Source organism: Flavobacterium sp. 5 (assembly GCF_002813295.1).
Classification (GTDB): Bacteria; Bacteroidota; Bacteroidia; order Flavobacteriales; family Flavobacteriaceae; genus Flavobacterium.
On the sequence record NZ_PHUE01000001.1, the window covers coordinates 3,344,944 to 3,460,286 of the forward strand.

At 34.0% G+C, this 115,343-nt stretch carries 95 protein-coding genes, 7 tRNA genes and 3 rRNA genes (2 of these 105 only partly in view); 53 read left to right on the forward strand and 52 right to left on the reverse strand.

Features of this window, described 5'->3' with window-relative positions:
• Positions 1-967 carry the 3' portion of a YncE family protein gene (locus tag CLU82_RS13950; protein WP_100843660.1) on the forward strand. It extends 131 nt beyond the left edge of the window, so the window shows 967 of its 1,098 coding nt (coding positions 132-1,098); its start codon lies beyond the left edge, outside the window; the stop codon is at positions 965-967.
• Positions 968-1,177: 210 nt separating this feature from the next.
• Here the strand turns inward: CLU82_RS13950 and CLU82_RS13955 are convergent, their stop codons facing one another.
• Positions 1,178-2,620, reverse strand: coding sequence for a S41 family peptidase (locus tag CLU82_RS13955; RefSeq protein WP_100843661.1), 1,443 nt, complete (start codon positions 2,618-2,620; stop codon positions 1,178-1,180).
• Positions 2,621-2,741: 121 nt separating this feature from the next.
• On the opposite strand from CLU82_RS13955, the gene CLU82_RS13960 reads away from it, so the two are divergent.
• From CLU82_RS13960 to CLU82_RS13975, 4 genes are all read left to right on the forward strand, one after another.
• On the forward strand, positions 2,742-3,251 hold the full coding sequence (locus tag CLU82_RS13960) for an RNA polymerase sigma factor (RefSeq protein ID WP_100843662.1): 510 nt from the start codon (positions 2,742-2,744) through the stop codon (positions 3,249-3,251).
• Positions 3,238-3,687 (forward strand): hypothetical protein, encoded by a 450-nt coding sequence (locus CLU82_RS13965; RefSeq protein ID WP_100843663.1) that lies wholly within the window; start codon positions 3,238-3,240, stop codon positions 3,685-3,687. The genes CLU82_RS13960 and CLU82_RS13965 overlap by 14 nt, the downstream gene beginning before the upstream one ends.
• A gap of 84 nt (positions 3,688-3,771) precedes the next feature.
• Positions 3,772-4,299: a DUF4252 domain-containing protein gene (locus tag CLU82_RS13970; RefSeq protein WP_100843664.1), complete on the forward strand. Its 528-nt coding sequence runs from the start codon at positions 3,772-3,774 to the stop codon at positions 4,297-4,299.
• A gap of 1 nt (position 4,300) precedes the next feature.
• Positions 4,301-4,840, forward strand: a complete 540-nt coding sequence (locus tag CLU82_RS13975) for a DUF4252 domain-containing protein (RefSeq protein ID WP_100843665.1) — start codon at positions 4,301-4,303, stop codon at positions 4,838-4,840.
• 59 nt (positions 4,841-4,899) lie between these two features.
• On the opposite strand, the gene CLU82_RS13980 is transcribed toward CLU82_RS13975, so the two are convergent.
• The 4 genes from CLU82_RS13980 to CLU82_RS13995 form a co-directional block, all read right to left on the reverse strand.
• A complete protein-coding gene (locus tag CLU82_RS13980; protein ID WP_100843666.1) occupies positions 4,900-5,535 on the reverse strand; it encodes an NTP transferase domain-containing protein in 636 nt (211 codons plus the stop codon).
• Positions 5,525-6,286: a xanthine dehydrogenase accessory protein XdhC gene (gene xdhC / locus CLU82_RS13985; protein WP_100843667.1), complete on the reverse strand. Its 762-nt coding sequence runs from the start codon at positions 6,284-6,286 to the stop codon at positions 5,525-5,527. Before xdhC ends, CLU82_RS13980 begins: the two co-directional genes overlap by 11 nt.
• A 167-nt stretch (positions 6,287-6,453) precedes the next feature.
• Complete coding sequence (locus CLU82_RS13990; protein WP_100843668.1) at positions 6,454-8,637, reverse strand: xanthine dehydrogenase family protein molybdopterin-binding subunit; 2,184 nt, start codon at positions 8,635-8,637, stop codon at positions 6,454-6,456.
• Positions 8,634-9,098, reverse strand: a complete 465-nt coding sequence (locus tag CLU82_RS13995; protein WP_100843669.1) for a (2Fe-2S)-binding protein — start codon at positions 9,096-9,098, stop codon at positions 8,634-8,636. Before CLU82_RS13995 ends, CLU82_RS13990 begins: the two co-directional genes overlap by 4 nt.
• Before the next feature lie 366 nt (positions 9,099-9,464).
• Between CLU82_RS13995 and CLU82_RS14000 the strand changes: the two genes are divergently transcribed.
• Entirely contained in the window at positions 9,465-10,100 is a 636-nt protein-coding gene (locus CLU82_RS14000) for a hypothetical protein (RefSeq protein WP_100843670.1), read from the forward strand.
• A 156-nt stretch (positions 10,101-10,256) separates the two neighbouring features.
• Positions 10,257-11,063, forward strand: coding sequence for a hypothetical protein (locus CLU82_RS14005; protein ID WP_100843671.1), 807 nt, complete (start codon positions 10,257-10,259; stop codon positions 11,061-11,063).
• A gap of 297 nt (positions 11,064-11,360) precedes the next feature.
• Here CLU82_RS14005 and CLU82_RS14010 read toward each other — a convergent pair.
• From CLU82_RS14010 to CLU82_RS14020, 3 genes are all read right to left on the reverse strand, one after another.
• Positions 11,361-11,443 (reverse strand) — tRNA-Leu (locus CLU82_RS14010).
• A 45-nt stretch (positions 11,444-11,488) separates the two neighbouring features.
• Positions 11,489-11,561 (reverse strand) — tRNA-Lys (locus CLU82_RS14015).
• Between the two features lie 38 nt (positions 11,562-11,599).
• A tRNA-Lys gene (locus CLU82_RS14020) sits at positions 11,600-11,672 on the reverse strand.
• 126 nt (positions 11,673-11,798) lie between these two features.
• On the opposite strand from CLU82_RS14020, the gene CLU82_RS14025 reads away from it, so the two are divergent.
• Positions 11,799-12,317, forward strand: a complete 519-nt coding sequence (locus CLU82_RS14025) for a shikimate kinase (RefSeq protein ID WP_100843672.1) — start codon at positions 11,799-11,801, stop codon at positions 12,315-12,317.
• Here CLU82_RS14025 and CLU82_RS14030 read toward each other — a convergent pair.
• A complete protein-coding gene (locus tag CLU82_RS14030) occupies positions 12,309-12,809 on the reverse strand; it encodes a phosphoribosyltransferase family protein (protein WP_100843673.1) in 501 nt (166 codons plus the stop codon). The two genes, CLU82_RS14025 and CLU82_RS14030, sit on opposite strands and share 9 nt — an antisense overlap.
• A 94-nt stretch (positions 12,810-12,903) precedes the next feature.
• On the reverse strand, positions 12,904-13,293 hold the full coding sequence (locus tag CLU82_RS14035) for an RNA-binding S4 domain-containing protein (RefSeq protein WP_100843674.1): 390 nt from the start codon (positions 13,291-13,293) through the stop codon (positions 12,904-12,906).
• 79 nt (positions 13,294-13,372) lie between these two features.
• Between CLU82_RS14035 and CLU82_RS14040 the strand changes: the two genes are divergently transcribed.
• The gene (locus CLU82_RS14040) at positions 13,373-14,515 is read left to right on the forward strand and encodes an FKBP-type peptidyl-prolyl cis-trans isomerase (RefSeq protein ID WP_100843675.1); all 1,143 of its coding nucleotides are present in this window, start codon (positions 13,373-13,375) and stop codon (positions 14,513-14,515) included.
• A gap of 231 nt (positions 14,516-14,746) precedes the next feature.
• On the opposite strand, the gene CLU82_RS14045 is transcribed toward CLU82_RS14040, so the two are convergent.
• From CLU82_RS14045 to CLU82_RS14055, 3 genes are all read right to left on the reverse strand, one after another.
• Entirely contained in the window at positions 14,747-15,700 is a 954-nt protein-coding gene (locus tag CLU82_RS14045; protein ID WP_100843676.1) for a transketolase family protein, read from the reverse strand.
• Between the two features lie 57 nt (positions 15,701-15,757).
• The gene (locus tag CLU82_RS14050) at positions 15,758-16,612 is read right to left on the reverse strand and encodes a transketolase (RefSeq protein ID WP_100843677.1); all 855 of its coding nucleotides are present in this window, start codon (positions 16,610-16,612) and stop codon (positions 15,758-15,760) included.
• A 309-nt stretch (positions 16,613-16,921) separates the two neighbouring features.
• Positions 16,922-17,284 (reverse strand): transcriptional regulator, encoded by a 363-nt coding sequence (locus CLU82_RS14055; RefSeq protein ID WP_100843678.1) that lies wholly within the window; start codon positions 17,282-17,284, stop codon positions 16,922-16,924.
• 599 nt (positions 17,285-17,883) lie between these two features.
• Here CLU82_RS14055 and tgt point away from each other — a divergent pair.
• From tgt to dnaB, 5 genes are all read left to right on the forward strand, one after another.
• Entirely contained in the window at positions 17,884-19,014 is a 1,131-nt protein-coding gene (gene tgt, locus CLU82_RS14060; RefSeq protein ID WP_100843679.1) for a tRNA guanosine(34) transglycosylase Tgt, read from the forward strand.
• Between the two features lie 86 nt (positions 19,015-19,100).
• Positions 19,101-20,189, forward strand: coding sequence for an LptF/LptG family permease (locus tag CLU82_RS14065; protein ID WP_100843680.1), 1,089 nt, complete (start codon positions 19,101-19,103; stop codon positions 20,187-20,189).
• The gene (locus CLU82_RS14070; RefSeq protein WP_100843681.1) at positions 20,176-21,057 is read left to right on the forward strand and encodes a DMT family transporter; all 882 of its coding nucleotides are present in this window, start codon (positions 20,176-20,178) and stop codon (positions 21,055-21,057) included. Before CLU82_RS14065 ends, CLU82_RS14070 begins: the two co-directional genes overlap by 14 nt.
• Before the next feature lie 133 nt (positions 21,058-21,190).
• Complete coding sequence (locus CLU82_RS14075; RefSeq protein ID WP_100843682.1) at positions 21,191-22,144, forward strand: acetyl-CoA carboxylase carboxyltransferase subunit alpha; 954 nt, start codon at positions 21,191-21,193, stop codon at positions 22,142-22,144.
• Positions 22,145-22,284: 140 nt separating this feature from the next.
• The gene (gene dnaB / locus CLU82_RS14080) at positions 22,285-23,832 is read left to right on the forward strand and encodes a replicative DNA helicase (protein ID WP_100843683.1); all 1,548 of its coding nucleotides are present in this window, start codon (positions 22,285-22,287) and stop codon (positions 23,830-23,832) included.
• A gap of 193 nt (positions 23,833-24,025) precedes the next feature.
• On the opposite strand, the gene CLU82_RS14085 is transcribed toward dnaB, so the two are convergent.
• The 5 genes from CLU82_RS14085 to CLU82_RS14105 all read right to left on the reverse strand — a co-directional run bounded on the left by CLU82_RS14085 (position 24,026) and on the right by CLU82_RS14105 (position 38,799).
• Positions 24,026-24,856, reverse strand: a complete 831-nt coding sequence (locus tag CLU82_RS14085) for an outer membrane beta-barrel protein (protein WP_157813363.1) — start codon at positions 24,854-24,856, stop codon at positions 24,026-24,028.
• A gap of 71 nt (positions 24,857-24,927) precedes the next feature.
• The gene (locus CLU82_RS14090) at positions 24,928-36,066 is read right to left on the reverse strand and encodes an MBG domain-containing protein (protein ID WP_100843685.1); all 11,139 of its coding nucleotides are present in this window, start codon (positions 36,064-36,066) and stop codon (positions 24,928-24,930) included.
• A gap of 25 nt (positions 36,067-36,091) precedes the next feature.
• Positions 36,092-37,018: a methionyl-tRNA formyltransferase gene (locus tag CLU82_RS14095; RefSeq protein WP_232735250.1), complete on the reverse strand. Its 927-nt coding sequence runs from the start codon at positions 37,016-37,018 to the stop codon at positions 36,092-36,094.
• Between the two features lie 3 nt (positions 37,019-37,021).
• The gene (locus CLU82_RS14100; protein ID WP_100843686.1) at positions 37,022-38,173 is read right to left on the reverse strand and encodes an ABC transporter substrate-binding protein; all 1,152 of its coding nucleotides are present in this window, start codon (positions 38,171-38,173) and stop codon (positions 37,022-37,024) included.
• 68 nt (positions 38,174-38,241) lie between these two features.
• Entirely contained in the window at positions 38,242-38,799 is a 558-nt protein-coding gene (locus tag CLU82_RS14105) for a phage tail protein (protein WP_100843687.1), read from the reverse strand.
• A gap of 716 nt (positions 38,800-39,515) precedes the next feature.
• Between CLU82_RS14105 and CLU82_RS14110 the strand changes: the two genes are divergently transcribed.
• The 3 genes from CLU82_RS14110 to CLU82_RS14120 all read left to right on the forward strand — a co-directional run bounded on the left by CLU82_RS14110 (position 39,516) and on the right by CLU82_RS14120 (position 42,385).
• Positions 39,516-40,187 (forward strand): sensor histidine kinase, encoded by a 672-nt coding sequence (locus tag CLU82_RS14110; RefSeq protein ID WP_232735251.1) that lies wholly within the window; start codon positions 39,516-39,518, stop codon positions 40,185-40,187.
• A 3-nt stretch (positions 40,188-40,190) separates the two neighbouring features.
• Positions 40,191-40,859 (forward strand): response regulator transcription factor, encoded by a 669-nt coding sequence (locus tag CLU82_RS14115; protein WP_100843688.1) that lies wholly within the window; start codon positions 40,191-40,193, stop codon positions 40,857-40,859.
• Positions 40,860-41,122: 263 nt separating this feature from the next.
• Positions 41,123-42,385, forward strand: a complete 1,263-nt coding sequence (locus CLU82_RS14120) for an asparagine synthetase B (protein ID WP_100843689.1) — start codon at positions 41,123-41,125, stop codon at positions 42,383-42,385.
• 124 nt (positions 42,386-42,509) lie between these two features.
• Here CLU82_RS14120 and CLU82_RS14125 read toward each other — a convergent pair whose 3' ends face one another.
• The gene (locus tag CLU82_RS14125) at positions 42,510-43,313 is read right to left on the reverse strand and encodes an endonuclease/exonuclease/phosphatase family protein (RefSeq protein ID WP_100843690.1); all 804 of its coding nucleotides are present in this window, start codon (positions 43,311-43,313) and stop codon (positions 42,510-42,512) included.
• Between the two features lie 279 nt (positions 43,314-43,592).
• On the opposite strand from CLU82_RS14125, the gene CLU82_RS14135 reads away from it, so the two are divergent.
• Both CLU82_RS14135 and aspA read left to right on the forward strand, forming a co-directional pair.
• The gene (locus tag CLU82_RS14135; protein ID WP_157813364.1) at positions 43,593-44,351 is read left to right on the forward strand and encodes a DUF2490 domain-containing protein; all 759 of its coding nucleotides are present in this window, start codon (positions 43,593-43,595) and stop codon (positions 44,349-44,351) included.
• Between the two features lie 125 nt (positions 44,352-44,476).
• Positions 44,477-45,886: an aspartate ammonia-lyase gene (gene aspA / locus CLU82_RS14140; RefSeq protein ID WP_100843693.1), complete on the forward strand. Its 1,410-nt coding sequence runs from the start codon at positions 44,477-44,479 to the stop codon at positions 45,884-45,886.
• A 110-nt stretch (positions 45,887-45,996) separates the two neighbouring features.
• Here the strand turns inward: aspA and rplT are convergent, their stop codons facing one another.
• The 4 genes from rplT to thrS all read right to left on the reverse strand — a co-directional run bounded on the left by rplT (position 45,997) and on the right by thrS (position 49,276).
• Positions 45,997-46,341 (reverse strand): 50S ribosomal protein L20, encoded by a 345-nt coding sequence (gene rplT / locus CLU82_RS14145; RefSeq protein ID WP_035633036.1) that lies wholly within the window; start codon positions 46,339-46,341, stop codon positions 45,997-45,999.
• 131 nt (positions 46,342-46,472) lie between these two features.
• Positions 46,473-46,670: a 50S ribosomal protein L35 gene (rpmI, locus tag CLU82_RS14150; protein ID WP_022827375.1), complete on the reverse strand. Its 198-nt coding sequence runs from the start codon at positions 46,668-46,670 to the stop codon at positions 46,473-46,475.
• A gap of 85 nt (positions 46,671-46,755) precedes the next feature.
• Positions 46,756-47,307, reverse strand: a complete 552-nt coding sequence (infC, locus tag CLU82_RS14155) for a translation initiation factor IF-3 (RefSeq protein WP_100843694.1) — start codon at positions 47,305-47,307, stop codon at positions 46,756-46,758.
• 22 nt (positions 47,308-47,329) lie between these two features.
• Complete coding sequence (gene thrS / locus CLU82_RS14160) at positions 47,330-49,276, reverse strand: threonine--tRNA ligase (RefSeq protein ID WP_100843695.1); 1,947 nt, start codon at positions 49,274-49,276, stop codon at positions 47,330-47,332.
• A gap of 247 nt (positions 49,277-49,523) precedes the next feature.
• Between thrS and CLU82_RS14165 the strand changes: the two genes are divergently transcribed.
• The 8 genes from CLU82_RS14165 (at position 49,524) to CLU82_RS14200 (ending at position 59,283) form a co-directional block, all read left to right on the forward strand.
• Positions 49,524-52,448, forward strand: coding sequence for an Ig-like domain-containing protein (locus CLU82_RS14165; RefSeq protein WP_100843696.1), 2,925 nt, complete (start codon positions 49,524-49,526; stop codon positions 52,446-52,448).
• 1,338 nt (positions 52,449-53,786) lie between these two features.
• Positions 53,787-55,300: ribosomal RNA gene (locus CLU82_RS14170) — 16S ribosomal RNA — on the forward strand.
• A gap of 166 nt (positions 55,301-55,466) precedes the next feature.
• Positions 55,467-55,540: transfer RNA gene (locus tag CLU82_RS14175), tRNA-Ile, on the forward strand.
• Between the two features lie 138 nt (positions 55,541-55,678).
• Positions 55,679-55,752 (forward strand) — tRNA-Ala (locus CLU82_RS14180).
• Between the two features lie 152 nt (positions 55,753-55,904).
• Positions 55,905-58,788 (forward strand): 23S ribosomal RNA (locus CLU82_RS14185).
• Positions 58,789-58,941: 153 nt separating this feature from the next.
• Positions 58,942-59,051, forward strand: a 5S ribosomal RNA gene (gene rrf, locus CLU82_RS14190).
• The 16S, 23S and 5S rRNA genes sit together here with 4 tRNA genes alongside, the layout of an rRNA operon.
• Before the next feature lie 64 nt (positions 59,052-59,115).
• Positions 59,116-59,188 (forward strand) — tRNA-Phe (locus CLU82_RS14195).
• 9 nt (positions 59,189-59,197) lie between these two features.
• Positions 59,198-59,283 (forward strand) — tRNA-Leu (locus tag CLU82_RS14200).
• Positions 59,284-59,480: 197 nt separating this feature from the next.
• On the opposite strand, the gene nth is transcribed toward CLU82_RS14200, so the two are convergent.
• Both nth and CLU82_RS14210 read right to left on the reverse strand, forming a co-directional pair.
• The gene (gene nth, locus CLU82_RS14205) at positions 59,481-60,122 is read right to left on the reverse strand and encodes an endonuclease III (RefSeq protein ID WP_100843697.1); all 642 of its coding nucleotides are present in this window, start codon (positions 60,120-60,122) and stop codon (positions 59,481-59,483) included.
• Between the two features lie 28 nt (positions 60,123-60,150).
• Positions 60,151-60,588, reverse strand: coding sequence for a DUF4268 domain-containing protein (locus CLU82_RS14210; RefSeq protein ID WP_100843698.1), 438 nt, complete (start codon positions 60,586-60,588; stop codon positions 60,151-60,153).
• Between the two features lie 91 nt (positions 60,589-60,679).
• Here CLU82_RS14210 and CLU82_RS14215 point away from each other — a divergent pair, with 91 nt between their 5' ends.
• Together CLU82_RS14215 and CLU82_RS14220 are read left to right on the forward strand one after the other, a co-directional pair.
• Complete coding sequence (locus CLU82_RS14215) at positions 60,680-61,339, forward strand: CoA pyrophosphatase (protein ID WP_100843699.1); 660 nt, start codon at positions 60,680-60,682, stop codon at positions 61,337-61,339.
• A gap of 95 nt (positions 61,340-61,434) precedes the next feature.
• Positions 61,435-62,244 carry a 1-acyl-sn-glycerol-3-phosphate acyltransferase gene (locus CLU82_RS14220; protein ID WP_100843700.1) on the forward strand — a complete coding sequence of 270 codons (810 nt, stop codon included), beginning with the start codon at positions 61,435-61,437 and terminating at the stop codon, positions 62,242-62,244.
• 29 nt (positions 62,245-62,273) lie between these two features.
• Here CLU82_RS14220 and CLU82_RS14225 read toward each other — a convergent pair whose 3' ends face one another.
• From CLU82_RS14225 to CLU82_RS14240, 4 genes are all read right to left on the reverse strand, one after another.
• Positions 62,274-62,843: a hypothetical protein gene (locus CLU82_RS14225; protein ID WP_198520226.1), complete on the reverse strand. Its 570-nt coding sequence runs from the start codon at positions 62,841-62,843 to the stop codon at positions 62,274-62,276.
• Between the two features lie 80 nt (positions 62,844-62,923).
• Positions 62,924-63,427, reverse strand: a complete 504-nt coding sequence (locus tag CLU82_RS14230) for an RNA polymerase sigma factor (RefSeq protein ID WP_100843702.1) — start codon at positions 63,425-63,427, stop codon at positions 62,924-62,926.
• Between the two features lie 197 nt (positions 63,428-63,624).
• On the reverse strand, positions 63,625-64,686 hold the full coding sequence (locus CLU82_RS14235) for a DUF3810 domain-containing protein (RefSeq protein WP_100843703.1): 1,062 nt from the start codon (positions 64,684-64,686) through the stop codon (positions 63,625-63,627).
• A 25-nt stretch (positions 64,687-64,711) separates the two neighbouring features.
• On the reverse strand, positions 64,712-65,527 hold the full coding sequence (locus tag CLU82_RS14240; protein ID WP_100843704.1) for a helix-turn-helix domain-containing protein: 816 nt from the start codon (positions 65,525-65,527) through the stop codon (positions 64,712-64,714).
• Positions 65,528-65,601: 74 nt separating this feature from the next.
• On the opposite strand from CLU82_RS14240, the gene CLU82_RS14245 reads away from it, so the two are divergent.
• The 3 genes from CLU82_RS14245 to CLU82_RS14255 all read left to right on the forward strand — a co-directional run bounded on the left by CLU82_RS14245 (position 65,602) and on the right by CLU82_RS14255 (position 68,661).
• The gene (locus CLU82_RS14245) at positions 65,602-66,360 is read left to right on the forward strand and encodes a class I SAM-dependent methyltransferase (RefSeq protein ID WP_100843705.1); all 759 of its coding nucleotides are present in this window, start codon (positions 65,602-65,604) and stop codon (positions 66,358-66,360) included.
• Positions 66,361-66,482: 122 nt separating this feature from the next.
• The gene (locus CLU82_RS14250; RefSeq protein WP_100843706.1) at positions 66,483-67,946 is read left to right on the forward strand and encodes an aminoacyl-histidine dipeptidase; all 1,464 of its coding nucleotides are present in this window, start codon (positions 66,483-66,485) and stop codon (positions 67,944-67,946) included.
• 229 nt (positions 67,947-68,175) lie between these two features.
• The gene (locus tag CLU82_RS14255; RefSeq protein WP_157813365.1) at positions 68,176-68,661 is read left to right on the forward strand and encodes a hypothetical protein; all 486 of its coding nucleotides are present in this window, start codon (positions 68,176-68,178) and stop codon (positions 68,659-68,661) included.
• Positions 68,662-69,138: 477 nt separating this feature from the next.
• Here CLU82_RS14255 and CLU82_RS14265 read toward each other — a convergent pair whose 3' ends face one another.
• From CLU82_RS14265 to CLU82_RS14295, 7 genes are all read right to left on the reverse strand, one after another.
• Positions 69,139-69,486: a DHCW motif cupin fold protein gene (locus CLU82_RS14265; protein WP_100843708.1), complete on the reverse strand. Its 348-nt coding sequence runs from the start codon at positions 69,484-69,486 to the stop codon at positions 69,139-69,141.
• Positions 69,487-69,607: 121 nt separating this feature from the next.
• Positions 69,608-72,949, reverse strand: coding sequence for a preprotein translocase subunit SecA (secA, locus tag CLU82_RS14270; protein ID WP_100843709.1), 3,342 nt, complete (start codon positions 72,947-72,949; stop codon positions 69,608-69,610).
• Positions 72,950-73,034: 85 nt separating this feature from the next.
• Positions 73,035-73,256 carry a DUF2795 domain-containing protein gene (locus CLU82_RS14275; RefSeq protein ID WP_007138072.1) on the reverse strand — a complete coding sequence of 74 codons (222 nt, stop codon included), beginning with the start codon at positions 73,254-73,256 and terminating at the stop codon, positions 73,035-73,037.
• A gap of 179 nt (positions 73,257-73,435) precedes the next feature.
• Positions 73,436-74,005, reverse strand: coding sequence for a cob(I)yrinic acid a,c-diamide adenosyltransferase (locus tag CLU82_RS14280; protein WP_100843710.1), 570 nt, complete (start codon positions 74,003-74,005; stop codon positions 73,436-73,438).
• A 62-nt stretch (positions 74,006-74,067) separates the two neighbouring features.
• A complete protein-coding gene (locus CLU82_RS14285) occupies positions 74,068-74,754 on the reverse strand; it encodes an ABC transporter ATP-binding protein (RefSeq protein ID WP_100843711.1) in 687 nt (228 codons plus the stop codon).
• 505 nt (positions 74,755-75,259) lie between these two features.
• A complete protein-coding gene (locus CLU82_RS14290; protein WP_100843712.1) occupies positions 75,260-75,886 on the reverse strand; it encodes a carbonic anhydrase in 627 nt (208 codons plus the stop codon).
• A gap of 31 nt (positions 75,887-75,917) precedes the next feature.
• Entirely contained in the window at positions 75,918-76,697 is a 780-nt protein-coding gene (locus tag CLU82_RS14295; protein ID WP_100843713.1) for an O-methyltransferase, read from the reverse strand.
• Positions 76,698-76,958: 261 nt separating this feature from the next.
• On the opposite strand from CLU82_RS14295, the gene CLU82_RS14300 reads away from it, so the two are divergent.
• The 4 genes from CLU82_RS14300 to CLU82_RS14315 all read left to right on the forward strand — a co-directional run bounded on the left by CLU82_RS14300 (position 76,959) and on the right by CLU82_RS14315 (position 80,767).
• Positions 76,959-78,509, forward strand: a complete 1,551-nt coding sequence (locus CLU82_RS14300) for an SDR family NAD(P)-dependent oxidoreductase (protein ID WP_100843714.1) — start codon at positions 76,959-76,961, stop codon at positions 78,507-78,509.
• Positions 78,510-78,676: 167 nt separating this feature from the next.
• The gene (locus tag CLU82_RS14305) at positions 78,677-78,904 is read left to right on the forward strand and encodes a CDGSH iron-sulfur domain-containing protein (protein ID WP_100843715.1); all 228 of its coding nucleotides are present in this window, start codon (positions 78,677-78,679) and stop codon (positions 78,902-78,904) included.
• A 388-nt stretch (positions 78,905-79,292) separates the two neighbouring features.
• Positions 79,293-80,372, forward strand: coding sequence for an ATP-binding protein (locus CLU82_RS14310; protein ID WP_100843716.1), 1,080 nt, complete (start codon positions 79,293-79,295; stop codon positions 80,370-80,372).
• The gene (locus tag CLU82_RS14315) at positions 80,369-80,767 is read left to right on the forward strand and encodes a response regulator (protein ID WP_100843717.1); all 399 of its coding nucleotides are present in this window, start codon (positions 80,369-80,371) and stop codon (positions 80,765-80,767) included. The genes CLU82_RS14310 and CLU82_RS14315 overlap by 4 nt, the downstream gene beginning before the upstream one ends.
• 204 nt (positions 80,768-80,971) lie before the next feature.
• On the opposite strand, the gene CLU82_RS14320 is transcribed toward CLU82_RS14315, so the two are convergent.
• From CLU82_RS14320 to CLU82_RS14340, 5 genes are all read right to left on the reverse strand, one after another.
• Positions 80,972-81,400, reverse strand: a complete 429-nt coding sequence (locus CLU82_RS14320; protein WP_100843718.1) for a nuclear transport factor 2 family protein — start codon at positions 81,398-81,400, stop codon at positions 80,972-80,974.
• A gap of 37 nt (positions 81,401-81,437) precedes the next feature.
• Positions 81,438-81,743, reverse strand: a complete 306-nt coding sequence (locus CLU82_RS14325) for a DUF1801 domain-containing protein (RefSeq protein ID WP_232735252.1) — start codon at positions 81,741-81,743, stop codon at positions 81,438-81,440.
• Positions 81,744-81,931: 188 nt separating this feature from the next.
• Complete coding sequence (locus tag CLU82_RS14330) at positions 81,932-83,044, reverse strand: protein kinase family protein (protein WP_100843719.1); 1,113 nt, start codon at positions 83,042-83,044, stop codon at positions 81,932-81,934.
• A 161-nt stretch (positions 83,045-83,205) separates the two neighbouring features.
• Positions 83,206-85,068, reverse strand: a complete 1,863-nt coding sequence (locus tag CLU82_RS14335; protein ID WP_100843720.1) for an ABC-F family ATP-binding cassette domain-containing protein — start codon at positions 85,066-85,068, stop codon at positions 83,206-83,208.
• A gap of 81 nt (positions 85,069-85,149) precedes the next feature.
• Positions 85,150-86,103, reverse strand: a complete 954-nt coding sequence (locus CLU82_RS14340; protein WP_100843721.1) for a hypothetical protein — start codon at positions 86,101-86,103, stop codon at positions 85,150-85,152.
• A gap of 178 nt (positions 86,104-86,281) precedes the next feature.
• On the opposite strand from CLU82_RS14340, the gene CLU82_RS14345 reads away from it, so the two are divergent.
• The 11 genes from CLU82_RS14345 (at position 86,282) to ftsY (ending at position 95,332) form a co-directional block, all read left to right on the forward strand.
• Complete coding sequence (locus CLU82_RS14345; protein ID WP_232735253.1) at positions 86,282-87,475, forward strand: BamA/TamA family outer membrane protein; 1,194 nt, start codon at positions 86,282-86,284, stop codon at positions 87,473-87,475.
• 84 nt (positions 87,476-87,559) lie between these two features.
• Positions 87,560-88,723 (forward strand): glycosyltransferase family 2 protein, encoded by a 1,164-nt coding sequence (locus CLU82_RS14350; RefSeq protein ID WP_100843722.1) that lies wholly within the window; start codon positions 87,560-87,562, stop codon positions 88,721-88,723.
• An 82-nt stretch (positions 88,724-88,805) separates the two neighbouring features.
• The gene (locus CLU82_RS14355) at positions 88,806-90,122 is read left to right on the forward strand and encodes a dihydrolipoamide acetyltransferase family protein (protein ID WP_100843723.1); all 1,317 of its coding nucleotides are present in this window, start codon (positions 88,806-88,808) and stop codon (positions 90,120-90,122) included.
• A 133-nt stretch (positions 90,123-90,255) separates the two neighbouring features.
• On the forward strand, positions 90,256-91,026 hold the full coding sequence (locus tag CLU82_RS14360) for a 3'-5' exonuclease (RefSeq protein WP_100843724.1): 771 nt from the start codon (positions 90,256-90,258) through the stop codon (positions 91,024-91,026).
• Between the two features lie 95 nt (positions 91,027-91,121).
• A complete protein-coding gene (locus CLU82_RS14365) occupies positions 91,122-91,733 on the forward strand; it encodes a fumarylacetoacetate hydrolase family protein (RefSeq protein WP_100843725.1) in 612 nt (203 codons plus the stop codon).
• Positions 91,733-92,077, forward strand: coding sequence for an Hpt domain-containing protein (locus CLU82_RS14370; protein WP_100843726.1), 345 nt, complete (start codon positions 91,733-91,735; stop codon positions 92,075-92,077). Before CLU82_RS14365 ends, CLU82_RS14370 begins: the two co-directional genes overlap by 1 nt.
• A gap of 119 nt (positions 92,078-92,196) precedes the next feature.
• Positions 92,197-93,450, forward strand: a complete 1,254-nt coding sequence (locus CLU82_RS14375) for a competence/damage-inducible protein A (protein WP_100843727.1) — start codon at positions 92,197-92,199, stop codon at positions 93,448-93,450.
• A gap of 72 nt (positions 93,451-93,522) precedes the next feature.
• Complete coding sequence (gene rpmB / locus CLU82_RS14380) at positions 93,523-93,759, forward strand: 50S ribosomal protein L28 (protein WP_024980263.1); 237 nt, start codon at positions 93,523-93,525, stop codon at positions 93,757-93,759.
• Between the two features lie 27 nt (positions 93,760-93,786).
• Positions 93,787-93,969, forward strand: coding sequence for a 50S ribosomal protein L33 (rpmG, locus tag CLU82_RS14385; RefSeq protein ID WP_007805817.1), 183 nt, complete (start codon positions 93,787-93,789; stop codon positions 93,967-93,969).
• Positions 93,970-94,014: 45 nt separating this feature from the next.
• Entirely contained in the window at positions 94,015-94,167 is a 153-nt protein-coding gene (locus tag CLU82_RS14390; protein WP_100843728.1) for a DUF4295 domain-containing protein, read from the forward strand.
• A gap of 184 nt (positions 94,168-94,351) precedes the next feature.
• On the forward strand, positions 94,352-95,332 hold the full coding sequence (gene ftsY, locus CLU82_RS14395) for a signal recognition particle-docking protein FtsY (protein WP_100843729.1): 981 nt from the start codon (positions 94,352-94,354) through the stop codon (positions 95,330-95,332).
• Between the two features lie 270 nt (positions 95,333-95,602).
• Here ftsY and CLU82_RS14405 read toward each other — a convergent pair whose 3' ends face one another.
• Positions 95,603-96,667 (reverse strand): serine hydrolase, encoded by a 1,065-nt coding sequence (locus CLU82_RS14405; RefSeq protein ID WP_100843731.1) that lies wholly within the window; start codon positions 96,665-96,667, stop codon positions 95,603-95,605.
• Positions 96,668-96,902: 235 nt separating this feature from the next.
• Between CLU82_RS14405 and CLU82_RS14410 the strand changes: the two genes are divergently transcribed.
• Both CLU82_RS14410 and CLU82_RS14415 read left to right on the forward strand, forming a co-directional pair.
• Positions 96,903-97,349, forward strand: a complete 447-nt coding sequence (locus tag CLU82_RS14410; RefSeq protein ID WP_100843732.1) for a hypothetical protein — start codon at positions 96,903-96,905, stop codon at positions 97,347-97,349.
• On the forward strand, positions 97,330-97,626 hold the full coding sequence (locus CLU82_RS14415) for a DUF721 domain-containing protein (protein WP_100843733.1): 297 nt from the start codon (positions 97,330-97,332) through the stop codon (positions 97,624-97,626). The genes CLU82_RS14410 and CLU82_RS14415 overlap by 20 nt, the downstream gene beginning before the upstream one ends.
• Positions 97,627-97,767: 141 nt before the next feature.
• Here the strand turns inward: CLU82_RS14415 and CLU82_RS14420 are convergent, their stop codons facing one another.
• From CLU82_RS14420 to bshC, 3 genes are all read right to left on the reverse strand, one after another.
• Positions 97,768-98,187, reverse strand: coding sequence for a nucleoside-diphosphate kinase (locus CLU82_RS14420; protein ID WP_100429911.1), 420 nt, complete (start codon positions 98,185-98,187; stop codon positions 97,768-97,770).
• A 112-nt stretch (positions 98,188-98,299) separates the two neighbouring features.
• Complete coding sequence (locus tag CLU82_RS14425) at positions 98,300-99,571, reverse strand: acyltransferase family protein (protein ID WP_100843734.1); 1,272 nt, start codon at positions 99,569-99,571, stop codon at positions 98,300-98,302.
• A gap of 33 nt (positions 99,572-99,604) precedes the next feature.
• A complete protein-coding gene (gene bshC / locus CLU82_RS14430) occupies positions 99,605-101,197 on the reverse strand; it encodes a bacillithiol biosynthesis cysteine-adding enzyme BshC (protein ID WP_100843735.1) in 1,593 nt (530 codons plus the stop codon).
• Positions 101,198-101,301: 104 nt separating this feature from the next.
• Here bshC and CLU82_RS14435 point away from each other — a divergent pair, with 104 nt between their 5' ends.
• From CLU82_RS14435 to CLU82_RS14445, 3 genes are read left to right on the forward strand one after another with little or no spacing between them, the layout of a single operon-like run.
• Positions 101,302-101,556, forward strand: a complete 255-nt coding sequence (locus CLU82_RS14435; protein ID WP_100843736.1) for an autorepressor SdpR family transcription factor — start codon at positions 101,302-101,304, stop codon at positions 101,554-101,556.
• A 7-nt stretch (positions 101,557-101,563) separates the two neighbouring features.
• On the forward strand, positions 101,564-102,217 hold the full coding sequence (locus CLU82_RS14440; RefSeq protein WP_100843737.1) for an SdpI family protein: 654 nt from the start codon (positions 101,564-101,566) through the stop codon (positions 102,215-102,217).
• Positions 102,218-102,269: 52 nt separating this feature from the next.
• Entirely contained in the window at positions 102,270-103,646 is a 1,377-nt protein-coding gene (locus CLU82_RS14445) for a S9 family peptidase (RefSeq protein ID WP_100843738.1), read from the forward strand.
• 51 nt (positions 103,647-103,697) lie between these two features.
• Here CLU82_RS14445 and CLU82_RS14450 read toward each other — a convergent pair whose 3' ends face one another.
• The 6 genes from CLU82_RS14450 to CLU82_RS14475 all read right to left on the reverse strand — a co-directional run bounded on the left by CLU82_RS14450 (position 103,698) and on the right by CLU82_RS14475 (position 113,158).
• Positions 103,698-105,062 (reverse strand): DUF4302 domain-containing protein, encoded by a 1,365-nt coding sequence (locus CLU82_RS14450; RefSeq protein WP_100843739.1) that lies wholly within the window; start codon positions 105,060-105,062, stop codon positions 103,698-103,700.
• Positions 105,063-105,078: 16 nt separating this feature from the next.
• Positions 105,079-105,936 (reverse strand): substrate import-associated zinc metallohydrolase lipoprotein, encoded by an 858-nt coding sequence (locus CLU82_RS14455; protein ID WP_100843740.1) that lies wholly within the window; start codon positions 105,934-105,936, stop codon positions 105,079-105,081.
• A gap of 18 nt (positions 105,937-105,954) precedes the next feature.
• A complete protein-coding gene (locus tag CLU82_RS14460) occupies positions 105,955-107,433 on the reverse strand; it encodes a RagB/SusD family nutrient uptake outer membrane protein (RefSeq protein ID WP_100843741.1) in 1,479 nt (492 codons plus the stop codon).
• 12 nt (positions 107,434-107,445) lie between these two features.
• On the reverse strand, positions 107,446-111,171 hold the full coding sequence (locus CLU82_RS14465) for a SusC/RagA family TonB-linked outer membrane protein (RefSeq protein WP_100843742.1): 3,726 nt from the start codon (positions 111,169-111,171) through the stop codon (positions 107,446-107,448).
• A 161-nt stretch (positions 111,172-111,332) separates the two neighbouring features.
• The gene (locus CLU82_RS14470; RefSeq protein WP_100843743.1) at positions 111,333-112,448 is read right to left on the reverse strand and encodes a FecR family protein; all 1,116 of its coding nucleotides are present in this window, start codon (positions 112,446-112,448) and stop codon (positions 111,333-111,335) included.
• 101 nt (positions 112,449-112,549) lie between these two features.
• Complete coding sequence (locus CLU82_RS14475; RefSeq protein WP_100843744.1) at positions 112,550-113,158, reverse strand: RNA polymerase sigma factor; 609 nt, start codon at positions 113,156-113,158, stop codon at positions 112,550-112,552.
• A gap of 247 nt (positions 113,159-113,405) precedes the next feature.
• Between CLU82_RS14475 and CLU82_RS14480 the strand changes: the two genes are divergently transcribed.
• A complete protein-coding gene (locus tag CLU82_RS14480; RefSeq protein ID WP_100843745.1) occupies positions 113,406-114,683 on the forward strand; it encodes an MFS transporter in 1,278 nt (425 codons plus the stop codon).
• Between the two features lie 60 nt (positions 114,684-114,743).
• Here the strand turns inward: CLU82_RS14480 and CLU82_RS14485 are convergent, their stop codons facing one another.
• Positions 114,744-115,343, reverse strand: partial view of a T9SS type B sorting domain-containing protein gene (locus CLU82_RS14485; protein ID WP_198520227.1) — the 3' end only. It continues 2,016 nt past the right edge of the window; only the last 600 of its 2,616 coding nucleotides appear in the window; the start codon falls outside the window, past its right edge — the gene reads right to left on this strand; it ends in the stop codon at positions 114,744-114,746.

The window sequence follows — 115,343 nt, forward strand, 5'->3', positions numbered from 1 at the left end:
AGGAGGATTTGGACATAATGATGCTTCAGTTTCTTATATTTCTTCTGATTTTGCTACAGCTCAAAATGATATTTTTTCGGTAGTAAATCCAATGATCACTTTGGGAGACACAGGTCAGGATATTGGTTTTAATGGTGAAAATGCTTATATCGTATTAAATGGCAGTAATAAAATTGAGGTTGTAAATCGATATACAATGAAAAGCGTAGCTAGTATTAACTCGGGATTAAAGAACCCTAGGTATATTGCTTTTGTAAATGGTAAAGGATATGTTACTAATTGGGGTGACGGAACTGTTAAAACAGATGATTATGTAGCCGTAATTGATTTAACTACCAATAAAGTATCTAGCTCTATTCCTGTTGAAGAAGGACCAGAAAGAATTTTGGAAAATTTAGGAAAACTGTATGTAGCTCATAAAGGAGGATTCAATTATGGAAATAAAATTTCGGTTATAAATGCAGCTACAAGTAGTGTATCAACAACCATTACAGTTGGAGATTTGCCAGAGAATATGGTAATAAAAGACGGAACTTTATGGGTTGCTTGTGCTGGTATGCCAAGTTATGCATCACCTTTGGTAGAAACAGCAGGTCAAATTGTGAAAGTAAATCTGTCAACAAATGCAGTTACAAGTACAATTGCTTATTCAGATGCGAAAAAACATTTATCGAATTTTGTATTGAACGGGAATGATGCATACTATACTGTTGATTCTGATGTTTTCAAAATGAGTACGACAGCTACGGCATTGCCTACAACTTCAGCATTTAGTACTACAGAACAAGGTGTTTATGGTGTGTATAGTTTTGCAGTTCACGGAAGTCATATTTATGTGGGAGACGCAGGTGATTATGAACATAATGGAAAAGTGTATGTATATGCATTAACTTCACCATCAATAGGTAAATTAGAGAAAACATTCGCAGTAGGGACTATTCCAGCAGGGTTTTATTTTAATGATTAATTTTTTATACTATTTCTCATCTTTTAGAGAAATATTTTTTTTAGTTTAATACAGTTATATATTATGTAGGGAAGTTCTTGAAGGACTAATTTTATTTTAACAGTATTTGGTAATTGTTTTTGAGAAGAAAAGGCTTTCAGTGATGAAAGCCTTTTTTGATTGATTCCTTTTAAATTTGAGATATTTTTGAAACTATACAGATATTTATTTTTACTCCAAAGATTTCAAAAGCCCTTCAGGAGCTTTTTCAATATACATTTGGTTTTGTCCAATTATTGATTTTGAATCTTGAAAATATGGAAATGTTTTTCCTTGAGTCGTTTTAAGCATTTTAGCTGTTCCTGTAATTTGACCAATCGCAGTACTTAATAAAGGTTCTGAATCAGTCCCCAAAGTCCCTAAATTATTTAGATTTTCTTTTAAAGAATAAGTTGGTGTTAAACCATTGAAATAATCACCAAAATCATCTGCATTTGTAGTTTTCAAAACAATTGGTTGCATCGCATAACGATGAGTTGGATTTCTGTTTTCTTTTCCAAAAGTAGGGGAGTCATAGATTGTGATAGATGCTACGTTTTTACCAGTAGTAATGTCACCAATTTGAATTACATCAATATATGGTTTCAACCCATTTATAACTAATTCGCTTGCAGAAGCGGTACTTTTAGTAGTCAAAATATATACTTTAGTAAAGTTTAAACTATTTAAGGGTGTAGATCCTATTTTATTAACAAATAAATTTTTTAACGCTTGAGGTTTTTCCGATTCAAAATAAGAATTGATTTTGTCATTCCATCTTTGTTTAGAAAATACTTTGTTCGTGAATTGGCCTGTTATCATACTGGCTAAGTATACAGCAGTTTGAACAGAACCTCCAGAATTGTATCTTAAATCCAAAACTAAATCAGTAATGCCTTGTGATTTTAGTGAGCCAAAAGCATCATTCAGATCAGTATCATAGTTTGGGTAAAAACCATTATACATTAAATACCCTATTTTATGTCCACTAGTTTCAATTACTTTATTAATTAAAATTGGGTTTTCAGAAAGAACTGTTTTTGTCAGATTTACAGATTTACCATTTGGAGTAATAGTTCCAGCATTATAATCAGCTAAATTGAGAGTATAATTTTCTGAGTTCAATAAAGTTTGATAATTATCTACAGTAAGTTGTGTTCCATTTACACCATAAAAAATGGTACCACGTTGTATCTCTTTAGTAGAAGCATCTGAATTGGGAAGTATATAGTGAACCCAACAAAATATTTCTTTAGAGTCTAAAGATTTACGATAAAGACCAAAATCCATACCATCATTCTTTGTAATTCCTTGAAGTACACCTTCTAACTCAAGATAATCAGTCACTATCCAGCTAAATCTATCTATGGATTTGTCTACTCTAAGGGCATTAAATAAATCTTCAGGTTTTGAATATCCTTTCAAAAATTTATTTAACTCAGCTTGATTAGCAAAACGCTTGTCAGATAAATTAGGAACATCAGCTTGCCATAAATAATATAAATTAAGACCTTTCCAAACGAAATTATTAATTTCGACAGTAGGGGATGGAAAGACATCGTCCATATCTTCGCAACTCTGAAAAGTAAAAACCGCAAAGAATAATAGTAAGGTAACTTTTAAAGATGTCTTCATATAGTTTTCGTTGTAGATCTACAACGTAAAAGTACTAACTTTAGTTTAATTTAAATTTTTTTTGTAACAAAAAAGATAGTGTCTCGTCTTGATTATATAACCAAATTAATATAACCATTTTATGAACCAAAAGGATTTTGTGCTTTTAGTTAATCCATTCAAAGATAAGCTCTTTCGATTGGCTAAGCGATTACTTGTAAGCACTGAGGAGGCAGAAGATGCTACCCAAGAAGTTTTGGTTAAATTATGGAGTAAAAATGAAAATTTAGAAATCTATAATAGTGTTGAAGCAATGGCTATGACCATGACCAAAAATTATTGTTTGGATCAATTAAAATCAAAAAGAGCTGGTAATCTTAAAATAGTACATAGCAATTTTACAGATGCAGCCCCAAGTTTAGATAAACAACTTGAAGATAGCGATAGTTTAAAATGGGTCGAAAAAATTATTAATGAATTGCCAGAACAACAACGATTAATTATTCAGTTAAGAGATATAGAACAGTGCGAGTTTTCTGAAATAGCGAAAATACTAGAGATGAATGAAACTGCTGTACGGGTGGCACTTTCAAGAGCAAGAAAAACAATTAGAGAATACATGTTAAAAACACACAGTTATGGAATTCAATAAAACGGAAGCACTTTTAGAAAAATACTTTGAAGGAGAAACAAGTATTGCTGAAGAAAACGAGTTGAAAAACTATTTTTCGTCACAAAATGTTGCACCACATTTAGAACAATACAAGCCTTTATTTGGATATTTTGTGGAAGCAAAAAAAGAAAATTTAGAAAAAAATGTACCGCTAATTCCTAAAAAACAAAATAAAACATGGTTGTCGATAGCAGCTTCAATTGTTGTTTTGATGGGAGTGGGAACGTATATTTATTTCAATACTGATAAGGAAAAAGAAAATGCAGCATTAGGTACTTATGAGGATCCTAAAGAAGCTTTGGAAGCCACTCAAAAAGCATTGGCAATGTTATCCAATCATGTAAATACTGGAGTCGAAGGGATTCAGTATATTCAAGTTTATGAATTAACTAAGAGCAAAGTATTTGTTCAATAAAAATAAAGCGAGAGTGATTCTAGAGTATTCAAGCCCAATTGCAGAATTTTAAATTTTTAAAAACAATCATTAAATCAAAATAAAATGAAAAAGTTAATAATCACATTAGTAGCAGTATTAGTATCAAGTCCGTTTTTTGCCCAATCGGCATTCGATAAGTTCGACGGTCAAGACGATGTAACATCAATAGTTGTAAATAAAAAGATGTTCGAATTGATGAGTAAAGTAAAAGTTGATACTTCAGACAAAGAGGCACAACAGTACATGAGCTTGATTAAAAAATTGGACAATTTAAAAGTCTTTACAACACAAAGTGTTAGAGTAGAAGGAGAAATGAAAAGTGCTGCTGATAAATACATAAAAACAGCTGGTTTAGAAGAATTGATGCGTATAAATGACAAAGGAAAAAATGTCAAAATTATGGTCAAATCTGGAGCAAAAGACAGTCAAATAAGAGAGTTATTAATGTTTGTTGAAGGAGGTAAAGGAGAAGACACAGTCTTGATGTCATTAACAGGTGATTTTGACCTGAGTGAGATTTCAGTCTTGACAGACAAAATGAGAATTCCTGGTGGAGACGATTTGAAAAAAGCAACCAAAGGTAAAAAGTAACATGAAAATAGTATTATTTTTAATCACGCTGATTGGTAGTTTGGTTTTAGGTAGTTGTAATTCTGAACCTACTTTGCAAAAATACTTTGTTGAAAATACAGAGAACAAAAATTTTATAGCCATAGATATCTCATCAAATATCTTGGATGTTGATAAAACCAAATTAACAGTGGCGCAAAGCGAAGCATTGCATTCTTTTGATAAAATTAATGTTTTGGCATTCAAATTGAATGATAAGAACAAATCACAGTTTGAGGCAGAACGTGCTAAAGTGAATTTGATTCTCAAAGACCCAAAGTACCAACAGTTGATGAAGTTTAATTCAGGAAAACAAGGCGCTTCTGTAACCTACGTGGGAGCTGATGATCATATCAATGAATTTGTATTGTTTGCCAATAAAAACGATGCTGGTTTTGCAGTGGTTAGAGTCTTAGGCAAAGACATGAATCCGACCAATATTATGAATATGATTTCAGTTTTGAAAGAATCCAAAATTGACTTGGAACAATTAAAACCGTTGCAGGAATTAATCAAGAAATAGGTTAATATTTCAGTAATTTAAAAAAGCGTTTCGATAGTTTTCGGGACGCTTTTTTAGTATTATGTAGTTTTGTCTTTTAGATACTCAACCCAATCATTTTGAGTATTTAAATTTTTAAGAATACAAGAATCATTTACTGAAATAGTTGTAATATTCGAAGGATTTATTTTCTTGATTTCTAAATCCAATCGGCTGTTTTCTTCTGTAGGATCAAGTAAAAGTAATCGTTCCCAAAAATTAGAATGTAACTTTATAGGATGACCATTTTTACCTTCAAAATTAGGAAGTACAATTTGATTCTTAGTTTCTATAATAGTTTGCAATTCGGCGGTGATTAATATCGGAACATCAATTGGATTAATCAATACCGATTTGTTTTTGGGTATTTGTTGTAAAACTGTTTGTAAGGTTGAGAGAGAACCTAGTTCTGGATTTTTGTTAGTGATAACTTTAATCTGGATTTTTTTATAGAAAACCAAAAATGACTGTGCTTCTTTTAATGAAGGTATCTTGTCGATGTATTCTTGGGAATGATAACCCAATCCAATATAAACTTCCGGTATTGTTGAGTTTGCAATTCGTTCAATTTGTTCCAAAATCCAATAGCTACTTTGGTATTGAAGTAATCCTTTTGCAACACCCATTCTTTCAGATTTGCCTCCTGCCAATAACACAAAAACAGTATCATTTTCCATAATATGCTTTCAATAATTCAGATGCGATGCTTATCGCAATTTCTTTGGGTGAATTGCCTCCTAAATCCAATCCAATCGGGCAATGAACAGGAGAAATTCCAGCCTTAAAATTCAATTCATTTAGTAACAGATTATTGAATTTATTCTTCTTGGTTTTACTGCCAATTAATCCAATGTATTTGGTTTGCTCATGCAATGCCAAAGCAGTAATTTCAAAATCAAGTTTATGATCGTGGGTCAATACAACTACATAGCAATTGGGTCCCCAGTTTACAGTCTGTTTATAATGATCAAACGGAATGTCACTATAATTAACTGTTGAATCAATTTCAATAGTTTCTTTCCAATTTTCTCTGGTATCAAGAAGTGTAGTTGCAAAAGGAGTATCTTTTAAAACCTGACAAATAGCAACACCAATATGTCCTGCACCAAAGATGTATAATTCTGGGGATTGATTCATGGGTTCAATAATTAATTCTACTTTTCCGCCACAGCATTGTTCAAATTCTGGGCCTAATGTATAATTGCATTCTAAAATTTTATTTTCTCGAATAGCTCGGATTGCCTCATCGATTACTTGAAATTCTAATTTACCTCCGCCAATGGTTCCAAATATTTCTTTTTGTGGAGTAACAATCATTTTTGAAGCTACTTTACACGGAGCCGAACCAAGAATTTTGGTAACAGTAACAAGTGCAATAGGTTTCTTTTTGCTTTTAAATTCGTGTAATAGCTCAATCCAATTGTTCATTAAAAGTAAATATTCGTTTAGAAATTTTATTAGTTGTGCGAATAAAGGACTTAAATTCTAACTAATTTATTTTAAGTTATAAATCCTAACAGGTTTTAAAAACCTGTTAGGTATGTTTTAGATTGTTATAATTTTACTTTAACTCTTTATTCGTATTTGTCAAGCTGCTAAACAAGATCATAATCGCTTAAAGGCAGATTGTAATAGCGTTTTCCTGTTAGTTTAAAAATAGCATTGATAATAGCTGGAGCAATTACAGGAACGCCAGGTTCACCTACTCCAGTTGGTTTCTCGGTACTTTCAACAATTTCTACATGAACCTTCGGGATTTCATTCATGCGAATCACTCGGTAATCACTATAACTGTTTTGCTCAATGGCGCCATCCTTAGCCGTTATTTTTCCGTAGTAAGCAATAGACATTCCAAAGATAGCTGCGCCCTCTAGTTGGGCTTTTATGGTGTTTTTATTAACAGCCGTTCCACAATCAATAACAGTATATACATTATGAACCTTTACTTTGTCATCCACCATCGATACTTCAACTATCGAAGCAACATACGAATGAAAACTATAATGAACAGCCAAACCATAAGCATGTCCTTTGGGTAATGGTTTCCCCCAATTAGCATTTTTAGCAGCCTGTTTCAAAACATGTTTTAAACGTGTCGTATCATATTTTATAGGATCCTTAGTATCTTCTATACGATCAGTACCTATTAATTTAAGTCTGAATTCTAGCGGATCCTCTTTAGCAGCATATGCCAATTCATCAGCAAATACATTGATAGAAAAACCATGTAGAATATTAATTACAGACCGCATCCAGCCAATTCGTACCATGGCAGGAGCCTGTCCTGATTCTATTTTGAAATTTTTTATATCAAAAGGAACACCAGCAGCACTAGAGGCTTCCCATCCTGCCGGATATTCAGTTCCAGGCTGAAAAGTTGACATAATCGAAGGAAAAGCCGATCGATGAAGCCAGCCCGAAACATTGCCTTGTGCGTCCAAAGATGCTTTCATGTATTGCGCACTTACGGTATGATAATAACCATGTTTTATATCATCTTCTCGGGTCCAGACAACTTGTACAGGAGCTTTGATAGCTTTCGAAATCATAACTGCTTCCACAATATAATCGGGTTTTGATTTTCGGCCAAAACCACCTCCCAAAAAAGTAACATTTACCGTTACTTTATTTGCAGTAGTTCCTAGGTAGGCTACAACTTCATCTCGTGCATCCTGCGGAGATTGTGTAGGCACCCAAACTTCGCAACTGTCTCCTTGAACCCATGCTACTGCATTAGGGACTTCCATCGGAGCATGAGCCAAATGAGGTAATTGAAAAGTACTTTCAATAACTTTCGTAGCTTCACTAAAAGCTTTATTTACATCACCAATTTCTTTTTCAACTTTTCCAGTGGTATGAACTCTTTCAGTTAATTCTACCATGTATTTCTCCGAATCATAGCCTTCATTTTTGCCGTAATTCCATTGAATTTCCAGCGCAGCTTTCCCTTTAAACGCCGCCCAGGTATTGGTAGCAATCACAGCAACACCTCCCAAAGGACCAAAAGGTTTTTCAATTCTTGGAATTTCAATCACATCCTCTACACCCTTAATTTTTATTGCAGCGGTTTTGTCAAATGATTTAACGGTACCAAAAGTAACAGGACATCTCGCTATCGCTACAACTTTCATATTAGGCAGGCGTTTATCGATTCCATAAACTGCGCTTCCATTGGCAAAATCTTTTACATCGATACTTTTTAGATTCTTGCCTATGTATTTAAAATCTTTTGGATTTTTATAAGTAATAGTAGTTGGAACAGGAAGCGTTGTCACTACATCAACCAATTCTCCAAAACCAATTTTTTTACCGCTAGAATGAGTAATAAAATGGTTTTGAGCGATACATTCACTTTCAGGAACCTGCCATTTTTTTGCAGCTGCAGTTATTAGCATCATGCGGGTCATGGCACCCATTTTTCGCATCGTATCATAAAAATCGATTATACTTCGCGAGCCATCTGTATTTTGATCACCATATTTTGCATCACCAACAGCTTGTTTAACCGAAACTCTATTCCAGTCAGCTTCCATTTCATCTGCAACAACAGAGGTCAAAGAAGTTCGCACCCCATTACCCATTTCAGAACGGGCAGCTACAATAACAAGACTTCCATCCGAATTTAATTGTACAAACAAATTAGGATTAAATTCTGTTAGACTTCCCTCTATTATATCATTAGCAAGTAAACTATGATTACAACCTAAGATTAAACCACCCGATGCCAATCCTACGTTTCTGATAAAAACTCTACGGCTTAAATTTTGAATTTCACTCATGATTTGCGTTGTTTTTTAACTTCGACAGTATGTTTAATAGCACTCTTAATGCGTTGATAAGTACCACAACGGCAAATATTGCCACTCATAGCATCATCAATATCAGTATCCGAAGGATTTTTATTCGAATTAAGTAAAGAAGTAGCAGTTATTAATTGTCCAGGCTGGCAATACCCACATTGCGGAACATTAAATTCCTCCCAAGATTTTTGTAATAACTGTAAATTTTCCGAAGTCCCTTCAATCGTGGTAATGTTCTTGCCAACCACCATCTCAACAGGAGTCAGGCAAGAGTAAGTCGCAACATTGTCCACAAGTACTTTGCAGGCGCCACAAGCACCTATCCCACATCCAAATTTGGTACCAGTAAGACCAATGATATCTCTAATCGCCCAAAGCAAAGGCATTTCGGGATCAACATCAATAGTATGTTTCTTTTTGTTTATGAGTAGTGTAGTCATTTCGAATTCAATTTTACAATTAAGAAGTTGAAAGTTATGACTTTTTTTATAATTTATAATTTAATTTTATCAAGGAGATAAATCAGTCTTTCGAATATTTTAGAGCAGAAAATTCACTTCATAAGGAGCTATTTCCAGCTATCCGCTATATCTTTTTATCCCGAAAAAAATCGGGACAAAAAGGATGCCGCTACTATCTGGGCTAGGGCATCTGTTTTCATAAGGAGTTTTTTATAATTTATAGCCTTATTTTTATAATTTAGCGAAATAATAAAAAGCTGGCTTATATCGCGAAGCCTCCATTATTTGGATGTATTTGTGTTATTTATTAAGCATATTTATAAATACCAACAATTATAAACACCCATGAATTTAAAATTAAAATTTTTCTTTGGAGTTGTTATTATGACTTCTATTTTACTTGGATTAGGTATTAAATCTTGTTCTAAAAAACAAAATATTCCAACTTCCACAAGTAATAATTATGACTTAATTTTGACTGAACGTGAAAACGCTTCTGCAGAAAAAGAAACAAATTATCTTGGACAGTTAATTAATACTATCTCGTTCAATGTTAAAACTGACAACACAGAATTTGAAAATGGGATTCAAAGTTGGGCTAGTATTGAAAAACCTCAAAATGATTTAAAAAATCTAATTGATAGGAATCAGATTGTAATCAATGAAGATAAGATAACGGTAATAATTGATTACCCTTTAAAAAATGAATATCGTTTTGATCTAAAATCAGCAAATGGATTTGATCGAGAAAAACTTCTTTTAGAAATAAGTAAGCACTATTACGAACTATATGAGGAAGAAGAAAAAACCGCAACGGTAAAAACTTTACCAATGGAAAAGAGAACAATGTATAACAGAAACGAAACGAATGGCAAATATGGTGTGTGGGGACATGATATTGCTGACTTGGTTTTAACCGATATATTTGTTTATAAAAATAAATCTGGAAAAATTATTTTGGCTTTAAATGTTGATTCATAACAACTACTGCCAACAGCTTTCTGAGATTGTGTTTTCAGGCTTAATTTAAAGATGGTTTTGTACTTAAAAAATTTGTGCATAATTGAAGAAATTAGAATCTTTAATCCCTAGTTTCTCCAATTGCCAGAAAGTTAACAGACATTTTAAGAAAATACTATGAGAAGAATACTCGTTTGCTTTATATTTTGGACAACAATTAGTTTTGGACAAAACCTTGACACAATTAAAAAAATAGAAATTTCTTATGGATATGGAGACCAATGTTTTCCTAGAAATGGAATTTATTCACGGTCAGAGAAATTTACTTTTGAAAAATCTGAATCTGAAATTTTCTATTTAACAAGTTGTAAAAAGTTTTGGGACAAGTCACAAAAAAAAGCGACAGTATTTAGTAAAGATTCTTTAGTAAAGGTTCTTCAAAAAAGAATTAAATCAAGCCTTATTACTGACTTAATAGTAAACGTAAATGCCAATAAAGAAAATTTCTCCTTTGAATTTTTAAAGTCAAGATTGAATGAACCAACCAAAAGGCAAATAAAAAAAATAGCTCGAAAAAGAGATTTATACTTTAAAATTGAATGTTATGGATTATTTGATTGCGAAAATAGAAATAAGGTAATCAATTCGCTAAAACATTTTGAGCACTTTGATAAATTTGTTTCATCCTTAAACTTGTCATCTAACCAAATGGTTGTGATTGGATATAGTAACACTGCTCGAATCACATTATTCTCTGAGAAGAATTTTGTCACTTATGAATTTTCTTTTATAAATAATAATATTGGACAGCCTATCTTAAAAAATTATAATAAAAATTATTTGGACAGATATGGTTTTGTAAATCTGGAAGCAAATGAAATTATACAAGAAATAATTCCTAGAAAATCAATGACATTCAAAACATTCGATTTGAATAGAGTGACTGATGATTATATTAATTGGTACTTGCAGAATTATAAATAAAAAAAACGTCTACAAGCAGCTATTTCGCTACATCGAGGTTTTAGGTTTAATTTATATCCACCCTTCTTATTCTTTAAAAAACAAACCATCTTAAAAACTGAAGCACTATAAATATCCTTCCAGTTGTAATATCTATTTCAAACCCTTTATACTTATAGTGTACATGTAATTTGTTTCATACGGAGCGTCTCAATAAACAACAGCAACATAACTTGTGTGTGGATGAAGACTTAAAATAAAAAAGCAGTAATAAAAGGCATGATTAATTCCCTTTTATTACTGCTTTTTTATATTCTGTGACCACGGTGGGATTTGAACCCACACGCCCTTACGAGCACCACCCCCTCAAGATGGCAAGTCTACCGTTTCTCCACGTGGCCTAAAATGAGTAGAGACGTTGCACTGCAACGTCTCTACGATTTTTGTGACCCGACTGGGGCTCGAACCCAGGACCCCATCATTAAAAGTGATGTGCTCTACCAACTGAGCTATCGAGTCATTGATTCAAGAAACTTATGCTTTGATCACATAATTTGTGACCCGACTGGGGCTCGAACCCAGGACCCCATCATTAAAAGTGATGTGCTCTACCAACTGAGCTATCGAGTCATTTCGTTTCTTGAATGCGGGTGCAAATATAAGGACTTTTTTTTGAAGTTTCCAAGCAATTTTATTATAAATTTGTCTTTTTTTAATTAAAATTCTTAACGCCTTAGTATGTAAGGTCTTATTCAAATGAAAAAAATTATATTATTAGGTTATATGGGTTGCGGTAAGTCAACAATTGCCCAAAAACTTTCAGGAATGATATCAATTCCATATGTTGATTTGGATGAATATATCGAAGAAAAAGTAAAAATGTCTATAAAAGATATTTTTGAAAGCCATGGCGAAATCCATTTTCGAAAATTAGAACACACTTATTTTCTCGAATTATTAAATTCCCCCGATGAAATTATTATCGGTTTAGGAGGAGGAACACCATGTTATGCAAATAATCATGAGTTATTAATAGGGGTGGGTAAAACTTCTATTTACTTAAAAGCATCTATTGATACATTATTTAATAGATTGGCGCCTAATAAGAGTAAAAGACCCCTTATTGCAGATAAAAGTGAAGAAGAGATGAAGGAGTTTATAGCCAAACATCTTTTTGATAGAAGTTTTTATTACAATCACGCACAACACAAAGTGACTGTCGATAATAAATCAATAGAGGAAACAGTAAATGATATTTTAAATCTATTAGCTTAGACTGGCATAACTATCGCCATCATTGTTAAAAACAACATCTACATGTTCTAATAGAGAAGTAGAAAGTGATATTCCTTTAAAATCGGCTTTAATCGGAAATTTTTTGTGGTTTCTATCAACAAGAACAACGGTTTTAAACTTTTTTAAAGGAACATCCAAGAAATGTCTAACAGCATATATTAACGTAGTTCCAGAACTCAATACATCATCTACCAATATTAAACCCTTATTACTGTATTCCTCCTTTGTCAAAGAAGTCGTTATAGGAAGTTCAGGATTTTGTTTATCAGTATGTACTTCACATAAAGAAATCTTAATCGATGAAATTGAAGTCAGTGCTTGAGCAATTTTTTCGGCAAAAATAAAACCATTAGTCGTAATTCCGGCAATCACAATTTCTTCTTCTTCTACAAAAGTTTCATAGATCTGATAAGCTATCCTTTTAGTAGTGTGTTCTATTTGTTGATTGGTAAGAATTATGTTTTTGCTCATGGCGTATTATGTTTTGTTTGTTCAAAGATAAAAAAGTTAGCCGAAATTGAAATCATTTATTCAAGTTCTAAGTCCAAAACTTAAAAAGAGAATTTTATTCAGTTTCCTCTTCATCAGTAATGTCGTTTCCGAATTCATCAATGTCTCTTCGGTCTTTTTTGGTTGGTCTTCCTGTTCCTGTTTTTCTATAATGCTCTTTAGATAATTTTAATAATTCTAAGTGAGCATAAACTTCGGCAGGAGTTTCGTTTTTTCGATAAATATCAACGAGTTTGGCGCCCACTCGGTTCTCGGGGATATCTAATACGGTTATGATCTGTGTGATTTGGTCTTTTCTAAAAGTAATCTTGTCTGTAGGAAAAACTTCTTTCGAAGGTTTGGCAACAATACCATTTACTGTGATATGGTTTTTTTTACAAGCTTCGGTTACCATGTTTCTGGTTTTGTAATACCGAACACACCATAAATATTTGTCTATTCTCATGAATTTTCTAAAATCGGAGTTAAATACTTTACAAAAGTAAATCATTAATGTATATTTGTGGCTTAAACTATACCTAATAATGAGCAAAATTAAGTTTTATTTTATTGTTTCGATGGCAATGATTGCAATAAGTTCTTGTAATAAAAATGATGATAATATTGAAATAACCCCACCGAGAGATCTTGCAGAACAATACAAGGTGGATATAGTAGCTATTGAAGATTATTTGAATACAAGTTATCTTAAAGAAGTAGTAGATGCACCAGGTACTCCTGAAGATCAGGATGTAATTCTTGCTAAAATTCCTGCTGGTGAAACCCATCCTTCATTAATGTCTTATTTAGATAGTCCTACACTTCCAAGATTGACCAGTAGGATTGTTCATATTGGGGATGTTGATTATAAAGTATATACGTTATTAATCAGAGAAGGTGTAGCGGGAGGAACAGATCCTTCTAAACTTACTGGAGGAGAGAGACCTTGTAATGTAGATGCTGTTTATGCTGGTTATAAAGGAACTTTGTTGGATGGAACTCAATTTGATGCTTCAAATAGTGGTCAAGTACAATATAATTTAGACGGTTCAAGTACTAGTGGTGGAGTTGGGGTTATTCGTGGTTGGTCTGAGGGTTTTCCTCAATTTAAAACGGGTTGGACTTCTTCTAAAGCAGATGGAACAGTAAGTTATAATGATTTTGGAGTAGGGGTAATGTTTTTGCCTTCTGCAATGGGGTATTATAATAATACTCAGAGTGATATTCCAGCCTATTCTCCTTTGGTATTCAGTATAAAATTATATTCATTAAAGCGATTTGATCAGGATGCAGATGGAATTCCTTCTTATCAAGAAGATTTAAATAATGATGGATATATGTATTATTTTGCTACTGCAGATATAGCTAAAAATCCAGATGATACCGATAAAGATGGACTTCCAGATTATGGTGATTTTGATGATGATGGAGATGATTATGCTACAAGAGGTGAAATTAAAGACGATAAAGGGACGTATTATCCTTATGATGGAGCAGTGGTTGATGATCCTCAAACTCCTGATATTAATGAAAGTTATGGGATTCCTAGGAAATATACTGGACCACTTAAAAATCCAAATTTACCTGAGTCTTCTACAAATAAGCGTACTCCCCAAGATTCAGATTTTACGGATCCAACAAGATTAAGAAGGCATTTAGATCCGACATGTTTTCCTCCATATAAATAAAAAAATTACGTTCAAAATTAAAATTAATCCAAAAGTTTAAACTAAAATGAGCTCGATCTGTATCGAGCTCATTTTGTTTAAATTTGATGTTATTCTTTTCGTTCTTATAATGATCAATATATTTTTTGATTCAGATAAAGTAGAAAAAATAGGTTCTGCGTTTTTTAAGCATTAAAAATCCCATCTCGTAAAATGAGATGGGATTTTATTTTTATAGTGTGCCAAAAAAAATTACTTTCTTTTGATAACTCTTTCTACAGCTTCGACAATCGCTTGATTGTTTAATTTGTATTTCTCCATTAATTGCTCAGGAGTTCCAGATTCACCAAAGCTATCATTAACGGCTACAAACTCTTGTGGAGCTGGAGTGTTTAATGCTAATACTCTAGAAACGCTTTCTCCAAGACCTCCAAGGATGTTGTGCTCTTCAGCAGTAACAACACATTTAGTTTTAGCTAATGATTTTAAAATAGCTTCTTCGTCTAATGGTTTAATGGTGTGAATGTTGATTACTTCAGCAGAGATTCCTTTAGCTTCCAAAGCTTCAGCAGCAACTAAAGCTTCCCAAACTAAATGTCCGGTAGCAATTATAGTTACATCAGTACCTTCGTTAAGCATAATAGCTTTTCCGATTATGAAAGGTTCGTCAGCAGGCATGAAATTAGGAACTACTGGACGTCCAAAACGCAAGTAAGCAGGGCCTTGGTGATCTGCAAGCGCTAATGTAGCAGCTTTTGTCTGATTGTGATCGCAAGTATTGATTACAGTCATTCCTGGTAACATTTTCATTAATCCAATGTCTTCTAATATTTGGTGAGTTGCACCATCTTCTCCAAGAGTTAATCCTGCGTGAGAAGCACATATTTTTACATTTTTCTCAGAGTAAGCTACCGATTGACGAATTTGATCGTAAACACGGCCAGTCGAAAAGTTAGCAAAAGTTCCTGTAAAAGGAATTTTTCCTCCAATAGTTAATCCAGCAGCAATTCCAATCATGTTCGCTTCAGCAATTCCGATTTGGAAAAAACGCTCTGGATGATTTTTCTTGAAATCATCAAATTTTAATGATCCAATTAAATCTGCACAAAGTGCTACAACTTTTTCGTTTTTTTGACCTAATTCAGTCATACCTACTCCAAAACCAGAACGGGTATCTTTACTTCCTGTATTTATATATTTTTTCATTTCTTAATTTAAAAAGGTGAATGCATTCATTTCTGAATACTGAAATCTGAAAACGGATTAATAATCTGAATTACCTCCAGTGTTATAATTTTGTCCTAAAGCATTTTCAAGTTGAGCATCATTTGGTGCTTTACCATGCCATGCATGACTGTACATCATATAATCTACACCATTACCCATTTCAGTATGTAATAATACACAAACTGGTTTTCCTTTTCCTGTTCTAGCTTTAGCTTCAGACATTCCGCCAATAATAGCTTCAATATCATTTCCTTTAGTGATTTCGATAACTTCCCAGTCAAAAGCTTCAAATTTAGCACGAATGCTTCCCATGTGTAAAACTTCGTCAGTAGTACCATCGATTTGTTTTCCGTTAAGGTCGACAGTAGCAATAAGATTGTCTACTTTTTTAGCAGAAGCATACATAATTGCTTCCCAGTTTTGACCTTCTTGTAATTCACCATCACCATGTAATGTATAAACAATATGATTGTCACCGTTTAGTTTTTTAGCTTGTGCAGCACCAATCGCTACAGATAATCCTTGTCCTAATGATCCAGATGCGATACGAACTCCAGGTAAATGATCGTGAGTTGTAGGGTGTCCTTGTAGTCTTGAGTTAATAAGACGGAAAGTTGCTAATTCCTTTATTGGAAAATAACCGCTTCTTGCCAAAACGCTGTAAAATACAGGTGAAATATGTCCGTTTGAAAGGAAAAATAAATCTTCTCCAATTCCATCCATGTCAAATCCTTCTTTACGATCCATAAGGTTTTGATACAAGGCTACTAAAAATTCTGTACATCCAAGAGACCCTCCTGGGTGACCTGAGTTAACAGCGTGAACCATTCGAAGAATATCTCTTCTTACTTGGATAGTTAAATCGTTTAATTGTTGTGTGTTAGGCTTCATTTTGTGTGTAAAAGTTAAACTATCGCAAAAGTAATTTTTATTTTGCGGGGAGACAAATGATTTTAAGAGCAATTTCAATCAAATTGTTATTTTATTACTGATTTAAAAATAAAACTCAGAATATATTTTCTTTTAAAAAAATATTCTATCGAAATTTAAATCATTTGGGCATACCACCATTATAAAAAGGGGCTAACTAATACCACCGCTTAGTTGCCCCTTTTTATAATGGTGTTGGGTAATTGCTGTTACTTCGGTAACTTGGCGCTATCCCTCATGAGGTAGTGATATGTAAGAAATTTGAATTAATTATTTTGCCATCATTTCTTTCATAGTTTCGATTTGGATTTCCATTTTTTGGATGATGGCATCTTTTTCGGCCAATTCATTTTTGAGTGCTTTTTCTTTGATAGATTCAAAACGATAGGGTAGATATTCACCCAATTGAGCAATAAAATTGTGTTCGAGTGCTATGCTGAGCTTCCATAAAATGGCAAATTGTAGGGAGTCTCTTTTGAAATAATCGTTTAATCCTCTGGGAAGTATCTTTAGGGATCGAGCCACATCGGCTTTTTTTATTTTATTGTGATAAATGTGGTAATGAATAAAATTACCAATTATCGGGTAGCGATCTCCTAAATCTTTTTTGTATTCTCTGTTGTTACTCTTCATTTATACAGTGTTTTATCTTATAAAGATATGTGTTTTTTGTAAGAAATGAGGTAAAAAAATAAATAAATAGATTTTAAACACCAGTAGCACTGGTAATTAATACTAGTATTACTGGTGTTTAAGAGTAGTTATACTGGTATTTAAGAGGAGTATTAGTGGTGTTTAAGAGTAGTAATACTGGTACTTAAACGGAGTATTACTAGTACTTAACACTAATAATGTTAGTGTTAAACACCCCTATTATTAGTGTTAAGTACCAGTTTTTAGGGAATAATTATAGTTTTAGGCTCTATAGTAATTGTTATTGCTGTTTTTTTAGGAGGTGAGTATTTGGTTTTTTAATGTTTTATGATTTTGAATAAAAACGAATGGTCTTGTTCTTCGTTTTTTGCGTGAGGGATAGGAGCAAGCTACCAAAGTAGCACTGATAGCCCGACCGCAATAGGGAAAGGGCCGCATAAGCGCAATGTATATTTGGCCCTTTTTCTATTGTGGTCACGCCCATATGATTTTTAGAGTTGTATTGGTAAACATTTTTGGGTTTAGTAATTATCTAATTTTTAAATTAACCTATCTTTGCCGACTGATAAAAAGAATATATGAAGTTTGATTTACTAAAAACAGATCCGCAGTCGAAAGCGCGTGCGGGAAGTATTACTACAGATCACGGTGTGATTGAAACACCAATTTTTATGCCTGTTGGAACAGTTGCCTCTGTAAAAGGGGTGCACCAAAGGGAATTGAAAGAAGAAATAAATCCAGATATTATCCTTGGGAATACGTATCACTTGTATTTGCGTCCGCAAACAGAGATTCTTGAAAAAGCAGGTGGATTACATAAATTTATGGGTTGGGATCGCAATATTTTGACTGATTCTGGTGGATATCAAGTATATTCTCTTTCGAATAATCGAAAAATTAAGGAAGAAGGTGTGAAGTTTAAATCACATATTGATGGTTCATACCACTTTTTTACGCCAGAGAATGTGATGGAAATTCAGCGTACTATTGGTGCTGATATTATCATGGCTTTTGATGAGTGTACGCCTTATCCTTGTGATTATCGTTATGCACAGCGTTCGATGCACATGACACACCGCTGGTTGGATCGTTGTATTAATCATTTGGATAAATTGCCTTTTAAATATGGGTATGAGCAAACATTTTTTCCAATTGTGCAAGGAAGTACATATAAGGATTTAAGAAGACAATCGGCAGAATATATTGCAAATTCTGGACAACAGGGAAATGCTATTGGAGGACTTTCGGTAGGGGAGCCTGCGGAAGAAATGTACGCGATGACCGAAGTTGTTTGTGAAGTTTTGCCAGAAGACAAACCTCGTTATTTGATGGGTGTAGGTACTCCGATTAATATTTTGGAGAATATTGCTCTTGGAATTGATATGTTTGATTGTGTAATGCCAACGAGAAACGCCAGAAATGGAATGTTGTTTACGGCTAATGGAACGATCAATATTAAAAACAAAAAGTGGGAAGCAGATTTTTCTCCAATTGATGAAATGGCACACACTTTTGTCGATACAGAATACAGTAAAGCGTATTTACGTCACTTGTTTGCTGCCAATGAATATTTAGGAAAACAAATTGCTACCATACATAATCTAGGTTTCTATATGTGGTTGGTTCGTGAAGCTAGAAAACATATCTTAGCTGGAGATTTTAGACCATGGAAAGAAATGATGGTAAAAAATATGGATCAAAGACTGTAAAATATGTTTAAAAGTTTAAGGTTTAAAGTTTAACGGGTAGTCCCAAAACTTTAAACCTTAAACTTTAAACTTTTAAACTCAAAATAATGCTAACAATAATTGACAAATACATTTTAAAAAGATATTTAGCCACATTTTCGGTGATGCTTTTGTTATTTGCTCCTATTGGAATAATTATAGATATATCTGAGAAGATTAATAAAATGCTTGCTAATCAAGTGCCATTTTTAAAAATTGCCATTTATTACTATCATTTTACGATTTACTTTATGAATAATCTCTTTCCGATATTTTTGTTTATATCGGTTATTTGGTTTACTTCCAAGTTGGCGAATGATACTGAGATTATTGCGATTTTAAGTTCTGGTATTTCGTTTACACGATTTATGAGACCTTATATTATAGGAGCTTCTATTGTATCGATTATCGTTTTACTGATGGGATTTTGGGTGATACCTGTTTCCAGTGAGGGTTATAATAATTTTAGGTACACGTATCTCCGGAATGATGGAAAGCAACTCATGCAAGGTGATAATACGGACGTTTACAGGCAAATAAACGATCATGATTTTATCTATGTAAATAGCTTTAATAATGATTCTAAAATGGCTTATAATTTTTCGTTGGAGCGATTCAAAAAGGAAAAGTTAGAATACAAGATTACTGCCAGCAGAATTCAATGGAATCCAAAAGAGAAGAATTATACATTGTTTGATTATACCAAAAGAACTGTTGGACCTCAAAATGATGTGATTGAAAAAGCACCCGAAAAGAAGATGAAATTTAGTTTTGATCTTCAGGATTTGGCACCTGTAGTTTATATTGCAGAGACTTTGAGTCTTGGTGATTTAAATGCTTTTATTGATAAAGAAAAGAAGAGAGGATCATCTAATATTAGTGTTTATTTGGTGGTTTTGTATAAAAAATACAGTGTTCCGGTTTCGGCATTTATATTAACTATTATAGCAGTTTCAGTATCTTCAATGAAACGAAGAGGAGGAATGGGGATGAATCTGGCTATTGGTATTGCAGTAGCGTTCTCGTTTGTCTTTTTTGATAAAATATTCGGAGTATTGGCCGAAAAATCAAGTATTCCACCTCTTGTGGCGGTTTGGTTACCCAATATAGTTTTTGGAATATTAGCTGTTTATTTACTACGAAATGCAAAACGATAATTTAAAAAGTTACCTTAGTCTACATCTAATTGTTTTTATTTGGGGTTTTACAGCAATTTTAGGAGCATTAATAACGATTCAATCCGAATTTTTAGTTTGGTACAGAATGTTTTTTGCTGCTATTTTTTTAGCCGTTTTTGTTAAGGCAAAAGGGAAGTCATTTAAAGTTACTTCCAAAGTTTTAGCTAGATTTACATTTGTAGGGCTTTTAATCGCACTGCATTGGATTTTCTTTTTTGAAGCAATAAAAGTATCTACCGTTTCTATCACTTTATCGGTTTTTTCATTAGGTGCTTTCTTTGCATCATTACTAGAGCCCTTATTTTATGGCAGAAAAGTGCTTTGGTATGAAGTTTTTTTTGGTTTGATAATTATTGCTGGCTTAGGCTTGATTATGCAGGTAGAGATTAACTATTGGCATGGAATGATATTGGCTTTAATTGCTATTATATTAGGTGTATTGTTTACTTTAATGAATGGAAAATTAATTGCAGATCATGATCCTTCTGTAATTTCATTTTACGAGTTTTTGGCTGGTGTTATTTTTATCTCGATTTATTTTTTATTTCAAGGTTCATTCACTGCAGATTTTTTTAAGATGTCTGTAAATAATTGGATTTTGATTTTAATTTTAGCCTCGATTTGTACCGCCTATGCCTTTACAGCTTCGGTAAAAGTAATGCGACAATTATCGCCGTATACAGTTATGTTAACCACTAATTTAGAGCCAGTTTACGGAATTGTGCTAGCTTATTTTATCATTGGTGGAAAAGAAAAAATGAGTACAGAATTTTATATAGGTGCCGTTGTAATTGTAATTACGGTACTATTGAATGGTATTATAAAACATTATAGAAAAGAAGATTAATTGTAAGATTTTTTGTTATTGTAAAACTTGTTTTTTTCTACTTGAATAAAAAAATAAGTGTATAACGATATTAAATTTTATATTTGCAGTTCCAAATTAAAAATTGAAACAATAATAAATACGCACAAATCCTATGGAATATTTAGATTTTGAGCTTCCTATAAAAGAACTTGAAGAACAATTAGATAAATGTGTTATTATCGGTTTAGAGTCGGATGTTGATGTTACAAATACCTGTAAACAAATCAACAAGAAATTAGAGGAAACCAAAAAACATATTTATAAAAACTTAACAGCTTGGCAACGTGTACAATTGTCAAGACATCCAAATAGACCTTATACTTTAGATCATATTAAAGGGCTTTGTGGAGACACTTTCTTAGAACTTCATGGAGACAGAGGTTTTAAAGATGATAAAGCTATGATTGGTGGTTTAGGTAAAATAGGTGGGCAATCGTTTATGATTATTGGTCAACAAAAAGGGACTAATACTAAGACACGTCAATATAGAAATTTCGGGATGGCTAATCCTGAAGGGTATAGAAAAGCTTTGCGTTTGATGAAAATGGCCGAGAAATTTGGAATCCCAGTAGTTACCTTAGTGGATACTCCGGGTGCTTATCCAGGTTTGGAAGCTGAAGAACGCGGACAAGGAGAAGCTATTGCAAGAAATATTTTTGAAATGGTACTTTTAAAAGTTCCAGTTATAACTATTATTGTAGGAGAAGGTGCTTCTGGAGGTGCATTAGGAATTGGTGTTGGAGACCGCGTGTATATGTTAGAAAACACTTGGTATTCTGTAATTTCACCAGAATCTTGTTCATCTATTTTATGGAAAAGTTGGGACTACAAAGAACAAGCTGCCGAAGCCTTAAAGTTGACATCAGCCGATATGAAAAAACAAAAATTAGTCGACGATATTATTCCAGAACCTTTAGGCGGTGCTCACTATGATAGAGAAACTACTTTTACTACAGTAGAGCAATACATCTTAAAGGGGTACAACGAACTAAAAGACTTATCAACAGAAGATTTAATCGCTCAGAGAATGGAGAAATACTGTAAAATGGGAGAGTTTAAAGAATAAACTGCCATTTTAAAGATCTTAATCCGAAGCCTTATCGTTTCGGATTTTTTTTTGGTTATAAACAATATGAGTGTATTTATAAACAATGGAATGTAATAACTCAATTGTGATTTTTTTTTAATTTTAGTTACTTTCGCTACATGGAAAATTTCAAAAATGTAAGTCCATTTAAAGTGGACAAAACAACTATAATAAACCTTGAAAAAGGAAAATTACCTCCGCAGGCATTGGATTTGGAAGAAGCTGTGCTTGGGGCAATGATGATTGATAAAAAAGGAGTAGATGACGTAATTGACATACTGCAAGCAGATGCATTTTATAAAGACTCTCACAAATATATTTTTGAAGCCATTGTTCAATTATTTAATGATACGCAGCCAATCGATTTATTGACCGTTTCCGCTCAACTTCGAAAAAATGCCAAATTAGATCTTGCAGGTGGTGATTTTTATCTTATTCAGCTAACGCAAAAGATTTCATCATCAGCACATATTGAATTTCACTCTAGAATTATTCTTCAAAAGTTTATCCAGCGAAGCTTGATCAGAATTTCATCTGAGATTATCGAAGCCTCTTATGATGAAACTGCGGATGTATTTGATTTATTGGATTCAGCTGAATCTAAACTTTACGAAGTTACACAAGGAAATATTAAGCGTAGTTCTGAAACTGCCCAAAGTTTAGTACTGCAAGCAAAAAAGCGTATTGAAGAAATTGCAGGTCAGGAAGGACTTAGTGGTGTAGCAACAGGTTTTGATAAATTAGATAAGCTAACTTCAGGTTGGCAGCCAAGTGATTTAATTATTATTGCAGCAAGACCTGCGATGGGAAAAACAGCCTTTATTTTATCTATGGCCAGAAATATTGCGATAGATTTTGGGCATCCTGTGGCTTTGTTTTCGTTAGAGATGGCATCGGTACAGTTAATAACCAGGTTAATCTCTTCGGAAACAGGATTGTCTTCAGAGAAATTACGTACTGGTAAATTAGAAAAACATGAATGGGAACAGCTTAGTACCAAAGTAAAGAATTTAGAAAAAGCACCTCTTTTTATAGATGATACTCCATCGCTGTCTATCTTTGACTTAAGAGCTAAAGCCAGACGGTTGGTATCACAACATGGTATAAAAATTATTATTATCGATTATTTGCAGTTGATGACCGCTGGAGGTAATGGTAAAGGAGGAGGGAATCGTGAGCAGGAGATTTCTACAATCTCCCGAAATCTAAAAGCATTGGCTAAGGAATTAAATGTTCCTGTAATTGCATTGTCACAGTTATCTCGTGCGGTTGAAACGCGTGGATCGAGTAAAAGACCTTTACTTTCGGATCTTCGTGAATCTGGAGCGATTGAGCAGGATGCAGATATCGTTTCGTTTTTATATCGTCCTGAATATTATAAAATTGATGAGTGGGATGATGAAGAAGCATCTCCAACGGCTGGACAAGCTGAAATCATGATTGCTAAACACAGAAATGGTGGTATCGAAAACGTTCGTTTAAAGTTTATTGGACATCTAGGACGTTTTGATAATTTAGAAGATTATGGTGGAGGCTATGATGATTTACCTTCTAGTATGAATCATGATGAAAGTTCATTTATTACTAAAAACCTTCCTTCGGCAAATGATGCTTTTGGAAGTAATTTTAATAATGACGACGATGATGATGGTGATGTACCGTTTTAAAATATAATTTGAATGAGATTTTAATATCTTAAGATATTAAAAAAATAGGTGATAAAGTAAAGAGGCTACTTCAAATTAACTTTGATGTAGCCTCTTTTGTATTGAGATTGGTAAAAGATTGTAAAAACTAACTAACTTCATATAAAAGCAAAAATATTTTTTAGTTTTTTCAACTAATATCTAATAAACAAGATTAAAAATTCCAACCTAATGTTGCACCAAATGCTACAGGTCGGATTTCTGCATTTTTATTGGTACTATACAAACCATTAGCTTTTCTATCTGAAACCGAGGCAGGGTTATAACCGATATAAGATTCATTACTATCTTGATCAAGTATAGAACCATATCCATTTTCAAGAAACAGTGCCGCATATAAAGAATTATTTGTTCCCATATCAAATGTAAATCCTAACTCAAAAGAACTCATTATCACTCCCTTTGTATTGTACTCTCCTGATTCTGAATAATTGCTTTGCCCACCAAAGCCATATTCTGGTAAATCATCAATAATTAAATTAGCATCTGGATAATAGCCAGTCCCATTAACATAATCTGCAGTAGCTTCTATTTTATAATTTACCGGCAAAAAGTATTTAGCTCCTGCTCTAAAATTAAAATCAATTCCTTTATTAATATTGGTTTTGTACTGCAAAAAAAGTGGAATTTGAATAGCATGCAGAGTTTGTTTTTCTTTATAATTACTTGTAGTAACATTATATATGAATGCAGAACCTGAAGGGTCAATCTCATAGTTTGAAAGAGTTGAGGATGAATTATTCAAAAATACTTCTTGTTTGTATTGAGAAAATTCTAATCCGGATCCAATTCCTATATGATTTGTTAAAGAATAAATATAACCCGCTTTTACCGCTCCACCAAGTCTATGCCTCGCAACTGTACCCTCAACATCACTTTGAATGTTTCCTACTCCTGTTTGAACTCCTACATAGAATTGAGCAGTCATCCCTTGAGAAATTAAAACTATGGCGAGACCTATTATATTTTTTATATTATGTTTCATGTTTGTATTTTTAATATTAGAATAATCCATCCTCATTTATAGTAAATGAGGATTTCATACTCTTAAATTATTTAATTTTTAACTAGAAGATTTTTTGTAAAATATTGACCATTTGCTAAAGTCATTCTTACAATATAAATGCCTTCAACACCAGGAGCTTTTAAAGTCACCATATTTTCACTAGTAATTTTATCTTCCATTAACAATCCACCAATGCTATATACTTGAATATGCGCATTCTGTAATTTTGGGGAAGACACATTAGTTACAAGTTGATAGTTTGAATTACTTTTAGCTGGATTAGGAACAATTTTTATGTATTCGTCTTCTACAGTTGGAGAAAATGTCAATGGACAAGTATTAACTAATGTGCCATTTAATTTTGTCGCTATAGCATAATAAGTACCATTCAAAGGACCATTTTCTTTAAAATATTGGCTAGTTTGATTTGGGACTAAAACTCCATTTTTATACCAACTGTAGGCTTTAAAACTCTTAGAGCTATTATCAAAGAAAATAACATTTTCAAAATGTTTTTTTATCAAATTTGGTTGACTATTTACAGCAGGTAGGACTACTATTGAAGCAGGATTGTAATTATTATTTCCTTGTTGAGATGCTGTAATAGTTGCAAACCCGTAATTTTGAAAAATTAACGAACCATTTGAAACGGTTACCAAACTAGGATTAGAAGAAATATAGCTTATTGGTAAACCACTACTAGAAGTAGCTGTCAAGATAGCTGTAGTCACTCCATCGCAACCTAATTGCAAAGTTTGATTCCAAGAAATTGTCTGATCTGCTTTAGTGATACTAAAATTTTCACCAACATAAGTAACGGTATAATTTGCACCAGCACCCAATGTCCCTTGTTCAATTGCATAGATTCCTACATTTTCTCCAGATTCTCTTGTTAGAGCTCCGGTAAATGTATCACCACTTACTAAACTTGGTGAAACTGAATAAGCAAAAGCTGGATCAGTTGTTCCATAAGCTTTAGTCTGAGAAGCATCTGCTGAAACTGTAATTGGCTTAGCAGTAACTGAAAAGTTAGCACCAACATACGTAATAGTATAATTTGTACCAGCGCTTAACATCCCCTGTTCAATAGCATACGTTCCTACATTCTCTCCTGTTATTCTTGTTAGAGATCCAGTAAATGTGTCACCACTTATTAAACTTGGTGTGAATGAATAGACAAAAACGGGATCAGTTGTTCCGTAAACTTTCGTTTGAGAAGCATCTACTGTTATTGTAATTGGTATGGCTGTGATGGCAAAGTCATCACCAACATAAGAAATAATGTAATTTGAGCCGGCATCTAAACTTCCTTGTTCAATTGCATAAGCTCCTACATTCTCTCCCGCTACTCTTGTTAAATCTCCAGTAAATGTATCACCACTTACTAAACTTGGTAAAACAGAATACGTAAAAACTGTATCGGCTGTTTTATAAACTTTCGTTTGGGAAGCAGTAGCAGTAACTGTAATTGGCTTGGCTGTAATAGCAAAGTCTTTACTAACGTAAGTAATAGTGTAATTTGAACCAGCACTCAAACTTCCTTGTTCAATTGCATATGTTCCTACATTCTCTCCTGCTACTCTCGTTAAATCTCCTGTAAATGTATCACCACTTACTAAACTTGATGAAATTGAATAAGCAAAAACAGGATCTGTAGTTCCATAAATTTTCGTTTGAGAAGCATCTGCTGTAACTGTAATTGGTTTAGCTGTAATAGAAAAGTCTTTACTAACATAAGTAATAGTGTAATTTGAACCAGCGCTCAAACTTCCTTGTTCAATTGCATATGTTCCTGCATTCTCTCCTGCCACTCTCTTTAAATCTCCGGTAAATGTATCGCCACTTACTAAACTTGATGAAATTGAATAAGCAAAAACAGGATCGGTCATTCCATAAATTTTCGTTTGAGAAGCATCTGCTGTAACTGTAATTGGCTTAGCTGTAATAGAAAAGTCAGCACCAACATAAGTTATTAAATATTTAGACCCTGCAGAAAGTGAACCTTGACTTATAGCATAATCACCAATGTTTTCACCTGTAACTCTAGTTAAACTACCAGAAAAGCTATCTCCAGATAACAAACTTGGTGTCACAGTATAAGTTAAAACAGGATCATTCTGCCCATAAATTTTGGTTTGAGATGCTATTGCTTTAACTGTAATTGGTATTTGATTTAATTTTAAAACAATATTATATGCTGCAGTACAATTGTTTCCATCAGTAACTGTAACTGTGAAATTACTATCAGTAATCTGAGTTGAAGTTCCTGCTATTTCACCATTTGATGATAGGCTAAGACCAGAAGGCAAACTACCTGTAGTAATTGCATAGGTTTTAATTCCAGTACCTCCTGTTACTACAATATTTTGACTATATAAAGAATTATAATCATAGCCAAGTAAAGTTGTTGTAGAACTAAATGGCACAGGCTCAGTAATGGTAAAGTTTTTAGTTATAAAACAAGTATTATCATCAGAAATGGTACAACTATAAGCACCAGCAGCTAAACCAGTTGCTGTTGCTGCTGTTCCTCCTGAAGGTGACCATAAGTAGGTTAAAGTTCCTGTTCCCCCTGAAGCGTTTACTGAAGCAGTTCCATTAGAACCACCATTACAAGACACCTGAGTTTGAGCAGTAGTAGCTGTAATTGCTGCAGGCTGAGTAATAGTAAAGTTTTTAGTTATAAAACAAGTATTATCATCAGAAATGGTACAACTATAAGCTCCAGCAGCTAAACCAGTAGCAGTTGCTGCTGTTCCTCCTGAAGGTGACCATACGTAAGTTAACGTTCCTGTTCCCCCTGAAGCGTTTACTGAAGCAGTTCCATTAGAACCACCATTACAAGACACCTGAGTTTGAGCAGTAGTAGCTGTAATTGCTGCAGGCTGAGTAATAGTAAAGTTTTTAGTTATAAAACAAGTATTATCATCAGAAATGGTACAACTATAAGCACCAGCAGCTAAACCAGTAGCAGTTGCTGCTGTTCCTCCTGAAGGCGACCATACGTAAGTTAACGTTCCTGTTCCCCCTGAAGCGTTTACTGAAGCAGTTCCATTAGAACCACCATTACAAGACACCTGAGTTTGAGCAGTAGTAGCTGTAATTGCTGCAGGCTGAGTAATAGTAAAGTTTTTAGTTATAAAACAAGTATTATCATCAGAAATGGTACAACTATAAGCTCCGGCAGCTAAACCAGTTGCTGTTGCTGCTGTTCCTCCTGAAGGTGACCATAGGTAAGTTAACGTTCCTGTTCCCCCTGAAGCGTTTACTGAAGCAGTTCCATTAGAACCACCATTACAAGACACCTGAGTTTGAGCAGTAGTAGCTGTAATTGCTGTAGGCTCAGTAATGGTAAAGTTTTTAGTTATAAAACAAGTATTATCATCAGAAATGGTACAACTATAAGCACCAGCGGCTAAACCAGTAGCAGTTGCTGCTGTTCCTCCTGAAGGCGACCATACGTAAGTTAAAGTTCCTGTTCCCCCTGAAGCGTTTACTGAAGCAGTTCCATTAGAACCACCATTACAAGACACCTGAGTTTGAGCAGTAGTTGCTGTAATTGCTGCAGGCTCAGTAATAGTAAAGTTTTTAGTTATAAAACAAGTATTATCATCAGAAATGGTACAACTATAAGCACCAGCAGCTAAACCAGTAGCAGTTGCTGCTGTTCCTCCTGAAGGCGACCATACGTAAGTTAAAGTTCCTGTTCCCCCTGAAGCGTTTACTGAAGCAGTTCCATTAGAACCACCATTACAAGACACCTGAGTTTGAGCAGTAGTAGCTGTAATTGCTGCAGGCTCAGTAATAGTAAAGTTTTTAGTTATAAAACAAGTATTATCATCAGAAATGGTACAACTATAAGCACCAGCAGCTAAACCAGTAGCAGTTGCTGCTGTTCCTCCTGAAGGCGACCATACGTAAGTTAACGTTCCTGTTCCCCCTGAAGCGTTTACTGAAGCAGTTCCATTAGAACCACCATTACAAGACACCTGAGTTTGAGCAGTAGTAGCTGTAATTGCTGCAGGCTGAGTAATGGTAAAGTTTTTAGTTATAAAACAAGTATTGTCATCAGAAATGGTACAGATATAAGCTCCGGCAGCTAAACCAGTTGCTGTTGCGGCAGTTCCCCCTGAAGGCGACCATAGGTAAGTTAACGTTCCTGTTCCCCCTGAAGCGGTTACTGAAGCCGAACCATTAGAACCACCATTACAAGACACCTGAGTTTGAGCAGTAGTAGCTGTAATTGCTGCAGGCTGAGTAATGGTAAAGTTTTTAGTTATAAAACAAGTATTGTCATCAGAAATGGTACAGGTATAAGCTCCGGCAGCTAAACCAGTTGCTGTTGCGGCTGTTCCCCCTGAAGGTGACCATGAATAAGTTAACGTTCCTGTTCCCCCTGAAGCGGTTACTGAAGCAGTTCCGTTAGAACCACCATTACAAGACACCTGAGTTTGAGCAGTAGTAGCTGTAATTGCTGCAGGCTGAGTAATGGTAAAGTTTTTAGTTATAAAACAAGTATTGTCATCAGAAATGGTACAGGTATAAGCTCCGGCAGCTAAACCAGTTGCTGTTGCGGCAGTTCCCCCTGAAGGCGACCATAGGTAAGTTAACGTTCCTGTTCCCCCTGAAGCGGTTACTGAAGCAGTTCCGTTAGAACCACCATTACAAGACACCTGAGTTTGAGCAGTAGTAGCTGTAATTGCTGCAGGCTGAGTAATGGTAAAGTTTTTAGTTATAAAACAAGTATTGTCATCAGAAATGGTACAGGTATAAGCTCCGGCAGCTAAACCAGTTGCTGTTGCGGCAGTTCCCCCTGAAGGCGACCATAGGTAAGTTAACGTTCCTGTTCCCCCTGAAGCGGTTACTGAAGCCGAACCATTAGAACCACCATTACAAGACACCTGAGTTTGAGCAGTAGTAGCTGTAATTGCTGCAGGCTGAGTAATAGTAAAGTTTTTAGTTATAAAACAAGTATTATCATCAGAAATGGTACAACTATAAGCACCAGCAGCTAAACCAGTAGCAGTTGCTGCTGTTCCTCCTGAAGGCGACCATACGTAAGTTAACGTTCCTGTTCCCCCTGAAGCGTTTACTGAAGCAGTTCCATTAGAACCACCATTACAAGACACCTGAGTTTGAGCAGTAGTAGCTGTAATTGCTGCAGGCTGAGTAATAGTAAAGTTTTTAGTTATAAAACAAGTATTATCATCAGAAATGGTACAACTATAAGCTCCGGCAGCTAAACCAGTTGCTGTTGCTGCTGTTCCTCCTGAAGGTGACCATAGGTAAGTTAACGTTCCTGTTCCCCCTGAAGCGTTTACTGAAGCAGTTCCATTAGAACCACCATTACAAGACACCTGAGTTTGAGCAGTAGTAGCTGTAATTGCTGCAGGCTGAGTAATAGTAAAGTTTTTAGTTATAAAACAAGTATTATCATCAGAAATGGTACAACTATAAGCACCAGCAGCTAAACCAGTAGCAGTTGCTGCTGTTCCTCCTGAAGGCGACCATACGTAAGTTAAAGTTCCTGTTCCCCCTGAAGCGTTTACTGAAGCAGTTCCATTAGAACCACCATTACAAGACACCTGAGTTTGAGCAGTAGTTGCTGTAATTGCTGCAGGCTCAGTAATAGTAAAGTTTTTAGTTATAAAACAAGTATTATCATCAGAAATGGTACAACTATAAGCACCAGCAGCTAAACCAGTAGCAGTTGCTGCTGTTCCTCCTGAAGGCGACCATACGTAAGTTAAAGTTCCTGTTCCCCCTGAAGCGTTTACTGAAGCAGTTCCATTAGAACCACCATTACAAGACACCTGAGTTTGAGCAGTAGTAGCTGTAATTGCTGCAGGCTCAGTAATAGTAAAGTTTTTAGTTATAAAACAAGTATTATCATCAGAAATGGTACAACTATAAGCACCAGCAGCTAAACCAGTAGCAGTTGCTGCTGTTCCTCCTGAAGGCGACCATACGTAAGTTAACGTTCCTGTTCCCCCTGAAGCGTTTACTGAAGCAGTTCCATTAGAACCACCATTACAAGACACCTGAGTTTGAGCAGTAGTAGCTGTAATTGCTGCAGGCTGAGTAATGGTAAAGTTTTTAGTTATAAAACAAGTATTGTCATCAGAAATGGTACAGATATAAGCTCCGGCAGCTAAACCAGTTGCTGTTGCGGCAGTTCCCCCTGAAGGCGACCATAGGTAAGTTAACGTTCCTGTTCCCCCTGAAGCGGTTACTGAAGCCGAACCATTAGAACCACCATTACAAGACACCTGAGTTTGAGCAGTAGTAGCTGTAATTGCTGCAGGCTGAGTAATGGTAAAGTTTTTAGTTATAAAACAAGTATTGTCATCAGAAATGGTACAGGTATAAGCTCCGGCAGCTAAACCAGTTGCTGTTGCGGCTGTTCCCCCTGAAGGTGACCATGAATAAGTTAACGTTCCTGTTCCCCCTGAAGCGGTTACTGAAGCAGTTCCGTTAGAACCACCATTACAAGACACCTGAGTTTGAGCAGTAGTAGCTGTAATTGCTGCAGGCTGAGTAATGGTAAAGTTTTTAGTTATAAAACAAGTATTGTCATCAGAAATGGTACAGGTATAAGCTCCGGCAGCTAAACCAGTTGCTGTTGCGGCAGTTCCCCCTGAAGGCGACCATAGGTAAGTTAACGTTCCTGTTCCCCCTGAAGCGGTTACTGAAGCAGTTCCGTTAGAACCACCATTACAAGACACCTGAGTTTGAGCAGTAGTAGCTGTAATTGCTGCAGGCTGAGTAATGGTAAAGTTTTTAGTTATAAAACAAGTATTGTCATCAGAAATGGTACAGGTATAAGCTCCGGCAGCTAAACCAGTTGCTGTTGCGGCAGTTCCCCCTGAAGGCGACCATAGGTAAGTTAACGTTCCTGTTCCCCCTGAAGCGGTTACTGAAGCCGAACCATTAGAACCACCATTACAAGACACCTGAGTTTGAGCAGTAGTAGCTGTAATTGCTGCAGGCTGAGTAATGGTAAAGTTTTTAGTTATAAAACAAGTATTGTCATCAGAAATGGTACAGATATAAGCTCCGGCAGCTAAACCAGTTGCTGTTGCGGCAGTTCCCCCTGAAGGCGACCATAGGTAAGTTAACGTTCCTGTTCCCCCTGAAGCGGTTACTGAAGCCGAACCATTAGAACCACCATTACAAGACACCTGAGTTTGAGCAGTAGTAGCTGTAATTGCTGCAGGCTGAGTAATGGTAAAGTTTTTAGTTATAAAACAAGTATTGTCATCAGAAATGGTACAGGTATAAGCTCCGGCAGCTAAACCAGTTGCTGTTGCGGCTGTTCCCCCTGAAGGTGACCATGAATAAGTTAACGTTCCTGTTCCCCCTGAAGCGGTTACTGAAGCCGAACCATTAGAACCACCATTACAAGACACCTGAGTTTGAGCAGTAGTAGCTGTAATTGCTGCAGGCTGAGTAATGGTAAAGTTTTTAGTTATAAAACAAGTATTGTCATCAGAAATGGTACAGGTATAAGCTCCGGCAGCTAAACCAGTTGCTGTTGCGGCTGTTCCCCCTGAAGGTGACCATGAATAAGTTAACGTTCCTGTTCCCCCTGAAGCGGTTACTGAAGCAGTTCCGTTAGAACCACCATTACAAGACACCTGAGTTTGAGCAGTAGTAGCTGTAATTGCTGCAGGCTGAGTAATGGTAAAGTTTTTAGTTATAAAACAAGTATTGTCATCAGAAATGGTACAGGTATAAGCTCCGGCAGCTAAACCAGTTGCTGTTGCGGCTGTTCCCCCTGAAGGTGACCATGAATAAGTTAACGTTCCTGTTCCCCCTGAAGCGGTTACTGAAGCCGAACCATTAGAACCACCATTACAAGACACCTGAGTTTGAGCAGTAGTAGCTGTAATTGCTGCAGGCTGAGTAATGGTAAAGTTTTTAGTTATAAAACAAGTATTGTCATCAGAAATGGTACAGGTATAAGCTCCGGCAGCTAAACCAGTTGCTGTTGCGGCAGTTCCCCCTGAAGGCGACCATAGGTAAGTTAACGTTCCTGTTCCCCCTGAAGCGGTTACTGAAGCAGTTCCGTTAGAACCACCATTACAAGACACCTGAGTTTGAGCAGTAGTAGCTGTAATTGCTGCAGGCTGAGTAATGGTAAAGTTTTTAGTTATAAAACAAGTATTGTCATCAGAAATGGTACAGGTATAAGCTCCGGCAGCTAAACCAGTTGCTGTTGCGGCTGTTCCCCCTGAAGGCGACCATAGGTAAGTTAACGTTCCTGTTCCCCCTGAAGCGGTTACTGAAGCAGTTCCGTTAGAACCACCATTACAAGACACCTGAGTTTGAGCAGTAGTAGCTGTAATTGCTGCAGGCTGAGTGATGGTAAAGTTTTTAGTTATAAAACAAGTATTGTCATCAGAAATGGTACAGGTATAAGCTCCGGCAGCTAAACCAGTTGCTGTTGCGGCTGTTCCCCCTGAAGGCGACCATAGGTAAGTTAACGTTCCTGTTCCCCCTGAAGCGGTTACTGAAGCAGTTCCGTTAGAACCACCATTACAAGACACCTGAGTTTGAGCAGTAGTAGCTGTAATTGCTGCAGGCTGAGTAATGGTAAAGTTTTTAGTTATAAAACAAGTATTGTCATCAGAAATGGTACAGGTATAAGCTCCGGCAGCTAAACCAGTTGCTGTTGCGGCAGTTCCCCCTGAAGGCGACCATAGGTAAGTTAACGTTCCTGTTCCCCCTGAAGCGGTTACTGAAGCCGAACCATTAGAACCACCATTACAAGACACCTGAGTTTGAGCAGTAGTAGCTGTAATTGCTGCAGGCTGAGTAATGGTAAAGTTTTTAGTTATAAAACAAGTATTGTCATCAGAAATGGTACAGGTATAAGCTCCGGCAGCTAAACCAGTTGCTGTTGCGGCAGTTCCCCCTGAAGGTGACCATGAATAAGTTAACGTTCCTGTTCCCCCTGAAGCGGTTACTGAAGCCGAACCATTAGAACCACCATTACAAGATACCTGAGTTTGAGCAGTAGTAGCTGTAATTGCTGCAGGCTGAGTGATGGTAAAGTTTTTAGTTATAAAACAAGTATTGTCATCAGAAATGGTACAGGTATAAGCTCCGGCAGCTAAACCAGTTGCTGTTGCGGCAGTTCCCCCTGAAGGTGACCATGAATAAGTTAACGTTCCTGTTCCCCCTGAAGCGGTTACTGAAGCAGTTCCGTTAGAACCACCATTACAAGACACCTGAGTTTGAGCAGTAGTAGCTGTAATTGCTGCAGGCTGAGTAATGGTAAAGTTTTTAGTTATAAAACAAGTATTGTCATCAGAAATGGTACAGGTATAAGCTCCGGCAGCTAAACCAGTAGCTGTTGCGGCAGTTCCCCCTGAAGGCGACCATAAGTAAGTTAACGTTCCTGTTCCCCCTGAAGCGGTTACTGAAGCAGTTCCATTAGAACCACCATTACAAGATACCTGAGTTTGAGCAGTAGTAGCTGTAATTGCTGCAGGCTGAGTAATAGTAAAGTTTTTAGTTATAAAACAAGTATTGTCATCAGAAATGGTACAGGTATAAGCTCCGGCAGCTAAACCAGTTGCTGTTGCGGCAGTTCCCCCTGAAGGCGACCATAAGTAGGTTAAAGTTCCTGTTCCCCCTGAAGCGTTTACTGAAGCAGTTCCATTAGAACCACCATTACAAGACACCTGAGTTTGAGCAGTAGTAGCCGTAATTGCTGCAGGCTGAGTAATAGTAAAGTTTTTAGTTATAAAACAAGTATTGTCATCAGAAATGGTACAGGTATAAGCTCCAGCAGCTAAACCAGTAGCTGTTGCGGCAGTTCCCCCTGAAGGCGACCATAAGTAGGTTAAAGTTCCTGTTCCCCCTGAAGCGTTTACTGAAGCAGTTCCGTTAGAACCACCATTACAAGATACCTGAGTTTGAGCAGTAGTAGCCGTAATTGCTGCAGGCTGAGTAATGGTAAAGTTTTTATTGATTTGTGTTGATTCGTTATCTGTAATAGTACAGATATAAGCTCCAGCTACTAAACCAGTAGCAGTTGCTCCAGTTCCTCCAGAAGGAGACCACGAATAACTGTAAGAAATAACTCCTCCAGAAGTGGTAACCGAAGCGGTTCCGTTTGATCCTCCATTACAAGAAACATTTGTTTGACTATTAGATGCCGATAGTGCGGCATTTGTTGTAAAAGTTAAATCTGATCCATAGCTTGTTCCTGCTGAATTGATAGCGTATGCTCTAAAGTGAACAAATGTTCCAGCTGGTAAAGAAGAAATAATTGCACTAAAACTTCCAGTTCCGGTTCCATTAGTGACTTTAGTATTAGAAGTAGTAGGATTGGCTGTTGTTGCCCAAACTATACCTCTTTCAGTTACAGAGGCTCCTCCATCTGCGGTAACATTTCCTCCTAATGTGGCTTTTAATGAACCGACAGTTGCTGCTGCTGCTGTTGTAACTGTTGGTGCTACTGATGCGGGTGCTTCAAACAAGCGAAAATTGTCAATAGCTATTTCTTGAGTAGTAGAACCATTTGCAGAGCAATTGAGTCGAATATCTAATGTTGTTCCTGTTCCTACAATAGTTGCTGAGTATTCTGTAAAGGCATAATTTAAAGCTGCTCCATCTCCAATTAAATCTCCGTCAGTGTCAAGATCAAGTGTATTGGTCGAACCTGCATTGGTAGCAGCTATATTAGCATAAAATGCAATTGCTTTAATCCATGCTCCTGTCCCGTTAATACGATATTCTACCGAAACAAAATCTTGATTTGGTGCAAAAAATTGACCTTGCCATCCACCAATATTATCTGCTGCAAAAAGACCTTTAAAAGTTAAGCCAGTTTTTCCAGTAATGTTAATACCACTCCATGTTATTTGTTGATTTGGAGAAATAGTGCTGTTGGTAGTACAGCTTGTTCCTTTGTCGATATCTTCAGCTGCCCAGATTTTGCTGCCTTGAAAACCTGAATAAGTTCCATTCTGAAGGGCTACACCAGTAGGTATTGTCCTAAAAAAATAAACTGTAGCAGGAGAGTTACAAGAAAATTCCGCTACAGAAGGTACTCTAGTACTAGAACTTGGAGCTCCGCTATCCTCGAAGGTGTCGCTCCAAAATTGCGTTTGTGCATTTCCTTCTATATAAAAGAAGTAAAGTAACAATGCAAAAGTTAATGTAAAGTTCTTTTTCATAATTTAAATTGTTGTTTGTGAAATATTAATTAAGAATGTTTGCGATTAAAGGCTGTAACATTATAAATTGTGAAGCTGTCATAATACCTTGATCGGTACTTAGTATTTCAATTGCAATTTGTTTGTTATCTTCACAAGCTATATTTATAGTATCGGTTAAGGATACAATTGTTCCCGGTTGATTTTTATGAGGTTCATTTAATAAGGAGGCTACAATTATTTTAACCTGTTCTCCTTGTAATGTAGCATCTGCTCCATTATTCCAAGGGTTACAGGCATTAATTAGTGAGATTATTTGACTTGCTGTCATACGTTTCCAATTAATATAAGTGTCTGATAATTCAGGTTTTTCATAATAACAGGATTCCGTTTCATCTTGCTTATGATTTGGAATGTTATTGGCAAATTGTAGCATATTTGCCATATTCAAAGTGACTTGAGCCATACGGTCACTTAATTTTACGGTTAACTTGCCGTATGTGTCTCCTTTTTGTATTGGTATTGGATCATTAAAAATGATATTGCCTTCATCGAATTTTTCATTCATAAAATGAGCACAAATGGCGGTTTCAGTTTCCTGATTTTTTAATACGTCAAAAAGTGGCATTACGCCACGATACTGAGGTAACGGACCAGGATGAAAGTTGATGAATTTATTACTTCCGTAGGATAAAACACTTTCAGGAAGTAAAAACGGAAAGGAGATACAAAAGATATAATCAGGTTGTATGTTATTAATCCAAGTTCTCATTTCGGTAATACTTTTTTTATCAGGAAAAGATTTAAAACCAAAGTTGTTGTCTTCGGATTCTCTTTCTAAAGCATCTATTATGGCGTTGCTGCTTTTACCAATTCCAATCGCGCATACAAATTTTTCATATGCTAATAATTGAAGCGATTTAAATGCAAATTTGCCACCACATAATATCATTATTTTTTTCTGTGTTTCCATAATTTAGATGCAGGCATAACTGTTGTGCCAAGCTGATGTGGAATTATTCAGTTCTTGAATCGTTAATTTTTCAAAATGTTCAAATACATTATTTGTGATGCTTTCTATTTGTACTTCGCATTTACCTTCGTCAGTAGAAATTATAGTCGCATTATATAGTGGTGCAATTGAAGTATTTGTTTTGGATTCAAAATAAATTCTGCCTCTTGGACTTTCAAAACTAAATGATTGTATACCCAATGCTATTTTTGGTGTGTTATTTTTATATTCGTCAATTAATTCCGTTATTTTCAGAGCTATTGAAGCACTTTCCCAACTCAACAATGAGAATAGATTAGGAGTTCTACCAGCATTTGTCATTGTTTCAATAAATGTTTTATTTTCTTTTGATTCTAGTTTTATTGACCACGCAGCAATTCCTTTTATATTATGACTTGGATACTCTGCATTAGCTAACATCATTTCTTCAAAGCCAAAAGGAGGCAAATAAATAGGAAGGTTTTGTTCTTCAAATGAATTTTTGATGTCTTCAAAATACCATTGTACAAAATCACCACTAAACAAACTTAATAAGGCACTGTTTGGAAATTGTTTTAAATGATTTATTAGAGGAGCTACCGTAAAATCTTCTGTTTTATAGCCAGTTGCATGATTAAAAAAAATGGTTCCTCCTGCTTCTTCAAATCCTTTGGAGATGCTGTGTGTATGTAAGTAACCACCATCATAATAGTTAGTTACCATCCCAGCTGATACATAACCATCATTGATAGCTTGCTTTGCAGCAAGAGATGCACCTAGAGAGTTATGAAGTGAATGATAAAAAATATTTGGACAAGTAGGCCATTCGTGAGGTAAATTGGCTCCCGCATCTAAAACAATTAGTATTTTGTTTGCGGCAAGGAAAAGGGGGCGAAGTAATTGTGCCATGCGATGTCCTATATAAGCAATTACAACAAGAGCATTTTCTTCTAATAAAAGTTTTTCGGCACTGCGGTAACATTGTTGTTTGTCTGCTCCAAAACCTATGTTTTCTGTAACTATTTTAATATCACTTCTTCCTAGCTGTTTTAAACCAGAGCGAAGGCCTTCATATAAATCAAATCCAATGGTTTGATAATATGTTGAGCGGGCTAGTAAAATTCCTATTGTTTGCATCTATTTTTAAATAGTAAAAAAAAAGGAAATCTTCATTTATATTGAAAATTTCCTTTTAATAATTTTAATTAGTTTCTACTTGGGAATATTCCTTCAGTGGCAATGGAATAATTAATTGTCAAATATGGGCTCAATATTGAAATAGGAAAGCCAGATCCAGTTATATCTGTATTGCCAGATATTTCAACTCCACCAGTGTAAGTTCCAGCAGTTGCTCCGTTGCCAGAATACATAGTAGTAGCAGCAGTAGCAAGAAAGTTACCTTCTGGAGATGCTTCATCAGCATTTGCAGTTGAAGCTTTTAGTTTTACTGATAAAGCTGTTAGAGTATGAACGTGTGCTGGCATATTTGATGTTAATATTGTTACATTTTCTGTACCAGCTTCTTGCCCCATTACATAATTAGATAGTCCTGGCCCTTGTCCTTGTCCTATAGGCATGCGTCCTTGTAAATCGGGTAAAGCAAATGTTGTTTGCCCGTTCCCCCCATAAGTGGTGCCTAATAAAGAAAATAGTGCAGTGTTTTGAGCAATTCCCATTAATTGTCCTTGACATGTAGCATATCCTCTAGGAGGAAAATTGAAACCGAAAATTTTAATCTCTCCAATGAAAGGTTCTGTTGACATAGTTTTTGTTTTTTAGTTAAAATTAAATTAAGTGATTATTTGTTAATTTTATACACGTATTTTTACCTGTTTTTTAGATTATTTGTTTTTTTAATATATTGATAATCAATTTTTTGAAAACACATATTAAAGTAAATTTTTGTTAAAAAAATATTGATTACATTAAATTTTTTTCTTTTATTGATTAATTTGTTTTTTGTCTATTAGATGTTTTTGTACGATAATTTAAAAGTAGATTAAAACGTATTTATCCTATATTTTAATGATACCAAACGTTTTTTTTATGTCATGAAACAGAAAAATATATACAGTTTTTTAATTTTTTAGTAAGTTCTAGAATCAAATATGAAATTGATTTTTTTTTGGAAGAAGTAGTGACATCTTTGATAGTTAGTTTTTTTAATTTAAAAATTAAGATCTTTTTGTTTGTTTTAAACAAATATTTTGAGAATTCATCTTCATCTAGAGTAGTAAAATTGAATTACAGAATTGATATTATCTCTGTGTAAGGAAGGTGAAAACATTTAAATGTTAATTCATAAGTATTTTATTTATTAGGAAAATTATTAATTACAATATATATTTGTCATTTAAAGTCATAAAAAACAGACAAAATGCTTGTGTTTTTGAATGTTAAGTTGCTTTATTTTTTTGCAATAAAAAGAGGTGTAATTGTTATATGAAGAGTGATTATTTATAGTTCAATTTAAATTGATATGGAAAAAAGAATGGTACTTGAAAGTTTAGATGTTTCACAAAACAAAAAACAATTATTGGCAGTAGTTCGTGTATTAGAAATGGATAGAAAACGAATAGCCCAAGGCTTACACGACGATATTGGTTCAAAATTAAATGTGATTTCTCTAAATTGTCATTTGTTGAAAATTCCTAATTTACCTCAAAAAGAAATAGAAGAAATCACTAAGAATATTATAGAATATACTTCAAAAGCGTTGGGTAGTTCTAAAAAAATGACCTACAGTTTGCTTCCTCCAGTTTTAGAAAAATTTGGGCTTCATGCAGGAATTGAGGAATTATGTACTGATTTAATTGATAATAAAATTGTTGATATTCAATATGTAAATAATATAAAGTTTGATTTTAATGACAATGATAGGCATATTCATGTTTTTAGAATTTTACAGGAATTGTTGAATAATTCTATACAGCATGGAAAAGCAACTTCAATATCTATTTTTTTTAATGAAATAGGAGGGGAAAACATATGTAGCTATTCGGATAATGGAATTGGTTTTGATTTGAATCAGCTAGAAAGTCATGAGGGTTTGGGAATGAAAAATGTGACAAGTAGAGTAGCAATTTTGGAAGGGAATTTTACGATTGAATCACAAATGAACAAAGGGATTTCAGTGGTTTTTAATTTTTAAATTATGAGCAAAACTATAAAAATAATTTTGGTAGATGATGAAGTGCTTTTTAGAAAAGGAATTTCTTTTTTATTAACCAGAGAAGAAAATATTGAAGTTGTTTTTGAAGCTTCAAATGGACTCGAGTTGATGGAGTTTCTTAAAAGTGATAATCCTAAACCAGATATTATAATCATGGATTTGAAAATGCCATTGCTTAATGGTATTGAAGCTACAAAGATTATTCGTAAAGATTTTCCGGATATAAAAATCATCGCATTAACAAGTTATGATTCAAAATCGTTTATAGCGAACATGGTCGATGTGGGTGCTGTTTCGTATTTAGTTAAAAATACCACTCCACAAGAATTATTTGCGACTATAAATGAAGTAGCTGAAAAGGGTTTTTATTATTCTGATTATGTAATGAATATTATTCAGAAGGATATTGTTTCCAATAAAAAATCCAAATGTAGTTTTGATACTAATTTTATCACTTCTAGGGAGCTTGAGGTTTTGCAACTCATTTGCAAACAAAAAAGTACTATAGAAATTGGCGAAAAGTTATTTATAAGTCCAAGGACAGTTGAAGGGCATAGGAATAACTTATTACTGAAAACAGAGTCTAAAAATATTGCAGGATTGGTTGTTTTTGCAATACAGCATGAATTAGTTTCTTTGGGTGTAATTTAAACCTAAGCTTGATTGTGTTGATAAATAAGTTGATTAAAATATTAGATGTTCATCTTTAGCCCTGATCGAAACGGCATCCTTTGCTTTTTTTCTTTAAAAAAGTAAAGATATAGTGGAGAGCAGGTAGTGTGTTGTTGAAAATACTTGATGTTACTGCTTCTAAAAATTAATAGAAGTGCTTGAAAAAATATTTTGCAAGATTTAAAAGATAAAATAAGTACTTTAATTGCTTACTGTTATCTTTGTTTTAAAATGGTTTTAAAATGATACGCAAAATACTTCTTTTTATATTTATTTTTCTAATGTCGATTTCTAGCAGAGCTTCGTTTATTTTGCTGCCAATGGATGAAACAACTCAGCAAAATCATCTTAAGGCATACGGGATTACCTACTGGTGTTTGGCCAAAAACTACAAAGCAAGTTGGTTACTCAATTACCGAGGAGGATCTTTTTTATTACCTGATGCCGAAGAGATTCGAAAAGAATGTCAAATTCGCGGCGTAAGTTTTGAAGTACTTTCAGATTCAGAACAAGCAGCAATTTTGAATGAAATAGCGAGTCCATCTCAAAATATGGAGACTGTTATTCTTGAAAAAGCTCCAAAAGTTGCTGTCTATACTCCAAAAGGGAAACAACCTTGGGACGATGCAGTAACTTTGGTTTTGACTTATGCTGAAATTCCTTTTACACCTATTTATGATGAAGAAGTATTAAGTGACCAATTACTATTGTATGATTGGCTTCATTTGCATCATGAGGATTACACTGGTCAATATGGAAAGTTTTATGGAGCTTACAAAAATACCCCTTGGTATATAGATCAAAAGAGAGACGCCGAGGCTTTGGCTAAAAAGTTAGGATATGAAAAAGTATCTCAGGAGAAAGGTGCTGTCGCAAAGAAAATTCGTGATTTTGTAATAGGGGGCGGCTTTCTATTTGCCATGTGCTCAGCGACTGATAGTTTTGATATTGCTTTGGCAGCAGATGGTGTTGATATTTGTGAATCGATGTTTGATGGAGATCCTAGTGAAGCTAATTATCAATCCAAATTAAATTTTAATAGCACTTTTGCTTTCAAAAATTTCACTTTGGAACGCAGACCAGAGGAATACGAATTTTCGAATATCGATATGACCACGAAAAGAAAAATTCCAATGGACAAGGATTATTTTACTTTGATGGAATATTCTGCTAAGTGGGATTTTATTCCCAGTATGTTGTGTCAGAATCACACACAGTTAATCAAGGGATTTATGGGGCAAACAACTGCTTTTGATTCTGAATTTGTGAAATCTAATGTTTTAGTAATGGGAACTTGTGAACTCGATGGTGAAGCACGTTACATTCATGGAGAAAAAGGAAAAGGAATGTTTACTTTTTATGGAGGTCACGATCCCGAGGATTACCAGCATCAAGTAGGGGATCCAGCGACAGTTTTAGACTTACATCCCAACTCCCCAGGTTATCGATTAATTTTAAATAATGTTTTGTTTCCTGCAGCCAGAAAGAAAAAACAAAAGACTTAATTGAGTTATTAGTTTTTGTCTGAATGTTAAATTGTGATTGAATTAATAGAATCTGAACAGAAAAATCAGCGCTAATCAGTTTAATCCGTATAATCTGTGGACTATTTTTTTTATGTGTATTCCATTAATTCAATGAGAATTCAATCCAAATAGGGATATGGTCCGATATTTTTCTCGCTTCTTTTAAGGAGGGAAATTTTTTGTAAAACAAAATCACATCCGATTTGATATAATGTATTGAACTGCTTTTATAAAACATATTATCAAATTCTGAAGCCAAGGAATTTTCTCCTTTGGATTTTGTTTTTAAGGATGTTTTTTGGTTTTGTAAAATAGGAGTATAGCCCATTTTTTTCAAAGGATTAAAAACTGAATGAGATTGCGGGCAATTGAAATCACCAGTAAAAATAAGATTCAAATTAGCGTATTCTTGAGGTAAAAACTTGAAATATTTTATCTCAGTTTCGGGTTGTTTATTTTTGGTTATGGCATGGAAAGAGGCAATGGTTATGGTTTTTCCTTTTATTTCAAAAGTAGCAAAATAAGGCTCTCGGTCAATTTCCAGATGAAATCTTTGTTCCAACCAAGGTTTTCCTTTTAGTTTTATTGTATTAGTTTTCCAAAGAAAAGCATAACGCTCTGTTTTATACGCAGTGCTTGAAGTAGGATTGCTAACTGCATAATTCCATTTTGATCCTTTGCGATTGAGTCCGTCGGCTAGTTTTGCTATAGCTTGGGTTCCTCCATTTCCTGCTACCACTTCCTGAATGGTGACAATATCAAAATCTTTAATAGTATTAGCAATAAAATCAATCTCTTGATCAGATTTGGATTTGCCAAAGTTTTCCAGATTCCAGGAAAGGAGTTTGGTTTGGGAATAAAAAGCGTTGAAAAAAAATAAAAAGAGAAGACAGGATATTTTGTTCATGGATTGGAATTAATTCTCGGATTTGGAGATCGTAAAAGTATTGTTTGTCTCTTCGATTACAAAAGGTTTATTCTTTATTTTAAGTTTTTTTGTTTCATTAATAAATAATGAAGCTGTAGCAATTGAAATACAAAAAGTAAGTGATTTTATACTTCAGTTTATTCTTCAAAGTGATAAATATCATATGGGAATAATGAAAGGAAAAGTAATTTTACACAGCAAAGTTTCGAAATATTACTTTTATATATAATTGCTTTTTAAACTAAATCACATATAATTTTGAAAAACGTATCTAATTTTTTTGTTTTATTATTTCCTATTTTAGTATTTGGGCAAGCAGTTGCCAAAAAAGAAGTAAATCAACAGGTTCAAACGTGGGTTTCTTTGAATACAGTAACAAAATTTGCAGAGCACTGGGGAGTAGTTGCTGATGTTCATATCCGAGAGAATGGTTTTTTTGAAAGCGATAACTTTTATTTATTAAGGGGAGGTGTTTCATACATGCCGAATTCAGCAGTTTCTTTGATTGGAGGTTATGCTCATATGTGGCTGGCTCCAACAAAAGAAGGTTGGTTTGTTTATTCTAATGAAAACAGGATATATCAGCAGGTGCAGTTAAGTTCTAAAATTGGTAAAGTAACCGTGCTTCAAAGACTGAGAAATGAGCAAAGATGGCAACAGATAATGATTAATGATGCGCCTTCTGGAATCCTTCGCTTTACAGATAGAGTCCGATATTTAGCTAGTTTCACCATTCCTGTATTTAATAATAAAAAGTTGCCTTCATTGGTACTTTCTGATGAGATTTTAATACAATTTGGAAAGGATATTGTCTACAATACATTTGATCAAAACAGATTGTTTATCGGGATTAAACAAAATATAAGCCCAAAATTGAGCTACGATTTTGGGTATATGAATGTTTATCAGGAAAAAATAAATGGATATCAGTATGATATGAACCATACTATTCGATTGTTTTTTTATCTTAATTCTGATGTAAAACATAACCCTTCTAAGTCACCTGAGCATTCTTAAAGGAAGTAATGTTTCAATTTTTAGAGAAGTTATTTAGTTGTACTAAATTTAAATGAGTATTCTTTTATCGTAATTTATTTATGTGTTAACTTTAATGCTAATTTATAAGCTTTATATATCAACACATGGAAACAACAAGAAGAGAACATGACTTTTTAGGCGAATTAGAAATTCCTAATCATTTATATTATGGAATTCAGACTTTCAGAGCAGTGGATAATTTTAATATTACAGGTATTCCAATTTCTAAAGAACCTCTATTTATAAAAGCTTTGGGGTATGTAAAGAAAGCAGCAGCAATGGCTAATTTGGACTGCGGTGCTTTAGATTCTAAAATCGTCGAAGCAATTTGTTATGGTAGTGATCAGGTAATAGCTGGGAAGTTTGATCAGGAATTTGTTAGTGATTTGATTCAGGGAGGTGCAGGAACATCTGTAAATATGAATGCTAATGAGGTAATCGCAAACATAGGTTTAGAATATTTAGGTCATAAAAAAGGCGAGTACAAATTCCTCCATCCTAACAATCATGTTAATTGTTCTCAGTCAACTAATGATGCTTACCCATCAGCTTTTAGAATTGCTGTGTATCTAAAAATGGAATCTTTTATTAAAGTTTTAGAAGATTTAGAAGCTTCATTTACAGCTAAAGGTCATGAATTTAGTACCGTTTTAAAAATGGGACGCACCCAATTGCAAGATGCAGTTCCAATGACCTTGGGACAGGAATTTCATTCTTATGCGACAACTATTGGAGAAGATATTAGACAATTGCGTAATGCCCAAAGTTTAGTTTTGGAAATTAATATGGGAGCAACTGCTATCGGAACCAAGGTGAATGCCCCGGAAGGATACCCAGAAATCTGTGTCAATTATTTGGCTAAAGAAATAGGAATCCCGTTAACCTTATCACCTGATTTGATTGAAGCAACTGTAGATACAGGAGCTTATGTGCAAATTATGGGTACTATGAAAAGAACTGCAGTTAAGGTTTCTAAGATTTGTAATGACTTACGTTTGTTAAGTTCTGGGCCTAGAACAGGATTGAATGAGATTAATTTACCTCCACGTCAGCCAGGTTCATCAATTATGCCAGGAAAAGTGAATCCTGTAATTCCAGAGGTAGTTAATCAAACTTGTTTTTATGTAATAGGTCAGGACTTAACAGTAACTATGGCTGCTGAGTCTGGGCAATTACAATTGAATGTAATGGAGCCAGTAATTGCTTTTGCAATGTTTACTTCATTAGATTATTTGACTAATGCAATTCAAACATTAATAGATAAGTGTATAAAAGGGATTACTGCGAATGAGCAGCATTGCTACAATATGGTGATGAATAGTATTGGAATCGTAACTCAATTAAATCCAATTTTAGGATATGAAGAAAGTGCCAGTATTGCAGGTGAGGCACTTAAAACTGGAAAGAGTGTTCATGAAATAGTAGTTGTGGAACGTAAATTAATAACTCAAGATAAATGGGATGAGATCTATTCATTGGAGAATTTAATCAATCCTAAATTTATTACTTCATAAATAGAGAATAGCATATTATTGTAAAGGAGTTTTATAAATAAAAAAAGCCCAATCGTTAGATTGGGCTTTTCTGTATAAGTAAGTAATTCTAAATTGAGTTTATATAACGTTTATTTTACTTTATTAAGTACTGCTTTGAAAGCTTCTGGGTGATTCATTGCTAAATCTGCAAGAACTTTACGGTTCAATTCGATTCCGTTAGCTTTTACTTTTCCCATGAATTGTGAATAAGACATTCCTTCCAATCTAGCTCCAGCGTTAATACGTTGAATCCATAATGCACGGAAATTTCTTTTATTCACTTTTCTGTCACGGTAAGCGTAGCACATTGCTTTCTCTACCGCATTCTTAGCAACTGTCCAAACGTTTTTACGTCTACCAAAGAAACCTTTGGCTTGCTTCATTATTTTTTTTCTTCTTGCTCTTTTAGCAACTGAATTTACCGATCTTGGCATAATTTTATTGTTTTTTTGTAGCAGGCGTCCTGAATTTAATCAAAGGAACTTACAGCCATACTCCAAGGTTATTGAATTTGTTTTTAACCTAAAGAATTATTTTTTGATAATTGACAATTGGAAATTGTCGATTAGATAATTCTTAATTGTTGTTTGATGCTTTTCATATCTGTTTTGTGAACTAACGCTGAGTGAGTCAAAGCTAATTTACGTTTTTTAGATTTTTTAGTCAAGATGTGACTTTTGAAAGCATGCTTTCTTTTAATCTTTCCAGAACCAGTAACTTTAAAACGTTTCTTGGCGCTAGATTTGGTTTTCATTTTAGGCATTTTTCCTAGTGTTTTAATTTATTCTTACTTACTTATCTTTTAGTCTAAAGTATGAATGTCAGTTGCTGACTTTCGATTTTATGACTTATTTCTTTTTCTTAGGAGCAATGAACATAATCATTCTCTTTCCTTCAAGAACAGGCATTGCTTCCACTTTTCCGTGCTCCTCTAAATCAGTTGCTAATCTTAATAATAAAATTTGCCCTTGATCTTTATAGATAATAGAACGTCCTTTAAAGAACACAAAAGCTTTTAATTTAGCTCCTTCTTTTAAGAATTTTTCAGCATTCTTTCTCTTAAATTCGTAATCATGCTCATCAGTTTGAGGACCAAAACGTATTTCTTTCACTACTACTTGAGTAGATTTAGCTTTCAGTATCTTATCACGTTTCTTTTGTTCGTAAACGAACTTTTTGTAATCCATGATTTTACAAACTGGCGGCTCTGCGTTTGGTGAAATTTCAACTAAATCCAATTCAAATTGATCCGCTAATCTCAAAGCTTCTGCAAGTTTAAAAACTCCAGGCTCAATGTTCTCACCTACAAGTCTTACTTCTTGTACACCACGAATAAAATTGTTTATTCTGTGTGCATCTTTCTTTTCTACGCGAGGTTGATAACCTCTGTTGCTTCTTATTGCTATGGCTTTATAATTTAAGTTAAACTGTAAATGTTTTTAATGTCTTTTTTATCTCTTCATCAACAATCGAAGCAAATTCTTCTATTGTAACGCTGATATTTCCTTTTCCTTCTTGACCGTGACGACGAATCGAAATGGTCCCATTTTTCTCTTCTTCCTCTCCTACAATCAGCATAAACGGGATTTTCTGCATCTCTGCATCTCTAATTTTCTTCCCAATCGTCTCGCTTCTGTTGTCAATTAGGGCGCGAATTTCGTGATTTTCTAGCAGATTTAAAACTTTTTTAGCATAATTTTCATATTTCTCACTCAAAGACAGTATAATTGCCTGTTCTGGCATCAACCAAAGAGGGAAATTTCCTGCTGTGTGTTCTAATAAAATGGCAATAAATCGTTCCATAGATCCAAATGGAGCTCTGTGAATCATCACGGGTCTATGTAATTCGTTGTCAGAACCTTTGTATGTTAATTCAAAACGCTCTGGTAAATTGTAATCTACCTGAATCGTTCCTAATTGCCATTGTCTTCCCAAAGCATCCTTTACCATGAAATCCAGTTTAGGACCATAGAAAGCAGCTTCGCCATATTCAACAACTGTATTTAAACCTTTATCAGCTGCTGCATTGATAATTGCATTTTCAGCTTTCTCCCAGTTTTCGTCAGAGCCAATATATTTATCTCTGTTCTCTTTATCTCTTAATGAAATTTGAGCTGTAAAGTTTTCAAAACCTAATGAGCCAAATACATAAAGCACCAAGTCAATTACTTTTTTAAACTCTTCGTCCAATTGTTCTGGAGTACAAAAAATATGCGCATCATCCTGAGTAAACCCACGTACACGAGTCAATCCATGTAATTCACCAGATTGTTCGTATCTGTAAACAGTTCCGAATTCAGCATAACGCTTTGGTAAATCTTTGTATGACCATGGTCTTACGTTATAGATTTCACAGTGATGAGGGCAGTTCATTGGTTTTAATAAAAACTCTTCTCCTTCAGCAGGAGTATTGATTGGCTGAAAACTATCAGCACCATATTTAGCATAGTGACCAGAAGTAACATATAATTCTTTCTGACCAATATGTGGAGTTACAACTTGCTCGTAACCTGCTTTTTTCTGAGCTTTTTTCAAAAACTGCTCTAATCTGTCTCTCAAAGCAGCTCCTTTTGGTAACCATAATGGTAAACCAGCACCAACTTTTTGAGAAAAAGCAAACAACTCTAATTCTTTTCCTAGTTTTCTATGGTCACGACGTTTCGCTTCCTCTAGTAATTCTAAGTATTCAGTTAAGTCTTTTTGTTTAGGAAATGAAGTTCCGTAAACACGAGTTAACTGTTTATTTTTTTCATCACCTCTCCAATATGCTCCAGCAACACTCATTACTTTCATTGCTTTGATAATTCCAGTATTTGGAATATGACCTCCACGACACAAGTCAGTAAAAGTATCATGATCGCAAAAAGTAATAGTTCCGTCCTCAAGATTAGTAATTAATTCGGTTTTGTAAACGTTGTCTTTGTAGATCTCCAAAGCTTCTGCTTTAGTTACAGGACGTAATTTAAATTCATGTTTTCCTTTCGAAATTTCAAGAACTCTATCTTCTATTTTCTTAAAATCAGCATCTGAAATCTTTTGATCTCCAAAATCCACATCATAATAGAAACCATTAGATATTGCAGGTCCAAGAGTTAATTGTATTCCAGGATACATTTCCTCAAGAACTTGTGCCATAACGTGCGAAGTCGAATGCCAGAAAGCTTTCTTACCATCTGCATCGTTCCAAGTATATAATATAAGACTGCCATCCGTCGTCAATGGGGTAGATGTTTCAATAGTTGTACCATTGAAAGAAGCCGAAATAACATTTCTAGCAAATCCTTCGCTAATGCTTTTTGCAACATCCATAGGAGTTGCTCCAGAAGCAAACTCTTTAACTGACCCGTCGGGCAAAGTAATCTTAATCATTGTTTTTTATATTTTTAGATTGCAAATATAAAGCATTAGCAAAACACTTACAATATATATATGTAGAAGTTTGTGCTTATGTGTAAGGTGAGGTTGTAAAATGATTTATATTCTTCATAATTATTTAACATGCTTAATATTAAGGTTGTAATAAGATAACATATCCTATTCAATTTCGTAATTAGCAATGCTTTTTTATCAAAAGGAATAAAAATAGTTTTACCAATAAAACTTTAATATAATTCTTATGAAAAAAATGTACTTAATAGTATTATCCTATGTATTAATTCCTTTAGGGCTTTCGGCTCAAACAAAGGGCTTAGTTATTTCTGAAATCTTTACAAATCCAAGTGGAAATGATTCACCGTTTGAATATGTTGAATTGGTGGCGACCACAAATATTAATTTTGCGACTACGCCTTATAGTGTTGTTTTTACAGACAATGGAACAGCAACTTCCAATGGTTGGAAAGAAGGTGGATCTGTGTCTTACGGATTTACAATTACATCTGGATCGGTAGTAGCTGGTCAAGTTGTCTATGTGGGAGGTACTTCAATGTTGCCATTAAGTAATGGCGGAGTTTCATTAAAATCAAAGAATACAGGCTCTTCATCAGGAGATACATTTGGGTCTAGTAATTCAGCAGGTGTTTTAGGACAGGGTGGTAGTAATGCTGATGGTGTAGCGGTGTTTAATGTTGCTGCTTCAAGTATTTCTGCTTCAACAGTTCCAGTTGACGCTATATTCTTTGGTTCTGGTGTTGGTAGTGCTTTTAAAACGACAAGCTCTGGATATCAGTTGCCTGTAAATGATAAATATGCTGGAGGCAAATTGCAAACGTCCTCTTTTATTGCTCCAGATCCTGCGAGTGGTGAAATTATAAAAGCAGTAGGAGTTTTTAATCCTTCAACAGATTCGTTTGCAACAGTTCGTACTTGGTCAATCACTACTACGGCTACTTATAATACAAGTTCTGTAACATTAACAAGTGGTGTAAATCAAGCGCCAGTAATTTCGATTACTGCTCCTGTTGGTGGAGCATCTTTTACTGCTCCTGCTTCGGTTTCGATTACTGCAAATGCAACCGATGCTGATGGAACTATAGCGAGTGTCGAGTTTTATAACGGAACAACTTTATTAGGAAGTGATACTGCTAGTCCATATTCTTTTACTTGGAGTGGGGTAGCAGTAGGCTCGTATACTATTACAACAAAAGCTTACGATAACTTAAGTGCTGTAACTACTTCATCAGCGGTCAATATTACTGTAAATGCAAGTGGTTCAAATCAAGCGCCAATAGTTTCTATAACAACTCCAGTTACTGGAGCATCTTTTACAGCTCCTGCTAGTGTGTCAATTACAGCAACTGCAAGTGATGCAGACGGGAGCGTAGCTAAAGTAGAGTTTTACAATGGAGCTGTTTTATTAGGAAGCGATACTTCGAGTCCTTATTCTTATTCATGGAGTAGTGTTGCAGCGGGTTCTTATAGTATCACTGTAAAAGCATACGACAATCTAAATGTTGTTACTACTTCATCTGCAGTAAGTATAACTGTGAACGGAGCGAATGTAGCGCCAACACTTAGTTTTAATACCACTGCTTCCAAGTTAGTGGATTTAGCTTCTGGAAAAGTAAGTTGCGTAATGAATAACGCGACCGATCCTTTTATTGTAACAGGATTAGATATAAATGTGGGAGACGAAAATCTGAATACAGTTACCTTCTCAATGACTAGTTCAAAAACAAGTGTGGTTTCAAATGCTAATTTTACCATTACAGGTACAGGTACGGCTCGTAAATTCAAAATCACCCCAACAGCTGTGGGATATACAACAATTACTTTGAAGGTTACCGATGCTCAAGGTTTAAATAAATCAATTTCATTAAGCCTTGCTGTTTCGGCTTCACTTGCAACTGCGGCTACTAAGGATATTTATAATACAGGCGTTGCCGATGGATCTACAGCAATTCCAGTAGATGCTAATTATATGTTTGTGGCAGATGATGAAACCAATGTAATAAAATTATACGACAGAAATAACTCGGGTTTATCAATCTATCAATTCGATGTAAATCCTTATCTAAACTTAGGAGGGACAGAAGTCGATATGGAAGCGTCATTCAGAAGTCCTACAAATCCAAATCGTATTTACTGGATGGGTTCTTTGAGTAATTCAAAATCAGGAGAAGCAAGACCAGATAGAAATAGAATTTTTGCGACAGACATCGTAGGTACTGGTGCCAATGCTACATTAGTATTTGTTGGATATTACAGTAATCTAAGAAGTAAAATAATTACTTGGGGAGATGCCAATGGGTACAACTTTACAAGTAAAGCCGCGACAGGCATAGAGCCAAAAAGAATTGACGGTTTCAATATCGAAGGTTTAGAAATGGGGCCAGATGGAACTACTATGTATATTGCTTTTAGAGCTCCTTATGTTGGAACAGGTACTAATAAAGCATTAATTTGTCCATTAATAAATTTTGAATCTTGGTTCGGGAATGGTTCACCAAGTGCTAGTCCTACCTTTGGTTCGCCAATTGAGTTGAATCTAAATAATCACGGGATAAGAAGCTTGGGGAAAAACGCTTCCAATCAATACCTTATCGTTGCAGGAAGTTATGCCGCAACAGGTACATTCGAATTGTATTCTTGGAATGGTCAAGCAGCCACCGCGCCAGTATTGTTAAATGTGGATTTGGCAAATCTTAAACCAGAAGGAATTGTAGATGTTCCTGCTAGTATTTCAGGAGCGTTCACTGTCGATTTGGTTTCCGATTTAGGTTCAAACATACTATATAATGATGGATTAGAGAATAAAGATGTTGTAGAGCCCAATCATCGTAAGTTTTTAACGTCTACATTGCAGGTTAATGCAGGTTCTACAGCGCGTATCGCTTCTAAAGATCAAGCAAAAGAGTTAGAAACAACTAAAATGTACTCATATCCAAACCCTATTAATACAACACTGAATATTGTTTTCGATGAAAACCAATATTCAAATACAACAGCTTATGTATATAATACTGTAGGGGCGTTGGTCAAAACGGTTCTCTTAAATAATAGTGATGGTAAAGCTACTATTGATTTTTCTGACTTAGGAGCTGGTTTGTATTTTGTCAATTTACCAGAAATGGCTAAAGTATTTCAGATTATAAAAGAATAAAAGATATCAAATTATTTCCAAAATGCTCTTCATTAATATGAAGAGCATTTTTTTTTATGTCTAAAGTCGAGGTGAGAAAGAGATTTAAAGTAGAACAACCAAAGTAATACTAGTAATAATCAGGAGCTATTTCCTGCTATGCGTTCCAATCTTGTGGGCCGAACCCCGGCCCACAAGGATTTCCACTACTATCAGGGCTAGGGCATGAGGTTTCATAAGAGAGATTTATTTTTTAGATATACCTATTATATATGTATAGCACCTTTTTGATGCAAGCCCCTCATATTCTGAGTCATTCAGAATAACAACCCAACCATATTTTAGTTTAAAAAGCAAACACCGCATCTAAAACCAATAATATTATACTTTTTATATAAAACATTTATATAAAAAGTATAAATGATTTATATAAAAAGTATAAATGATTTATACGAAAGGTATAATTGTTTTATACGAAAAGTATAAATTATTTATACAAAAAGTATAATTGTTTTATACAAAAAGTATAATTGATTTATATAAAAAGTATAAATGATTTATACGAAAGGTATAATTGTTTCATACGAAAAGTATAAATGATTTATATGAAAGGTATAAATGTTATATACAAAAAGTACATTATGTAGTAAGTACAGTCAAAAACGATACTTCTATGTGCTTAAAACAATAAAAATTTAGAATCACCACTCAGTACCTATATATAGTATAGCGAATAAACCATGTATTATTCCCAAAGAAACCTCCAAAACCCTAGCAAAACCGATAAAACACCTCAAAATCCAATACCCAAATTCAAAAATCATCAAAAAGTGTTTTTGTAACCCACCTTAAACCAGTGTATTAAAAAATAAACAGAAAATAGTTAAGAAAAGCCATTGCAGAAACGAATAAACGTGGTACTTTTGCACCCGCAACAGCGAATAAGTTCTTAGAAAATCTGGCAAGTAATTCAAAATCAAAACGAAAATTTATTTTCAAAAAAAGATTTAAAAAAGCTTGTGAGAAATAAAGAAGTAGTTTACTTTTGCACCCCGCAAAACATGCAACGTTCCTTGAAATACTGATAAGAAAACGAGAAGTAAATGAAAAATTAATTTTTTCTAAAAAAACTTCAAAAAGTTCTTGCCAGTTAAAAAGAAAATGCTACTTTTGCACCCGCTTTGAGAAACAAGCGAAATACAAAAAGACACGTTCCTAGACATATTGAATTGACAGCCGTCTTATCCAAAAGATAAGACAAATAAAATAAGAGTAATAGAATCGTATAGATTTGAATAAACACCGATAGAAACTGAGTCGAATAACAATAGTCTTGAAGCAATTCAAGACGTATAATATACGATGAAGAGTTTGATCCTGGCTCAGGATGAACGCTAGCGGCAGGCTTAACACATGCAAGTCGAGGGGTATAGTTCTTCGGAATTAGAGACCGGCGCACGGGTGCGTAACGCGTATGCAATCTACCTTTTACAGAGGGATAGCCCAGAGAAATTTGGATTAATACCTCATAGTATTATGAAATGGCATCATTTTATAATTAAAGTCACAACGGTAAAAGATGAGCATGCGTCCCATTAGCTAGTTGGTAAGGTAACGGCTTACCAAGGCTACGATGGGTAGGGGTCCTGAGAGGGAGATCCCCCACACTGGTACTGAGACACGGACCAGACTCCTACGGGAGGCAGCAGTGAGGAATATTGGACAATGGGCGCAAGCCTGATCCAGCCATGCCGCGTGCAGGATGACGGTCCTATGGATTGTAAACTGCTTTTGCACAGGAAGAAACAACATTACGTGTAATGTCTTGACGGTACTGTGAGAATAAGGATCGGCTAACTCCGTGCCAGCAGCCGCGGTAATACGGAGGATCCAAGCGTTATCCGGAATCATTGGGTTTAAAGGGTCCGTAGGCGGTTTGGTAAGTCAGTGGTGAAAGCCCATCGCTCAACGGTGGAACGGCCATTGATACTGCTAAACTTGAATTATTAGGAAGTAACTAGAATATGTAGTGTAGCGGTGAAATGCTTAGAGATTACATGGAATACCAATTGCGAAGGCAGGTTACTACTAATGGATTGACGCTGATGGACGAAAGCGTGGGTAGCGAACAGGATTAGATACCCTGGTAGTCCACGCCGTAAACGATGGATACTAGCTGTTGGGAGCAATCTCAGTGGCTAAGCGAAAGTGATAAGTATCCCACCTGGGGAGTACGTTCGCAAGAATGAAACTCAAAGGAATTGACGGGGGCCCGCACAAGCGGTGGAGCATGTGGTTTAATTCGATGATACGCGAGGAACCTTACCAAGGCTTAAATGTAGATTGACCGGTTTGGAAACAGACTTTTCGCAAGACAATTTACAAGGTGCTGCATGGTTGTCGTCAGCTCGTGCCGTGAGGTGTCAGGTTAAGTCCTATAACGAGCGCAACCCCTGTTGTTAGTTGCCAGCGAGTCATGTCGGGAACTCTAACGAGACTGCCAGTGCAAACTGTGAGGAAGGTGGGGATGACGTCAAATCATCACGGCCCTTACGCCTTGGGCTACACACGTGCTACAATGGCCGGTACAGAGAGCAGCCACTGGGCGACCAGGAGCGAATCTACAAAACCGGTCACAGTTCGGATCGGAGTCTGCAACTCGACTCCGTGAAGCTGGAATCGCTAGTAATCGGATATCAGCCATGATCCGGTGAATACGTTCCCGGGCCTTGTACACACCGCCCGTCAAGCCATGGAAGCTGGGGGTGCCTGAAGTCGGTGACCGCAAGGAGCTGCCTAGGGTAAAACTGGTAACTAGGGCTAAGTCGTAACAAGGTAGCCGTACCGGAAGGTGCGGCTGGAACACCTCCTTTCTAGAGCCTTAGTTGTTAGCAATTTATTGCACGCTAGGGAAAGAAGACGAAGAATTTATAGGTTACAAATTAAAGATTATATTACTCTTGCTGTTAATTTAAAAAAATAAAGAATAAAAGTAGAGGCGTTGCAGTGCAACGACTAATACAATTTAAGAATAAAGAGTGTCTCGTAGCTCAGCTGGTTAGAGTACTACACTGATAATGTAGGGGTCGACAGTTCGAGTCTGTCCGAGACAACTATTTTAAGAGTTATAAGTCATAAGTTATGAGTTATAAGTTTAAAAGAATTGAAATTCTTAAAAAAAGGAAATTTTAGAAGTTGAGCGTTTATGAGCAAATTCATAACTCATAATTCATAACTCATCATTTAAAAATGGGGGATTAGCTCAGCTGGCTAGAGCGCCTGCCTTGCACGCAGGAGGTCAACGGTTCGACTCCGTTATTCTCCACAATCCGGTAGAGACGTTGCATTGCAACGTCTCTACTAAGGAAAAAGTTCATTGACATATTGAGATAAGAAATAATAAAAAGTAGAAAGCGTTTTTTACTATTTATAGTAAAAGACAAAAAAAAACGGTCTTAATTAATTTTAAGATTGGTACAATAAGCAAAATAAGGGCGTATGGGGGATGCCTTGGCTCTCAGAGGCGATGAAAGGCGTGATAAGCTGCGAAAAGTTACGGGGACGAGCACACATCGATTGATCCGTAAATACCTGAATGGGGCAACCCACTATGTTGAAGACATAGTACACCGATAGGTGGGCAAACCCGCTGAACTGAAACATCTAAGTAGGCGGAGGAGAAGAAAACAAAAGTGATTCCGTAAGTAGTGGCGAGCGAACGCGGATTAGCCCAAACCAATGTTGTTACGGCAATGTTGGGGTTGTAGGACCACGACATTTCTTGCATAAAGAATTAGAATCTACTGGAAAGTAGAGCCAAAGAAGGTGATAGCCCTGTATAAGTAATGAATGTAAAGGATAGTGGTATCCTGAGTAGGGCGGGGCACGTGAAACCCTGTCTGAATTTGGCGGGACCATCCGCTAAGGCTAAATACTCCTGAGAGACCGATAGTGAACCAGTACCGTGAGGGAAAGGTGAAAAGAACCGTGAATAACGGAGTGAAATAGATCCTGAAACCATACGCTTACAAGCGGTCGGAGCCCTTTTGTGGGGTGACGGCGTGCCTTTTGCATAATGAGCCTACGAGTTAACGTTGCTGGCAAGGATAAATGGTTAAGCCATGGATCCGTAGCGAAAGCGAGTCTGAATAGGGCGCTTTAGTCAGTAGTGTTAGACGCGAAACCGTGTGATCTACCCATGGGCAGGATGAAGCGCTGGTAACACAGTGTGGAGGTCCGAACCGGTTGACGTTGAAAAGTCTTCGGATGACCTGTGGGTAGGGGTGAAAGGCCAATCAAACTCGGAAATAGCTCGTACTCCCCGAAATGCATTTAGGTGCAGCGCACGGCGTAAAGTTATATAGAGGTAGAGCTACTGATTGGATGCGGGGGCTTCACCGCCTACCAATTCCTGACAAACTCCGAATGCTATATAATGTTTCCGTGCAGTGAGGGCTTGGGTGCTAAGGTCCAAGTCCGAGAGGGAAAGAACCCAGACCATCAGCTAAGGTCCCCAAATATATGTTAAGTTGAAAGAACGAGGTTTGTCTGCCCAGACAGCTAGGATGTTGGCTTGGAAGCAGCCATTCATTTAAAGAGTGCGTAACAGCTCACTAGTCGAGCGGACGAGCATGGATAATAATCGGGCATAAACATATTACCGAAGCTATGGATTTGTAATTTATTACAAGTGGTAGGGGAGCATTCTAACAGGGTTGAAGGTGTGTTGTAAAGCATGCTGGACTGGTTAGAAAAGAAAATGTAGGCATAAGTAACGATAATGCGGGCGAGAAACCCGCACACCGAAAGACTAAGGTTTCCACAGCTATGCTAATCAGCTGTGGGTTAGTCGGGACCTAAGGCGAACCCGAAAGGGACAGTCGATGGACCACGGGTTAATATTCCCGTACTACTAATTACTGTGATGGGGTGACGGAGTGATGAAAGCGCCGCGAACTGACGGAATAGTTCGTTGAAGTACCTACCTATAAGCTGCGCAGGCAAATCCACGCGGCTTGGGGAAATACGATAGTACTCGGAGTCTTCGGACAAAGAGATAGTGCGCCTAAGGGCTTCCAAGAAAAACCTCTAAACTTCAGGTAATTAGTACCCGTACCGCAAACCGACACAGGTAGTCGAGGAGAGAATCCTAAGGTGCTCGAGAGATTCATGGCTAAGGAATTAGGCAAAATAGACCCGTAACTTCGGGAGAAGGGTCGCCCCGAGTAATCGGGGCCGCAGTGAAGAGGTCCAGGCGACTGTTTATCAAAAACACAGGGCTCTGCAAAATCGTAAGATGAAGTATAGGGCCTGACACCTGCCCGGTGCTGGAAGGTTAAGAGGAGATGTTATCTTCGGAGAAGCATTGAATTGAAGCCCCAGTAAACGGCGGCCGTAACTATAACGGTCCTAAGGTAGCGAAATTCCTTGTCGGGTAAGTTCCGACCTGCACGAATGGTGTAACGATCTGGACACTGTCTCAGCCATGAGCTCGGTGAAATTGTAGTAACGGTGAAGATGCCGTTTACCCGCAGTGGGACGAAAAGACCCTGTGCACCTTTACTATAGCTTAGTATTGACCTTGGATAAATGATGTGTAGGATAGGTTGGAGACTGTGAAGTGGCGTCGCTAGGCGTTGTGGAGTCATTGTTGAAATACAACCCTTTGTTTATCTGAGGCCTAACCCCGCTTTGCGGGGGACATTGCTTGGTGGGTAGTTTGACTGGGGTGGTCGCCTCCAAAAGAGTAACGGAGGCTTCTAAAGGTTCCCTCAGTACGCTTGGTAACCGTGCGTAGAGTGCAATGGCATAAGGGAGCTTGACTGAGAGACATACAGGTCGATCAGGTACGAAAGTAGAGCATAGTGATCCGGTGGTTCCGCATGGAAGGGCCATCGCTCAAAGGATAAAAGGTACGCCGGGGATAACAGGCTGATCTCCCCCAAGAGCTCATATCGACGGGGGGGTTTGGCACCTCGATGTCGGCTCGTCACATCCTGGGGCTGGAGAAGGTCCCAAGGGTTGGGCTGTTCGCCCATTAAAGTGGCACGCGAGCTGGGTTCAGAACGTCGTGAGACAGTTCGGTCTCTATCTACTGTGGGCGCAAGAAATTTGAGTGGATCTGATTCTAGTACGAGAGGACCGAATTGGACAAACCTCTAGTGTATCTGTTGTCCCGCCAGGGGCACCGCAGAGTAGCTACGTTTGGAAGGGATAAGCGCTGAAAGCATATAAGCGCGAAACCCACCACAAGATGAGATTTCTTTTAAGGGTCGTGGGAGATGACCACGTTGATAGGCTATAGATGTAAAGGCAGTAATGTCATAGTCGAGTAGTACTAATAACCCGTAAGCTTATGTACACCCTTTTCCCGAGTCGCAAGACTCGGGAAGAAACTTTCTAATACACTTTTTATATTCTTTATCTCAGTATGTTAAGATATTGTTGCAATGCACGAGTTCTAAATTAGGAATTACGACTTGCAAGATGATTGTCCAAAGCAATTATAACTTCTTAAGGTGGTTATTGCGGCGGGGCTCACCTCTTCCCATCCCGAACAGAGTAGTTAAGCCCGCCTGCGCAGATGGTACTGCAGTTATGTGGGAGAGTATGTCGCTGCCTTTTTTTATAAAAACCCTGTTTCGATAAGAAACAGGGTTTTTTATACTAAAATTTAATTAAAATTTTAGGTACCTTAGCTCAGATGGTAGAGCAATGGACTGAAAATCCATGTGTCCCTGGTTCGATCCCTGGAGGTACCACTTTATAATGCTTGGATGGTGAAATTGGTAGACACGCTGGACTTAAAATCCAGTGAACAGCAATGTTCGTGCGGGTTCAAGTCCCGCTCTGAGTACAAGAAAAAACTTCATTTGGCTAACGCTAAATGAAGTTTTTTTATTTTAATTATTTATCTAAAAAACTGTATTGTTTATTTAGGACTAGTCAATTTTAAATAAAATTTAAAAATGTGGGGCTAGCTATTTATGAAATGGACAGCACGACCATTGGTGCATGCCATAAAAGAATTAACAAAGAGATTTATAAAAATAATTATCGATTAATTCTATAATAATTGCAAATTGAATTAATTGGGCATTCTTCACATTTAGGTTTAGGTCTGCAAATTTCTCTTCCTAGAAAAGAAAAAGCCATACCAATTTCATCCCAAATTGTTTTGGGTAGGATTTGCATTAGTTGTTTTTCGACTTTATTACCGTCTTTACTTTCAGTGATCAATCCAATTCTTGGTGCTACACGGATTACATGTAAATCGGCGATAATTCCCTCGGGAGGAACTCCTGCTTCCCGCATAATGACATTGGCTGATTTTCGACCGATGCCTTTTAAAGCTGTCAATGTTTCCATTGTCAGAGGAATGTTTTTGTTTTCTTGAATTGTTTGTGCGATTTCGATTAACCAATTCGCTTTGGTGCCAAAATTTCTAACTTTTGAAATATGAGGAATCAGATTTTCTACACTTGATGAGGCTAAACTTTTCATATTTGGAAAAGTTTCAAAAAGAGCTGGAGATATAGAATTAATATTAGCATCAGAATCCTGAGCCGAAAGAACAACCATTATCATCAACTGATAGAGATTCTGATACTCTAAAGGATGTTTTCTGCCTTTGTACTTTTTAAGAATTGGGGTTAATTTAGTTTCCCAATCGTTTGTTTCTTCAAATAAATCCATATTGAATATTTTTGAGTTACTTCTTTCACTATTTTTCGATGTCTTTTATAAAATCATCATATTCTAAATAGAACATTTCTATAGCATTCATTTTTTCGTAGAAAAAATCAAATATTTCATCCCAATATTTGCGATTGCTTACACTTACATTTAATTTTTCAACCCAAATGCGGCTAATGGTTTTTCCATTCTCCAGAGTATGATTTTTTTCAAAGACTAAATTCTTTATAAATTCTTCTTCGAGTATATTTTTTAGAGCTACTAACTTTTCAAAATATTGAATACGTAATTCAGTATTTCTCATTTCGATATCTATATGTATTTGTGCTTTAGTGTTTTCTACGTAGAATTTAAACGAGAAATCTTTTATTTTAGTGTCGTACAAAAGCCATTTTCTTGGGTATTTATGAGCGAAATCGACCCAGAATTCGTGTTTTAGTTTTTGATTCTCTTCTTTACTATACATATTATTGGGTTTTGAATGTTTAAAATTTGTTTGGCACTTTTTTCTAAAGTATATTTAGGTATTATTTTATCTGCAAAAATAACCTTTGATTATGGATTTTCAAGATTTTTTACAAATTGTTCCTTATCTGGATGCAGTAAATCTTCCTGGAGAAGAGGCTCACAATATTATGGTGCCTGTGGAACGTCGTAAAATTATCGAGAGTTTAAATTTTGATGAAATAAATCCAAGAAAAGCAGGAGTGATGATGTTATGTTATCCTAAAGGAGGCAAAACACATTTGGTTCTCATAGTTCGTAATTCTTATAAAGGAGTTCATTCGTCTCAAATTGCTTTTCCTGGAGGGAAATATGAAGTGGATGACCTAAATCTAGAACAAACTGCATTGCGTGAAACTTTTGAGGAAGTTGGGATCCCTTCAGATAAAATTGAGGTATTAAAAGCCTTTACAAATTTATATATTCCGCCAAGTAATTTTATGGTTTACCCTTTTTTGGGTATTTGCAAAGAGGAAATAGCTTTTTATCCAGATCCGATTGAGGTAGCAGATATTATTGAATTACCATTAACTACTTTTTTGAGCGATACTATTGTAGTAGATGCTGATATTAATACTTCTTATTCAAAATCTATTGCCGTTCCTGTGTTCAAAATTGACGAGCATATTGTTTGGGGAGCAACTGCTATGATGTTAAGTGAATTAAAGATTGTTTTGAATTCCATTTTGAGAAAAATGAATTTTTCGAGTTAGGTTTTTTTGTTAAAAGGATGCTTTTTTAATATTTAAAAAGGAAAAAAAATAGTAATTTTGCAGTCCCAAATCTAAAGTCAAAAACAAACAATCTTATGGGATTATTCAAGCGAAATCCTTTTGGACACATATTATTTATAAAAAAATGGCTAATTCGAATCTTCGGATTTATTAGCCACAGACGTTACCGTGGTTTTAATGAACTGCAAATTGAAGGATCTGAAATTATTAAAAATCTGCCAGAGACAAATGTTCTTTTTATTTCGAATCATCAAACCTATTTTGCTGATGTTACCGCCATGTTTCATGTTTTTAACGCAAGTTTGAGTGGTAGAGAAGATTCCATAAAAAACGTTTGGTATATGTGGAATCCTAAATTGAACATGTATTATGTAGCAGCTAAAGAAACAATGAATGCAGGTTTATTGCCAAAAATCATGGCCTATGCGGGTGCTATTTCTGTAGAGCGGACTTGGCGTGCGAAAGGTGAGGATGTGAAAGAGAAGAAAGATGTAAATCCAAATGATACTGAAAATATTAAAATTGCTTTGGAAGATGGTTGGGTAATTACATTTCCGCAAGGAACAACCAAATCGTTTAAACCAGTTCGAAAAGGAACTGCACACATTATAAAACAGCACAGACCCATTGTCATTCCTATAGTAATTGATGGTTTTAGACGATCTTTTTGTAAGAAGGGTTTACGTATGAAAAAGAAAGGAATCCTTCAATCATTTATTATAAAAGAGCCTTTGGATATTGATTATGATAATGATACAATTGAAGAAATTGTTGAAAAAGTAGAATACGCAATAGAGCAGCATCCTTCTTTCCTAAAAGTTATTCCTGCAGAGGTTTTAAAAGAACAAGAAGAATTGAATAAAACCAGACAATGGGAATATTAAAAGATAAAAGAGGCGTTAGCCTCTTTTTTTTATAAATCTATTTTCTTTAATTCTTCAAAGTTGTTTTGCAGGCGTTTTAATAAAATTCCGTAGATTAATTTATAGATCAGCCAGAAAGCAAAAGTAATTAGTGCTGTGACTAAAATTAAAACCCCAAAAGATATCAAAGCAATATTTAGAGGCATTTCGGGATGAATAACACCATTTTTTGAAGCAGCTTCTAGATAACCTTCGTAAAAAAGATAACCTCCAAATGTGATTAAATAAACAGCACAAAATGATAAATTAAATGCAATATATTGCTTTACCACTTTTCGCGTTTTTAATATAGTTGAAATTAATTTTTTTATATTATCATCCGCCGCAATTTTACGATACATTGTGTAGAATCTAAAAATAAAATAAAATATTACAGCATATAGCAAAATAGTACTAATGATATAATAAATGTAAATACCTAAATGTTTAATTAATTCTATACTTTTTTCATCGTATTTGGTAAATGATAACGCTAAACCTAAAAGCAATCCCAATCCAAGTTCAATGATGCTCACTAAAAAAATCCACTTCACAATCGAAGATGATTTTTTATGAATCATTTTGTAAATTTCGCTTTCCGAAATCTGTATAAAAGAATCTGAGTTCTTTTTCCAGTCTTTTTTTAATAAATCCAACTCTTTCATACGCCTAATGGATTTAAAATTTTCTTTAATTTCCCTTTTATCCTATTCATTTTTACCCTTGCATTCACTTCGCTAATTCCTAAAGTTTCCGATATTTCGGTATAATCCTTGTCTTCCAAATACATAAATACTAACGCTTTTTCAATGTCATTTAATTGATAAACTGCTTTGTACATCAATTTTAATTGTTCCTCTTCTTCATAATTATATTCTATGTCATGCGTAAAATGCTGTCTTCCCTCATATTCAACGGTTGCAATACTGCGTTTGTTTTTTCGATATAAGGTAATAGCAGTATTCAAGGCGACTCGATAAGCCCAGGTAGAAAATTTGCTTTCGCCTCTAAATTTTGGAAAAGCCTTCCATAATTGAATCGTGATTTCCTGAAACAAATCCTTGTGAGCATCCTCACCAGATGTATATAATCTACAAATCTTGTGGATTATATTCTGGTTTTCTTGCAGTTGCTTGACAAAAGAAGGTTCTAGATTTTCACTCATATTCCATTAGTAGTACGCTCAAGGATTTTGTTACAATACGAAACGTTTTTTAAAATAATAAGGAGCAAAAACTCCCGTTTCAATACAACATTACTCCCGCTATCCGTTGCAATCTTTTCTGTTTTTAAAGAAAAAACACAAAAGGATTTCCACTGCTATCGGGGCTATTTTAGAAATTTAGTTTTTTTAAACACCTTTTAAAACACTCTTTTCTGATAATAATTCACCATCAAATTCACAAACTTGCTATAACTGTCCATTCCGTCTTTTTGTTGATTAATTTTCAAAAAATGGTCATAAAAAGCATGAAAACCAGTTTCAATTGGAGTTTGATAAGCTTCCCAAAAATCATGACTTTCTTTATAGTTTTTTAAAATCCCAGGATGAACTGTTTTTAGTAATTGCTCTAATACTTTCTCATCTCTCACTTGCCAATTTCCCAAACAATAGCGCAAAGCCATACTATAACCCGAATATTGAATGTATAAATCATCATTTTTTATAGAAGATAAAAAGCCTATAAAATTGCACTCGCTTTCGCTAGCATATCCCATTTGATGTGCCATTTCGTGATTGGTAGTCATCGGAAAACTGTACATCGGTCCCAAATAATTTACCTGAGCTTCATTGGTAAAAGGATTCAAATAACCACCAAAACCCATATATGTTAAAGGTAAACTGAAGAGAGATTTCTTAATGCTTAAATGCGTATACGTGAAAAAAGAATATTCTTTTGCTAGATTTTTGTACCCATTTTGATTCATCTCAAAAACCTGATTTTGAGAATAAGGAAATACTACTTTTAAACTGTCATTTTTTGTAATCTGGCTCTGAATAGTATTTGTTTTTGCAATTATTTTTTTTGTAAATGCTAATAAATCGGCGTCGCTATAATCTCTTTCAATAGCCATTTTTTCGAATAAAGGTTCGCGGTAATAATTGAAAGCCCAAAGCAAATGAAAGAAAAAATAAAATACCGATAAAGTACTCAAAATGGACAAAATATTATTCTTCCATTCTAATTTCCATGTTTTTCTTTTATTCCAAAGCCATACTAATACTTGTAGAATTAAAGCAAAATAGATGCAATCTCCAACTGAAAAAGGAATTTTACTCAAAACAATTCTCAATGGAAAAGATATATAGAGATACAACCCGTTGCTGTAAAAGTGTTCTACATATTCTGGAAAAAACCGAATGATTTTCAGAATTAGAATTTGAAGTAAAAAAAATATTGGGAGAATATATTTGCGTTGCACTGATCTTTTTTTTGTGTAAATATAATTATATGTTGTGTTGTATTTTGCTGTTTTCTTCTAAAACATAATTCGAAGGTGTTTTACCAAAATGTTTTTTAAAAGTAGTAATAAATGAACTTGGATTTTCATAACCTAAATTCAATGCAATTTCTGTAATTGATTTTTTTTCTCCTAATTGTTTTATTGCTTCCAGTAATTTTAACCGAATCTTCCAATCTCCAAAACTCATTCCCAGTTCTTTTATAAATAATCGGGAAAGCGTTTTGGAGCTAACACATGATAGGCCTGCGTAATGCTCAATAGTTTGTTTACTTGATAAATTCTTTAATAATGTATCTGTTACTTTTTTAATTCTTTCGTCTTTACTTGTTGGTAAAAAAGCAGATGTTGGTTGTAGTACAGAAATTTCATCGAGTAATACTTCCATAATTTTTTCTTGTTCAGGGCTAAATTCTGTTGGGTTTGCGAAAGAGACAACTTTTAAAAGTAAACTTTTTAAGAAGTTCGAATTATCAAAGGCAAAACTAGAAGTCGGTAGTTTTTCTAATTGGGAAGGATCTATAAATGCCGTGATAATTTTTACGTTGCTTGGAAAATATACCTGATGATCTACATTACTCGGGATCCATACGCTTTGTGTTGGATTTACAATCCAAATGTTGTTTTTTGTGACCACTTCCATGATACCACTGTCACAGGAAATGATTTGTGCTCTTGGATGCGAATGCGAATCTTGACATCTGGCATTTTGAATAATTTCAGAATAGGTCGTAATCGGTCTTGACTTGTTTACTTCAAATCCCAAATCTATTTTAATAATTGTCTTATAATCATTATTCATTGTACAAATATAGTAATTAGGACACGATCAATACTTTGTAATTTTGTAAAAAAGTAAAGACTAAAAAAGGTATTATGGAAAATAAAACACACAACGAAAATGTTATTGAGCAATTTTCAAAACAGGCAAGTAACTATACTTCGATTGTAGCGCATCGGGATGCTTTGGAAGAATTAATAACAATAAGCTTTGCAACTAAAGAAGATAATGTTTTAGATATTGCTTGTGGTTCAGGGATTGTTTCCTGCGAATTTGCGAAACATGTAAATCACGTAACAGGCATTGATATTACTCAGGAAATGATTAATGAAGCAAAGAAACTTCAAGCCAAATTTCAATTGAAAAACATCGATTGGGAAATTGGCGAAGTTACTTCTTTGCCTTATCCGGATAATAATTTTTCTATAGTCGTATCAAGATTTGGCTTACATCATTTTTTGAATCCGCAATTGGTTTTAACGGAAATGATTCGGGTTTGTAAACCAGATGGAATTGTAATGGTTGTAGATGTTGCTTTGCCTGATAATAAAATTGATGCCTATAATATGATGGAAAAAAACAGAGATTCTTCACACGTAAAGGCTTTATCAGTAAAGGAATTTGAAATGCTTTTTGAAAAATCGAATTTAAAAGGCATTAAGCAGAGTAGTTATACTCTGAAAATTGAATTGGAAGAACAATTGAAAGCCTCTTTTCCAGAAAATAGTGAGGCTCTAAGAGAAATGATTTTGGAAGATATTGGAATTGATAATTTAGGTGTCAATGCAACTAAAATTGATGGAAAAGTGTTTTTGCATTATCCTATTTGTATTTTTTCAGGTATGAAGGTTTAAGAAATATTAAATTACTTTCATAATGATTCTTTTTTTGAATTAAACTCAATAAATAGCATTCTAAACTATTTTAAACTTTGTAACTTTGGCTTCAAAAATTGTTAAACTTCAAACATATATAAATGAGTCAAGAGATAAGAAATTTAGAGCCAAAAGTAGTTTGGAATAAATTTGCCGATTTGAATGCGGTGCCTCGTCCTTCTAAAAAAGAAGAGCGTGTAATAGAATTTATGAAAGATTTTGGTGCTAGTTTAGGATTAGAAACTTTTGAAGATGAGATCCGAAATGTAATTATTCGCAAGCCTGCTACTGCGGGAATGGAAAATAGAAAAGCGCTTGTATTGCAAGGACATTTGGATATGGTTCATCAAAAAAATGCAGACACTGTTTTTGACTTTGATACGCAAGGAATTGATATGTATGTTGATGGTGACTGGGTTCGTGCTCGCGGAACTACACTTGGCGCTGATAATGGTCTTGGAGTTGCTACTATAATGGCAATTTTAGAAAGCAAAGATATTCCGCATCCTGCTATTGAAGCTTTGTTTACGATTGATGAAGAAACAGGAATGACAGGAGCTTTGAATTTGAAAGGAGGAATTCTAAAAGGAGATATTTTATTGAATTTAGATACCGAAGAGGATGACGAAATTGGTATTGGTTGCGCAGGTGGAATTGATGTAACAGCTACAGCAGAATATGATGAAGAGGAAACTCCTGAAGGCTCTGTTGGATATTCTATAACTGTAAAGGGATTAAATGGTGGACATTCAGGGATGGATATTCACAAAGGTTTAGGAAATGCTAATAAGATTATGAACCGTTTATTATTTGATGGTTTTGATAATTTTGGATTGCAAATTTCTGAAATTAATGGTGGAAGTCTTCGTAATGCGATTCCACGTGAAAGTACTGCAAAAGTTATTATTGCTGCCGTTTATGATGAAGCTTTTGTGTTTGATATGCAAGAAATTGTAAATGAAATTAAAGCAGAGTTTCAAACTACCGAACCTAATCTTGAAGTAGTTTTTCAAAAATTAGATACACTTCCTGCAATGGTAATGCCTACAATTGCTCAATTTTATTTTGTTCGTTCGATGTATACGGCTCATAATGGTGTGTATAGAATGAGTGCTGATTTTGATAATTTAGTTGAAACATCTAATAATATTGCCAAAGTAGAAGTAGGAGGAGGAAAATTCTCTGTAAAATGTTTAACACGTTCTTCTGTAGAATCATCTAAGTTTGACTTAGCGAATAGTTTACGTTCTGCTTTTGAATTAATGGGTTGTGAAGTAGAATTCTCAGGACCTTATCCTGGTTGGACACCAAATCCTAATTCTGAAATCTTGGAAGTTCTTGTCTCTATTTATGAAAAACAAAACGGAGAGAAACCAAATGTTGCTGCTTGTCACGCAGGTTTAGAGTGTGGAATTTTAGGAACTAATTATCCTGATATGGATATGATTTCTTTTGGACCAACAATACACGGTGCACATTCTCCAGATGAGAGAGCAAGTATTTCTTCAACTCAAAAATACTGGAATTTTGTATTGGAAATTTTGAAAAATATCCCAGTGAAATAATATTTTAGTGTTTAATTTTAAAAAAGGGTACAGTTTTATACTGAACCCTTTTTTTTATAAATAAAAGTATTTTTACAGAGATTTTTTAGTGGTAAATTCTTAATTTTTTTTCACTGAAATATTTGATTTAATCAAAGAATTACTATTTTTAACATGTTTTTTAGGCAAAATAGTAAAACCAAACTAGGTCTAAATAATATTAACCAAATAAATAAAATATTAAGAATTTATGAAAAAAAATCTATTACTATTGATGTTGTTTTTTGCTAGTACTGTGGCAACTTATTCTCAAAAATCTGATGCTGAAATGGAGGCAATGATGAACCTTTTGGGAGTACAAAAAAAAGAAGCAGTTGCTAAACTTGTTGCAGTTCCAGAAGCTGATGCTGTTGCTTTTTGGAAAATTTACGATGAATATCAAGTAGAAAATAAAAAGACAGCTGTGGAAAGAATAAAATTATATGAAAAAACTGCTTTATCATATAATGACTTGAATACTGCATTAGCGGAGTCTTTGGCTATGGATTATTTTAAAAATAGAAAAGATCAAGAAGATACTTTGGAGACTTATTATAAAAAAATAAAAAAAGCTACAAATGCTACAGTTGCATTTCAGTTTTATCAAGCAGAAGTGTACATACTAACTTTGGTTAGAGCACAAATCATGCAACAGATTCCTACTTATGGACAGTTAATACAAATGAATAAGAAATAATAAAATTATTGTTTTAAAAAAGGGGTTCAGTTTTTTTATAACTGAACCCCTTTTTTTATTTAGTACTGAGTACTAATTTTAGTCTCTTTTCGGACTATTTTTCTTTTCTCTCTTTTCTTCCTTTTTTTCTTTTGCGGTTTTAAGAGGCTCTTTTTTGACGGTTTTTTTTGCGTCTTGACTTTTTGACATGATCGTATTTTTTTAGTTGTTTTTTATAAATCTAATTAAGTAAAGTTAACATTTTTTTTCATTTTTTGTTATAATATTATTGTTGACGATATACTTATGTATTATTTTTTTTAGTCTTCGTTCTTGCCAAATCACTAATTTTATTTTGGAAGTCAGATCTAATTCGGTTTGCCTTTGTACAAAAAAGACACAGGTTTTTTTCCATTACTTGTGTATTGTTTGATCATAATAGTGTGATTCAGAGAATAAAAATTTCTGTTTTTTGCTTTTCTATTATTTTTTTATAATTTATTCACTTGGTTTCAAAAAAGCCCCGTCAATGATTAATAATATGACTTTATTTGTAGTTACAGAACGATGTGAACTCAAATCATCAGAAACGATATAAGTCATTCCTTGGGTAAGTTTGAAGGTTTCGCCGTTTTCTAATTCACTATTGAATTCACCTTCCAGACAATGTACAATATGTCCTTTTTGACACCAATGGTCTGCCAAATAATTTTCAGAATAAATTACTTTTCTAATTCGAAGTCCATCTAATAACACACTTTGCCAATAAGCTGTTCCTGACGTTCCTTTGTGTTCTATAGTTGTTATATTGTCCCAATTTATAGTTTGAAAAGGTATGGTATACATTTAATTTGTTTTTTATTCAAAGTAAATTTAAGGAATATATTCAATATTGTATGTTTTGATTTTTTATAAAAAAATCCCCAATTACGAAAGTAGTTGGGGATTCAAATTAAATCTATTTTTATTAAGAAACTAAGACCCAAGCTCCGCTAGCTATTAAACTTTCGGCTTTTTTGAATTTTATTTCTTGTGTTTGCCCATTGGCTACATTTTGAATCGTTACAGTATCATTACGATTAATTTTTGGCATATCGCGAACGATAGTTTCGGTAACTTGTCGTTGTTGTGTTTCTCCAGCTTCACGATTAGCGCTTTCGCTATTTGGAATTTCGTCTTTGCTCAATTGGTAATTTTCTACTTGACGCTCGATTCTTGCTTCTTCAATAACAGGAGCATTTTGAGCTGGTAAATCACCTTTAAACAAGAATGAAATTACTTCTTTGTTTACATTATCAAGCATAGAACGGAATAAGTTAAACGCTTCTAATTTGTAAATAAGCAATGGATCTTTTTGTTCGTGAACAGCTAATTGAACAGATTGTTTTAATTCGTCCATTTTGCGTAAATGCTTTTTCCAAGCTTCATCAACAATAGATAATGTGATGTTCTTTTCAAAATCAGCTACTAATTGGTTTCCTTGTGTATCGTATGCTTTTTTCAAGTCAGTAACAACATTGAACATTTTTATTCCATCAGTAAAAGGAACTACAATACGTTCAAAACGGTTGTTTTTATCTTCATAAACATTCTGAATGATAGGGAAGGCTTCTCTAGCACTTCTCTCAGTTTTTTGAGTATAAAATTCAAGGGCTGCTTTGTACAATTTACCTGTAATTTCAATTTCTGTCAATTTAGAGAAATCCTCTTGTGAAACTGGTGAAGTGAATGAGAAATAACGAATAATTTCGAATTCAAAATCTTTAAAGCTGTTTTTGGCTTTATTGTCATCAACAATTAATTCGCAAGTGTCATAAAGCATATTAGCGATATCAAGTTTCAAACGCTCACCAAACAAGGCGTGACGACGACGTTTGTACACTACTTCACGTTGTGCGTTCATTACGTCATCATATTCTAATAAACGTTTACGAACACCAAAGTTATTTTCTTCTACTTTTTTCTGAGCACGTTCAATAGATTTAGTCATCATCGAATGCTGAATAACTTCACCTTCTTGTAATCCCATTCTATCCATTACTTTGGCTACTCTTTCAGAACCAAATAAACGCATCAAGTTATCTTCAAGAGAAACATAAAATTGTGAACTTCCTGGGTCTCCTTGACGACCAGCACGACCACGTAACTGACGGTCAACACGACGCGAATCGTGACGTTCTGTACCTACGATTGCTAAACCACCAGCAGCTTTTACTTCTGGAGTCAATTTAATATCGGTACCACGACCTGCCATATTAGTTGCAATAGTTACTACACCAGGTTTTCCAGCTTCTTCTACGATTTGAGCTTCTTGCTTGTGCATTTTTGCATTCAATACGTTGTGAGTAACACCACGCATTTTCAACATTCTACTTAATAATTCTGAGATCTCAACAGAAGTTGTACCAATAAGAACTGGTCTTCCTGCTTTTGATAATTCAGTTACATCTTCGATTACTGCATTGAATTTTTCACGAGTTGTTTTGTAGATGAAATCTTCTTTGTCAAGACGAGAGATTCCTCTGTTAGTTGGGATTTCAACAACATCTAATTTGTAGATTTCCCAAAGCTCACCAGCTTCAGTTACAGCTGTTCCAGTCATACCACCTAATTTGTTGTACATTCTGAAATAGTTCTGTAATGTAACCGTTGCAAATGTTTGAGTAGCAGCTTCGATTTTTACATTTTCTTTAGCTTCAATCGCTTGGTGTAAACCGTCTGAATAACGTCGACCATCCATGATACGACCTGTTTGCTCATCTACGATCATGATTTTGTTGTCCATGATTACATATTCTACATCTTTTTCAAAAAGTGAATAGGCTTTTAAAAGTTGAGTCAAGGTGTGAATACGCTCGCTTTTTACTCCGAAATCTTGAAATAATCTTTCTTTTTCTTCCGCTTCCGCATCTTTGTCTAATTTTTTCTTTTCGATAGCAGCAATTTCAGTTCCAATGTCTGGAAGTACGAAAAAGTCTGCATCAGTATCTTTTGAAAGGAATGCTACCCCATTATCAGACAAACTTACTTGGTTGTTTTTTTCTTCAATAACAAAATACAACGCTTCGTCCACTTTTGGCATTTCGCGATTGTTATCTTGCATGTATGTGTTTTCAGTTTTTTGAAGCAATTGTTTGATTCCTTCTTCACTCAAAAATTTAATTAACGCTTTGTTTTTAGGTAAACTTCTGTAAGCTCTTAACAACAAGAAACCACCTTCTTTAGTATTTCCTTCTTTGATTAATTTTTTTGCTTCAGCAAGAAAACCATTTGCCAATTGACGTTGTAAGGCAACCAAATTTTCAATTTTTGGCTTCAACTCATTAAATTCATGACGATCTCCTTGAGGAACTGGACCTGAAATAATAAGTGGTGTACGAGCATCATCAATTAAAACTGAATCGACCTCATCGACGATTGCGTAATTATGTTTTCTTTGAACTAAATCTTCCGGAGAGTGAGACATGTTATCTCTTAGGTAGTCAAAACCAAATTCGTTGTTGGTACCGTAAGTAATGTCTGCATTGTAAGCATTTCTTCTTCCTTCTGTACTAGGTTGGTGATTGTCAATACAATCAACAGTCAATCCATGAAATTCAAATAAAGGAGCTTTCCAAGTACTATCACGTTTTGCCAAGTAGTCATTCACAGTTACTAAGTGAACTCCGTTTCCTGTCAAAGCATTTAAATATAATGGCAAAGTAGCCACTAATGTTTTTCCTTCACCTGTTTGCATTTCGGCAACTTTACCTTCATGCAAAACCATACCGCCAATTAATTGAACATCATAGTGAATCATGTCCCAAGTAATTTGCTTTCCAGCTGCATTCCAAGTGTTAGCCCAAACTGCATTATCGCCGTCAAGAGTAATATACGTTTTTGAAGCCGAAAGTTCTCTGTCTTTTGTAGTTGCAGTAACAGTAATCTCAGTATTATCTTTGAAACGTCTTGCAGTTTCTTTAACTACTGAAAAAGCTTCTGGAAGAATTTCTAATAAAGTTTTTTCAGAGATATCATAAGCTTCTTTTTCAAGAGCATCAATAGCAATATAAATATCTTCGCGTTTGTCAATATCTTCAATGCTTTCTACTTCTAACTTAAGAGAAGCGATTTTGGTATCTTTTTCAGCACGAGCTTGTTTTATTTTTTCTTTAAAAAAAGCAGTTCTCGCTCTTAATTCGTCATGTGACAAAGATTGTAAAGCGCTTTCAAAAGTCTTTATTTTATTTAAATACGGCTGTAAAGCTTTTACATCTTTCTCGGATTTATCTCCAACAAAGATTTTAATAATACTGTTTATGAAACTCATGATCTGTTTTTATTTCTATTTAATATATCTGCGTAAATTTAAACAAAAAAAAAGCCTCTTTTGAGACTTTTTCTTGGTTTACTTTTTAATATTCATCCTCGTTCCAAAGATAATCTTCGTCTGTTGGATAATCTGGCCAAATTTCTTCCATTGATTCATATATCTCGCCTTCATCTTCTATTGATTGAAGGTTTTCTACCACTTCTAATGGAGCTCCTGCTCTAATAGCGTAGTCAATAAGTTCGTCTTTGTTAGCAGGCCACGGTGCATCGCTTAAATATGATGCTAATTCTAATGTCCAATACATATCTATCGATTTAGTTTTGTGCAAAAATAAATTTTTTACTGAAAAAGACAAGTAAAAAACGATTTATTTTTTATAAAGTTAAGAACGTTTGTTTTTCGTGCTTCATAATCATTTTCAGAATGAAGTATCTTACTAAAAATGATCTCTGTAAATTAGCTGTTTAAAATTTAAAAAGGACACTATTTTCTAGGTATCCATTTTACTTCTTCAGCGTTTAAATCAAGTGACAACTTTCGTGCCAATACAAAAAGGTAGTCAGAAAGTCGGTTTAGGTATTTAATAGCTATTTCAGCAACAGGTTCATTATGACTCAAATGCACTGCTAAGCGCTCTGCACGGCGACAAATACATCTTGTAATATGACAATATGACACTGTTTGATGCCCTCCAGGTAAAACAAAATGAGTCATTGGTGGCAATTTTTCTTCCATAGCATCTATTTCATTTTCTAATAATTCGATATCAATTTCGGTTATTCCTAGTTTTTTTAATCGAAGTTCACCGTTTTTCATCACTTCTTTTTCGGGAGGAGTAGCTAGAATAGCACCAATAGTAAATAATCTATCTTGAATTTCAATAAGAATTTCTTTATAGTGATTGTTTATCTCTTGGTCACGAATAAGTCCAATGTAAGAATTCAATTCGTCTATAGTTCCATAACTTTCTATTCGTGCATGATCTTTTGGTACACGAGTTCCACCAAAAAGGGCGGTAGTTCCTCCATCTCCAGTTTTTGTATATACTTTCATTTTTTTTGATTTTAGAATTCTGATTTTAGATTAATATTCAATCTAAAATTTACAATCACAAATTATTTTGTAGTGTCACTTTCGATTATCCCATCTCTCAAACGAATAACTCTGTGCGCATAAGCCGCAATTTCTTCTTCGTGAGTTACAAGTATTACAGTGTTTCCGTTTGCATGAATATCACCAAAAAGTTTCATGATTTCTAGAGAGGTTTTACTGTCCAGATTTCCTGTTGGCTCATCCGCAAGTATAATAGAAGGTTTGTTTACTAATGCTCTAGCAATGGCCACACGTTGGCGCTGTCCTCCTGAAAGCTGATTAGGCTGGTGATCCATTCTGTCGCCAAGATTTACTTGACTGAGAACTTCGGTGGCACGTACAGTACGTTCTGATTTGGAATACCCAGCATAAATCATTGGCAATGCTACATTATCTAAAGCAGTTGTTCTAGGTAAAAGATTGAATGTTTGAAAAACAAATCCAATTTCTTTGTTTCGAATTTCGGCTAATTCGTCATCTTTCATGTGACTTACATTCTTACCATTCAAAATATAAGTACCCGATGTTGGGGTATCTAAGCAACCCAACAAATTCATTAATGTAGATTTACCTGATCCTGATGGTCCCATTAATGCAACATATTCCCCTTTATTAATTTCTAAATCAATGCCTTTTAGTACATAAACGATTTCGTTTCCTAGTACAAAATCTCTTTTGATATTTGTAATTTTTATAAGTGGGTTTTTCATCAGAATTTTGGATTGCAGATTGTTGATTTTGTTTTTAAAAGTACAAAAGACTTTTTAATATACCATAAGTAGTAATTCATGGTTTTTTGTTACAATTCATTTGAATGGATATTATCAAATTGTGTAGTAGATTTTGGTATAAAAATTGATATTACTGGATTGTTTATTATTGAATTTTAAATTATTTTTTTTGTATTTAAATATGTGTTAAAATTAATAAAATATGTATTTTATCGATTTTATGGTATTTTTAACGATTATTTTTAAAACATTTTGGTTTTTATAGAGTAAATTTGCCTTATAAAAGTTTTAGATTTTATTGGTTAGTTAATAAGAACTAAACTTTTTTTGATAGATAATAGCTTTCAGTCTTTTCTTGACTGTTTGCATAATTGAAATCTTAGTTATAGGGTTAAGTTTAGGTTATTTAAACAAAAAGACAGTCATGGGGGTGGCTGTCTTTTTTTGTTTAGAATTTTTAAACTCTTTAATTTAGAATTGTAAATTATGATATTTTGTAAATCTGAGTGATGTCTTTTAATATCTCCGTAAAGTTGATATCCAAATCAATTAATTTTCCACTGTGAAGATCAAAAACCCATCCATATACTTTTAAATCTCGTTCTCTGTATGCTTTTTGAACTTCGGCAGTTTTAATGACATTGATGCATTGTTCCTGCACGTTCAATTCTACGAGTTTTTTATATTTTTCATCTTCACTGGTAATTGCATCTAGAGTTTTGCGGTGAATCCTGTAAACGTCACGAATGTTTCTTAGCCACGGATTTAATATTCCTAAATCCGATTGCTGCATAGCGGCATGAACACCACCACAGCCATAATGACCACAAACAACAATGTGATTTACTTTTAAATGTACTACTGCATAATTGATAACCGACATAGAGTTCAGATCCGTATTTGGAACCATATTAGCAATATTGCGATGTACAAATACTTTTCCAGGTTCTATACCCATAAGCTCTTCGGCAGAAACACGACTATCTGAACAGCCAATATAAAGGAACTCTGGTGATTGTCCGTCAGAAAGTTTTTTAAAATAATCTTCGTCTATTTTGAGTTGTTTGGCAATCCAATTTTGATTGTTTTCAAAAATTTGTTTGATATCCATGAAGTAGTTTTTTGAATTTAAAGGTATAAATCTAAGTTCGTATTATAAAATGCTGTTTGGGTTGTTCATATCTAAAGAATACCAATCCCCATTGAAAAGTATCAATGCTTACCGTAACTTTTGAGTGATTTCTAATGATTTCCCAAGCTTCTTCCATGTCGGCAGACCAGTGAATATCATCAAAAATCCATACCGTTTCATTGGTAATTGTAGGTAATAATAATTCGAAATAATCTAATGTAGCTTTTTTGGAATGGTTGCCGTCGAAATAAATTAGTTGAAAGTTGAAAGTTGAAAGTTGTTGGTTTTGAAAATAACTACTAAATTCAGTAACTACACATTCTACATTATTGATATTGAACTTTTTTAGTTGCAATTGACATTGATTCATTGTATTCGGACAACCTTCCAAAGTCGTAATCGAAGCTTTTGGATTTCCTAATGATAGGGCAGAAGTGGCAAGTCCAAGTGAAGTTCCAATTTCTAATATAGTATCAGGCTGGAAATAATTAACGATTCGGTATAATAATTGAGCTCGTTTAGTAGAAATACCCGCTGCTTTAGCAATCTTAGCAATTTGTCTGGTATTGGATTTAAAAACTCGTGAACCAGCACCAAAATCAGTAATCTCAATGGTGTTTTTGTTTTGTAAAAGTCTGTTTCGGTAATTCTTTAAAATAGTGTATTCCGGTTTGATTTTTTTATCATAAAAACATTTTGTCAATAAAGTAAAGACAAATGGGGAATGTACAGCATGTTCATTTTTAGAATGCCAAAGGAATTTTATATAGGATTTGATTTGAAAAAGCATAGAGTCTATTACGCAAAGGTTCACTAAGAAAAAGCGAAGATACTCAGAGATTTTTAAAATAAACACGAATTTCACGAATTGACACAAATTAAAAAAAATATACACAGATTTCACAAATTAAATCTATAAAACAATCTGTGCTTATTTGTGAAATCTGTGTTTTGCTTTTCTAAATATGTTTTTAATTAGCATCAATTGATGTTTTAAAACTATATTTGCGCCCTTGGAATTTATCCCAAAAAAAGCAATGAATTTTTTATAATGATGAAGGAAGTGATTGAAACTAAGAGCGCAATAACATTGGAAGCAATAAACCAGTGCATTGCTATTTTGAGCGAATTGACTACTGATACAGATCAGATTTTTGAAATACCCAAAGAACAAAGAACGGCTTTAATTAAAGCAGCTGGGCAATTTGCACGCCCAGATCGTGATGAGTTAGTTCGAAGAAAAAAAGACGGAAAAGCAGTTGCCAAACGCAAACAGGAAAAGAAAGACAGAACGGCTCGCAAAGAAACAGGTATTCGTTCGGCTCGTGAAGCAAGCATTTTTGTTGCACCAAAATTATTAGCGATGAATGATCTTGCTAATAAAGAACAATTAGAACTCGAAACACCCAGAAAGTGTTATGTGTGCAAAACGGAGTTTACCAAAATGCATCATTTTTATGATACGATGTGTTCTGATTGTGGCGATTTTAATTATGCCAAACGTTTTCAAACGGCAGATGTAAAAGGACAAATTGCTGTCATTACAGGTTCTCGACTAAAAATTGGCTACCATATTACTTTGATGCTTTTGCGTGGAGGCGCTACAGTAATTGCTACGACGCGTTTCCCTGTAGATTCGGCTTTGCGTTTTTCAAAGGAAGACGATTTTATGGAATGGGGACATCGTCTGAAAATTCACGGATTGGATTTGAGACATATTCCGAGTGTGGAAATTTTCTGCAATTTTATAGAACAAAAATACGGTCGATTGGATATTCTAATTAATAATGCAGCGCAAACGGTGAGACGTCCTGCAGGCTTTTATACGCATTTGATGGAAAACGAAGAACGTTCAATAGCGTCTTTACCTCAGCAAGCGCAAGAGTTATTACTCGATCATACCAATTGTTTGGATGAATTAAAAGTGCTAACAATTGGCGCTTCATCCAATCAAAATATGCCAGTGACTTGGCACGGACCAGAACCAGGAATTGGTCTAAGGGCTTCGGCCAAATTATCTCAAATACCATATTCTTTTGATAATACGTTGGTCGCGCAAGAAGTTTTTCCAGAAGGAGAGCTCGATGCCGACTTGCAACAAGTAGATTTGCGAAAAGTAAACAGTTGGAGATTGAAATTAGGACAGATTGAAACTACCGAAATGATTGAAGTGCAACTGGTGAATTCGGTTGCTCCTTTTGTGTTGTGTAACCGTCTTTCGGAAGTGATGAAAAAAGACAATACTGGTAAAAAACACATCATCAATGTTTCGGCGATGGAAGGGAAGTTTTACCGTGATTTCAAGGAAGACCGTCATCCGCATACCAATATGGCGAAAGCTGCTCTGAATATGCTTACGCATACTGCTGCAGGAACTTTAGCTAAAGATGGAATTTTTATGAATGCCGTAGATACAGGATGGGTAACCGATGAAGATCCTGCAGAATTAGCCAAAAGAAAACAGGAAGAACAAGATTTTCAGCCACCACTTGATATTGTTGATGGAGCTGCACGAGTTATGGATCCTTTGTTTGATGGTATTAATACAGGGAAACACTGGTGTGGTAAGTTTTTGAAAGATTACAATCCGATTGCTTGGTAGTGATTTTTTTTAAATGAAAAGTGTAAATTACTTATATTTTTGTTGTTCATTATTACTAAAACAGAATTATTCTTAATTACCCTTTTCAGGTAAAAAAGACATTACAGTAATTAAGATTTCAAATTTTAATTTTGTAATCTTTGGGCTCAAAAAAAACAAATAAGATTATGAACAAGACGAAACTAACAATTAATAAAAATGGTTCTATAAAAATAGAAGGTGATTTTGAAATAACAGACAGCGAGGGTACTGTTTATGGTCTGGAAGGACGATTAGCTTTAGGGCTTTGTCGTTGCGGATTATCATCAAACAAGCCATTTTGCGACGGTTCTCACCGTAATGGTTTTGAACACGATGCAAAGGCATTTGATTTGCCTCCTATGAAAACGAAGTAACGTTTTTTAAAATTTGAACCTTTTAAAATGGGTTGATATTTAAGATTAATTTCCCGATTGCGTTAAGTGGTCGGGATTTTCTATTTTATATAACTGTTGTTATGTTTTCATTTTTTATAAATGTAATAGAAGCACTTAATGTATTTGAGTATTCAAAATATTTAATGAATTAAAATATCAAGATGTATGAAATGTATTTCTTTTTGTGGTAAATTGCACTGTAAATGATTGTGTTACTTCTATATTGTCAAGTCAGATTCATTCATAATTTAATAATCAGGTTAGCTTATAAATAGTTGATTTTTAGTTTTTTTTTAAGCTAATAAGGGATTTTATTAGAAGATATTTGGCGTAATTTTTTATAGACATAATAATTTAAAAACTAATTATGAAAGAGCTTGACGATTATAAATATGCCCTTGACGAGTCAGCAATTGTTGCTATTACGGATCCAAAGGGAATAATTATACATGCCAACGATAATTTTTGTAAGATTTCAAAATATAGCAGGGAAGAATTAATCGGGATGGACCATAGGATCATTAATTCCAGTTTTCACCCAAAGGAATTTATCCGAGATTTATGGATAACTATTGCGAATGGAAAAATATGGAAGGGAGAACTCAAAAATAAGGCGAAAGACGGTACTATATATTGGGTTGATACAACAATCGTTCCTTTTTTAGATAAAGATAATAAGCCATATCAGTATGTTGCAATACGCTCTGATATAACATTAAGGAAAAAGGCCGAGGAGGATTTGATTAAATATTCTTCAGCCTTAAAGTATAAAAATACCCAGCTAATTGATTTCTGCAATATAGTTTCACACAATTTAAGAGCACCCTTAATTAATATTTCAATGTTAGTTGATTATATTGATCAAAGCACTGACGAAGATGAGCGACAAATAGTGCATTCCAAAATAAAACCTGTAGTAAACCATCTGATGGAAATTTTTAACGAATTGGTTGAATCTATCCAAATTCAACAGGAAACAGGAATAATTACAGATAGAAATTGTTTAGAAGATTGCTTAGATAAAGTACTTATTTGCTTTGATACACAAATCAAGGAATATGATGCAAATATTGAGCTTGATGTCATTGATGCCCCAATAATTTATTTCCCTAATAAATATTTTGAAAGCATTATTACCAATTTAATGAGCAATGCATTGAAATATAAATCACCCCAGCGAAAGCCAAATATTAAAATAAAATCCAGAAAAGTTAATGATACAGTATTACTTTCGATTTGTGATAATGGACTAGGAATTGATATAGATTTGCACAAAAATAATCTTTTTAAAATTCGAAAAACATTCCACAAACATCCTGATGCAAAAGGATTTGGACTTTTTATGACGAAGACCCAAGTCGAATCCATGGGGGGGAAGATATGGGTGGAAAGCCAGCCAGATATGGGTAGTACTTTTTTTGTTGAATTTAATAATCAAAATTTATGACAGCTATCAAGCAACTTACATTAGTAGACGACGATGAAGTTTTTGTTTTTCTTACGACCAAAATGATTGAAAAAAGTAAGCTTATAGATCTCATCAAGATTTTTGAAAATGGCTTGGATGCTCTGGTTTTTCTCAAAGAAAATTTAAATAATGTTGATGCATTGCCAGATATTATTCTTCTGGACTTAAGTATGCCAATAATGGATGGATGGCAGTTTCTTGAGGAATATGTTAAAATCAATCCAGTAATTGGAAAAAAGATTGTAATTTATATCTGCTCATCCTCAATTTCTCCTGATGATATTAGTCGTGCTACGGCTATCAATGAAGTTTCTGATTTCATTATAAAACCAATGACTAAGGATAAACTAGTGGAGATGATAAAGAATTTATAATTTGAAATAGAATGTAAAAAATAAAAGGAAAAACTTTTAAAGATTTTCTGTCTGATTTTTTAAATTAAAAAAACTACAATAGAGTTTGTTCTGTTGTAGTTTTTGCTTTTAAATAGGTGTATTACTATAAAAACCAACAGTTACACTGTTGGTTTTTTGATGTAAATTGTCTGTAACAAATACACGATTAATATTATTTTGGAGCTAAACTACTCTGTCTTGAATTGGTTTTAGCTGATATGCTTTATAGAAAAAACGATCTGCTTCGTGTTGATCAGCGGCAAAGTTTACAACCTCTGTAATTTTTCCGTTTTCAATTTTCCAAAGTAAGCACCAGAGGATATCAATATTATTTCCGTCTTCTCTGTTGCTCCAGCCACGATGACAGTCCACAACATAGTCGTCGTTAACCCCTAAAACAATTGGGTCAGCTTTAAAATCTGATTTACCTAAATGAGAGAAGAATGCGAGGACTTCATCCACGCCAATTTTAGTTCCGCTCAAAGGATGGTGTCCTGGAATTGTCCATTTTACATTTTCATCAATAACTTGACGTATACCGTTCAAGTCATTTTTGCCATAAGCATCAAAGAACTGTGCAATGATGGCAAGGTTTGGATGTTGTTCAGTCATGAGTTTTATTGTTTAATGATTATTTATAAATTGTTAATTACAGTTCTTGCTCGGCCCCATATCGTATGGCCTCTTTAAGGATATTGATGTTTATATCTTTTAGCGTTTTGAACTTGATACAATACCCGCTCACGCTTGCCTTGCCTATTTTTTTTCCAAAGGTTTGAGATAAGTAAGTTTTGTCTTTAAGGCCAAGTATATAGATAGAAATTCCGGTTGTGTTTGCACTTAAACCAATTTGATAAAACTCTTTGGTTTTCCCATCCGCATATTGTATGGTGTATAATCCATATCCTATATTAGGGTTCGAAACAACTTTATTTTCACTGTTTTTACCATTCAAGAATCATAATTTACATGCTGGCATTAATATGTAGAATGACTTCGTGTAATGTTTGCATCTCGTTGCGTTTCGATTCTGACTGACTGTTAATGTACACTGTGATTTGTTCTCTATGTTCATTTAAATATAAAATTAGGAGAGTGGCTTAGTTTGTTTTTAAATTTTATCAAACAGATTTAGCTGTAGTTTTAAAATGGTAAATCATCATCTTTAAATCTTTGAATAGAATCAAATCGTATCCATAAATTATTTAATATAATTTTTCTTTTATCCTCAGTAGATTTTTTTAATAAATCTAAAAATGCGCTAACATATGTAACTTTTATTTCTTTTGTTTTGAAGTAACTATACTTGCCAATTAAAAATATTCGTGTCAACTTCGCATTGTCTTGAATGATATTTTCTAACATAGAATTCTTATTTAATTCTTCGAGATTTCTTATTATCTTATCAAGGCTAGTTTCATAGGTTAGATTATCTTCAATTGTTGTAAATATTTTTATAAAATCGTTAGCGAAATTTTGATAAATATTTTTTTCGCCAATGGTAAATTGAATATCGATGGATTGGTCATTCAGCATATCTCTATATATATCAAAAAATGAATTGATTCTTTTATTGTAATTAATTGCAATCATTTTTTTTAAAATATGGGAATATTTAAAATTTACATTTCCTATCTGTGAAATAATTTCTTCAAATAGTTTACCTATGAAGTAAATGTCGGTTTTATGATTATAAATTTCCTCCTCAAAATCTTTCGGTATAGAGAATCTCCAATTCAACGTAATACTTTTGTTAACGGTGTTTGCATCTACCTGTTTTCCAAACCCAAAATCAATGATTTTCACAATACCACTTTCTGTTATGAGAATATTATTTGGTCTTATATCTCGATGTAAAATTTCTTTTTCTTCTAAATGTTTAAATCCTTCTATTGTTTGTAGAAATATATCTTCTAAATGATCTGGATTTTCATTTAGATATTTATCAATTTGTTTCCCATCAATGTACTCCATTATTATAAAACCTGTTGTTTCTTCAGGATAAAGATAATAGTTGAAAACACGAACAATATTAGCGTGATTTGTTTTATAAAGGATTTTTATTTCATCTTTAAAATAGTCGTAATATAAGCCTTTATCATCTTCGTTATAAGGTGAATATTTTTTACACACAAATATCTCGTCTATAGCTTCGTCTTTCATTAAGATCGTTCTTCCTGTTCCACCCTGTCCAATTTCTTTAATGAATTTAAAATCTTTAGTTTTTAAAAATACTATTGGGTCATTTTGATTCATAGTTGTGAATTGTTAAGGGAAATTATAGCTAACGTTTTATATGCCTGGCAAATATCATTCTTAATGATTATCAAATATAAATGATTAAACACCTAAAAAACAAAATCCCCAATACTTTTAAACTTAAAAGCATTGGGGATTGTAATAGTATAAACGAAGTTTTATCCTTCCATCTTAGCAGAAAGTTCAAACCAGCGTTCTTCTTTGGCTTCTATTTTCTTGATAAGGTTTTCGAGTTCTTTGGCTTTCTTTTCAATATCAGCATCAGCTACTTTTCCATCGGCAAATAACTGTTCAATTTTAGTTTTGTCTAGTTCTAAATCCTTGATTTCTTTCTCGATTTTCTGAAATTCTTTTTGCTCGTTAAAAGTCAAATTTCCAGTTGGATTATTTTGTTTCCACTCTTTCTTCTCCGTTTTATTGTCTTCTTTTTGAGCAACATCGTTACTGTCTTCATAGGCTCTAAAATCAGAGTAATTACCAGGAAAAGTTTCAATTTCACCTTGTCCTCTAAAAACGAATAGCTGATCTACAATTTTATCCATGAAATAACGGTCGTGCGATACAACAACCAAACAGCCTGGGTAATCCAAAAGAAAACTTTCCAAGACGTTCAAAGTCACAATATCCAAGTCATTGGTAGGCTCATCGAGAATCAAGAAGTTAGGATTCTGAATCAAAACGGTACATAAATACAAACGTTTCAATTCACCACCACTTAGTTTTTCTACAAAATCGTATTGTTTTTTGGCATCAAAAAGAAAACGCTCCAACAATTGGGAAGCCGAAATCATACGTCCTTTAGACAACGGAATAAATTCTCCGTATTCCTTAATAATATCAATAACGCGTTGTCCCGGTTTTGGGTTGATTCCGCTTTGAGTGTAATATCCAATTTTGATGGTGTCACCAACGACTACTTTTCCGTGATCTAAAGGTAAAGCACCAGTAAGAAGGTTTAGGAAAGTAGATTTTCCAGTTCCGTTTTTACCAATAATTCCAATACGTTCACCACGTTGAAAATCATAACTGAAATTATCCAAAATTACATGGTCCTTGAATTTCTTAGAGATTTTGTGAAGCTCAATAATCTTGCTTCCCATACGCTCCATATTAATTTCAAGTTCTACCTTGTTTTCTTTTCTTCGGCTTTGTGCTTTTTCTTTAATGTCATAAAAATCATCCTGACGTGATTTAGACTTAGTTGTTCTCGCTTTCGGCTGACGACGCATCCATTCTAATTCTTTTACAAACAAGTTTTGGGCTTTGTCTACACTTGCATTTTCAGAAGCAATACGTTCTTCTTTTTTCTCTAAATAATAAGAGTAATTTCCTTTGTATTGGTAAATTTTTCCGTTGTCCAATTCGATGATTTCATTACAAACACGTTCCAGAAAGAAACGGTCGTGCGTAACCATAAACAACGTAATGTTTTCTTTAGCAAAATAACTTTCCAACCATTCAATCATCTCTAAATCCAGGTGATTGGTAGGCTCATCCAGAATCAATAAATCAGGACGGTTAATCAGGATAATCGCCAATGACAAACGTTTCTTTTGTCCACCCGAAAGGTTTTTAACTTTCAGTTTGAAATCTTCCAATTTCAGTTTGAACAAAATCTGTTTGTATTGCGTTTCAAAATCCCACGCATTATGACGATCCATTCCGTCAAAAGCTTTTTGGTAGGCTTCTTCGTCTTCGGGATTTTCTAATGCTTTTTCGTATGCTTCAATGATTTTTAAAGTCTCATTATCCGAAGCAAAAATACTTTCTTCAATTGTAAGTTCCTCTTGCAAATTATTGTCTTGAGACAAAAATGCCATTCTGATACTTTTGCGTAAAATAACTTGTCCTGTATCTGGCTCGTCCAAACCATTGATGATACTCATAATAGTGGTTTTACCCGAACCATTTTTGGCAATGAAGGCAATTTTTTGGTCTTTGTTGATTCCAAAAGAGATGTCTTTGAAGAGAGTTCGTTCCCCAAAAGATTTTGATATATTTTCTACTGAAAGGTAATTCACGAGTGTAATTTTTTGCAAAAGTAAGTTTTTAAAACGGAAGTTGCTATCCAATATTGAAATGGCACAAGGATGATACTGATTTTATGGTTTTAAATAAGGACTCAAATCGATCGTATGAAATTGTTGTGGTGTGTTTACAAAAGGTTTCTTCAACGTTGTTTCATTGGTGAGGTAAAATAATTTGCCGTCTTCGGTTGTGATTGCTTCGATTTGATGAAATGGGAGTGCTATTTTAATTTTACGCCTGTTGCCTGTTCCAAAATCATTGTTTTGATAGTCATACAGTAAGACGACAAAAGGTTGAAGGAATTTAGAGTACCCACACAAAACAATACCTTTTTGTGTAGGTAATGTAGTTGCGCCCGTTATTAATCCTTGTACATCCAGTATTTCTTTGAGATGAGCATTATATTTGCCTGGTGTTTTTGGCAAAGAATAAACAGTAGATTTTTGGGAAGTCCATTGTTTGGTAAACAAAAAAATACTATCATGTAACACTACAAATGCCTCACAATCAAAATCGGTTGTATTGGCTTTTTTAATAGAGAAATCGTTTTGAGTAGGATACGAAAAAGAGATAGTATCAATTTCGGGATTGGTAGTGTAAAATGTCTTTTTTTGAATTCTTAATATTCTTAAATCTTTTCTGTTGCCTAGATTATTGTTGCCAAAATCACCAATGTAGATATAACTACTATCTTGTGTAATCTCTTCCCAATCGGTGTATTTTAATTTTTTCAGGGTTATTTTTTTCTTGATTTCTCCCTTTAAATCCAACCCATAAAATTCAGAGTCAAAGTGATCATTGTGAGTCCACAGTAAGCCATCAAAAGGAGTCAAGCCCGAAGTCCTTATTAATGAATCACTAAGTTTTGCGGTGTACTTTGGTTTTACTTTTGCAGAAGCATACCAACATTTACAATTGTTTTTAGTTGCTTTTGGATTGTAATTGGAGGCGAGACGGTCTGTACAGCCCGAAGTTTGGTTATAAGAAGAGGTTATGAACAGAAAAAAAAGAATCAAAAAATTGAACATTATAATGGTTTAATAGAAATTAAAAGCAAGATATTAAATAAATAGCTAATAGTATAGAATAACCTTTGATAGCTTTCTATTTTTGATTTTGTTGTCTTTGGAGGGGTAATGAAGTATTGATTTTTTCTTATATTTGGATTGTTAAAAAAAATACTTTTCTACAATCCAAATAAAACTTATGGATTTCATTAAACATAATTTACTTCTATTTTTTATACTTATTTCTTCATTTTCTTCGTTCTCGCAGAAAATAGATTTAAAAAGTGATGATGTAGATATGAAGCAAATTTTGGAAAGTATTTTTATAAGTCCTGACAGTGTTAAGAAAAAAGAAGATCAAAGTAAAATTGCTTTTTCGTTAATTCCTGCACCCGACATGAAGAGTTCTGAAGGTGGATTAGTTGTTTCATTTGTAACAACTTTCTACTTGGATCATAATTATGAAACTACCAAAATGTCGGAAGTTTATTTTACGCCCACCACTAGTTTTACTGGTCAGTACTCTTTTCCTATACAATCCTATATTTATACTAAGGATAATAAATATAATTTTATTGGTGACTACAGGTTTATGATTTATCCTCAGTTTACTTACGGTTTAGGAGGGAATAGTTCCAAGAATCCACAATCGGAAGTAGATTATCAACAAATTCGATTTTATCAATTTATTAGTCGAAAAATAAAAGGAGATTTTCGTTTAGGATTAGGGTTTCAATTAGATAAATATGGAAGTATTTCTGAGGATTCTGAAATAGATGTTCCTACTGATTTTGCGAAATACCAAGAAGGAGATTACACTAACGAGCTTTCTTCAGGAATTGCTTTTCAGGCTTTGTATGATTCCCGGAAAAATATTTTGAATCCGGATCAGGGCTATTATTTTGAAGCTGATTATCGTATCAATTCCAGTATTTTTGGAAGTGATACGAAGTGGCAATCCATTTATATTGATGCGAGAAAATATCATTCTTTTAGTGATACACGGCATAAAGTATTGGCAACTAGAATTTTTTACTGGGCTGTTTTCGATGGGAAACCTCATTATCTGGATTTGCCAAGCATAGGTTGGGATCGTTATGGTAAAACAGGTAGAGGATTTACCCGCAACCGCTACAGAAGTAATTCGTTATTGTATTTGGAAACCGAATACCGTACAGATATTACCAAAAACGGTTTTCTTGGTGCCGTTTTTTATGGAAATATTTCCTCTGTATCAGATTTAGATACCTATAGATTTACCAATTGGACACCTGCTATAGGGACTGGATTGAGAATAAAATTTAATAGAAAGAATAATAGTAATCTAGCATTAGATTACGGTATAAGCAAAGATGATTGGACTTTTAGAGTGGCACTTTCAGAAAATTTTTAATCCCTTCATTTGGAGTGTTTTTTCTGCCCGACTTTCTCACGTTGAATTTTGTGACTTTACCACTTAAAAATATACCTTTGAAGCATGCAATTATCGGTTATTATTTTAAATTACAATGTTCGATGTTTTTTAGAACTCTGTGTGCTAAGCGTGGAAAACGCTTTAGAAAGCATAGATTCTGAAATCATTGTGGTAGATAATAATTCTACAGATGAAAGTTGTGAGATGATAAAAGCACGTTTTCCGAATGTTATACTTATTCAAAATAATCAAAATTTTGGTTTTTCAAAAGGGAATAATATTGGAGTTGCTCAGGCCAAAGGAGACTATATTTGTATTTTAAATCCAGATACAGTTGTAGCAGAAGATACTTTTGAAAAAGTGTTAGCATTTGCTAAAAACAAAAAAGACTTAGGAATTATTGGTGTAAAACTCATAGATGGGACGGGTAATTTTCTTCCCGAAAGCAAAAGGGGAATTCCAACGCCTTGGGTTGCCTTTACTAAGATTATTGGTCTGTATAAGTTATTCCCAAAATCAAATCTTTTTAAAAAATATTACGCGCAACATATTAGTGAAAATGAAACAGGTACAGTCGAAATATTGGTTGGAGCTTTTATGTTTTTAAAAAAAGAACTGTATGAAGCTGTAGGAGGTTTTGATGAAGATTGTTTTATGTATTCAGATGATATTGATTTGTCATATATGATATTGCAAATGGGGAAACGAAATTATTATTTTCATGAAACAACCGTCATACATTATAAAGGAGAAAGCACAAATAAAGATGCTGTTTATATGAAACGATTTCAGGAAGCTATGGAGTTTTTTTATAAAAAACATTTTCAGGTTTCCTTTCTTTTTTCTGTATTTATGAAAATTGGAATAGTGTTTTTTTCTCTGATAAAAAGAATTCAGGGACGACCTAAAACCAAAATTATCCCTGAAAATTATTTACTGGTATCAGCCTCTGAAACATTAGTTAAAATAATAACATCACTTGTCCAAAAAAAGGTTGATTTTCTCGATTGGAGAGAAGAAAAAGAGGTAAATTTGCAGTCAAATTCAATAAGAAACGGGTTACAGATTATTTTAGATAATGAATTTGTATCCTTCAAAAAATGTATAGAGATTCACGAAAGATATAGAAATAAAGGGATTGTCTTTAGAATAATACCAAAAGGCACCAACTTTAGTATTGGAAGTGATTCCCCTAATGATAGAGGAGAAATTGTAAAAGTGAAATAAAATTACATTTAAAATAATTTATATTTAAAATATTTATTAATTTCGCAAAATTAAAATCAGAATCACCTTTTAGATTAACAATATGGCAAGATTTGAATTAAAGCTTCCAAAAATGGGAGAAAGCGTTGCGGAAGCAACTATTACAAATTGGTTAAAAGAAGTTGGCGACAGAATAGAAGCGGATGAAGCTGTTTTGGAAATTGCCACTGATAAAGTTGATTCAGAGGTTCCATCTGAGGTTTCTGGTATTCTTATCGAAAAATTATTTGGTAAAGATGATTTGGTTCAAGTAGGTGAAACTATTGCTATTATTGAAACTGAAGGAGGTAATATTGAGGCGCCAGTTCAGGATATTTCAGTTGCTGCTGTTGAGGAAATTGAAAAGACAATTGAAACGGTTAAAGAATCTGTTGCTGCTCCGATTAGTTTTTTAGAGAGTGATAAATTCTTTTCTCCATTAGTAAAAAACATAGCAAAAGAAGAAGGAATTTCCTTAGCAGAGTTAGAAAGTATTGCTGGTTCTGGAAAAGACGGACGTATTACTAAAGATGATATTTTAAATTATATAAAAAATAGAGGAACCCAACCATTAGCTGTTGTTAGTACACCAGTAAAAACTGTTGAAGCTGTAAAAGTGGATTTGGTTAAGAGTAGTCCAGTGCAAGCTGTTTCTCCAGTTTCTGTAAATGGAGGAGATGAGATTATAGAAATGGACAGAATGCGCAAGCTGATTTCTGGTTATATGGTGGCTTCGGTTCAAACTTCGGCACACGTTCAATCGTTTATCGAAGTAGATGTAACTAATATTGTAAAGTGGAGAGATAAAGTAAAAAATGCTTTTGAAAAAAGAGAAGGTGAGAAATTAACTTACACTCCAATTTTTATGGAAGCAGTTGCAAAAGCGTTGAAAGATTATCCAGGTATGAATATATCAGTACAAGGAGATTTTATCATAAAGAAAAAAGATATTAACTTAGGGATGGCTGCTGCTTTGCCTAATGGAAATTTAATTGTTCCGGTGATTAAAAACGCAGATCAATTAAACTTGGTTGGTATGGCTAAAGCAGTAAATGATTTAGGGAACCGCGCTAAAATAGGTAAACTAAAACCAGACGATACTCAAGGAGGAACTTATACCGTTACAAATGTTGGAACGTTTGGAAGTGTTTTTGGAACGCCAATTATCAATCAGCCGCAAGTTGGAATATTAGCTCTTGGTGCTATTCGTAAAGTGCCAGCGGTTATTGAAACACCTGAAGGAGATTTTATTGGAATTCGTCAAAGAATGTTCTTATCGCATAGTTATGATCATCGTGTTGTTGATGGTGCTTTAGGAGGTGCTTTCGTAAAACGTGTAGCTGAATATCTTGAAGCATTTGATGTAAATAGAGATTATTAAATTGATATTAAATAAAAATAAACCCGACATTGATTTATAAAATGTCGGGTTTCTTGTTATTTAGAATTTTTAATGTTGACTTTAAAATAAAATCAAGCCCAAATTTTTATATTTGTGCAATTAAATACAAAAAATGGAACTCAAACTCAATAAACCAATTTGTTTTTTCGATCTTGAAACAACAGGAATCGATATTGGAAAAGATAGAATCGTAGAAATATCAGTTTTTAAAGTTTTCCCGAATGGCAATAAAGAAAGTAAAACGTGGTTGGTAAATCCAACGATTGCAATACCGCCTTCCTCTACTGCTATTCATGGAATAAGTGATGAGAAAGTAGCAAAAGAACCTACTTTTAATGAATTGGCTCCTCAAGTATATAATATGATTAAGGACAGTGATTTGGCTGGATTTAATTCAGATCGTTTTGATATACCATTATTGGCTGAAGAGTTATTGCGTGCTGGAGTTGATTTTGATATGAAGAACAGAGTTTCTGTAGATGTACAAACTATTTTTCATAAAATGGAAGAGCGTACCTTAAGTGCTGCTTTGAAATTTTACTGTGGAAAAGGGTTAGAAAATGCACATTCTGCTGAAGCGGATACAATGGCGACCTATGAAATTCTTATGGCGCAATTGGATCGTTATCCTGAGTTGGAAAATGATATGAAATCGTTGTCTGAGTTTACGACTAGAAAAAAAATAGCTGACTTTGCAGGAATGATTGCTTTTGATGCAGATAATGAAGAGATTTTTACTTTCGGGAAGCACAAAGGTGTCAAAGTGGGTAAGATTCTTGAAACTGAACCAGGTTATTATAGTTGGATTCAAAATGCAGACTTTCCTTTATATACGAAGAAAGTTTTAACAGCAATTAAATTGAGAAAGTTAAATACAAAATAAGTTTCTAAGACTCTAATTTTCTGAGATTCTAAGTTTTTTTGACTTAATTTTTCAGTAGCTTAGTAACTCGGTAACTCAGTAACTTTGAGAAAAAAATGAAAATAATTTGTATAGGCAGAAATTATGCCAGTCATATTGAAGAATTAAAAAACGAAAGACCTTTGGAGCCTGTTGTTTTTTTGAAACCAGATTCTGCTATTTTATTAAAACAACATCCTTTTGTAATTCCTGAATTTTCAGAGGATATTCATCACGAAATTGAACTTATTGTTAAAATAAGTAAAGTAGGGAAATACATAGAGCCTAAGTTTGCTCATAAATATTATGATGAAATTAGTATTGGAATTGATTTTACTGCTAGAGACTTACAAGCTAAATTGAAAGAAAAAGGACTGCCTTGGGAAAAAGCTAAAGCATTTGATGGTTCGGCAGTGATTGGAGAATTTTTGCCTAAAAGTCAATTTGTTTCGTTAGAAAATGTTACTTTTGAATTGAAGAACAATAATATTACTGTGCAAGAAGGGAATTCTAACAAAATGTTATGGAATATCGATGAACTGGTTTCTTATGTTTCTCAGTTTTTTACATTAAAAATTGGAGATATTATTTTTACAGGAACACCAGAAGGAGTTGCTGCGGTAAAATCAGATGATGTTTTAGAAGGATTTTTAGAAGGACAAAAACTATTTAGAATACAAGTAAAATAATGGCTATAAAATACAACTTGGCAAAAGTGTACGCACTTTCAGATAATGACCCAGAATTTGTAAATGAAATTTTGAATTTATTTGTTACCGAGGTTCCTGATGATTTGTCGCAAATAGGAGAAGGAATTAAAAAGAAAGATTATAAGCATACCTACGCATTTGCACACAAATTGAAGCCAACATTAGATTTACTTGGTTTGAATGTTGCATTTGAGGAAATTTTGCAAATAGAAGCTTGGACTAAAACTGAAGGTAAAAAGAAAGAAATAATAGAAACTTATAAAAGTGTTAAATCGCAAGTTAAGGATGCTATTAAAGAGCTAAGAAAAGATTTTGATCTTTAGTCTATTGTTTTTAGTTTTCTTTAAAATTATTTAAAAAACACACATATATAAAAATCTAACAGTTGTATAAGTAACAGCAGTTGGATTTTTATTTTTTTATTTAAATACAGTATTAAAATATGAAAGCAGCCATAGTTACGATTGGTGATGAGATTCTAATTGGTCAGATTGTAGATACGAATTCAGGTTTTATAGCCAAATCATTAGATAGAATTGGTGTTGAGGTTTATGAAATGCTGTCAGTAAGTGATTCTCGAGAGCATATCTTAAATACATTTTCAAAGCTTCAGAATAAAGTTGATATTGTTATTATTACTGGAGGATTGGGTCCAACTAAGGATGATATTACTAAGAAAACATTCTGTGATTATTTTGAAGATGAGTTAATTGTTGATACTGTGGTTCTTGCTCATGTGACAGAATTGATAGAAGGCTTTTATAAACGAGCTATTACTCAAATTAATAAAGATCAGGCGCTAGTTCCTTCAAAATGTACTGTGCTTCATAATCAAGTGGGTACGGCACCAGGATTGTGGATGAAAAAGGAAAATACCGTTTTTGTGTCACTTCCTGGAGTGCCTTTTGAAATGAAATATTTGATTGAAAATGAAATTATCCCTAAAGTAGTTCGAGATTATCAACGTCCATATATTCTTCATAAAACGATACTTACTTACGGTCGAGGAGAAAGTGCAGTAGCGGAACAAATTGAAGGTTGGGAAGATAATTTGCCTGAATTTATAAAACTAGCATATTTACCTGCACCTGGAAGAGTAAGGTTGCGACTTTCGGCTAGAGGAACTGATAAGGAATTATTAGAAAAAGCTATTGAGGACAATGTTGTGTCTTTGACAGAAATAATAGGGGATATTATTGTAGGTTTTGAAGATGATGAAACTCTTGAAACGGTTGTGGGTAAAATCTTAACACAGCAAAAGAGAACCATTTCTACTGCCGAAAGTTGTACAGGAGGAGGTATTGCTCAATTGTTAAGTTCGGTTCCTGGAGCTTCTAAATATTTTAAAGGGAGTGTTGTTGCTTATTCAACGGAAGTAAAGCAAAATGTATTGAGTGTTTCAAAGAGTTTAATAGAAGAATATAGTGTTGTGAGTGCTGAAGTTGCTACAGCTATGGCTTTGAATGTGAAAACATTACTAAAAACAGATTATGCGATTGCTGTAACGGGTAATGCAGGACCGTCTAAAGGAGAGTCTGATGCCGATGTTGGAACGGTTTTTATTGCATTAGCTACTCCAAATGAAGTTCTAGTAGAAATGTTTAATTTTGGTCAACCACGTGAAAAAGTGATAGATAGAGCTGTACTTAAAGGTGTTGATATGTTGTTGAAAGAAATTTCTAAAAAAGAGCTATAATTTTTTTGGTTTATAGGTTTATTTTTCTTTTCTTTGCACCCTGATTTTGAATAACGATAAAAGATAAGTATAATGTCAAGAGTTTGTGACCTTACAGGTAAAAGAGCGATGGTAGGAAATAACGTTTCTCACGCTATGAACAAAACTAAGAGAAAATTTTCTGTAAACTTAGTTAAAAAGCGTTTTTATCTTCCAGAAGAAGATAGATGGATTACTCTTAGAGTAGCAGCATCTACGATAAAAACAATTAATAAAAATGGAATCGCTGCAGTTTTGAAAAAAGCGCAGTCAGAAGGATTTATTAAATAATCTTTTCCAAAATAAAAAAATAGCAAGATGGCAAAGAAAGGAAATAGAATCCAGGTAATTTTAGAATGTACTGAGCACAAAACTACTGGTGTTGCAGGTACTTCAAGATATATAACTACTAAGAACAAAAAAAATACTCCAGACAGATTAGAGATTAAAAAATTTAATCCAATCTTGAAAAGAGTAACTGTTCATAAAGAAATTAAGTAATTAGAAATTTTTACTTTAAGTAAAAGTTTTATAAAACATTGAATCATGGCAAAGAAAACCGTAGCATCGTTACAAACATCTTCTAAGAGATTATCAAAAGCCATCAAAATGGTGAAATCTCCAATAACTGGCGCATATACATTCGTTGAATCTATTATGGCTCCTGAAGAAGTTGATGAATTCTTGAAAAAGAAATAATCATATTACATTTTATAGATAAGCTACTTTCTTTCGGAAGTAGCTTTTTTATTTTCTATATTTACATCTCAAAAGAAAAAGCCTTTTTTGAGGCTGCTATTAAATACAAATCACATTGTTTTTAATTGATTTTCCTTCTTTAAGTTGACAAATGTAAATTCCAAATCGTAAAACTCTATTTTAGATGAGCTTTTTTAAAAAAATATTTTCTTCAGAGAAAAAAGACTCTGGACTTAGTGAACAAGCTAAACAATCATTAGATAAAGGTCTAGAGAAAACAAAAGATACTTTCTTTTCCAAATTAACTAAAGCAGTTGCTGGAAAGTCAAAAGTAGATGATGATGTTCTGGATAATTTAGAAGAAATTCTTGTTTCTTCGGATGTCGGGGTTAATACAACTCTGAAAATTATTACTCGAATTGAAAAACGTGTAGAAGCAGATAAATATCTTGGGACTGATGAACTCAATCAGATTTTGAGAGATGAAATTGCAGGTTTATTATCTGAAACTAATACTGGTGAGGCTACTGAATTTGTGATTCCAATAAATACCAAGCCATATGTTTTGATGGTTGTTGGAGTAAATGGAGTTGGTAAAACAACAACAATCGGGAAACTAGCCTATCAATTTAAGAAAGCTGGTCATAAAGTGGTTTTGGGTGCAGCAGATACTTTTCGTGCGGCAGCAATTGACCAATTGCAAATTTGGGCAGACAGAGTTGGCGTACCTATTGTTCGACAAGAAATGGGGAGTGATCCAGCATCAGTAGCTTTTGATACCTTGCAATCTGCAGTTGCTCAAAATGCAGATATTGTTATTATTGATACAGCAGGTCGTTTGCATAATAAAATCAACTTGATGAATGAACTTTCTAAAGTGAAACGAGTAATGCAAAAAGTGGTTGGTGATGCACCGCACGATGTAATGCTAGTTTTGGATGGTTCTACAGGTCAAAATGCTTTTGAACAAGCCAAGCAATTTACAGCGGCTACAGAAGTTACTTCACTTGCTGTTACTAAATTGGATGGTACTGCCAAAGGCGGTGTTGTTATTGGTATTTCAGATCAATTTCAGATTCCTGTAAAATACATTGGTGTAGGGGAGGGAATTGAAGATTTACAGGTTTTTAATAAATATGAATTCGTAGATAGTTTCTTTAAATAATAGAGTATGGATTTTTCTTTCTTTAAAAATGCAAAACCCATATTTTTTTACTTTATAAGTATTGCTGCTTTTGTCTTGGCAAATGTTAGTAGAGAAATTAATAGTAGTGTTTATTATGCATTATTGATTGTTGGCTTGGTTTTTTTCTTTTTAGGATTGATGAGAAGGATAAATCAAAGACAAAAGTAATATTCAGATATAAAAAAACAAAAGAGTCCAATTTATTGGACTCTTTTTGTTTATTGATAGTAACATTTGATTTCTATAATGTTATTGATACAACGCACTTATTTTTGTCCAAAGAGTTTTATCAAAATCAGATAAAGCAAGATTGACATTGTCTGCTGCTTCTCCCATTCGGATGACGACCATTTTTTTGCTTGGAACAATGTAGATTTTCTGGTCATTTTTACCCAAAGCCATAAACATATCGTTTGGTGCTGTTGGGATTATACTTCCTTGAATGGTGAGTTGCGATTGTGGTAAATGATAACTGGTTTTGCCGTTCAGCCACCATAAATAACCATATCCTAAGTTGATGTTTTGTGAAGTAGTAGTAGCATCGTTGAAATAATTTTCATTCAGGATTACATCATTGTTCCATTTTCCTTTGTTGTATATAAGTAAGCCAAAACGAGCCATACTTCTTGTGGTACTCCAATAAACAATGTTGTTTTCCATTGGTAACCAAAGTCCATTCATGCCAATTTTGTCTCTTAATTTTGCATTGAAGTAGTTTGCCCAAGTTTGTCCAGAGGCTTCTGCAACAACATCTTGTAGCTTTACATATACATTGTGGTAAGCCCAGCGAGTTCCTGCATCGGCAGTGTATATTAATTTTTCTGGAGTAACATTATCTGTAGTATCATCAAGACCTGAAGTCATCGTTAATAAGTGTTTGCAAGTAATTAGATTCTCTTTTGCAATAGGGGCGCTTGTCCATCCTGTTCCCAGATATTTTGAAACTTTATCGTTTATATTGATTAAATTATCCTGTTGTGCAATTCCTGTTAGGGTTGATGTTAATGTTTTGCCTGCGCTTGCCCAATACCAATTCGTGGTCGCATCATGACCATTGAAATAATTTTCCATTACGATACGACCGTTTACAAGGATAATGAAACTTTTGGAGTGTTTGAGTTCTAGATAATCTAAAAGAGGTTGCACAGACGATGTTTTCCAACCGATACTTTCTATGGATTTGGTTTCCCAACTGTTATTTGAAAGCGGTGGGAAATATAATGTTTCAGAAGGTGTTGGGGTTGGTTCTGTAATATCTGAAGAGCAATTGATGCAAAAAAATGCAACGAATAGCAATAGTGTTGGTTTATACATGGTTATAATGGTTAGTTTAGGGTATGACCAAAATTATAGAAAATAGTTTAATGAGATTGTATTTTTTTATTTTCTTTGGAGTATTAAAGTTTAACTTTGTGTACTAAGAAGGTGTATTTAAAAAGGGGTGCACTAGCCCTGATAGAAGTGGAAATCCTTTTTTGTTTTTTCTTTAAAAATAGAAAAGATTACAACGAATAGCAGGATTAAGTTCCTTAAAAGTAATAATTGTTTTATGAAAAAAGTATTTGGTATTTTGATAGTAGTAGTCTTATTAATGACAAGCTGCAAGCAGAAAATTGAACCAGCTGATATTGCAAAAATCAATGGATATTGGGAAATTAAAAAAGTCGTTTTTGAGGATGGAAATGATAAGAAATACGGTGTGAATGAATCGTTCGACTATTTTCAAATTGATAAAAATAACATTGGGATTCGGAAAAAGGTTATGCCACAATTGGATGGTACTTTTTTGGTGAATGATACGTTTGAAAATGTAAAAATTCGGTTTGCAGATGATCAAACTTTTTTAGATTACAGCACACCATATATGAAATGGAGTGAGGAAGTATTAGCTTTGACTGCTACAGAATTGGTGGTTTTAAATTCAGAGAAAAAAGAATATCATTATAAAAAAACGGGGCCGATAAAGCTCGATGACTATGGCAAAAAGACTAAATAATCAAAGTACTATTGGGGATGTCTTGAAGCAAATTATTGAAGTCAATAAATTGCAATATGGCATGGATGAGATTGACGTGAAGGATGCCTGGCGTAATTTGATGGGTAATGGTGTGAACAGTTATACCAATAATGTGGTTTTGAAAGGTTCTACGCTATATGTTCAGCTAACATCGGCGGTGTTGCGTGAGGAATTAAGTCACGGTAAGTCTAAGATTATAAAAATGATTAATGAGGAATTGAGTAGGGATGTGGTGAAAGATGTGGTACTTAGATAGTTGGCAGTTGGTAGTTTTTAGTTGGCAGATACATACAGACTGCAAATTTTAAAAAAAAGATAAAATTGGTTTATATAAAAAATCCCATTCTTTATAGAACGGGATTTTTTATAATATCTGTAATCTGCACAAATCTGTATACTAGAACTGCTCTCTTCCTGCGAAATGGAAAGCTCCTTCGATAGCAGCATTTTCGTCGCTATCAGAACCGTGAACTGCATTTTCTCCGATAGAAGTTGCGTATGCTTTACGGATAGTTCCTTCAGCAGCTTCAGCTGGGTTTGTAGCACCAATTAAAGTTCTGAAATCTTCAACAGCGTTTTCTTTTTCTAAGATAGCAGCAACAATAGGACCTCTTGACATAAATTCTACTAATTCTCCGTAGAAAGGTCTAGCAGCGTGAACAGCATAAAATGCTTGAGCATCAGCTACAGTTAATTGAGTCAATTTCAAAGAAACGATTTTGAATCCACCGTTTGTAATCATTGCTAATATATTTCCGATGTGTCCGTTTTGAACTGCATCAGGTTTAATCATCGTAAAAGTTCTATTAGTTGCCATTTTTTCTGTGTTTTAAAATTTTGTGCAAAAATATACTTTTTTTATCTAATTATTTTATGAAATTAGCAATTTAATACTGGAAAGCTGTTATTTCTATTGTTTTTTCTTTTTCTTAAACTTTAAAATACATTTTCTTTTTGTAGAAATAGGCTAGCATAATTGACCATAATCCTACATAAAGCAGGGCGAATACTAGTGATGCATTCATTTCGTTATTGAAAAATGGTTTCACTCCTGCTACATATAGATAATCCAAGAGATTGATGTTTTCAGTGGGTGTTTTTGGATTTGGAAAGGAAATCATCACCATTGCTTGTGGAATAATTTCAGAAAGGAAGAAAACAATCATTGGATTCACTCCCCAAATAAGGAATAATTTGGTTCCTTTTTTATAATTGGCAATGTCTATGCAATAGTATAAAATGGATAGGGTCAGGGTTGCGAGCCCAGCTGTATATAGTACAAAAGAACTTGTCCAAAGCGCTTTGTTTATAGGGAAAACAAGGTTCCAAATTTGCCCCAAAACAATAAGAATTATTCCAATAATGAACATTTTTTTTGCTTTTTCAGTTTTCAATACTGAGTTGTTAAGCAATTGACCAATCAATAAACCAATTATTCCTGTTGCAATGGATGGAATGGTACTCAGAATTCCTTCAGGATCCCAAGTATTAGTGGTTTCCCACATGTGACCTTTTAATAGAATACTATCGACCCAAGCGGCAAGGTTAGTTCCTTTTTCGAGATTAGTAATTTCGAAACCTAGAGCTGGGACTAAGGTCATTACTGCCCAATAGCCCAATAATAATCCAATTGCTATTAGTAATTGTGTACGTTGTGTTGTTTTTAGATATAAAAGTGAAGCAATGAAATAGACAATTCCGATGCGCTGTAATACTCCGGGTAATCGTACAATTTTATATTCTTCAATACCGATATAGGATAATATTAAATAAATGAAAAATATAGAAACGGCTAAATAGGTTTTTATTTTTGCATTAAAATTTCCCATAAGCGCGTATCCTACTATAGCTGTTATTACTAAACGTCCAAAAACTAAAGGAATGCCTTCCAATCCGAAGAGTTGTATTTTTCCAAAAAAGTTAAAAAATATCCCTAGACATACCATGCGTAATGAACGAGTGAAAATTTTGTTGAATGTGGTATTGTCATATGCTTTGGTTGGCATTGCAAATGAAATCGCTACTCCCATGATGAAAATAAAGAAAGGAAAAACCAAATCGGTAGGTGTACAACCATGCCATTCGGAGTGTAGTAACGGGGGGTAAACTGTTGCCCAGCTTCCTGGATTATTGACAATGGTCATTAATAAAATTGTTAATCCTCTGAAAATATCAAGCGAAATAAGACGGTCTTTGGTCATTGGTTTTGTGGTTTTTTATAATAGGTTATAGTTTTAGTACAAGACAACGATGTTGAAATTGTTTTCTAAAGGCTTGAGTTGGTTCATTAGTTTTGGTATCAAATGCTCTCCATTTTCTAGATAAAATTCAGAGAAATTGGCTTGGCGTTCTTGTAGACTTTGATTAGGAAATAATTCGTTTTGCAAGTCAATAATGCGTTGTAATTCATCATGAAATTTCCTTTTTTGAGCAATGAGTAATCTTTTTTCAAGATTGTTCAATCCTTTTATTTGTTTTGTTTCTTGAGCTTTTACTGCTCCTAAAAAAGATTTATCAGTATGGTTAGCTAGTTGTAATAACGTATCAAATTGTTTTCTTAAGACTTCTTTTTGTTCTGCAAAATTAATTGGATAATCGGATAGTTTTTGGGTAATGCGATTGATTAAAGCTGTTTGTTTTGAAAATAAATCAGACCAAGTTAGGTTTAATTTATCCGCTTTTTTGCTTTCTTTTTCGGTTGTTAAAAGCACAGAATTCCTCAATAATAGCATAGGGAATGTAACTTTTACAGTGTCAAAAAAAGATTTTAATTCCAGCCAATACCCAATTTCTCCGCCTCCGCCAATGTAACACAAATTTGGGAGAATCACTTCCTGATACAACGGACGCATGATAACATTAGGACTGAATTTCTCCGGACTGTTTTCTAACAATGCTAGAATTTCGTTTTCTGTGAATTGAATTTGGGTATGGTTGACTTTGTAAATTCCGTTTTCGAAAATGATTCTTTCACGTAAATTATCCTCAATATAAAATAAATTGATTTCACGAGGATTTACCTGAATGGTATAGTTCTTTAAATTTTCAATTGTTTTAGTTACCGCTTTGAAGGAAGTTTGTTGAAGTAATTCTTCTTTTATATATGGAATAAAATTGCGTTTTAAATCTTGGTTATCGGCATCAAGAATGACTAATCCATATATTCTAAAAAGTTCGTTCGCAAGATATCTAGTTGCATCGGCTAGATTATTGTGTTTGACATACGAATCTTCAAAGAGTTTTTTGATGGTATTGGCGTTCGTACTGGAACCTATTTCTAATTTGTAAATTTCTAAAAAATCATCTAGACCTTCGGTAGATAAACGACCAACAGGACCTGTACTTTCTGCGTTCCAATGAAATTTTTTGCCTCTGAAATTAAAATAATTAATTTCTTCAAAATCGTGGTCTTCGGTTGCCATCCAATAAATGGGAACAAAATTATAACTTGGATAAGTAACTTTTAATTCTTTAGCCAAATTAATAGTCGAAATGATTTTATATAAAAAATACAAAGGGCCACTAAATAAGTTGAGTTGATGTCCTGTGGTTATTGTAAAAGTATTTTCGTGTGCTAAAAGATCAATATTTTGTTGGGTTGAATTAGAAACTTCAATTGACGAATATTGTTCTTTTAATGTAGAAACCAGTGTAATTCGATTTTCATTATTGAAGTTTTGTTTTTTTTCAATAATTTGTTTTTCAAAGTTTTCTAGCGTTGGAAAGTTATTATATAGAGGTTTTAAATCTGTTTTTTGTTCTAAATAATCATTCATCAAAGGAGTGAAATACCCAGAGTTTTGATAGCTGATACAGTCGGTTGGCATATTTTTTTTATTTGATGCTAAAATACCAAATAATAATGTAAAAATGATTTGGTGGATTAAAAAAGTATTTAGACATTTGTCTAAATATATAAATACTTTAAATAATGAATGATATATTTAAAGCATTGAATGATGCCACACGAAGGGAGATATTGGAACTGTTGAAAGTAAAAAGCCTTTCTGCTGGTGAAATAGCGGATCAGTTCAATATGTCTAAGCCGAGTATTTCCCATCATTTGGATATTTTGAAACGAGCTGATTTGATTACTGCCGAAAAATCGGGACAATTTATTTTCTATTCCATCAATACTACTATTATGGAAGATGTTTTGCAATGGATTTTAACTTTAAAAAAATAAAAACACGATGAATTCAACTTTTAAAAAAGAATTGCCTATTGTCGGAATAGTATTAATGCCGTTTATTTATTTGGCTTTTATTTGGAACTCTTTGCCAGAAAAAGTTCCAACACATTGGAGTGCTAAGGGTGATATTGATCATTGGGGAGATAAGTCTTTTTTGATCAGCGTACCTTTTATGTTACCAGTTTTTATTTATGTTCTTTTTTCTCTTATTCCGAAAATTGATCCTAAAAAGAGAATTGCTCTAATGGGAGGTAAGTTTGACCAAATTAAGTTTGTTGTTGTTTTGTTTGGTTCTGTGTTGGCATTGTTTGTTATTTATTGTTCTAAGAGTTTATCTTTTTCAAGCCCTAATTTTATTTTTGTTGCTGTTGGAATTTTGTTCATAGCTATGGGAAATTATTTCAAAGTGATTCAGCCCAATTATTTTTTAGGAATTCGCACACCTTGGACATTAGAGAACAATGAGGTCTGGAAGTTAACTCATGTTTTTGCAGGGAAACTTTGGCTTGTGGGTGGTTTGCTAATTGTCTTAGGAGCATTGTTGTTGGATATTGAATTTTTATTCCCTGTTTTTATGTTGTTTGTTACAGTTTTGGCACTTGTACCAATGGTGTATTCCTATATTAAATTTAAAGAAATAGAGAAAAGAGGATAAGAGTTTTTTAATGATTTAGTTTCAATTTGGTTTTTTTATTAAATTCAATAAGATGAAAACAACGGTATTTTTTTTAGTTGCAATTTTTGCTTCTTTGAGTATGTTCGGACAAGAAATTACAGGAAAATGGAATGGTGTGTTGAAAGTTCCAGGCGGACAATTAAAACTTGTTTTTAATATTAGTAAGAGTGATAAAGGCTACAGTTCGACCATGGATAGTCCTGATCAAGGAGCTAAAGGAATTCCTGTGACTGAAACAAGTTTTGAGAATGGTATTTTGAAACTAGGTATACCAAGTGCAGGAATTGTTTATGTGGGAACATTGAATTCTAAGAATGAAATTGTTGGTGATTTTTCGCAAAGCGGGCAATCTTTTGTAATGAATTTGTCCAGAGGATTTGCAGAAAGCGAAGTTGTAAAAAGACCTCAAGAGCCACAAAAACCATATTCGTATTATACAGAAGAGGTAACGTTTGAAAACAAAATTGATAAGAATGTTTTAGCGGGGACTTTAAGTTTACCACAAAAAGAAGGTAAATTTCCGGTTGTAATTTTGATAACGGGCAGTGGACCACAAAATAGAGATGAAGAAATTTTTGGACATAAACCCTTTCTTGTTTTAGCAGATTATTTGACTAAAAAAGGGATAGCGGTATTGCGATTTGATGATCGAGGGGTTGGTAAATCAACGGGTGATTTTAAAACGGCAACTACTTCAGATTTTGCAAATGATGTTCGAGCTGGAGTAGCGTATTTGCAAACTAGAAAAGAAATTGATAAAAGTAAAATTGGATTAATTGGTCACAGTGAGGGCGGAATTATAGCGCCTATTGTTGCAGCTAATTCTAAAGACATAAATTTCATTGTATTGTTGGCAGGAACTGGAATTCGTGGAGATCAATTGATGCTTTTGCAAAAAGAAAAGTTAGAACGTCAGATGGGAGTTTCAGAAAATGAAATTAAAAAAGGGCAAGATATTTTTAAAGGAGCATATGATATAATAGTTGCTTCGCCTGCTACCGATCCTATGCTAAAAAGTAAAGTGAATGGTTATCTAATAACGAAATTAGGCGATAAAATGGTCGATAATCAGATTAAAACACTGTCTTCACAAATTACAAGTCCTTGGATGGTTTATTTTTTAAAGTTGGACCCAGCAGTAGCTTTAGAGAAAATAAAATGCCCTGTATTGGCGCTTAACGGAGAGAAAGATTTACAAGTCCCAGCCGATGTTAATCTAGAAGCTATAAGTAAGGCTCTTGCTAAAGGAGGTAATAAAAAGGGAACAACTAAAAAGATGCCTACTTTAAATCATTTGTTTCAAGAATGTGAAACAGGTTCTCTTGATGAATATGCAACAATTGAACAAACTTTTTCTCCAACGGCTTTGGAGGAAATCTCAAATTGGATTTTGTTACAAGTGAAATAATAAAAAAGGCTGCCTTTTGAGGGGCAACCTTTTAAACTAAAATTCAAAAAATTAATTCAGGTCATATGTCGTTAACCTGAAATTACTTGAAGTACTTGAAAATGTCCATATAGTATTAGGATAGCGTACTTTAAAAGTCTCTTTTTTAACATACAGTCCGTTTGGATTAGTAAGTTCGTCATCAATTTCTTTTAAAAATGGAGGTGTATCAATTATAGCACTTCCATCATCCCAATAAACGTTGGTAAGAATCATGGTTTTTTTATCTGCATCTTCAGAAGTAGTTACAGTATGATATAATGATGCTTTTCCTCCAGTAAATCGGTATTCAATATAGGTTCCATATGGTGTATTAAAATGAAATTGAATCCTACTAATTTGTTGATTTGCTGGTAAAGTTGCATTTGCTTTGTCTAATAAATCTTTGCAATACTGCGAAGTTGATGGAGCTGAATACAAGTAAGCTGCGATATAGCCATAAACCGATTGTGGTTGACCTTCTAATAATTGTTTATAATCATCCGTTAAAATAGGAGGTGTAGTAGAATACTTAATAGTTGCACTTACACCATTTGTACCCGTTGCTGTAAAACTTCCATCAGTATCATTATAGGTGAAAATTGATAATTTTTGGCCTCCGACTTCTACTACTGGACTAACGACAATACCTGTTGGAGAATAACCAATTCCCATGTTGTAAGCTACAGAGTAACCAGCTTCTAAAGAGTTTGCCTCGGCAAAACGAGTAATTTCTGAAAAAGAAAAATCAAATTGATGAATTGTTTTACCATCATTAGTTTCAAGTGATCTAAAAAGTGGTCTAGTTGGAGCTCCAATGACATTATCAATCATGTCGATATTTTTGTGCAAGTCTGTCCAATCTTCAGCTGTTGCTTTTACGAAACGTAACTCTGGATTAGTTTTAGTGGTTGTATTTACTCTATTGGTTCTAAAAATAATTTCACCATTCTCTTGTCCGTAATATAAAAACTGAAAATCACCTAAGTATCCTTTACTTTTAAGTTCTTCAATTGGGTAATTATCTGATTCAGATAAAAGATGAATCCTGTTTGCAGTTGTAAATACTAAGCTAAGGGTACTTCCTAGTTGAATTTCATATTCACTTTTATAAATTGCAGTGTCGTCATCAAAATCAGAAGCCATTTCGACAGTTCCATCTTTTGCAAACTTGATTAAATGAGTATAACCTCCTAATATTGTATTATCTGTAAAATAAACTAATTTCCAGCCATATCCTGAAGAAAGTAGTAAGTTGTTTAATTCGTCCTTTTGTGCATTTAATCGTTCAGTTGGTGTTTGATCGAATTTTTGTTCAGCATCTGTATTTGAACAAGCTGCGAGTAGTAAGGTTATGAGACCTATAACTAGATATTTATATAAATTTTGTGCTTTCATAATTACTGGTGTTTAATTAATTTATTACAGCATTCGTATTTTTTTCAGCTTCATCGCGTAAAGCATAAAAATCCATCTCAAAAGCATCTTTGAAATATTTTACTACTAATGCCTCTTTTGCTTTTAGAGCTGCAAGGGCAGTTGGACTTTTAATACCTGCTAAAAAAGCAGCATATTCTACTTTTGAGTTAATTAGTATAACAGAAGCTGTTTCTGCAAAATCTTCATTTATATTTGATCTTGCATAACTAGTAATAAAACCTATTTCGTTTGAGACAGGAATTGGATAATTGTACCAATCGGCAGTATATCCAACAGGAGTAATTGCTGCCCAAGATTTTTCGTCAAAAGGTTTGTTTTGATTTAAAATATGAATATACTCATGTTGAATGGTGTGTATAAACTCTTTAATGTTAGCTCGGTCTGTTCTATCGATATAATCAGTTTCAAAAAGTGTTACTCGCTGACCTCCTTCGGCTAATCCTAGAGTTCGAGTGCCTACACTATTTAAATTTACTCCTCCAACTAAAACAATTTCTCTAGGAGCAATTTTTTTTACAAAATCTGCACCTCCAATTGTTTTATAACTATCAAGCCATATTTTTTGAACTATTTCGAGTGCCGGCTGTACTTTTTCTACTAATGGTGGAAATAAATAACGACTATTATCTACCGTATTTTGGTTCCATTTATATTGAACATTAATATTATAAGGGTTAAGATAATTGATACCTATCCAGTTATCTAATTCTGTTTTTGTAGGTTGATTATAATTAAGTTGACTTTCGCCTACTTGGTCTTCCTTAGAACACGAAACAAGTACTACGGATGTCAAAAACAAAACTGCTATTTTTATATATTTTACTATTTTCATGATATTTTACTTTTAAAATTATCTTGGATTTAATTCGACACCATTACTCGAAGCATGCTGCGGTATTTGTAAGGCTCTACGATTATCATCTTTGACTAAAATATTCGTTGCTTGGTTGTTAATTTCGTGATTAACCACAATATTAAAACGCTTTACATCGAACCATCTCATCCCTTCGTGTATAAAATCTCTACGTCTTGTTTCGGCAATTGCTTTAATGTAAGATGTTTGTACTGGAGTCATAGTGTAAAAGGGTGTGTATTCATCTGCAATTACAGGATATTTAGCAACAACTGAAGCTTCGGTTAATTTATCTGTAGTTGCATCGTAATCTTCGGTTCTAGTTCCTAAAAAGTATTCTAATTCATCATTGGCCAAACTTATTTGCCCAGACATAACGTGAGCTTCTATACGATTCAAGAAAAACTCATCATTGCTTAGTAAAACTTCAGCAACATAAGGTTCTCCAATTTGAGCTGTTACATTGGTATATTTGAAATACTCATAAAATTTTGGCATGAACACAGTTATACTACTATTAGATGAATAAAAATTGTACAACCAGTATTTGTCAAAAAGATTTGTATTAGAGCCGAGAATGTCATTATATCTTTCGCCCGAAAGATAAAATCTGCTTTCAGAAGCTGATCTTCCAACAATTGAATTTGCTGATACAATTAATAAGTTAGTTTGAGCATCACTGCTTGCATAACTTACACGTTGGTCATCTGGACTCATTAAAGTATAGGATAGAAAATTCCTTAGTTTTCCAGTAGGTTTTGATCCTAAGTCATTTGATAATGCAATTACCCTGTTCCAATCTCCTTTTATTAAATAAAATCTACTAGCAAATGCTTTAGCTGCATCTTTATTAAAATGGAACTTAGGTTCTTTATAATTATTAGTTATATAAGGTAAGCCTTCTTCAATGTCTTTTTGAATAAAGTCAAATACTTCTTGAACTGTGTTTCTTTTGTATTGAGGAACTAGTTCGGTTTCTGGTTTTGTAACGTAAGGGATACCAATAGTTGAACTAGCTGTAGCCGGGTTATAACGTTGAGACCAAAAAGTTACTAACATAAAATGCGAATAGGCTCTTGCTAGTAAAGCTTCCCCTTTTTGTGGATTTAGACTGCTTGGACTTCCTAAATCTTCAATTGCTTGTAGGGCTGTATTTGCATGAGCAATTGCTTTATAACAAGCATCCCAATAATAAGCCTGAGTGTCTATATTGTTTGTTTCTGTTTGAATTTCCCAATTATAGTTCTGTTCATTTTTTTGTAATGTTTCTGCTAAACCACTATCAAATACGTTGTCAGACATTGTTTCAGCGATATCAAAATAGCTCATTTGTGGATAAGCATAAACTAAAACTTCAGAAATTTTATCGGGAGTATTTATTTCGGTTCTATTGTCGGGTTTTTCAGAAAGGAAATCATCACAACTACTAACACCTATAAGCATTAGAAGTAATAGTGTTATTTTTAAATTTTTCATGATTTTATAATATTAAAATGAAAGGTTTATAGCAAAAGTATATTGAGTGGTAACTGGCATGGCAACACCTCCAGTATTACGGAATTCAGGATCTTGACCATTTAATTTTTTATCAGAATAAATTAACCAAGGATTAACTGAAGAACCTCTTAAAGTAAAGGCAGTTACTCCTAATTTTTTCTTGAAATCTTTTGGAAATTCCCAACTCAATGATATGTTTTTTAATCTAACAAAATCACCATCTGCAACTCGAACATCTGAATAGTTATAAGTGTTATAAGCTCTTGCTAGTGTTCTTGATCCTCCGTAATTTGAATTCAATCGTTTATCAGCGATAACAGGAACATTTGTATAGTTTTCATCACCAGGGTTGATCCAACGGTTAGTGAATTCTTTAGTGAAAACGGTTAAATCATCATAAGTACTGTCATAAACAGGATTTAAACGTACTTTGTTTCCTCCAGATCCAACAAAAAAGACATATAATGACCAATTTTTATAAGTAAAAGTATTAGCAAGACCTATAGATTTATTTGGCTCAATCGATCCTTCGTATTTTAAATAATCAGTAACATTTTTATTGTCTTGAAAGTCAGCTCCAGTTATATTATCCTTTTCTCCATCAGCCATAATAAAAGTTGGTAAACCTTGATTGTTTAGACCTGTAAATTGGTAGGAATAGATAGAATTTCTTGGATGTCCAACAGTATTACCACCATTACCATCAATTAAATCGAAAGCAGTAGGTTTGTTTTCTAATTTTGTAATCTCTTGATTGTAAACTGAAAAATTCAATGTTGTTGACCATTTGAAATTTGCTGAATTTATATTTTTTGTTGTAAATCCAACTTCTAGACCTTTGGTCTCCATATTTGCATTGTTACCTTGTTTTATTCTTTGTCCACCAATTCCAGAAGTGATAACATAGTCAACTAAATCAAATGCTTTTCGGCTATACACATCTGTTGTGAATTGTATTCTGTTATTAAACATGGCTAAATCAACTCCTAAATTGGTCTCAAATTGTTTCTCCCAAGTCAAGCTTCCGTTTTGTAATTGATCAATTTGAATTCCTGATTCTCTATCATCAAGATTGAAACGATCAGTAACATAACTTTTGTAAATTGCCAAAGAGTTTGTTGCAGGTCCAGCTGTTGCAGTAAGACCATAAGAACCTCTTAAGCTTAAATTGTTTACAGCTGTTGCATTTTTCATGAAATTTTCTTCAGAAAGATTCCATTTCCCACTAAAAGTATAAGTTGGTAACCATCTTGAAGAACCACTATCACCTTGTCTATTTGATCCATCATAACGACCTGTTACAGAAGCTGTATAGCGACGGTCATAAGTATATCCAAGTTTTCCGAAGAATCCTACTGTTCTTTCTTTTTCTACATTAAATCCATAATAAGAATCTCCTCCGTTAATTACTTTTTCGATTATTCTTGGATCAGTAAAAGCGGTAAGACCTCTATCGTACTGAAGTCCAGCTGCTGTGAAATTGTCACTGTTTCTATCAACAGAACGCAATTCTGTTCCGAAGAAACCTTCTAATTCATGTTTTTCTTTAAAAGTATTTCTGTAGGTAATACTATTTCTAAGATTATAAGAAGTCATGTCGTTTGTAAATTTTCTCAAGAAACCACCATTCGGTAAAACCGAAACTTTAGGAGCGGTCAAGTCATTAGGGTCTTGATATAAAAAGACATTTTGGTCTCTAACCAATGTATTCACGCCATCTTCCCCTTCAGGAGTTCCTGCCTTGTATGCACCTACAACATTTGAGTTTTCTAATATTTTATGTTCTCGGCTTGTATTTGCGTAACGAGCAGATCCCGTTAGATCGTATGTTAAATGTGAATTTATTTTATAATCTAAATCTAGTTGAAAGCGAATGTCTTTCACTTCAATTTCCATATAATTGTTTTTCAGTTCATTTATGATATTCATAGAAGCCCAATTGTTTCTATAATATTCTAAATTTCCATTCTCATCATATGGTCTTAAAGTTCTACTAGTATTTAAAACATAATTAAAAGGATTGATATCAAAATCTCTGGTAACTTTTCCAAAAACTTCATCTTTTTCACTTTCATAACTACCAGGTGCATCTTGATTACGCACAGAAGCTAATGTAGAAAGTGTTATGTTCAGTTTGTCATTTACAAAAAATGTCCCTTTAATATTAGATGATAATTGTTTTACTTGATCAGCAATAGTCCATCCTGGGTCACTGTAATAACCTAATGAAGCATAAAAGGTATTGTTTTTTCCCCCTCCAGAAAAACTCAAAGAGTGGTTTTGTGTAATTGAGGGTCTAAATAAAACATTAAACCAATCTGTATTGGCAAGCTCATATTTTTTTAAGAAATTATTGCGACTAACAGGATCATTATTTACTAAATAACTATTAGTTTCTGGAACATAGGTATTGATTGCTCTTCCTAAAATGTTATATGCTCCACCATATCTTCCATTTACTGTTGTTGGTAAATCTAAATATCCTTTAGCTTCCATTTCTTTAAATATACTCATTGATTCTTGAGAATTCAAGATATCATATTGGTTGTAATTTGGTACAGTTCTAAGAGATTGTTCTAAGGAATATGTTATTTTTAAAGGGGAGTCTCTACGTCCTTGTTTGGTAGTAACAACAACAACACCATTTAGAGATCTTGAACCGTAAATTGAAGTTGCTGAGGCATCTTTTAGAATTTCAATACTTTGAATATCGTTAGCATTTAAGCCTGCAATTGAAGAACTTAATAAAGTTTCTGAGTTTCCTGAAGCTAAATCAGCAAATGAAAGATTGATGATATCTTCTTGTACAACACCATCAATAACCCATAACGGTTTTGTATCTCCAAATATAGAAGACGATCCACGAACTGTAATTTTTGGAGCAGTACCGAAAGTACCGGTTACGTTTTGAACCGTTACACCGGCAGCCTTACCTTCAATCATTCGGCTTACATCAACTACACCATCAACTTTTAATTCTTTGTCAGTAATTTTACTTGCTGCACCAGTAAAAGTTCTTTTTGAGGTTTTTTCATATCCAGTAGTAATGATAACTTCATTAAGATTTTGTCCTAATTCAGATAATACTACTGTAACATAATCGCCAGAAACCGTAATTTCTTTGGTTTGCATACCAATATAGCTAATTACAAGTTTTGTACTACCAGTCGGTACCTCTAATGAAAAGCCTCCGTCAAAATCGGTTAATGTTGCCACTTTACTTCCTTTTACTAATACTGATGCTCCTGGAAGTGGATTGCCATTAGAATCGATTACTTTCCCTTTTACTATAGTTGCAGCAATTAAATTAGAATTTAATGTTCCTAAAAGACCAAGATTTGTAGATTCTTTAGCAGTTATATTTTCTAAAACAATTTGATTGCTTACTTCAGAATAGTTTATGCTTAACGGTAAAAGTATTTCATTTAAAATAGTAGAAAGCAATTCATCGTTAGCAGTAATATTTACTTTTTGGTTAAGTTGAGTGATTCTTGAATTATACGAAAACTTTACATTAGCTGATTTTTCAAGTTTAGATAATGCATTGGATAAACTCAAGTTGGTAATAGATATCGTGACTTTTGTATCTAGTTTTTTCTGTCCTTTGGCACTGTTTGCCATCATAACAGTCGAAAAGACAAAAGCCAATACCATCTGAAAGAGTGTTATTTTCATGATTCGATAGAGTAATCGTTGTTTAACAACAGGTTTTTTCATAATTTTGGTTGTGTTTTGATTAATACTTTTTTAAGGGGTGTTCTGAAAAACTTACCAAAAATGCTTTTTACAGAAAGCTTTTTTTGATATTTATTTAGCGTCGAATGTGTTACAGCATATTCGGCGCTTTTTTATCTTTAATATTTACATAGGCTCGGCTTTTAATTACATCCTTGAGAGGTTATAATGATCTGGTTTCCATTCATTTCGTAACTAGTATTATTTCCAATGCTTTTACATATAATTTTTAATTTTTCTGGCAAAGGTTGATCGATTAAAGAAGTAGTTAAATGGCAATTTTTTAATTTTTCTTTTGGAAAATCAATTTCTACTTCATAAGCTTGTTCGATTGTTTTGAATATTTGACTTACTGGAATATCAGTAAAATCAAAACTCAATTGTTCAATGTTTTTTGCAGCTTGTTTCAGAATAGCATCTTTGGTGATATCTGTTATTTTATTAAATTTTGCTGTTTCTCTTACAAACCGTACAGCTTCATTGGGTAATAAAATAACTTCGTCAGAAGAAGTCTTGGTTCCCTGATCTTTAGAGTGAACTTTTACTTTTCCAGTACGAACGATTACTTCTACATTGGGTTGATTTTCAAAAGCACAAATTCTAAAACTCGTTCCAACAACTTTGGTTACAATTTCGTTGGCGAAAACAAAAAATGGTTTTCTTTTATTTTTACTTATTTCAAAAAAAGCTTCGCCAGATAAATATACTTTTCGTTCATTTCCAGTAAAAATGTTAGGATAGCTCAGTTTACTTTTTGGTTGCAACAAAACAGAACTTCCGTCAGATAAAGTTATGATTTGAGGTTTTTTGGAGTTGTTCGTTTGTTCAACTAATCCTTCTTTATTTTCCGTAAGAAGTTCCTGATAAACACGATTGTCTTCTGCTGAATTAAAATAGTTGTTATAGCTCCAAGAAAATGTCAGAGCTATTACCAAAACAGCTGCTGCTGATCGAAACCAATGGTTATTCCAAATTTTAGATTTTGGATTTTGAACACTTTTAAGTGTGGTTTCTTTAAGGGCAATTTTTTTCCAAGTATTTTCTAAAGCTGATTCTACTGTTGCCGTTAACATTTGGGTTTCTTCAACTTTCATAGCAAGAATCCATAAACGAGCTTCTTGTACTAATTTTGTTCTTTCAGGATTTTCGAGTGTCCAATTCTCCCAGTTGGAAGCATTTTTATTTTGCAGAATCCATTGACGAAAGGAATCATCGCCTAAAAAGTCTTTTGTTTGAGTATAATTATTTCGCTTTTGCATCTTTACAATAAGGGTTACAAAAACAATAAGGACACTTCTTTTATTATATACTCACCTAATTATGATTTTTTTTTAATAATCATGAATAAATATTTTAATACCTAGATAAATGAAGAGGATAATATTAAAATTATTGAGATATTTTCTTTCCAATCTTTACGTAAGTTCTGTATTCCTCTAAATAAAATATTACTTGCCGACTGATAATTAACCATCATTATTTCGGCAATTTGTTCTACCGTTAACTGTTGATGATAACGCAGGTACAAAGCTTCTTTTTGTCTAGATGGCAAGTTGTTAATTAGCATATTAAGTTGTAATACTTTTTCGGCGGTAATTTCATCATCAATTAATTGTTGCTCAATGGAGAAATCAAATAGAAATTCAGTAGTTTCTATATTGATTCCTTTTTTGAAAAAAGGATCACGTTTGTACAATCTTCCAATTCTTTTACGAACACTGGATAATAAATAAGCCTTAACAATAACACTAGCGGAAAGTGATTCTCGATACACCCAAATATCTGTAAAAACATCCTGAACACAATCCTGTACTTTGTCGTCATATGAACATAGAGAATTACCATAGCGAACTAAATCCGAATAATATTTTTCAAAAAGTATCGAAAAAGCTTTTTCATCACCCGCTTTCAAATTATTCCATAATGTGAAATCATCTAAAGTATATGTATGTTTAAATTGAGTCTTCAAGGTTAATTTGAGGCTATTTGATTATTAAGGGACCGTTAATTTTTTGTAATTTTACGTTTTTTTTAACAAAATACCAAGTTTTTGTTCTTTTTATGTGTCGATTTATTTTTTTGATAAAATGGAGCTATATTTTTTTGATTGTCTAAATAAAAAAGGTTTAAAAATAATAAAACCAAATATTTGCCACATTCAAAAATAAAATTCATTTTTACATCCTATTTTCTTTAAAAAACTATATTAAACCCGCATGGAACAAGACCAAAATAAAAAGAACTCTTTAAAACATGTTCTTTTTGGTAGCCTTATTGGTACCACAATCGAATTTTTTGACTTTTATATTTATGCCAATGCTGCGGTGTTGGTTTTTCCACAATTATTTTTTCCAAGTTCAGATACTACGATGGCAACGTTAGAATCGTTGGCAACCTTTTCGATAGCTTTTTTATCACGTCCTTTGGGTTCTGCATTTTTTGGGCATTATGGAGATAAAATAGGGCGTAAATTTACTTTAGTAGCAGCTCTATTAACAATGGGAATATCGACTGTGACTATTGGTTTTTTACCGAGTTATGCCAGTATAGGTGTTGCCGCTCCTTTACTATTAATGTTGTGTCGTTTTGGACAAGGTGTTGGATTAGGTGGCGAGTGGGGAGGAGCTGTTTTATTAGCTATTGAAAATGCACCACCCAACAAACGCGCTTGGTATGGTATGTTTCCGCAATTGGGTGCGCCAATTGGTTTACTGCTTTCAGGAGGAACTTTTTTATTGTTGACTGATTCAATGAGTAGCCAGGATTTTATGGATTATGGCTGGAGAATTCCTTTTATTGCCAGTTCACTTTTGGTTGTGGTTGGTTTTTATATCCGAACTAAAATTACCGAAACACCTTCTTTTGAAAATTCAAAAAAAGAACATGAAGAGGTTAAAATTCCTTTTTTTACATTGGTGAAGTCTTATAAAAATCAATTAATTTTTGGAACATTGGCAGCTGTGACAACTTTCTTGGTTTTTTATCTAATGACCGTTTTTACCTTGAGTTGGGCAACTTCGGATTTGGGTTTCGAAAAAAGAGATTTTTTATTGATTCAGTTGTTTGCGGTGTTGTTTTTCGCATTGTTTATTCCAATTTCTGCGTTAATTGCTGATAAAATTGGACGTCGCAAAATGTTGATTATGGCTACGACTGCTATTGCGGTTTTTGGCTTTTTCTTTTCGTATTTTATGAATTCAGGAAGCACAGTAATGGTTACTTTCTTTTTGTGTACAGGAATGGCTTTGATGGGATTCACTTACGGACCTTTAGGAACTTTTTTATCTGAATTATTTCCTACTACTGTTCGATATTCAGGAGCTTCACTAACTTTTAATATGGCTGGAATTCTTGGTGCAGCGTTTGCCCCAATGATTGCTATTTGGTTGGCATCAACTTATAGTTTGACTTATGTTGGGTTTTACTTGACGTTTGCGGCTTGTATTTCTTTGTTCGCTTTATTAGTGATTAGTAAGAAGGAACATAAGTTTTAAAACACGAGTAGTGTATAACAAAAAGGTCTTCTGAAATTTTTCAGAAGGCCTTTTTTATTTTTATCGTTTTAAGCTAAAATGACTTTTAAATTCGGCTCCATTTATGCGGGTAACTATAAACCAATAATCTGTTGAGGGTAAGGGTTGATTTAAAAAGTTTCCATCCCATGAAGTATTAGTAGCTAATTCTTTGATGAGTTTTCCATAACGGTCAAAAATTCTAATTCCTGAGTTTGGTTTCAAATAAGCAAAATCAATTGTCCATGTGTCATTGTAACCATCATTATTTGGTGTAAAGAATTTAGGAAAAGGAAGTTCATCTACATAATTAATACATTTAGCAGTTGTGGCTTCCAGAATTTGAATTGTTATTGGAGTTCTGGTACTTTCGCAATCATGAATAGTTTGCGAGGCATAATAAGTAATTCCGTTTTCAAGAGGAGTTGATACGGATAAATTTGTTCCAGTTAAAATGTCATTGTACCACTTTATATTTTCACCAAAAATTTTAATTGTATTTATTGTAGCATTTTGTTGTTTACAGAAACTTTGATTTAAATCGCCAATTGGAGCTTGAGTATCTTGTATTTTTATAGCAATAGCACGTCTGTTACTTTCGCAATTAGTATTGGTTTGGGTTACATAATATGTTTTGTTTTC

Bases quoted from the DNA above. Each gene is read 5' to 3' on its own strand.
- CLU82_RS14040 (WP_100843675.1), top strand. From the start codon at position 13,373: ATGAGCAAAATTAAGTTTTATTTTATTGTTTCGATGGCAATGATTGCA.
- CLU82_RS14100 (WP_100843686.1), bottom strand. From the start codon at position 38,173: ATGCAAACAATAGGAATTTTACTAGCCCGCTCAACATATTATCAAACC.
- CLU82_RS14245 (WP_100843705.1), top strand. From the start codon at position 65,602: ATGGAAAATAAAACACACAACGAAAATGTTATTGAGCAATTTTCAAAA.
- CLU82_RS14210 (WP_100843698.1), bottom strand. From the start codon at position 60,588: ATGTATAGTAAAGAAGAGAATCAAAAACTAAAACACGAATTCTGGGTC.
- CLU82_RS14440 (WP_100843737.1), top strand. From the start codon at position 101,564: ATGAATTCAACTTTTAAAAAAGAATTGCCTATTGTCGGAATAGTATTA.
- CLU82_RS14120 (WP_100843689.1), top strand. From the start codon at position 41,123: ATGATACGCAAAATACTTCTTTTTATATTTATTTTTCTAATGTCGATT.
- CLU82_RS13955 (WP_100843661.1), bottom strand. From the start codon at position 2,620: ATGAAGACATCTTTAAAAGTTACCTTACTATTATTCTTTGCGGTTTTT.
- CLU82_RS14125 (WP_100843690.1), bottom strand. From the start codon at position 43,313: ATGAACAAAATATCCTGTCTTCTCTTTTTATTTTTTTTCAACGCTTTT.
- CLU82_RS14165 (WP_100843696.1), top strand. From the start codon at position 49,524: ATGAAAAAAATGTACTTAATAGTATTATCCTATGTATTAATTCCTTTA.
- CLU82_RS14265 (WP_100843708.1), bottom strand. From the start codon at position 69,486: ATGTATACCATACCTTTTCAAACTATAAATTGGGACAATATAACAACT.
- rpmB (WP_024980263.1), top strand. From the start codon at position 93,523: ATGTCAAGAGTTTGTGACCTTACAGGTAAAAGAGCGATGGTAGGAAAT.
- CLU82_RS14390 (WP_100843728.1), top strand. From the start codon at position 94,015: ATGGCAAAGAAAACCGTAGCATCGTTACAAACATCTTCTAAGAGATTA.
- CLU82_RS14005 (WP_100843671.1), top strand. From the start codon at position 10,257: ATGAGAAGAATACTCGTTTGCTTTATATTTTGGACAACAATTAGTTTT.
- CLU82_RS14110 (WP_232735251.1), top strand. From the start codon at position 39,516: ATGGAAAAAAGAATGGTACTTGAAAGTTTAGATGTTTCACAAAACAAA.
- CLU82_RS14255 (WP_157813365.1), top strand. From the start codon at position 68,176: ATGAAAAAAAATCTATTACTATTGATGTTGTTTTTTGCTAGTACTGTG.
- CLU82_RS14455 (WP_100843740.1), bottom strand. From the start codon at position 105,936: ATGAAAATAGTAAAATATATAAAAATAGCAGTTTTGTTTTTGACATCC.
- CLU82_RS14420 (WP_100429911.1), bottom strand. From the start codon at position 98,187: ATGGCAACTAATAGAACTTTTACGATGATTAAACCTGATGCAGTTCAA.
- CLU82_RS14355 (WP_100843723.1), top strand. From the start codon at position 88,806: ATGGCAAGATTTGAATTAAAGCTTCCAAAAATGGGAGAAAGCGTTGCG.
- CLU82_RS14050 (WP_100843677.1), bottom strand. From the start codon at position 16,612: ATGAAGCCTAACACACAACAATTAAACGATTTAACTATCCAAGTAAGA.
- CLU82_RS14220 (WP_100843700.1), top strand. From the start codon at position 61,435: ATGGGATTATTCAAGCGAAATCCTTTTGGACACATATTATTTATAAAA.
- CLU82_RS14095 (WP_232735250.1), bottom strand. From the start codon at position 37,018: ATGGAAACACAGAAAAAAATAATGATATTATGTGGTGGCAAATTTGCA.
- CLU82_RS14295 (WP_100843713.1), bottom strand. From the start codon at position 76,697: ATGCTTTTTCAAATCAAATCCTATATAAAATTCCTTTGGCATTCTAAA.
- rpmG (WP_007805817.1), top strand. From the start codon at position 93,787: ATGGCAAAGAAAGGAAATAGAATCCAGGTAATTTTAGAATGTACTGAG.
- CLU82_RS14310 (WP_100843716.1), top strand. From the start codon at position 79,293: ATGAAAGAGCTTGACGATTATAAATATGCCCTTGACGAGTCAGCAATT.
- CLU82_RS14435 (WP_100843736.1), top strand. From the start codon at position 101,302: ATGAATGATATATTTAAAGCATTGAATGATGCCACACGAAGGGAGATA.
- CLU82_RS14405 (WP_100843731.1), bottom strand. From the start codon at position 96,667: ATGTATAAACCAACACTATTGCTATTCGTTGCATTTTTTTGCATCAAT.
- aspA (WP_100843693.1), top strand. From the start codon at position 44,477: ATGGAAACAACAAGAAGAGAACATGACTTTTTAGGCGAATTAGAAATT.
- CLU82_RS14285 (WP_100843711.1), bottom strand. From the start codon at position 74,754: ATGAAAAACCCACTTATAAAAATTACAAATATCAAAAGAGATTTTGTA.
- CLU82_RS14375 (WP_100843727.1), top strand. From the start codon at position 92,197: ATGAAAGCAGCCATAGTTACGATTGGTGATGAGATTCTAATTGGTCAG.
- CLU82_RS13970 (WP_100843664.1), top strand. From the start codon at position 3,772: ATGAAAAAGTTAATAATCACATTAGTAGCAGTATTAGTATCAAGTCCG.
- CLU82_RS13980 (WP_100843666.1), bottom strand. From the start codon at position 5,535: ATGGAAAATGATACTGTTTTTGTGTTATTGGCAGGAGGCAAATCTGAA.
- CLU82_RS14075 (WP_100843682.1), top strand. From the start codon at position 21,191: ATGGAATATTTAGATTTTGAGCTTCCTATAAAAGAACTTGAAGAACAA.
- bshC (WP_100843735.1), bottom strand. From the start codon at position 101,197: ATGCCAACCGACTGTATCAGCTATCAAAACTCTGGGTATTTCACTCCT.
- CLU82_RS14105 (WP_100843687.1), bottom strand. From the start codon at position 38,799: ATGTCAACAGAACCTTTCATTGGAGAGATTAAAATTTTCGGTTTCAAT.
- CLU82_RS14465 (WP_100843742.1), bottom strand. From the start codon at position 111,171: ATGAAAAAACCTGTTGTTAAACAACGATTACTCTATCGAATCATGAAA.
- CLU82_RS14290 (WP_100843712.1), bottom strand. From the start codon at position 75,886: ATGGATATCAAACAAATTTTTGAAAACAATCAAAATTGGATTGCCAAA.
- CLU82_RS14240 (WP_100843704.1), bottom strand. From the start codon at position 65,527: ATGAATAATGATTATAAGACAATTATTAAAATAGATTTGGGATTTGAA.
- CLU82_RS14470 (WP_100843743.1), bottom strand. From the start codon at position 112,448: ATGCAAAAGCGAAATAATTATACTCAAACAAAAGACTTTTTAGGCGAT.
- dnaB (WP_100843683.1), top strand. From the start codon at position 22,285: ATGGAAAATTTCAAAAATGTAAGTCCATTTAAAGTGGACAAAACAACT.
- CLU82_RS14315 (WP_100843717.1), top strand. From the start codon at position 80,369: ATGACAGCTATCAAGCAACTTACATTAGTAGACGACGATGAAGTTTTT.
- CLU82_RS14090 (WP_100843685.1), bottom strand. From the start codon at position 36,066: ATGAAAAAGAACTTTACATTAACTTTTGCATTGTTACTTTACTTCTTT.
- secA (WP_100843709.1), bottom strand. From the start codon at position 72,949: ATGAGTTTCATAAACAGTATTATTAAAATCTTTGTTGGAGATAAATCC.
- CLU82_RS14460 (WP_100843741.1), bottom strand. From the start codon at position 107,433: ATGAAAAATTTAAAAATAACACTATTACTTCTAATGCTTATAGGTGTT.
- CLU82_RS14330 (WP_100843719.1), bottom strand. From the start codon at position 83,044: ATGAATCAAAATGACCCAATAGTATTTTTAAAAACTAAAGATTTTAAA.
- CLU82_RS13965 (WP_100843663.1), top strand. From the start codon at position 3,238: ATGGAATTCAATAAAACGGAAGCACTTTTAGAAAAATACTTTGAAGGA.
- CLU82_RS14480 (WP_100843745.1), top strand. From the start codon at position 113,406: ATGGAACAAGACCAAAATAAAAAGAACTCTTTAAAACATGTTCTTTTT.
- CLU82_RS13960 (WP_100843662.1), top strand. From the start codon at position 2,742: ATGAACCAAAAGGATTTTGTGCTTTTAGTTAATCCATTCAAAGATAAG.
- CLU82_RS14085 (WP_157813363.1), bottom strand. From the start codon at position 24,856: ATGAAACATAATATAAAAAATATAATAGGTCTCGCCATAGTTTTAATT.
- CLU82_RS14230 (WP_100843702.1), bottom strand. From the start codon at position 63,427: ATGAGTGAAAATCTAGAACCTTCTTTTGTCAAGCAACTGCAAGAAAAC.
- CLU82_RS14225 (WP_198520226.1), bottom strand. From the start codon at position 62,843: ATGATTCATAAAAAATCATCTTCGATTGTGAAGTGGATTTTTTTAGTG.
- rplT (WP_035633036.1), bottom strand. From the start codon at position 46,341: ATGCCAAGATCGGTAAATTCAGTTGCTAAAAGAGCAAGAAGAAAAAAA.
- CLU82_RS14350 (WP_100843722.1), top strand. From the start codon at position 87,560: ATGCAATTATCGGTTATTATTTTAAATTACAATGTTCGATGTTTTTTA.
- xdhC (WP_100843667.1), bottom strand. From the start codon at position 6,286: ATGAACAATTGGATTGAGCTATTACACGAATTTAAAAGCAAAAAGAAA.
- CLU82_RS14370 (WP_100843726.1), top strand. From the start codon at position 91,733: ATGGCTATAAAATACAACTTGGCAAAAGTGTACGCACTTTCAGATAAT.
- thrS (WP_100843695.1), bottom strand. From the start codon at position 49,276: ATGATTAAGATTACTTTGCCCGACGGGTCAGTTAAAGAGTTTGCTTCT.
- CLU82_RS14025 (WP_100843672.1), top strand. From the start codon at position 11,799: ATGAAAAAAATTATATTATTAGGTTATATGGGTTGCGGTAAGTCAACA.
- CLU82_RS14410 (WP_100843732.1), top strand. From the start codon at position 96,903: ATGAAAAAAGTATTTGGTATTTTGATAGTAGTAGTCTTATTAATGACA.
- CLU82_RS14300 (WP_100843714.1), top strand. From the start codon at position 76,959: ATGATGAAGGAAGTGATTGAAACTAAGAGCGCAATAACATTGGAAGCA.
- CLU82_RS14305 (WP_100843715.1), top strand. From the start codon at position 78,677: ATGAACAAGACGAAACTAACAATTAATAAAAATGGTTCTATAAAAATA.
- CLU82_RS14065 (WP_100843680.1), top strand. From the start codon at position 19,101: ATGCTAACAATAATTGACAAATACATTTTAAAAAGATATTTAGCCACA.
- CLU82_RS14275 (WP_007138072.1), bottom strand. From the start codon at position 73,256: ATGTATTGGACATTAGAATTAGCATCATATTTAAGCGATGCACCGTGG.
- nth (WP_100843697.1), bottom strand. From the start codon at position 60,122: ATGGATTTATTTGAAGAAACAAACGATTGGGAAACTAAATTAACCCCA.
- CLU82_RS14070 (WP_100843681.1), top strand. From the start codon at position 20,176: ATGCAAAACGATAATTTAAAAAGTTACCTTAGTCTACATCTAATTGTT.
- CLU82_RS13995 (WP_100843669.1), bottom strand. From the start codon at position 9,098: ATGACTACACTACTCATAAACAAAAAGAAACATACTATTGATGTTGAT.
- CLU82_RS14450 (WP_100843739.1), bottom strand. From the start codon at position 105,062: ATGAAAGCACAAAATTTATATAAATATCTAGTTATAGGTCTCATAACC.
- CLU82_RS14445 (WP_100843738.1), top strand. From the start codon at position 102,270: ATGAAAACAACGGTATTTTTTTTAGTTGCAATTTTTGCTTCTTTGAGT.
- CLU82_RS14340 (WP_100843721.1), bottom strand. From the start codon at position 86,103: ATGTTCAATTTTTTGATTCTTTTTTTTCTGTTCATAACCTCTTCTTAT.
- CLU82_RS14320 (WP_100843718.1), bottom strand. From the start codon at position 81,400: ATGACTGAACAACATCCAAACCTTGCCATCATTGCACAGTTCTTTGAT.
- ftsY (WP_100843729.1), top strand. From the start codon at position 94,352: ATGAGCTTTTTTAAAAAAATATTTTCTTCAGAGAAAAAAGACTCTGGA.
- CLU82_RS14425 (WP_100843734.1), bottom strand. From the start codon at position 99,571: ATGACCAAAGACCGTCTTATTTCGCTTGATATTTTCAGAGGATTAACA.
- tgt (WP_100843679.1), top strand. From the start codon at position 17,884: ATGAAGTTTGATTTACTAAAAACAGATCCGCAGTCGAAAGCGCGTGCG.
- CLU82_RS14360 (WP_100843724.1), top strand. From the start codon at position 90,256: ATGGAACTCAAACTCAATAAACCAATTTGTTTTTTCGATCTTGAAACA.
- CLU82_RS13990 (WP_100843668.1), bottom strand. From the start codon at position 8,637: ATGAGTGAAATTCAAAATTTAAGCCGTAGAGTTTTTATCAGAAACGTA.
- CLU82_RS14250 (WP_100843706.1), top strand. From the start codon at position 66,483: ATGAGTCAAGAGATAAGAAATTTAGAGCCAAAAGTAGTTTGGAATAAA.
- CLU82_RS14365 (WP_100843725.1), top strand. From the start codon at position 91,122: ATGAAAATAATTTGTATAGGCAGAAATTATGCCAGTCATATTGAAGAA.
- CLU82_RS13975 (WP_100843665.1), top strand. From the start codon at position 4,301: ATGAAAATAGTATTATTTTTAATCACGCTGATTGGTAGTTTGGTTTTA.
- CLU82_RS14345 (WP_232735253.1), top strand. From the start codon at position 86,282: ATGGATTTCATTAAACATAATTTACTTCTATTTTTTATACTTATTTCT.
- rpmI (WP_022827375.1), bottom strand. From the start codon at position 46,670: ATGCCTAAAATGAAAACCAAATCTAGCGCCAAGAAACGTTTTAAAGTT.
- CLU82_RS14280 (WP_100843710.1), bottom strand. From the start codon at position 74,005: ATGAAAGTATATACAAAAACTGGAGATGGAGGAACTACCGCCCTTTTT.
- CLU82_RS14415 (WP_100843733.1), top strand. From the start codon at position 97,330: ATGGCAAAAAGACTAAATAATCAAAGTACTATTGGGGATGTCTTGAAG.
- CLU82_RS14000 (WP_100843670.1), top strand. From the start codon at position 9,465: ATGAATTTAAAATTAAAATTTTTCTTTGGAGTTGTTATTATGACTTCT.
- CLU82_RS14045 (WP_100843676.1), bottom strand. From the start codon at position 15,700: ATGAAAAAATATATAAATACAGGAAGTAAAGATACCCGTTCTGGTTTT.
- CLU82_RS14035 (WP_100843674.1), bottom strand. From the start codon at position 13,293: ATGAGAATAGACAAATATTTATGGTGTGTTCGGTATTACAAAACCAGA.
- CLU82_RS14030 (WP_100843673.1), bottom strand. From the start codon at position 12,809: ATGAGCAAAAACATAATTCTTACCAATCAACAAATAGAACACACTACT.
- CLU82_RS14215 (WP_100843699.1), top strand. From the start codon at position 60,680: ATGGATTTTCAAGATTTTTTACAAATTGTTCCTTATCTGGATGCAGTA.
- CLU82_RS14055 (WP_100843678.1), bottom strand. From the start codon at position 17,284: ATGAAGAGTAACAACAGAGAATACAAAAAAGATTTAGGAGATCGCTAC.
- CLU82_RS14115 (WP_100843688.1), top strand. From the start codon at position 40,191: ATGAGCAAAACTATAAAAATAATTTTGGTAGATGATGAAGTGCTTTTT.